The 115343-nt window shown below is 58.1% G+C and carries 101 protein-coding genes, 4 tRNA genes and 1 pseudogene (1 of these 106 only partly in view); 30 read left to right on the plus strand and 76 right to left on the minus strand.

The features are described 5' to 3' along the window. The 4 genes from ACQR35_RS05235 to ACQR35_RS05250 all read right to left on the minus strand — a co-directional run. A protein-coding gene (locus ACQR35_RS05235; protein ID WP_430269416.1) for a GTPase crosses the window boundary here: on the minus strand, positions 1 to 1573 show its 5' portion. The gene continues 47 nt to the left of window position 1, outside the view; only the first 1573 of its 1620 coding nucleotides appear in the window; its start codon is at positions 1571 to 1573; the stop codon falls past the left edge of the window. Then, the gene (locus ACQR35_RS05240) at positions 1570 to 3330 is read right to left on the minus strand and encodes a dynamin family protein (protein WP_430269495.1); all 1761 of its coding nucleotides are present in this window, start codon (positions 3328 to 3330) and stop codon (positions 1570 to 1572) included. The genes ACQR35_RS05235 and ACQR35_RS05240 overlap by 4 nt, the downstream gene beginning before the upstream one ends. Positions 3331 to 3496: 166 nt before the next feature. Then, a tRNA-Glu gene (locus ACQR35_RS05245) sits at positions 3497 to 3569 on the minus strand. Between the two features lie 108 nt (positions 3570 to 3677). Then, positions 3678 to 3749 (minus strand) — tRNA-Gln (locus ACQR35_RS05250). 334 nt (positions 3750 to 4083) lie between these two features. On the opposite strand from ACQR35_RS05250, the gene ACQR35_RS05255 reads away from it, so the two are divergent. After that, positions 4084 to 5763, plus strand: coding sequence for a hypothetical protein (locus tag ACQR35_RS05255; protein ID WP_430269417.1), 1680 nt, complete (start codon positions 4084 to 4086; stop codon positions 5761 to 5763). Positions 5764 to 5778: 15 nt separating this feature from the next. On the opposite strand, the gene ACQR35_RS05260 is transcribed toward ACQR35_RS05255, so the two are convergent. From ACQR35_RS05260 to ACQR35_RS05275, 4 genes are read right to left on the minus strand one after another with little or no spacing between them, the layout of a single operon-like run. After that, the gene (locus ACQR35_RS05260) at positions 5779 to 6540 is read right to left on the minus strand and encodes an HAD family hydrolase (protein WP_430269418.1); all 762 of its coding nucleotides are present in this window, start codon (positions 6538 to 6540) and stop codon (positions 5779 to 5781) included. A 17-nt stretch (positions 6541 to 6557) separates the two neighbouring features. Further along, entirely contained in the window at positions 6558 to 8069 is a 1512-nt protein-coding gene (gene gltX / locus ACQR35_RS05265) for a glutamate--tRNA ligase (RefSeq protein WP_430269419.1), read from the minus strand. Between the two features lie 21 nt (positions 8070 to 8090). Next, positions 8091 to 8867, minus strand: a complete 777-nt coding sequence (locus tag ACQR35_RS05270) for a fumarylacetoacetate hydrolase family protein (protein ID WP_430268364.1) — start codon at positions 8865 to 8867, stop codon at positions 8091 to 8093. Positions 8868 to 8902: 35 nt separating this feature from the next. Continuing rightward, complete coding sequence (locus tag ACQR35_RS05275; RefSeq protein ID WP_430269420.1) at positions 8903 to 9679, minus strand: MBL fold metallo-hydrolase; 777 nt, start codon at positions 9677 to 9679, stop codon at positions 8903 to 8905. 128 nt (positions 9680 to 9807) lie between these two features. Here ACQR35_RS05275 and ACQR35_RS05280 point away from each other — a divergent pair, with 128 nt between their 5' ends. Beyond that, positions 9808 to 10416 (plus strand): hypothetical protein, encoded by a 609-nt coding sequence (locus ACQR35_RS05280; protein WP_430268366.1) that lies wholly within the window; start codon positions 9808 to 9810, stop codon positions 10414 to 10416. Positions 10417 to 10513: 97 nt separating this feature from the next. On the opposite strand, the gene ACQR35_RS05285 is transcribed toward ACQR35_RS05280, so the two are convergent. Both ACQR35_RS05285 and ACQR35_RS05290 read right to left on the minus strand, forming a co-directional pair. Next, positions 10514 to 11626 carry a branched-chain amino acid aminotransferase gene (locus ACQR35_RS05285; RefSeq protein WP_430268367.1) on the minus strand — a complete coding sequence of 371 codons (1113 nt, stop codon included), beginning with the start codon at positions 11624 to 11626 and terminating at the stop codon, positions 10514 to 10516. A gap of 139 nt (positions 11627 to 11765) precedes the next feature. After that, positions 11766 to 12818, minus strand: a complete 1053-nt coding sequence (locus tag ACQR35_RS05290; protein WP_430268368.1) for a 3-isopropylmalate dehydrogenase — start codon at positions 12816 to 12818, stop codon at positions 11766 to 11768. A 169-nt stretch (positions 12819 to 12987) separates the two neighbouring features. Between ACQR35_RS05290 and ACQR35_RS05295 the strand changes: the two genes are divergently transcribed. The 4 genes from ACQR35_RS05295 (at position 12988) to ACQR35_RS05310 (ending at position 18321) form a co-directional block, all read left to right on the plus strand. Continuing rightward, positions 12988 to 14184 (plus strand): sensor histidine kinase, encoded by a 1197-nt coding sequence (locus ACQR35_RS05295; RefSeq protein WP_430269421.1) that lies wholly within the window; start codon positions 12988 to 12990, stop codon positions 14182 to 14184. A gap of 1 nt (position 14185) precedes the next feature. Next, entirely contained in the window at positions 14186 to 14887 is a 702-nt protein-coding gene (locus tag ACQR35_RS05300; RefSeq protein WP_430269422.1) for a response regulator, read from the plus strand. 90 nt (positions 14888 to 14977) lie between these two features. Next, positions 14978 to 15790, plus strand: a complete 813-nt coding sequence (locus tag ACQR35_RS05305; protein ID WP_430268371.1) for an ABC transporter ATP-binding protein — start codon at positions 14978 to 14980, stop codon at positions 15788 to 15790. Continuing rightward, positions 15790 to 18321 carry an FtsX-like permease family protein gene (locus ACQR35_RS05310; protein ID WP_430269423.1) on the plus strand — a complete coding sequence of 844 codons (2532 nt, stop codon included), beginning with the start codon at positions 15790 to 15792 and terminating at the stop codon, positions 18319 to 18321. The genes ACQR35_RS05305 and ACQR35_RS05310 overlap by 1 nt, the downstream gene beginning before the upstream one ends. 138 nt (positions 18322 to 18459) lie before the next feature. Here the strand turns inward: ACQR35_RS05310 and ACQR35_RS05315 are convergent, their stop codons facing one another. The 10 genes from ACQR35_RS05315 to ilvD form a co-directional block, all read right to left on the minus strand. Continuing rightward, the gene (locus ACQR35_RS05315) at positions 18460 to 19704 is read right to left on the minus strand and encodes a type II toxin-antitoxin system HipA family toxin (RefSeq protein ID WP_430268373.1); all 1245 of its coding nucleotides are present in this window, start codon (positions 19702 to 19704) and stop codon (positions 18460 to 18462) included. Beyond that, entirely contained in the window at positions 19688 to 20032 is a 345-nt protein-coding gene (locus ACQR35_RS05320; RefSeq protein ID WP_430268374.1) for a helix-turn-helix transcriptional regulator, read from the minus strand. Before ACQR35_RS05320 ends, ACQR35_RS05315 begins: the two co-directional genes overlap by 17 nt. 124 nt (positions 20033 to 20156) lie before the next feature. Then, positions 20157 to 21713 (minus strand): methionine--tRNA ligase, encoded by a 1557-nt coding sequence (metG, locus tag ACQR35_RS05325; RefSeq protein ID WP_430268375.1) that lies wholly within the window; start codon positions 21711 to 21713, stop codon positions 20157 to 20159. 44 nt (positions 21714 to 21757) lie between these two features. Further along, complete coding sequence (locus tag ACQR35_RS05330; protein WP_430268411.1) at positions 21758 to 22510, minus strand: ABC transporter ATP-binding protein; 753 nt, start codon at positions 22508 to 22510, stop codon at positions 21758 to 21760. A gap of 77 nt (positions 22511 to 22587) precedes the next feature. Beyond that, positions 22588 to 25476 (minus strand): FtsX-like permease family protein, encoded by a 2889-nt coding sequence (locus ACQR35_RS05335; protein WP_430268376.1) that lies wholly within the window; start codon positions 25474 to 25476, stop codon positions 22588 to 22590. Positions 25477 to 25664: 188 nt separating this feature from the next. Further along, positions 25665 to 27260, minus strand: coding sequence for a phosphoglycerate dehydrogenase (gene serA / locus ACQR35_RS05340; protein WP_430268377.1), 1596 nt, complete (start codon positions 27258 to 27260; stop codon positions 25665 to 25667). 203 nt (positions 27261 to 27463) lie between these two features. Continuing rightward, entirely contained in the window at positions 27464 to 28489 is a 1026-nt protein-coding gene (gene ilvC, locus ACQR35_RS05345) for a ketol-acid reductoisomerase (protein WP_430269424.1), read from the minus strand. A 76-nt stretch (positions 28490 to 28565) separates the two neighbouring features. Next, complete coding sequence (gene ilvN / locus ACQR35_RS05350) at positions 28566 to 29078, minus strand: acetolactate synthase small subunit (protein WP_430268379.1); 513 nt, start codon at positions 29076 to 29078, stop codon at positions 28566 to 28568. Between the two features lie 2 nt (positions 29079 to 29080). Beyond that, positions 29081 to 30979 (minus strand): acetolactate synthase large subunit, encoded by a 1899-nt coding sequence (locus tag ACQR35_RS05355; RefSeq protein ID WP_430269425.1) that lies wholly within the window; start codon positions 30977 to 30979, stop codon positions 29081 to 29083. Positions 30980 to 31350: 371 nt separating this feature from the next. Continuing rightward, entirely contained in the window at positions 31351 to 33072 is a 1722-nt protein-coding gene (ilvD, locus tag ACQR35_RS05360; protein WP_430269426.1) for a dihydroxy-acid dehydratase, read from the minus strand. A gap of 242 nt (positions 33073 to 33314) precedes the next feature. Between ilvD and ACQR35_RS05365 the strand changes: the two genes are divergently transcribed. The 7 genes from ACQR35_RS05365 (at position 33315) to ACQR35_RS05395 (ending at position 42015) form a co-directional block, all read left to right on the plus strand. Next, the gene (locus ACQR35_RS05365; RefSeq protein WP_430269427.1) at positions 33315 to 34448 is read left to right on the plus strand and encodes a hypothetical protein; all 1134 of its coding nucleotides are present in this window, start codon (positions 33315 to 33317) and stop codon (positions 34446 to 34448) included. 188 nt (positions 34449 to 34636) lie between these two features. Beyond that, a tRNA-Lys gene (locus tag ACQR35_RS05370) sits at positions 34637 to 34709 on the plus strand. A gap of 158 nt (positions 34710 to 34867) precedes the next feature. Beyond that, positions 34868 to 35344, plus strand: coding sequence for a thioredoxin-dependent thiol peroxidase (gene bcp, locus ACQR35_RS05375; protein WP_430268383.1), 477 nt, complete (start codon positions 34868 to 34870; stop codon positions 35342 to 35344). A 113-nt stretch (positions 35345 to 35457) separates the two neighbouring features. Next, positions 35458 to 35542, plus strand: a tRNA-Leu gene (locus ACQR35_RS05380). Between the two features lie 121 nt (positions 35543 to 35663). Next, positions 35664 to 37280, plus strand: a complete 1617-nt coding sequence (locus ACQR35_RS05385; protein WP_430268384.1) for an ABC transporter substrate-binding protein — start codon at positions 35664 to 35666, stop codon at positions 37278 to 37280. A 78-nt stretch (positions 37281 to 37358) separates the two neighbouring features. Continuing rightward, positions 37359 to 38855 carry a malate:quinone oxidoreductase gene (locus tag ACQR35_RS05390; protein ID WP_430269496.1) on the plus strand — a complete coding sequence of 499 codons (1497 nt, stop codon included), beginning with the start codon at positions 37359 to 37361 and terminating at the stop codon, positions 38853 to 38855. Between the two features lie 76 nt (positions 38856 to 38931). Beyond that, positions 38932 to 42015, plus strand: a complete 3084-nt coding sequence (locus tag ACQR35_RS05395; protein ID WP_430269428.1) for an efflux RND transporter permease subunit — start codon at positions 38932 to 38934, stop codon at positions 42013 to 42015. Between the two features lie 39 nt (positions 42016 to 42054). Here the strand turns inward: ACQR35_RS05395 and ACQR35_RS05400 are convergent, their stop codons facing one another. Continuing rightward, positions 42055 to 43536, minus strand: coding sequence for an MFS transporter (locus ACQR35_RS05400; protein WP_430269429.1), 1482 nt, complete (start codon positions 43534 to 43536; stop codon positions 42055 to 42057). Between the two features lie 184 nt (positions 43537 to 43720). Here ACQR35_RS05400 and ACQR35_RS05405 point away from each other — a divergent pair, with 184 nt between their 5' ends. Both ACQR35_RS05405 and ACQR35_RS05410 read left to right on the plus strand, forming a co-directional pair. Next, on the plus strand, positions 43721 to 44845 hold the full coding sequence (locus tag ACQR35_RS05405) for an LLM class flavin-dependent oxidoreductase (RefSeq protein ID WP_430268388.1): 1125 nt from the start codon (positions 43721 to 43723) through the stop codon (positions 44843 to 44845). A gap of 18 nt (positions 44846 to 44863) precedes the next feature. After that, positions 44864 to 45328, plus strand: a complete 465-nt coding sequence (locus ACQR35_RS05410; protein WP_430269430.1) for a MarR family winged helix-turn-helix transcriptional regulator — start codon at positions 44864 to 44866, stop codon at positions 45326 to 45328. Here the strand turns inward: ACQR35_RS05410 and ACQR35_RS05415 are convergent. The 3 genes from ACQR35_RS05415 to ACQR35_RS05425 are packed head-to-tail and all read right to left on the minus strand — an operon-like array spanning position 45325 to position 48396. Then, positions 45325 to 46131 carry a transglutaminase-like domain-containing protein gene (locus ACQR35_RS05415; RefSeq protein ID WP_430269431.1) on the minus strand — a complete coding sequence of 269 codons (807 nt, stop codon included), beginning with the start codon at positions 46129 to 46131 and terminating at the stop codon, positions 45325 to 45327. The two genes, ACQR35_RS05410 and ACQR35_RS05415, sit on opposite strands and share 4 nt — an antisense overlap. Before the next feature lie 26 nt (positions 46132 to 46157). Then, complete coding sequence (locus ACQR35_RS05420; RefSeq protein ID WP_430268391.1) at positions 46158 to 47000, minus strand: hypothetical protein; 843 nt, start codon at positions 46998 to 47000, stop codon at positions 46158 to 46160. Between the two features lie 10 nt (positions 47001 to 47010). Further along, entirely contained in the window at positions 47011 to 48396 is a 1386-nt protein-coding gene (locus ACQR35_RS05425; RefSeq protein ID WP_430269432.1) for a M20/M25/M40 family metallo-hydrolase, read from the minus strand. Between the two features lie 50 nt (positions 48397 to 48446). Here ACQR35_RS05425 and ACQR35_RS05430 point away from each other — a divergent pair, with 50 nt between their 5' ends. From ACQR35_RS05430 to ACQR35_RS05440, 3 genes are all read left to right on the plus strand, one after another. After that, positions 48447 to 49133 (plus strand): DUF1684 domain-containing protein, encoded by a 687-nt coding sequence (locus ACQR35_RS05430; RefSeq protein ID WP_430268393.1) that lies wholly within the window; start codon positions 48447 to 48449, stop codon positions 49131 to 49133. 57 nt (positions 49134 to 49190) lie between these two features. Continuing rightward, positions 49191 to 50033, plus strand: coding sequence for a fumarylacetoacetate hydrolase family protein (locus ACQR35_RS05435; protein WP_430269433.1), 843 nt, complete (start codon positions 49191 to 49193; stop codon positions 50031 to 50033). 63 nt (positions 50034 to 50096) lie between these two features. After that, positions 50097 to 50591, plus strand: coding sequence for a GtrA family protein (locus tag ACQR35_RS05440; protein ID WP_430268395.1), 495 nt, complete (start codon positions 50097 to 50099; stop codon positions 50589 to 50591). A gap of 4 nt (positions 50592 to 50595) precedes the next feature. Here ACQR35_RS05440 and ACQR35_RS05445 read toward each other — a convergent pair whose 3' ends face one another. The 5 genes from ACQR35_RS05445 to ACQR35_RS05465 are packed head-to-tail and all read right to left on the minus strand — an operon-like array spanning position 50596 to position 56406. Then, positions 50596 to 51777, minus strand: coding sequence for a cysteine desulfurase family protein (locus tag ACQR35_RS05445; protein ID WP_430269434.1), 1182 nt, complete (start codon positions 51775 to 51777; stop codon positions 50596 to 50598). Continuing rightward, complete coding sequence (gene nadC / locus ACQR35_RS05450; protein WP_430269435.1) at positions 51774 to 52682, minus strand: carboxylating nicotinate-nucleotide diphosphorylase; 909 nt, start codon at positions 52680 to 52682, stop codon at positions 51774 to 51776. Before nadC ends, ACQR35_RS05445 begins: the two co-directional genes overlap by 4 nt. Further along, positions 52675 to 54372: an L-aspartate oxidase gene (gene nadB, locus ACQR35_RS05455; RefSeq protein WP_430269436.1), complete on the minus strand. Its 1698-nt coding sequence runs from the start codon at positions 54370 to 54372 to the stop codon at positions 52675 to 52677. Before nadB ends, nadC begins: the two co-directional genes overlap by 8 nt. A gap of 17 nt (positions 54373 to 54389) precedes the next feature. Next, positions 54390 to 55688: a quinolinate synthase NadA gene (nadA, locus tag ACQR35_RS05460; protein WP_430269437.1), complete on the minus strand. Its 1299-nt coding sequence runs from the start codon at positions 55686 to 55688 to the stop codon at positions 54390 to 54392. Beyond that, complete coding sequence (locus ACQR35_RS05465) at positions 55681 to 56406, minus strand: NUDIX hydrolase (protein WP_430269438.1); 726 nt, start codon at positions 56404 to 56406, stop codon at positions 55681 to 55683. The genes nadA and ACQR35_RS05465 overlap by 8 nt, the downstream gene beginning before the upstream one ends. Before the next feature lie 235 nt (positions 56407 to 56641). Here ACQR35_RS05465 and ACQR35_RS05470 point away from each other — a divergent pair, with 235 nt between their 5' ends. Together ACQR35_RS05470 and ACQR35_RS05475 are read left to right on the plus strand one after the other, a co-directional pair. Beyond that, complete coding sequence (locus ACQR35_RS05470; protein ID WP_430269439.1) at positions 56642 to 58015, plus strand: amino acid permease; 1374 nt, start codon at positions 56642 to 56644, stop codon at positions 58013 to 58015. Positions 58016 to 58060: 45 nt separating this feature from the next. Next, entirely contained in the window at positions 58061 to 58885 is an 825-nt protein-coding gene (locus ACQR35_RS05475) for an alpha/beta fold hydrolase (RefSeq protein ID WP_430269440.1), read from the plus strand. A 19-nt stretch (positions 58886 to 58904) separates the two neighbouring features. Here the strand turns inward: ACQR35_RS05475 and ACQR35_RS05480 are convergent, their stop codons facing one another. Next, the gene (locus tag ACQR35_RS05480) at positions 58905 to 59342 is read right to left on the minus strand and encodes a helix-turn-helix domain-containing protein (protein ID WP_430268403.1); all 438 of its coding nucleotides are present in this window, start codon (positions 59340 to 59342) and stop codon (positions 58905 to 58907) included. 188 nt (positions 59343 to 59530) lie between these two features. On the opposite strand from ACQR35_RS05480, the gene ACQR35_RS05485 reads away from it, so the two are divergent. Further along, complete coding sequence (locus ACQR35_RS05485) at positions 59531 to 60184, plus strand: phosphoribosyltransferase (protein ID WP_430269441.1); 654 nt, start codon at positions 59531 to 59533, stop codon at positions 60182 to 60184. Position 60185: 1 nt separating this feature from the next. On the opposite strand, the pseudogene ACQR35_RS05490 reads toward ACQR35_RS05485, so the two are convergent. Continuing rightward, a pseudogene (locus tag ACQR35_RS05490) lies at positions 60186 to 60426 on the minus strand (MFS transporter); the annotation flags it as partial. 182 nt (positions 60427 to 60608) lie between these two features. On the opposite strand from ACQR35_RS05490, the gene ACQR35_RS05495 reads away from it, so the two are divergent. Next, positions 60609 to 61400 (plus strand): IclR family transcriptional regulator, encoded by a 792-nt coding sequence (locus tag ACQR35_RS05495; RefSeq protein ID WP_430269442.1) that lies wholly within the window; start codon positions 60609 to 60611, stop codon positions 61398 to 61400. Here the strand turns inward: ACQR35_RS05495 and ACQR35_RS05500 are convergent. The 6 genes from ACQR35_RS05500 to ACQR35_RS05525 all read right to left on the minus strand — a co-directional run bounded on the left by ACQR35_RS05500 (position 61397) and on the right by ACQR35_RS05525 (position 69007). Beyond that, the gene (locus ACQR35_RS05500) at positions 61397 to 62752 is read right to left on the minus strand and encodes an MFS transporter (RefSeq protein WP_430269443.1); all 1356 of its coding nucleotides are present in this window, start codon (positions 62750 to 62752) and stop codon (positions 61397 to 61399) included. The two genes, ACQR35_RS05495 and ACQR35_RS05500, sit on opposite strands and share 4 nt — an antisense overlap. 92 nt (positions 62753 to 62844) lie before the next feature. Next, the gene (locus ACQR35_RS05505) at positions 62845 to 65913 is read right to left on the minus strand and encodes an AAA family ATPase (protein WP_430269444.1); all 3069 of its coding nucleotides are present in this window, start codon (positions 65911 to 65913) and stop codon (positions 62845 to 62847) included. Next, a complete protein-coding gene (locus ACQR35_RS05510) occupies positions 65910 to 67070 on the minus strand; it encodes an exonuclease SbcCD subunit D (RefSeq protein WP_430269445.1) in 1161 nt (386 codons plus the stop codon). The genes ACQR35_RS05505 and ACQR35_RS05510 overlap by 4 nt, the downstream gene beginning before the upstream one ends. 114 nt (positions 67071 to 67184) lie before the next feature. Further along, positions 67185 to 68150, minus strand: a complete 966-nt coding sequence (locus ACQR35_RS05515; protein ID WP_430269446.1) for an aquaporin — start codon at positions 68148 to 68150, stop codon at positions 67185 to 67187. Between the two features lie 126 nt (positions 68151 to 68276). Then, on the minus strand, positions 68277 to 68639 hold the full coding sequence (locus ACQR35_RS05520; RefSeq protein ID WP_430266715.1) for a DUF202 domain-containing protein: 363 nt from the start codon (positions 68637 to 68639) through the stop codon (positions 68277 to 68279). A gap of 11 nt (positions 68640 to 68650) precedes the next feature. Continuing rightward, positions 68651 to 69007, minus strand: coding sequence for a YidH family protein (locus ACQR35_RS05525; RefSeq protein WP_430266714.1), 357 nt, complete (start codon positions 69005 to 69007; stop codon positions 68651 to 68653). 31 nt (positions 69008 to 69038) lie between these two features. Between ACQR35_RS05525 and ACQR35_RS05530 the strand changes: the two genes are divergently transcribed. Further along, positions 69039 to 70097, plus strand: a complete 1059-nt coding sequence (locus ACQR35_RS05530; RefSeq protein WP_430266713.1) for an ADP-ribosylglycohydrolase family protein — start codon at positions 69039 to 69041, stop codon at positions 70095 to 70097. Here ACQR35_RS05530 and ACQR35_RS05535 read toward each other — a convergent pair. Together ACQR35_RS05535 and ACQR35_RS05540 are read right to left on the minus strand one after the other, a co-directional pair. Further along, positions 70078 to 70602 (minus strand): DUF4395 domain-containing protein, encoded by a 525-nt coding sequence (locus ACQR35_RS05535; RefSeq protein ID WP_430266712.1) that lies wholly within the window; start codon positions 70600 to 70602, stop codon positions 70078 to 70080. The genes ACQR35_RS05530 and ACQR35_RS05535 overlap by 20 nt on opposite strands. Before the next feature lie 114 nt (positions 70603 to 70716). Beyond that, positions 70717 to 71748: an exonuclease domain-containing protein gene (locus ACQR35_RS05540; protein WP_430266711.1), complete on the minus strand. Its 1032-nt coding sequence runs from the start codon at positions 71746 to 71748 to the stop codon at positions 70717 to 70719. Between the two features lie 96 nt (positions 71749 to 71844). Between ACQR35_RS05540 and ACQR35_RS05545 the strand changes: the two genes are divergently transcribed. Continuing rightward, complete coding sequence (locus tag ACQR35_RS05545) at positions 71845 to 72576, plus strand: VTT domain-containing protein (protein WP_430266710.1); 732 nt, start codon at positions 71845 to 71847, stop codon at positions 72574 to 72576. A 158-nt stretch (positions 72577 to 72734) separates the two neighbouring features. On the opposite strand, the gene rdgB is transcribed toward ACQR35_RS05545, so the two are convergent. Genes rdgB through clpS form a run of 6 tightly spaced genes read right to left on the minus strand, consistent with a single transcriptional unit; the run spans position 72735 to position 76867 of the window. After that, positions 72735 to 73376: an RdgB/HAM1 family non-canonical purine NTP pyrophosphatase gene (rdgB, locus tag ACQR35_RS05550; protein WP_430269447.1), complete on the minus strand. Its 642-nt coding sequence runs from the start codon at positions 73374 to 73376 to the stop codon at positions 72735 to 72737. After that, positions 73376 to 74128: a ribonuclease PH gene (gene rph / locus ACQR35_RS05555; RefSeq protein WP_430266708.1), complete on the minus strand. Its 753-nt coding sequence runs from the start codon at positions 74126 to 74128 to the stop codon at positions 73376 to 73378. Before rph ends, rdgB begins: the two co-directional genes overlap by 1 nt. Positions 74129 to 74171: 43 nt before the next feature. Beyond that, entirely contained in the window at positions 74172 to 74966 is a 795-nt protein-coding gene (locus ACQR35_RS05560; RefSeq protein WP_430266707.1) for an MBL fold metallo-hydrolase, read from the minus strand. Next, positions 74963 to 75925 carry a glutamate racemase gene (gene murI / locus ACQR35_RS05565; protein ID WP_430266706.1) on the minus strand — a complete coding sequence of 321 codons (963 nt, stop codon included), beginning with the start codon at positions 75923 to 75925 and terminating at the stop codon, positions 74963 to 74965. The genes ACQR35_RS05560 and murI overlap by 4 nt, the downstream gene beginning before the upstream one ends. Beyond that, the gene (locus ACQR35_RS05570) at positions 75922 to 76509 is read right to left on the minus strand and encodes a DUF2017 domain-containing protein (RefSeq protein ID WP_430266705.1); all 588 of its coding nucleotides are present in this window, start codon (positions 76507 to 76509) and stop codon (positions 75922 to 75924) included. Before ACQR35_RS05570 ends, murI begins: the two co-directional genes overlap by 4 nt. Then, positions 76502 to 76867, minus strand: a complete 366-nt coding sequence (clpS, locus tag ACQR35_RS05575; protein ID WP_430266704.1) for an ATP-dependent Clp protease adapter ClpS — start codon at positions 76865 to 76867, stop codon at positions 76502 to 76504. The genes ACQR35_RS05570 and clpS overlap by 8 nt, the downstream gene beginning before the upstream one ends. A 38-nt stretch (positions 76868 to 76905) precedes the next feature. Here clpS and ACQR35_RS05580 point away from each other — a divergent pair, with 38 nt between their 5' ends. Then, positions 76906 to 78234 (plus strand): nicotinate phosphoribosyltransferase, encoded by a 1329-nt coding sequence (locus ACQR35_RS05580; RefSeq protein ID WP_430266703.1) that lies wholly within the window; start codon positions 76906 to 76908, stop codon positions 78232 to 78234. Positions 78235 to 78240: 6 nt separating this feature from the next. Here the strand turns inward: ACQR35_RS05580 and ACQR35_RS05585 are convergent, their stop codons facing one another. The 7 genes from ACQR35_RS05585 to ACQR35_RS05615 form a co-directional block, all read right to left on the minus strand. Beyond that, entirely contained in the window at positions 78241 to 80010 is a 1770-nt protein-coding gene (locus ACQR35_RS05585; RefSeq protein WP_430266702.1) for a DEAD/DEAH box helicase, read from the minus strand. A gap of 76 nt (positions 80011 to 80086) precedes the next feature. After that, positions 80087 to 80404 (minus strand): DUF3039 domain-containing protein, encoded by a 318-nt coding sequence (locus ACQR35_RS05590; protein ID WP_430266701.1) that lies wholly within the window; start codon positions 80402 to 80404, stop codon positions 80087 to 80089. A 33-nt stretch (positions 80405 to 80437) separates the two neighbouring features. Continuing rightward, on the minus strand, positions 80438 to 81220 hold the full coding sequence (gene nagB / locus ACQR35_RS05595) for a glucosamine-6-phosphate deaminase (protein ID WP_430269448.1): 783 nt from the start codon (positions 81218 to 81220) through the stop codon (positions 80438 to 80440). 91 nt (positions 81221 to 81311) lie between these two features. Continuing rightward, the gene (locus ACQR35_RS05600) at positions 81312 to 82883 is read right to left on the minus strand and encodes a transporter (protein ID WP_430269449.1); all 1572 of its coding nucleotides are present in this window, start codon (positions 82881 to 82883) and stop codon (positions 81312 to 81314) included. Then, entirely contained in the window at positions 82865 to 83647 is a 783-nt protein-coding gene (locus tag ACQR35_RS05605) for an ABC transporter ATP-binding protein (protein WP_430269450.1), read from the minus strand. Before ACQR35_RS05605 ends, ACQR35_RS05600 begins: the two co-directional genes overlap by 19 nt. A gap of 113 nt (positions 83648 to 83760) precedes the next feature. Continuing rightward, entirely contained in the window at positions 83761 to 84780 is a 1020-nt protein-coding gene (locus ACQR35_RS05610) for a co-chaperone YbbN (protein WP_430266697.1), read from the minus strand. 24 nt (positions 84781 to 84804) lie between these two features. Next, positions 84805 to 86496 (minus strand): hypothetical protein, encoded by a 1692-nt coding sequence (locus ACQR35_RS05615; protein WP_430266696.1) that lies wholly within the window; start codon positions 86494 to 86496, stop codon positions 84805 to 84807. A gap of 160 nt (positions 86497 to 86656) precedes the next feature. On the opposite strand from ACQR35_RS05615, the gene ACQR35_RS05620 reads away from it, so the two are divergent. Further along, complete coding sequence (locus ACQR35_RS05620; RefSeq protein WP_430266695.1) at positions 86657 to 88009, plus strand: AI-2E family transporter; 1353 nt, start codon at positions 86657 to 86659, stop codon at positions 88007 to 88009. Positions 88010 to 88023: 14 nt separating this feature from the next. Here the strand turns inward: ACQR35_RS05620 and ACQR35_RS05625 are convergent, their stop codons facing one another. Further along, positions 88024 to 88830, minus strand: a complete 807-nt coding sequence (locus ACQR35_RS05625) for an alpha/beta hydrolase (protein ID WP_430269451.1) — start codon at positions 88828 to 88830, stop codon at positions 88024 to 88026. A gap of 36 nt (positions 88831 to 88866) precedes the next feature. Further along, a complete protein-coding gene (locus ACQR35_RS05630; RefSeq protein ID WP_430266693.1) occupies positions 88867 to 89193 on the minus strand; it encodes an ATP/GTP-binding protein in 327 nt (108 codons plus the stop codon). 42 nt (positions 89194 to 89235) lie between these two features. On the opposite strand from ACQR35_RS05630, the gene nucS reads away from it, so the two are divergent. The 3 genes from nucS to ACQR35_RS05645 all read left to right on the plus strand — a co-directional run bounded on the left by nucS (position 89236) and on the right by ACQR35_RS05645 (position 91656). Next, positions 89236 to 89931: an endonuclease NucS gene (gene nucS, locus ACQR35_RS05635; RefSeq protein ID WP_430266692.1), complete on the plus strand. Its 696-nt coding sequence runs from the start codon at positions 89236 to 89238 to the stop codon at positions 89929 to 89931. Between the two features lie 32 nt (positions 89932 to 89963). Then, on the plus strand, positions 89964 to 91208 hold the full coding sequence (locus ACQR35_RS05640; protein WP_430269452.1) for an N-acetylglucosamine-6-phosphate deacetylase: 1245 nt from the start codon (positions 89964 to 89966) through the stop codon (positions 91206 to 91208). A 244-nt stretch (positions 91209 to 91452) separates the two neighbouring features. After that, positions 91453 to 91656, plus strand: a complete 204-nt coding sequence (locus ACQR35_RS05645) for a cold-shock protein (protein ID WP_430266690.1) — start codon at positions 91453 to 91455, stop codon at positions 91654 to 91656. A 116-nt stretch (positions 91657 to 91772) separates the two neighbouring features. On the opposite strand, the gene ACQR35_RS05650 is transcribed toward ACQR35_RS05645, so the two are convergent. From ACQR35_RS05650 to ACQR35_RS05705, 12 genes are all read right to left on the minus strand, one after another. Further along, positions 91773 to 92204 (minus strand): DUF2550 domain-containing protein, encoded by a 432-nt coding sequence (locus ACQR35_RS05650; protein ID WP_430269453.1) that lies wholly within the window; start codon positions 92202 to 92204, stop codon positions 91773 to 91775. 10 nt (positions 92205 to 92214) lie between these two features. Further along, positions 92215 to 92499, minus strand: coding sequence for a F0F1 ATP synthase subunit epsilon (locus ACQR35_RS05655; protein ID WP_430266688.1), 285 nt, complete (start codon positions 92497 to 92499; stop codon positions 92215 to 92217). Between the two features lies 1 nt (position 92500). Further along, positions 92501 to 93955 carry a F0F1 ATP synthase subunit beta gene (gene atpD, locus ACQR35_RS05660; protein ID WP_430266687.1) on the minus strand — a complete coding sequence of 485 codons (1455 nt, stop codon included), beginning with the start codon at positions 93953 to 93955 and terminating at the stop codon, positions 92501 to 92503. An 80-nt stretch (positions 93956 to 94035) separates the two neighbouring features. Beyond that, on the minus strand, positions 94036 to 94926 hold the full coding sequence (locus ACQR35_RS05665; RefSeq protein ID WP_430266686.1) for a F0F1 ATP synthase subunit gamma: 891 nt from the start codon (positions 94924 to 94926) through the stop codon (positions 94036 to 94038). Positions 94927 to 94998: 72 nt separating this feature from the next. Beyond that, a complete protein-coding gene (atpA, locus tag ACQR35_RS05670) occupies positions 94999 to 96636 on the minus strand; it encodes a F0F1 ATP synthase subunit alpha (protein ID WP_430266733.1) in 1638 nt (545 codons plus the stop codon). 82 nt (positions 96637 to 96718) lie between these two features. Beyond that, the gene (locus ACQR35_RS05675; protein ID WP_430266685.1) at positions 96719 to 97546 is read right to left on the minus strand and encodes a F0F1 ATP synthase subunit delta; all 828 of its coding nucleotides are present in this window, start codon (positions 97544 to 97546) and stop codon (positions 96719 to 96721) included. Next, entirely contained in the window at positions 97546 to 98103 is a 558-nt protein-coding gene (locus tag ACQR35_RS05680) for a F0F1 ATP synthase subunit B (protein WP_430269454.1), read from the minus strand. Before ACQR35_RS05680 ends, ACQR35_RS05675 begins: the two co-directional genes overlap by 1 nt. A 53-nt stretch (positions 98104 to 98156) precedes the next feature. Then, the gene (gene atpE / locus ACQR35_RS05685; protein ID WP_430266732.1) at positions 98157 to 98375 is read right to left on the minus strand and encodes an ATP synthase F0 subunit C; all 219 of its coding nucleotides are present in this window, start codon (positions 98373 to 98375) and stop codon (positions 98157 to 98159) included. Positions 98376 to 98456: 81 nt separating this feature from the next. Continuing rightward, a complete protein-coding gene (gene atpB, locus ACQR35_RS05690; RefSeq protein ID WP_430266683.1) occupies positions 98457 to 99257 on the minus strand; it encodes a F0F1 ATP synthase subunit A in 801 nt (266 codons plus the stop codon). Positions 99258 to 99338: 81 nt separating this feature from the next. Next, positions 99339 to 99653, minus strand: a complete 315-nt coding sequence (locus ACQR35_RS05695) for a hypothetical protein (protein WP_430266682.1) — start codon at positions 99651 to 99653, stop codon at positions 99339 to 99341. Further along, positions 99643 to 100137 (minus strand): hypothetical protein, encoded by a 495-nt coding sequence (locus ACQR35_RS05700; protein ID WP_430266681.1) that lies wholly within the window; start codon positions 100135 to 100137, stop codon positions 99643 to 99645. Before ACQR35_RS05700 ends, ACQR35_RS05695 begins: the two co-directional genes overlap by 11 nt. Before the next feature lie 158 nt (positions 100138 to 100295). Beyond that, positions 100296 to 101426, minus strand: a complete 1131-nt coding sequence (locus ACQR35_RS05705; RefSeq protein ID WP_430266680.1) for an MraY family glycosyltransferase — start codon at positions 101424 to 101426, stop codon at positions 100296 to 100298. Between the two features lie 298 nt (positions 101427 to 101724). On the opposite strand from ACQR35_RS05705, the gene ACQR35_RS05710 reads away from it, so the two are divergent. Then, positions 101725 to 102621: a glycosyltransferase gene (locus ACQR35_RS05710; RefSeq protein ID WP_430269455.1), complete on the plus strand. Its 897-nt coding sequence runs from the start codon at positions 101725 to 101727 to the stop codon at positions 102619 to 102621. A 74-nt stretch (positions 102622 to 102695) separates the two neighbouring features. On the opposite strand, the gene ACQR35_RS05715 is transcribed toward ACQR35_RS05710, so the two are convergent. The 10 genes from ACQR35_RS05715 to argS form a co-directional block, all read right to left on the minus strand. Next, on the minus strand, positions 102696 to 103487 hold the full coding sequence (locus tag ACQR35_RS05715; protein ID WP_430269456.1) for a WecB/TagA/CpsF family glycosyltransferase: 792 nt from the start codon (positions 103485 to 103487) through the stop codon (positions 102696 to 102698). Beyond that, a complete protein-coding gene (locus ACQR35_RS05720; RefSeq protein ID WP_430266677.1) occupies positions 103484 to 104209 on the minus strand; it encodes an L-threonylcarbamoyladenylate synthase in 726 nt (241 codons plus the stop codon). The genes ACQR35_RS05715 and ACQR35_RS05720 overlap by 4 nt, the downstream gene beginning before the upstream one ends. 70 nt (positions 104210 to 104279) lie before the next feature. Next, positions 104280 to 105137 carry a peptide chain release factor N(5)-glutamine methyltransferase gene (gene prmC / locus ACQR35_RS05725; RefSeq protein ID WP_430269457.1) on the minus strand — a complete coding sequence of 286 codons (858 nt, stop codon included), beginning with the start codon at positions 105135 to 105137 and terminating at the stop codon, positions 104280 to 104282. Positions 105138 to 105139: 2 nt separating this feature from the next. Next, entirely contained in the window at positions 105140 to 106213 is a 1074-nt protein-coding gene (prfA, locus tag ACQR35_RS05730; protein WP_430266675.1) for a peptide chain release factor 1, read from the minus strand. A gap of 85 nt (positions 106214 to 106298) precedes the next feature. Next, complete coding sequence (gene rho, locus ACQR35_RS05735) at positions 106299 to 108452, minus strand: transcription termination factor Rho (protein WP_430269458.1); 2154 nt, start codon at positions 108450 to 108452, stop codon at positions 106299 to 106301. 311 nt (positions 108453 to 108763) lie between these two features. Next, positions 108764 to 109738 carry a homoserine kinase gene (gene thrB, locus ACQR35_RS05740; protein ID WP_430266673.1) on the minus strand — a complete coding sequence of 325 codons (975 nt, stop codon included), beginning with the start codon at positions 109736 to 109738 and terminating at the stop codon, positions 108764 to 108766. Continuing rightward, the gene (gene thrC, locus ACQR35_RS05745) at positions 109739 to 110842 is read right to left on the minus strand and encodes a threonine synthase (RefSeq protein ID WP_430269459.1); all 1104 of its coding nucleotides are present in this window, start codon (positions 110840 to 110842) and stop codon (positions 109739 to 109741) included. Further along, positions 110843 to 112156 (minus strand): homoserine dehydrogenase, encoded by a 1314-nt coding sequence (locus tag ACQR35_RS05750; protein WP_430266671.1) that lies wholly within the window; start codon positions 112154 to 112156, stop codon positions 110843 to 110845. Continuing rightward, positions 112149 to 113639, minus strand: coding sequence for a diaminopimelate decarboxylase (gene lysA, locus ACQR35_RS05755; RefSeq protein WP_430269460.1), 1491 nt, complete (start codon positions 113637 to 113639; stop codon positions 112149 to 112151). The genes ACQR35_RS05750 and lysA overlap by 8 nt, the downstream gene beginning before the upstream one ends. A gap of 2 nt (positions 113640 to 113641) precedes the next feature. Next, complete coding sequence (argS, locus tag ACQR35_RS05760; protein ID WP_430269461.1) at positions 113642 to 115291, minus strand: arginine--tRNA ligase; 1650 nt, start codon at positions 115289 to 115291, stop codon at positions 113642 to 113644. Between the last annotated feature and the right edge of the window lie 52 nt (positions 115292 to 115343).

A 115343-nucleotide genomic window follows, 5' to 3' on the forward strand; every position in this document is an offset into this window, starting at 1 on the left:
GATTCACTTCCAAATCCACTGGCTCCACAATCTCGCGTTGAGCCACGGCTCGGATGGATGCCGCCAGCTTTTTACGCGCTGATGCTGCACGCGCCCGGGCTGCACCAGCGGCAAACACCTTGCCCAACATCGCTAGCAAGATTCCCAGCGCCACTCCCCCGGCAATCATCAATGTGGGGTAAGGCCAGCCTTCAACTCGCGGGACTTCAGGAACAGGCATTTGTAAGTAGCCCAGGACTGCCAGTACACCCAACCAGCCAAGGCCACCTACTGCGGTGAGCAGAGCGAGCCATTGGAGCACGTTGAAGATCCCCCACCACCAGGACTTGCGTTCAGCCTTTAAATCCGTTGAGGCAATGGCATGATCCAAGGCGCCGGGCAGCTTCTCGCGGCCTTCACGGGCCGCCCCGCGGATGGCATTCCGCCACGGCCCTGGGGCGCCTTCGGAGGCAGCATCGGCAAAATCGCGGACGGCAGAGTCTGTTCTGGCGCGTTCCGCGGCGCTCGCCTTTGGAAGCGAGGTGCGGTTGGTGTCTGCTGCAGCACCCACGCGGCGAAGATTCAGCCTGCGTAGCGGATCGGCCCTCAATCCGATCATCCACCGTGTGACCGGCCAACCGGTACGCGCGGTGGACTCGCGTTTGTAAGAACGTGCGACGGCGTCCACCACCACGTGCACGTTTGCCGCCGTGGCGAGTTGTTCAGTTAGCCGGTCTACGGTTCCAGCCTTAATTCCGGCAGCGTCACCTTCACCGGCTGCGCCGGCCAGTTCGTCGGCGGCTCGTGCCACATCGGCAGAGAGCCGTTGGGAGATTGCTTCCCGCGCCTGAACCACTTGGCGGATTGATGCGCGCACTTTGTCGACACCAGCGCCGGTGAGTGCCGAGGCGCCAAGTACCTTGACCGTCCCCAGACCGTCACGTTTGAGGATGCCTTGAAGGGATTCCAACACATGGGGAACCTCAGCGGCTGGCAATTTGTCGATCTGGTTGAGTACAACGAGCGTTACTGCCCCGTGTGAGGCCATGGGTGTCAGGAACTCGTTGTGGACTGCGGCGTCGGCGTATTTCTGTGGGTCTAATACCCAGACGAGGACATCAACCAAACCCACCATTCGTTCCACCACCGCACGGTTCGCGGCACTGGTGGAATCGAAGTCCGGCAAGTCTAGGAGGATCAGCCCGGTGCTTTCATCGGCGAAGCCATCAACTGCTTGGGCGTGGTGCCTTTTGTTAACCTGCAACCAGTCCAACAGCGGTTCGCTGCCCTCGACTCCCCATACGCTGGCAAGTGGTTCCGACGTCGTGGGCCTCCGCGCCGCCGCGGTGGCAATTTCTGCCCCGTTCACTGCGTTGAAGAGCGATGATTTCCCACTTCCAGTGGCGCCGAAGAACCCCACCACGGTGTGGTCCGCTGACATTGACCGGCGGGAGCTTGCCCGCTCGAGCAAGGCCAAGGTGGAATCCAAGGTTGCATCCGGCAAAACTCCACCGGCAAGTTCACGGGCTGCGTTGAGTCCCTCTAGCCTGCGCTGGAGCGCCGAGGATTCTTTGGCCACTGAGTGCCGGCTCATGCTTGTGCCGCCAACCGTTGCAAGGCCTCAGCGTGTTTGCCGAGCTCCGCCGCTGGAGTCCCAACACGTAGGCGTTCCAAGAAGCGCTGTTGTTCGGCCACCAGGAGTGCCTCGCACCGCGTTTGAAGGTCCTCCCGGGCTTTCTGAGCTAGGCGGCGTACTGCATCTTCACCGAATACTGCTTCGAGAACGCGCTGCCCAACCACTGCGGTGCCACCGGCTACACCAATCTCAAGTCCGGTCAGGCCCGCTGTCATGGAGAACACCACAATCATCAGGGCGGCGCCGAGTCCATTGACCCCAAAAGAGAGCCAACGGGCTTGGTTACGTTTCCCTTGGCCTTCGGCACTGATGAGTTCCATCAGGGAACCCTGCCACGCACGGATCTCTGCCGCTGCACGCTCCGGGAAGTTCGCGGATACGCCGGAGAGGTCATCTGTGCCTAGCAGGCGGCGCCCTGCAGGGTCTTGACGCCAGCGTTGGTCTGCATCTTCTGCAGCGTTGGACGCTTCATCAACAATGACAGCCTGCAGCCCTGTTTCGATGGCGGTCTCAACTTTGACGGCAGGAGCCGGTTGGCCTCTAAAAAATGCGCCGAGTCTGTCTCGCAAGCGGCCAACATTTTGCTCCAAGGTACGGAAGAACTCGCCGGTGCCTACAAAGTCTTGCCAACGGGCCAGTACTTCTCCACGAAGTAGAGCGCCGTCTTTGGTTGCCGCGAGGATACGTTCCACGGCGTCAGAATAGGAACTCCGTACATCTTCAGCAAGCTGCTGCCCAGCTTTGTCCTCAGCTTCGGCAGCTTGAGCTACTAGCTCTACGGTTCCGCTCAGTGCCTTGACGGTTCCGTTGAGGGTGCGCCTGGCAATATCTGCCCGGCCAGCAGCGTCCTTGGCTAAGGTCTTGAGCCAATCAAGTAAGGGGGCCACGGTCTCCGCGGGCAGCATTCCCAAGTTATCTAGCGGGACCTCGGGCACCACAAAAAGCTTCGCGTCCGCGAGGCCTTGCTTGGCCAACATGGAACGCAAATCTTCGCTGACCTCGGCCTCCGCAGCTGGCGGGACCCGGTCCAAGATCACGGCGACCATAATGTCCCTAGAAGCGGCGTCCAAAAGGAGCTTCCACGGGACAGCATCGGCATAACGATTGGCGGTTGTCACAAAAACCCACAGATCCGCAGCAGCAAGCAATTGTCCTGCGAGTTGCCGGTTGTCATCTGAGATCGAGTCAACGTCCGGTGCGTCCAAGAGCGCTACGCCCTGTGGGACCGCCGAGTCTTCAACGAGTACCAGAGACGAAATGGCTGCAGCGTCAGGGGTTGCACCAGCTTGGTTAGCGGGAATGGGTCCGTCAACCTTCACTCCACGGATGCGGCTAAGGTTCGGCAGCACACGTTGATCAGCGAACCACAACCCGTCCGCCGGGTGGTGCAGCAAAATTGGTTGACGTGTTGTGGGGCGAATAGCCCCGGCCCGAGTCACTGGGTGCCCCACCAGAGCATTAACCAGCGTTGACTTCCCGGCGCCAGTTGAGCCTCCCACCACAGCCAATAGCGGGGCGTCCAAGCTTCGGTAGCGAGGAAGAATGTAGTCATCCAATTGAGCCAGTGCCGATTTGGTGGCAGCCCGCGCTTTGTCTGTACCTGGCAGTTCAAGTCCCAACTTCACCGCAGCAAGTTCTGAACGAACAGTCTCCAAGAGAGCCACGGCCGCGGCAGAGGAGTCGGCTGCCTTGCTTGATGTGTCATTGCCTGGCACGGCAGCAGGTAGGTGCGGTGGTCTTGACGGCGGTGGGCCGGCACTATTGCTTGTGGTCACAGCATCATCATGCCAGCCAAGGAAGCATTTTTGGTGAAGGTGAGCTTGGTCAACAAAATAAAAAGAACCTCTGATCTACGTTTCCGTAGATCAGAGGTTCCGTTTGTGACCCCAGCGGGATTCGAACCCGCGTTACCGCCGTGAGAGGGCAGCGTACTAGGCCGCTATACGATGGGGCCTTGCACTTTTCAGCTCAAGAAGTTTCTCACATCCTGAGCTGCGGTTCAAATCGACAATTCGATGTAAACCACTCAAAAATCCTACAGAAATCTGCGAATTTTCAAGAGCTGGGATACCAGGACTCGAACCTAGAATGACGGTACCAGAAACCGTAGTGTTGCCAATTACACCATATCCCAATGGCACTTTCCGGGCTTCCGCGTTGCAGCTTCATGCTGCTCTGCGCCCGTCAGCACGAGTAATTACTTTACCTGCCATCGACCGTTGGCACAAATCGAGAACTGGGTGGGGCGGCCAATCCGGACGCCCAAAAAACGCACCAGCTCTCCAGGTGATTCCACCTAGGCCCTTGCGCATGCCCAACGGCCTGGTTTACTCTCGGTAAGTTACCAACTAGTAACCACAATCCCCCACACTCCTCAGTGGGAACGTTTGAGCAAAACGGGCTGTAATCCAGATCACAGTCTTTGGCCGTCGGGCAACGTCGCCCGGCAGAACAGTTAGGGAGCGTCAGTGTCGACTAGCCGAGCAGCAGCTTCTGCATCAGCCAATAACCGGACCAGGCCACAGCAGATCGCCATCATTGTGTTGTCCCTTCTGCTAATCCTCTTTTTGGCCTTTTATACCTATCTCACAGGCCAGGTGGCCGATGGAGCCGCCCGGCTCAAAGAGGGGGCCGGACAGGCAGCTTCCGGTTCCGTGCAGCTGAAAGAAGGAGCAAGCAAACTTGCTACTGGCGCCGGTGAGGCAAACAAAGGATCCGGACAAGTCAAGGATGGGGCCGGGCAGCTGAACTCTGGCGCCGGGGAACTCAACTCCGGGGCAGCACAACTGAATGCTGGAGCTGGCAAAGTCTTCAGCGGCGTGCGTGACCAGCTGGCCCCCGGAGCGGACAAGTTACACGCAGGAACCACCAAGCTTCAGAATGACGTCATCAACAAGCTAGTACCGGGCGTTTACAAGGTGGATGACGGCGCCCAGCAACTTAAGTCAGGCGCTGTTCAGCTCTCTGCCGCTTTGACTCCGACGGCGTCAGGCAAGGCGCCGAATAACCTCGCCGATGGTGCCGGACAGATCGCTACTGGTACTAAACAACTTGCAACAGGTACGGGCCAATTGGCCACCGGCACAAGCCAGCTCGCCACGGGCGCAAGTCAAGTTGATGCTGGTGCCGGGAAGCTTAGCGCTGGAACTGTCACCCTTAAGCAGGGCACTGCTCAGCTGGCTGCGGGAACTCAGCAACTCAAGGGTTATCAAGGTGCAGGTGGTGATCCCACCAAGGGTGATGGACTCGCTGCTTTGAGCCAAGGCTTGGACCAACTGGAACAGGCTGCCAATGGGGCTCAGGGGATTGTGCCGTTGGGATTGCTGAAGGACAAGATCGCCAAGCTAGCCGACGGTGCCCGCCGCGCGTCCGCGGGAGCTGGCCAACTTGATGCCGGAGCGGATCAGCTCAACGCTGGCGCCGCCGAACTCAGCAATGGTGCCGCGCAGCTCAAGGCAGGAACCGCTCAGCTGAACACTGGAGCCACCCAGGTCAACGACGGCGCCCAGCAGGTCAATACGGGTGTTGGCAAACTCAACACCGGTGCCGGTCAGTTGGTGGCAGGATTCGCCACGCTTGACCAAAAGCTGAACAGTACGGATCCTGCAGCACCTGGAATGGTGATGGGAACGTCTCTGTTGGCTGACGGCACCACCAAAATCCGTGTGGGTATGGACGGTGTTCCGGGAGACCCGGACAGCCCCGGCCTGATTTATGCTGCGAATAACCTACAGGATGGAACCGCCAAACTCTCGGCTGGAATCTACGGTTCCGGTAACTCCTCCAACCCCGGGCTACTGGCTGGAACAGAAGCGCTTTCTGACGGTTCCACCAAGCTCGCTGACGGAACGGTGAAACTTAAGGATGGCACCACCAAGCTGGCCGATGGAACTGTGAAGTTGGCGGATGGCAATGGCCAGCTGGATGACGGCTCTGGCAAGTTGGCCGATGGTGCAAGCAAGTTGGCGGACGGAAACAAACAAATCGCAGATGGCACCGACTTGCTGTATTCGAAGGTCTCGGCAGTGTCGCCGTCGAGTCTCTTTACTGGGCCCGGCGCAGCACTCTTGCTCGTGGCGTTGCTGGTCATTGCAGCGATCGCTGGCTTCCTGATATTGCGCAATCGCGCTAAGAAAGCAGCTGTCTAATCGGCCGCTAAAGACCTAGCCCAAAGGCAGAAGGTCAAGCAACGAAGAAACCGTGGAGCCATCACCGTGGCCCACGGTTTCTTCGTTAACCCTGGTGTTTGAATCAGGGCTGTTACCGGAGCGATTGAGCCAGACTCCGCGCAAACCCGCAGCTGTGGAACCAACACAATCGATCAGACGGTTATCCCCCACATATAAGGTTTCAGCTGGGGAACCGCCCAAAAGCCGAACACCTTCAAGGAAAATCGCAGGATCTGGTTTTGCCACACCTACAGTGTCAGTTCCCACCAAAACGGCTATCCGCTGGAGCCCGGCGCGGTCCAGCTTGGCCCGCTGATATGAGTGGACGTTATTACTCACTGCGCCGTAAGGAATTCCGGCAGCATCAAGCGCATCCAAAAATGGGTGGACATCAGCGAAGGGCCGCACGTGCGCTTCTTGAATTGACGCGTAGTGGCTCACCCAAGCAAGCTCGGCGTCCTCCCCAGGCATGTGCACCCCAAAGTGCGCCAAGGCGGTCCTGCCCCGCAGAATACGCTGCTCCTGAAAAGACAGCTCGCCGGCCAAATACCGGTCATAAAAATGTGTGGTCTCGTGTGTGAAGATCCTCGAAAACCGTTGCCAACCCGCGGCATCCAAGCCCGGCAGCAAGTGTTCGCTCGCCGAGCGCAGCCCGGTGGTCATGGCGAACTCAAGGTCCACCAAAGTGTCATCAATGTCCAGCAGGACGCCGGTCACCCGACCGGCGTCCTGCTGGAACACTTCAAACTCGCTCATGACTTTGGCGCAGCAAACTATCCGCGGAAGGCCTTGAGGCGGTTCAACGAGGACTCTTTACCCAAGATCACCATGGACTCAAACAGTGGCGGAGAAATACGGCGGCCGGAAATACCGGTGCGCACCGGGCCAAAAGCCAAACGCGGCTTGAGCCCCAAATCTTCAACCAGCGCGGTCTTCAGCGCAGTCTGAATGCTCTCCGCACTCCAGTCCTCCACCGGCTCCAAAGCTGCCAAAGCAGCGTCAAGGACCTCGGACAAATTCTCCGGCAATCCCTTGTTGGCGTCCTCCGCGACGTCAATATCGGCGTCGTTCTTAAACAAGAAGCTCAACATTTCCGGAGCCTCGCCCAGCAAGGTGATGCGCTCCTGAATCAGCGGCGCCGCCTCGGTGAGGATCTGGTGCTCGCGCTCGGTGAGCTGTTCCCCCACCACACCGGCAGCCTGCAAGTACGGAACCAAACGGTCGCGGAAATCAGTAGCTTCCAGAAGCCGGACGTGTGTGCCGTTGATGGCGTCCGCTTTCTTCTGGTCAAAGCGTGCCGGGTTGGCCAGAACGTCATGAATATCAAAGTTCTCCACCAACTGCTGCACCGTAAAAATGTCCTCGTCGGCGCTCAAAGACCAGCCCAAAAGGGACAAGTAGTTCAGCAAACCCTCAGGGATAAAGCCCTTGTCCCGCTGCAAAAACAGGTTGGACTCGGGGTCACGCTTGGACAGCTTTTTGTTGCCCTGGCCCATCACGTACGGCAAGTGACCGAACAACGGCATGTACTGAGCCACACCAATGTCCACCAACGCACGGTACAAGGCGATCTGGCGCGGTGTGGAGCTCAGCAAGTCCTCGCCACGCAGCACGTGAGTGATACCCATCAGAGCGTCATCCACCGGGTTCACCAGCGTGTACAGCGGAGCGCCATTGGCACGAACCACTGCAAAGTCCGGAACGGAACCGGCCTTGAACGTGATCTCGCCACGGACGAGGTCGTTGAACGTCAGGTCTTCATCGGGCATCCGAACGCGCAGCACAGCCTGGCGTCCCTCGGCCTTAAACGCTGCGATCTGCTCATCGGACAGATCGCGGTCAAAACCGTCATAACCGAGCTTAGGATCGCGGCCGGCAGCCTTATGGCGGGCCTCAATCTCATCCGGGCTGGAGTAAGACTCGTACACGTGACCAGCTGCAACCAGCTTGGCAATCACGTCCTGGTAAATGTCCGAACGCTGCGACTGACGGTACGGCTCATGCGGGCCGCCCACTTCAACACCCTCATCCCAGTCAATGCCCAACCACTTGAGAGCATCCAACAACTGGTGGTAGCTCTCTTCAGAATCGCGCGCCTGGTCAGTGTCCTCGATGCGGAAAATCATCTTTCCGCCGGTGTGCCGGGCGTAGGCCCAGTTGAACAAAGCGGTGCGAATCAGACCCACGTGAGGGGTACCAGTGGGCGAGGGGCAGAAGCGCACCCGAACTGGCGTATCTTCGGTGACGGTGGGGATGGCCGAATTGGCCGCAAGAGAGGTAGTCATAGTGACTCCAACTTTACGCCCCTAGCGGCGCACCACGGGATTCGACAACCGGCCGATGCCTTCGATCTCCACCTCGTAGCGGTCTCCAGCCTTAACCAAGTCCACACCAGCAGGGGTCCCAGTCATAATCACGTCGCCGGGCAACAGGGTAAAGGCCTGGGAAACGATCGAGACCAGTTCAGCTACACCGCGCACCATCTGGTTGGTATTGCCGTCCTGACGCAATTCGCCGTTGAGGTAACCCTTAATGTCCAAGTCATCCGGGTCAAGTTCTGTCTCGATCCAGGGACCAAGCGGCGCTGAGGTATCAAAACCCTTAGCCCGGGCCCACTGCAAGTCAGTCTTCTGGACGTCCCGCGCCGTCAAGTCATTGCCACAGGTGTAGCCGAAGATCACGTCCTTCACGCGATCTTCCGGAACGTCCTTGCAGATCCGGCCAATCACCACACACAGCTCAGCCTCGAAGGAGACTTCCTCAGAGAAGTCTGGCAACACAATTGGATCGCCTGGGCCAATGACCGAGGTGTTCGGCTTGAGGAACAACAGCGGAGCAGCAGGGACTTCATTGCCGAGCTCGTGAGCATGCTCAACAAAGTTCCGCCCCACACCAATGACCTTGCTGCGAGGAATGATCGGCGCGAGCAAACGCACGTCTTCCAGCTTATGAGTGGTGTGAGTGCGGACCACGCCGTTAAAGAACGGGTCGCCGGAGATAACGGTGACTACTTCGCTACCGGGCTCACCCTCCACAACGCCGTAGAGAGGATCAGAATCAACAACAAATCGAGCAATACGCATGTCTCCAAGCCTATAGCTTTACGCCCCGTACTTTCCTACCCACGCAGATACGCCAACTGGGCCTCGACGCTGAGCAGCGCCGCGCGCCACACTGAAGGGTCGACGTCGTGATAAACCTTCCGAGCCACGGCTTCACTGGGTGCCTGCTCACCCAAGACCGCAAGCGCGTCCCTGACTTGATCAAGGCGCTGGTGCCGGTGGTTCCGGTACTCGCGCGCCACGACGTCGACCGCGAAAAGTACCGGCCCGTGGGCTGGCAAAACGGTGGCCGCACCGAGTGCTTCAAGGACGTCCAAGGACCGCAAATAGTCGCTCAGAGTACCGTCGGGGAAGTCTAGGACCGTGGTTCCCTTGCCTAATATGGTGTCCCCTGTCAGCACCGAGCCGTTAGCGCCGTCCTCAGGCAGATAAAAACACAGGGAATCGGCAGTGTGCCCGGGGGTGGCGAGCACACGAATTTCTACACCAGCAGCGCGGATTTCTTCTCCACCTTGAAGCGGCTCGGCAGCATAGCAGTGCGTTCTGTCCCCTGCCCGTACTGGTGCACCGGTGAGCTCATGCAACCTCAACGCCCCTGCCGTGTGGTCAGCGTGCCGGTGAGTGATCAGAATCAGCTCCACCTCCCCCGCGCTAGCCAAGCCCTTCAGGTGATCTTCATCCGCTGGCCCCGGGTCCACCACCACACACTGTGCCGAACGCGGCGCCGAAATCACGTAGGAATTAGTTCCGTCCAAACTCATTGGCCCGGGATTAGGCGCCAAGGAAAAAGCCGTCAATTGACTGCTTTGCTGGAACTCGCGGCGAGTGCTCATCACCGCACCATCCTATTCATGCTTGGCCCGCACCGGTTTCTGAATGACCCCGTTGCGGAATAAGCTCACCCGGTACGCAGGTTATGGATGGGGACAGCACCGTCCACAGAGAGCATGCAGACACACCCATGAGCACTTCAACTTCCGCTTCCCTATCCGAGCTCTTGGCCGCAGCCGCGTCAGCTGGCAACGACCACACCGCCACCGAGAAGACCAGCGGCCTCCAGCACATCCACAATCACGCTAACGGCACCGTGGTCTGGTTCCCCACCTGGCAGAAGTTCCGTGAAACGTCCGATTGGGAGCCCACGGTAGTTGAGCAGGAAAAAATCCTGACCGCCGCCACCGAGGACGGCACCTCACTCAATGAAGCCGCAGCCGCCCTCTTGGCAGCGAACCTGACAGATCTCCTCCAGCGCGCAGCTGCCTCCACGGACGCCAACGTTTTTGTTGCCGAGAACCTCTCCCTGCACTTGGCACAAACCTGGGCTATTGACGACGCCGTGGCGCGCAAGGCCGGAACAGAGCTCTCAAAAGGCAAACCTTCGCCGGCCTTCGCCGCTTACCCGTATGACATCTACGCTCAGGATGGCGGAAGTTTTGCCGCAGCACTGTGGAACGACGTCATCGATGCTGGCCGCAAGCGCGCCATCGCCGAGGAAGCCGAGCGCAAAGCCCTCAAGCCCGTCTCCCGCAAAGCGCTCAAAAACGCTGCGCGCAAGGCCGCCCGCCGCTAAACCTCACCCGCACACACCAACGCGGGGTCACTTACGGCCCATGTTTAGCTGAAACATGGGCCGTAAGTGACCCCGCGTTGGTTTTAAGAGGCAGGTACTAGGCCAGGCGAGTCAACCAGCCGTGTGTGTCCTCCACGGTACCGGTCTGAATACCCAATAGACGCTCACGAATAGCCATGGTGACCTCGCCAGCCTTGGCATCCTCGGAACCGATAACCTCATTCTCATCCTTGAGGACACCAATCGGAGTAATCACAGCAGCGGTGCCACAAGCGAACACTTCAGCGATCTCACCGGAGGCAATTCCTTCACGCCACTCATCCAGAGTGATCTTGCGCTCGGCAACCTCCCGGCCCATGTCCTGAGCAACCTGAATCACCGAAGAACGGGTTACACCCTCCAAAATGGTTCCAGAGAGCGCCGGAGTAGCCAATGAACCATCTTTCAAGACAAAGAAAACATTCATTCCGCCGAGCTCTTCAACAGCATTGTCATTGAACTGGTCCAAGAACAGCACCTGCTTGCAACCGTTAGCCTCGGCCTCGATCTGCGCGATCAAGGAAGCCGCGTAGTTGCCGCCGCACTTAGCTGAACCGGTACCACCACGGCCTGCACGGGCGTAGTTGCGGGAAATCCAAATGGAAACCGGCTTCAGCTCGCCGCCGAAGTAGTTTCCGGCCGGGGAAGCGATCACGCGGAAGGACACCTCGTGCGCCGGGCGGACACCCAAAAATGCCTCGGTGGCAATCATAAACGGGCGAATATACAGGGCCTCGCCGTCGCCGGAAGGAACCCAATCCTTGTCCTGAGCCACAAGCGTCCGGACAGCTTCCAAGAAGTACTCTTCCGGAATCAGCGGGAGAGCCAACCGCTCAGCGGACTTGTTCATCCGGGCAGCGTTTGCCTCGGGCCGGAACGTCCACACCGAACCGTCGGCGTGACGGTAGGCCTTCATACCCTCAAAAATTTCCTGACCATAGTGCAGCACCGCAGCTGCCGGGTCCAGGCTAATGGGGCCATACGGCTCAATCCGGGCGTTGCTCCAAGAACCGTTGCCGTCGGCGTCGACCTTGAAGTCAACAATCGTGGTGTGATCGGTGAAGTGGTTACCGAAACCCGGGTTGGCCAGAATCGCGTCGCGTTCCTGCGCGGACTTGGGGTTTTCAGAGATGTGCCGGGCAAATTCAACGCCATTGGCCGTCTGGGTCATGGTTCCTCCATGGTCAGCCGACGGGTGCTTTTTGCGGCTAAGTCAGCAAGGAATTAGCCGCACCCGGCAGCAGGTGAGTAAGACTGTTTCAAGCTTACGCCGGAGCAGGGCCCGGTAGCGTCGCCTGGTGAAGCGATACTTACAGGGCAGCCGCGATAGCAGCACCGATCTCGCTGGTGCTGCGGACGTTTGAATCCCGCGATTCAATGTCCGCTTCTACCGCTCGCTCAATCCGGCGGGCAGCACTCTGGTGACCCAAGTGGTCCAAAAGTAGCGCAGCGGACAAGATTGCCGCCGTCGGATCTGCCTTCTGCTGACCGGCAATATCCGGAGCCGAACCGTGAACTGGCTCAAACATTGACGGTGCTGTGCGGTCCATGTTGATGTTTCCGGAAGCAGCCAGGCCGATGCCACCGGTTACGGCTGCGGCGAGGTCGGTAAGGATGTCGCCAAAGAGGTTGTCCGTGACAATCACATCGAATTGCGAGGGGTTAGTCACCATAAAGATCGTGGCTGCATCAACGTGCAAATAATCGTGCGTGACCTCAGGAAATTCCGGAGCAACTTGCTCAACAATCCGCTTCCACAAGTGACCGGCAAACACCAAAACATTGTGTTTGTGGACCAGCGTGAGCTTCTTGCGTGGACGTTCATTTGCTCGGCGGAAGGCATCCCGAACCACGCGCTCCACGCCGTGAGCCGTGTTGAGCGAAACTTCGGTAGCAATCTCATGTTCAGTGCCGGAGCGGAGGGATCCGCCGTTACCAACGTACGGGCCCTCGGTTCCTTCGCGGACCACCACAAAGTCAATCTCACCCGGATTTGCCAGCGGGCTACCCACGGTTCCGTACAGCTTGGAAGGACGCAGGTTCACGTAGTGGTCCAGACTAAAACGCAGTTTGAGCAATAGTTCGCGCTCAATCAATCCAGACGGAATCTTGGTGTCACCCGGAGCCGCACCCACTGCACCAAAGAGGATGGCGTCCCGAGTCCGAAGATCCGCCAATACCTCATCCGGGAGCGTCTCCCCCGTGGCCAACCAGTGCGCAGCACCCAGGCTGTACTCGGTGGCCTCTACTGTGACGCCTTCAGCTTCGGCTGCCTTGGTGAGAACTTTAAGGGCTTCCGCCGTGACCTCCGGACCAATGCCGTCGCCGGGGATAACTGCCAGATTGATGGTACTTGAGCTCATAAAACCAGCTTTCCAGAGCATCCACATTCTGAGCAAGGCATCTCACTATGCGGAACTCAGTGTGCCCTACATTCAAGTTATAGGGCCATTGCACCGAAGGTTATTGCCTGCGAAAACTCAGACCGCAGCATGACGCCAAGCCCCCACCCTCGGCGCTAGAGTCGAAGCAATGGATAGGCGACACACGATTTACCAGTGGTTCCGAGATAACCCCTTCAAGGTAGACCTCGGGGCCGCTATCTTGTTGTGCCTGCCGTTTGGTGCGCTGTACGCCGTAGCGGGTGCGCTGCCTGAGTCGTTGATCTCCACAACCATGATTCTGACCATCGCGTGGCGCCGCACCCGGCCCGAGCTCGCAGCCGGAGCCTTGGTGATCCTGTGTCTGATTCACATGGTGATTCCCACCGCGGTAGTGGCCGGCATCCTTGCCGTTCCCGTGATCATTTACTCGACTGCCGCCTACGGCGCAGTGTGGGCTAGCCGCAGCGTCCTAGTTGCCGGGCTGATCGGCGCAGTGATGATCGTGGTCCGATTAAACAACAGCGAAACGTCCAGCACACTTCTATTGGGGCTCACTGTGGGTGCCCTCTACGTCATCCTCGTGTCTCTCCTGGTCCTGTTTAGCTGGACTTTAGGAGACCTCACCCGGACCAGACGCCTCCAAGTCCAAGCCCTCGAAGACCGTGCGCGGCGGCTAGAAATCGAGCAGCATCAAGAACGCGCTCTGGCAGCGATGGATGAACGCTCCCACATCGCCCGCGAAATGCACGACATCATTGCCCATTCCCTCTCCGTGATCATTACCCAAGCAGATGGCGCACGCTACGCAGCAGTGGCGGACCCCGCCGTCGCGCCTGCCACCCTGGAAACAATTGCCGCCACCGGTCGCGGCTCACTCGCCGAAATGCGCCGCCTCCTAGGCATCTTAAGGAACGACGGCGACACCCCCACCCGTCCGCTGCCCGGTCTCGCTGACCTCGATGAGTTGTTGCTGGGTGTCCGCGCAGCCGGGCTCCCGCTGAGCTTTGAGCAGTCCGGAACCCCACGCGCCGAGCTGCCGGCTGGTGCGGAACTCACCGCCTACCGGATTGTGCAAGAAGCACTGACTAACGTCCTCAAACACGCTGGTCCTTCGGCGAAAGCAACTGCGCGATTGGATTGGACCGCCAAGGGCTTGGACCTGAGGGTGCAGGACAATGGTTTCGGCTCAGCAGCAAGCTCCCCTGCCCCCACCGGAAGCAATGGCGGCAACGGGCTGCGCGGTATGCAAGAACGCGTAAAACTCTACGACGGTCAGCTCACCGCCGGTCCACACAACGGCGGCGGCTTTTTAGTCACCGCACACATCCCCTACTCGGAAGCATGAAATGAACACCGCAGAACCCATCCGCGTAGCACTCGTGGACGATCAACAACTGGTCCGCTCGGGCTTCAAAATGCTGATCAACTCCCAGCCCGACCTGACAATGGTCGCTGAAGCCGGTAACGGGCGCGATGCCATTCAAGCCCTAGGATCTACCCGTGCAGACGTGGTCCTGATGGACGTTCGGATGCCCGGAATGGACGGTATTGAGGCTACCCGCGTGCTCTTGGAGAACCGTGTCACACGAACCGGAGACGACGATCTCAAAATCGTGGTCCTGACCACTTTTGACCTAGACGAGTATGCCCTCGCCGCCATCCAAGCCGGTGCCAGCGGCTTCCTCCTCAAAGACGCTCCTCCTGAGGAACTCCTCGAAGCGATCCGCACCGTCCACCGCGGCGACGCAGTGATTGCCCCCTCCACCACACGCCGGCTCCTGGACCATGTGGCACCGCTACTGAGAACACCGGGTCCAGCTCATGACAAAAACGCTGCAGCCGTGGCGAGCCTGACTGCCCGCGAGCGGGAGATCTTTGAGCTCATCGCTCGCGGCGAGTCTAACCCTCAAATTGCTGCCGGCCTGTACCTATCCGAGGCCACCGTCAAAACCCATGTGGGCCACATCCTAGCCAAACTCCAAGCCCGCGACCGGGTCCACGTAGTGATGATCGCCTATGAAACCGGGGTAGTGATCCCAGGGAGGTAAATGCCTATCCCACCGCAGTATGAGTCTCCGGCTGAAGGATCCAGATCACAGCCCGATCCGCTCAAGGGGCCCACAATTTAGCGTTGAAGTATGAACCGCGACCTTGAGTACTCAACTCCACTACCAACGCAGTCCGCATCCCCAGCGGCCGCGCCTAACCCGTCTGAGCTAGGCCCCAACGCACCGGCAGTTGCTGCCATCAACCTCAACAAAAGTTATGGCAGCGGCGATACCCGCGTCCTCGCCCTCAAAAACGTCAACGTCAGCTTCGAAGCCCGTAAATTCACTGCCATCATGGGGCCGTCAGGCTCGGGCAAATCCACGCTGATGCATTTGCTGGCTGGTTTGGACACGGCTGACTCCGGCTCCGTGGTGCTAGGCGGGACGGACCTCACTACGCTCAATGACGCTCGACTGACCAAGTTGCGCAGGGAAAACATCGGCTTCGTTTTCCAAGCCTTTAATCTTGTCCCCAGCCTCACCGCGGAACAAAACATCACCCTGCCGCTGTCACTAGCCGGTGCCCCTACGGACACAGAGTGGTTCGACTTTGTGGTCACGACTCTGGGTCTGGGCGACCGCCTCAAGCACCGCCCTCACGAGCTCTCCGGCGGTCAGCAGCAGCGTGTTGCAGTGGCCCGCGCGCTACTCACCCGCCCGCAAGTCATCTTCGGCGACGAGCCCACTGGAAACCTCGATTCCCGCTCGGGCGGCGAAGTCCTCGCGCTGATGCGCCGCAGCACCCAAGAGCTGGGCCAGACCATCATTATGGTCACCCACGATCCAGTGGCAGCCAGCTACGCCGACCGTGTGGTGTTAATGTCCGACGGCGAATTGGTAGGTCAAATTCAAGACCCCACCAGCGATTCAGTCTTGTCCGCCCTAGCCCGGTTGGGTGCCTGATGCTCCAGATAGCGCTCTCCCAATTGCGTTCCAACGCACGCCGATTCATCGCCGTCGGCTTGGCGATTATGTTGGCTGTGGCATTCTTGGCCACCACGCTGATGGTAAATGCGAGCACCAAAGCCTCCCTCACGGCGAGCATTGGCGAGTCCTACCGGAAAGCGTCATTGGTGGTAACGCCCTCAAGCAGCACACCGCTGCCAGATCCCACCGTAGCTGCCGCACTGGCGGTTCCTGGTATTGAAGCTGCGTATGGCCAGCAGCAGCTCGCCACCGAGATGGTGCTGGACGGCGCAGCAACAAGTACTTCCGGAACCGTACTGGCGATGGTGCGTAACGCCGCCCCACCCGGGCTCGAATCTGCACGGCTCGCGTCCGGCTCCATGCCACGCGGTGGTGCCGAGATTGCCGTTGATGCCAAAACTGCGTCCCGCTACGGGATAGCTCTGGGCAGCACCGTGCACTTGCGTCAGAAAGGAATCGACTCAACACTTGCGGTAAAGGTCACCGGAACGCTGAAACCCCAAGCTGATCCCTTCTCCGCTGGGGCCTCGTCAGTAGTGGCCGCCCAAACTGTGCTGAATACCATTGCCAATGGCATTGCCGTCCCGATCTCCACCCTTCAAGTGCAGGCCGCGGCTGAAACGGTCTCAGACAGCGTGCGCGGACCACTCACCGCAGCCCTAGCAAAAGCCGGCGCTGCGGGAGCCGCTATCACCACACCTGAGCAACTAGCCATTAACCAAGTGAAAGCCATGAGCGGCGGAGAAGATCAACTGACCATTATCTTGTTGGCATTCGCCGTGGTGGCCATGGTGGTTGCGGCCCTAGTAGTGAGCAATACGTTCTCAGTCCTCATCGCCCAACGCACGCGTGAACTGGCACTCTTGAGATGCCTGGGGGCGCAGAAGAACCAAATCCGAGCTTCCGTTTTGGTGGAGGCCACGGTAGTTGGGCTGATCTCCTCGATCCTGGGAGTTCTTGCCGGGACCGGACTCATGGCCGCATTGATTGCCTGGGCCAAAACTGATCCTGAGCGAAGCTTCGCTACCTTGGCCGTACCGCCGTCGGCAGTTATCGCCGGGTTGGCTACCGGGACGTTGATGGCCGTTATGGCGGCGCTGATTCCGGCCCGCGCAGCCACAGCTGTTGCACCGCTTGCAGCCCTGCGCCCGGCTGACGCACCCAGCATTGGGAACCGGGCAGGTAGGTTCCGGCTTGGACTTGGAATCCTGTTGCTCGTGATCGGTGTGCCACTGCTGGTCTTCGGGGCTGTGATGAACACACTGCTCATTGCACTACCCGGCGGGATCTTCAGCTTCTTAGGAATCCTGCTGTGCAGCACACTCATTGTGCCGCGACTCGTCTCCGCCGTTGGTGTGTTGGTCCGGCCCACGGGTGTTCCCGGCCGGCTCGCCGCGCTGAACTCCATCCGCAACCCGGGCAGGACAACGTCCACCGCAACGGCTTTGCTGATTGGCGTCACGCTGGTAACCATGATGATGTCCGGGGCTGCGTCCTCACGTGAAGCTTTCAGTTCGGTGTTGTCCCAGAACTACCCGGTAGACATGGCGGTTCAGCCAAGTGGCAAGGCCTACACAACTGCTCAGGCAGATGCGGTGGCGAAGCTGGACGGTGTGGCAAGTGTCGGCGTCGTTCATGGTGCAGGTGTTGGCACCCAGGCCGGCGCGCAGTTCCGCGTGTGGAGTATGTCTGACGCCGATGCCGCCGCGGTCTTGCGGGACAAAACGCTTGTGGTGGCTGCCGGAACCATCCTGCTGCCCGAAGGATCCGCGCCTGATCCTGTTGTGGTGGAGGGACCTGGCGGTTCTGTCACGCTGAAGGCCGTGGTGCTCAAAAGCCGGCAGATTGATCCGATGATTCAAGCCTCGGATGCCGCGAAAATTGCCAGCACGGGCACGGGCGCTGGGGTTCCACCGGTCAAGGCTGAACCCTCCGCTATTGCCGAGACCGCGAACAAATCGATGCTGTGGCTCGAGCTGAGCGATTCGCTGTCCACGGACCAAATGCGTGAGGTCCAATCCTCGGTGGCTTCAACCCTGAAGGTCTCCGATTCGCTGGTCTCCGGCGCTGCCCTGGAGCGGGCAACGTTCAACCAGATCATCGACGTCCTACTGCTGGTGGTCACTGCTTTGCTGGCCGTGGCGGTGGTGATTGCACTGATCGGTGTTGCCAACACACTCTCACTTTCGGTCCTTGAGCGAACGCGAGAGAACTCGCTACTGCGGGCCCTTGGCCTTACTCGCGGGCAGTTGCGAGCCATGTTGGCCCTGGAAGGGGTGCTGATTGCCGGGGTTGCCGCCCTGCTCGGAACCGTGCTGGGAGTGACGTTCGGCTGGCTTGGTGCCAAATCGGCGCTGGGCGCCCTCGGTGCCGTGCCGCTGATGATTCCGGTGTGGCAACTGCTCGCGGTGATTGGTGTGGCCCTCGGTGCCGCACTGCTCGCGAGTGTGATTCCCGCGCGTCGTGCTTCACGGCTGTCCCCGGTGGCCGGGCTGGCCACGCTCTAACCGCCTCTGTTGGTAGCCGGTCTTGGGTTTCCCACCCGAGGCCGGCTACTTGGCGTTTTTCCGGAGTCTGTCTGGGAGAAATTGAAGAATTATCGCCAGTGAGAACAGGCTCTCCGGCCTAGCCCACGCTGAGCAGGATCACCGATCCCGGAAACCGTACAGGGTTCCGGGATTGAGAAATTGTCGCTCCCACAGGAGGCGTTTGTCGGCGCCGGTCAGCAGGCCGAAGTCTGCAGCTTGATCCCAGTACTGCCGGATTGTGTCTTCAATTCGGGCAACGATGCTGTTGGCCTGCTCTCTGGTCAGGTCATAGAGACTGCGGACAGCGATGAGGTCAGCTACGTTATTCCGCCTTGTTCCATTCCTGTCATAGGCGATGGCCTGCGAAGCTGTCTCTCCGCTTCGCCGCATTGGTGACAAATCATAGGCGGGGCTGAGCGTTGCTACAGATCCGTCCCAGAGCGCCGCATGGTTCCGAAGGTGGTCATCAGAGTTGGAGATCAGCATGTTGAAAGCGATGCGTGCGAACAGCTCGTAGGCAGTACCCGCTGGCGCACCGTGGCTGCGTAGTACGTCCAGGAACTCGACATAGCTGCCGCTACGCGCCTGCAGTTCGTCCAAGCCGGTGAGGGTCAGTGCGCTTGCCGCAAGGATGCGCCCTCCCCCTTCCGTTCGGTCAAACCGCTCGACCAGTAGGACAGTCCGGCCCAGAACGCGCTCGACCCGGGTTCGAGCAACGGTGAGCCCGGCTTTCTCGGCCAGGAACATGCCCGCCGCTTCTGCCCCGACCACTGGGAAGTGATCATTGGACGCCGTGAACTTCGCGATGTACTCGCGACCAGAGTCCTCGATTACCGACTTCGGGCGCGCCCCACCCATCGCTGTACCGCTCAGAAGCGCACGCTCGAGTTCGAATGGCAGATCGTCTCCGGCTTCAATCAAGTCTGCCGCATTGAGAAGAGTTTCCAGAGGCGCGGAAGCCGAAGCCCGCGGGATGTAGTCGGTGACTGATCCTTGAAAATCGATGGCACCAAAGCGGTTAGAGCCAGAATTCAAGAGGTATGTTCGTTCATCAAGGTCACCGGTGTCGGCGGTCTCACCTCGGTCACCGGTGACTTTGTACTGAACGACTCGACGGCCCCACGCATCTGGTGATGCGTCGCGCAGAGCACCAGGCAGCCCCATTGAACCAGTTGGCCCGAACGTTTGCTCGGATAGCGGGAGGGTTGGAGCCAGAGAGATAGCGTTGTGGCGCTCGAGGTACCGCCGGCCATAGTCGAAGGAAAACTGACCTGGCCCACGTTCTCGAAGTCGGCCAGCGGGCACCGGCGCCGTCTCCTCGGGCAACCAGACCCACACATAGATGTCAGAAGTCGAGGCCATCGCCGTCGTCCTTTCGCTTCTGGTCCACACGTGCGGGCAACAATGCGAGGCGTTCCTCGCCTCGCCGACGGAGCGCGATAAGTTCGCTGGGGTCCTCGACCCCGAACAATGGGACACCAACGATCGACGCAACGTTTAAGACGTTGCCGATGCTGCTGGCCGCGCTTCCATTCTCGATGGCTGCCAGTGTTTTCCGCGTAATCCCAGCTGCGCCCGCGAGGTGTTCAGCTGTCATACCTCGCGCAGCACGCGCCATCCGAATTTGCTGTCCGAGCACCGTGACCGCATCCTCCGCAGTGCGGGTTAGACCAAGCTCTCGACGTCCCATGGGTAATACTTTACCCCCAAAGATCACTTATGCGTAAACTATTACCCATCTTAAATGAGGACGGGTGCACACTCCCTTTGTATTCCGGAGTATGCACCCTGCCCAGCAAAGTGTAGCGAGAGAGCTATGCCGCCGGCTCTTCGTAACGCGGGAAGATCGGCGCCGGAGCGGGCAACTCAGTGCCTGCAACCAAGGCAGTGTCCAAGGCCGTAAACAACCGAGATTCCTCGGATGCTTGGCCCAAGGTCTCGAGCAGTTTGACCGACGCTGAAGGCATCACCGGCTGGGTCAAAATAGCCACCCGGCGAACCACCTCAAGAGTCACGTACAGCACGGTGTTCATACGCTCGAGGTCAGTCTTGCGCAGAACCCACGGAGCCTGATCAGCGAAGTACGCGTTGGTCTCGCCCAGAACCAGCCAGATGGCCTCAAGGGCACGGCTGAATTCTTGCTTCTCAAAGGCAGCGCGAACTGTTTCCAACAATCCCTGCGCCTGGGCCAAGATCGTATTGTCTGCCTCGGTGAAAGCGCCAGGGACCGGCACTTTACCTTCACAGTTTTTCGCCACCATGGAGAGTGAACGCTGTGCTAGGTTGCCGAAGTTATTGGCCAAGTCGGCGTTCATGCGGCCAACGATTGCCTCGTGATTGTAGTTACCGTCGGCGCCAAAGGGCACCTCACGCAAAAAGAAGTAGCGCACCTGGTCCAGACCATACTGTTCCACAAAGTCCGCCGGGGCCACCACGTTACCCAAAGACTTGGACATCTTTACACCGTTGTTGTGCAAAAAGCCGTGGATCATCACGCGCTTGGGCAGTTCAATCCCGGCACTCATCAAAAAGGCTGGCCAGAAGATCGCGTGGAAGCGCGAAATGTCCTTACCGATCACGTGAACATCGGCTGGCCAGAACTTCTTGAACTTCTCCGAATCAATATCCGGGTAACCCACACCGGTGAGGTAGTTGGTCAGAGCATCAACCCACACGTACATCACGTGCTTGTCATTGCCCGGAACCGGGACGCCCCAGTCAAAAGTGGTACGGCTGATGGAGAGATCTTCAAGCCCGCTCTTGACAAAAGAGATGACCTCGTTGAACCGGCTACGCGGGGCACCAAACTCCGGCTGCTCCTCGTAGAGCGCCAGCAACTTGTCCTGGTAAGCCGAGAGGCGGAAGAAGTAGCTCTCCTCGGCAGTCCACGTCAGTTCGGTGTCGGTTTCCTTGGAATACCTTTTGCCGTCTTCACGCAGCTCGGTCTCGTCTTCACCGTAGTACGCCTCGTCACGGACCGAGTACCATCCCTCGTATTTGTCCAGGTAGATGTCGCCGTTGGCTTCCATCTTCTGCCAAATTGCCTGAGACGCAGCTTTGTGATCGGCATCCGTGGTGCGAATAAACCGGTCGTAGCTGATACCCAGTGCAGCGTGGGTAGCCTTATAAATATCGGCATTACGGTCCACCAGCTCTTGAGGCGTAATGCCTTCTTTTTCAGCAGCCTGGGCAATTTTCATACCGTGCTCGTCGGTCCCGGTCAGGAACATCACCTCATGACCGTCCAAACGCTTGAACCGGGCCATCGCATCGGTGGCGATGTACTCGTAAGCGTGACCGATGTGCGGCACACCATTGGGATAGGTGATGGCCGTGGTGATATAAAACGGGGGCTTTTCTGCGTGCGTCACGTTATGAAGTTACCTTGTTTGCTGGTTCTGCTGATGCGGGAATGCTAAATGAGCTCGGTCATAGTGTCTGCGAGCCGGATCAATTCATGGTCATGCGAGGCCACTAGAACAGAAATTCCGTCCTTAGTGGTGTCCTTCAAAATACCAATAATTTTGTTCGCCGAGGCGCGGTCCAGGCTGGCGGTGGGCTCGTCCACCACCAGAACACGGGTACCCAAAATCAGGGCTCGTGCAATAGCTACACGTTGGCGCTCACCACCGGAAAGTTGCGCGGGGCGGTGACGCATACGCCGGCCCAGGCCCACGAGGTCAAGGAGGTCCTTCGCCATTTCGCGGCGCTGTTCCACTTCCCCATCCGGCACTGCAGGAAGCAGCACGTTCTCCAAGGCGCTCATCCCGTCAATCAAGGCACCGCCCTGATCCACGTAACCAATCAGTTCGCGGCGACGGTCGGCGATCTCGTCGTCGTTCATTGACTCTAGAGGGTCACCCTCCCAGAACACACCACCGCTGTTCGGCACGGTCAGCCCGGCGCTAACGGTGAGAATACTGGTTTTACCGGAACCGCTTCGGCCGGCAACACAGTGCATCTCACCGGCGTGCAGGGTCAGGTTAAAATGTTCGACGACGGTCACCGGCTCAGCGCCGCCACGCTCACCGCCGTAACGGATGGTGATGTCCTGCAACTGCAAGGGTGTGCCGTGATCCTCGGTGCGAATGATGGTGTTTGCCCGCGTCTGCAACGCAGGCTCTACACGAACTTCGGCGGTGGTTTCCGGGGTGGACTGCTCCTGCACGGGGATCTCCTGGGCTGAGTGAGGCGTGGTGGCTACCGGGGTTTGCGGTTGCTGGGGATTCAACGGATCAGTGGTGCTCAACGGACTACCTTTGTGGCGATGGGAACCCAAAGGACCACGGCCAGAAGGCCAGCAACACCGGCCCAGATCGCGGCGTAGGGAGCCAGAAGAAGGCCAACGGCGGCAGCACCCAATGCGCCGATAGGAACGGCGTAGGCACCCACCAGAGCGTTTTCAAAGAAGTGAACCTGCCGGAGCATGTCCGGGTTCCAACCCATCGCTTTGAGAGTACCCAGATAGCCGCGTTTAGCGCTGAGTTCAAAGCGGCCAGTAACGATGGTCAGCAAAAGGCCAACTGCTACACCGGCCACGGCAAGGATGATGCTGGGAACAATCACGCTCGCCAGCGCCACACCGCCCAGGGCACTGGACCCGGCGGCCCGGGGCAAGTCAATCAGGACAGCCACAAGAGCTCCTGCAGCCGCACCAAACACACCCACGGCAAGGGCCAAAGAAACGGTGTTAAAGCGATTGGTTTTAAGCTGCCGGTTGGCGAAGGTCAGGGGCGAATCAACCGTGATCAAGCCGTCCTCACCAGCTACCTCTTGATCAATGTGAGGGCGGTGACGCAACTGCTGAGCGGCAAGGAATGCAGCAACAACGTAAATCACCAAAACGGTGGCGGAGACCAGCACCGTGGCCAGATTCCAGCTCAACAGGCTGAGGATCAGACCAGCGACTGCCAGTGCGGCAGCCCCCACCCCAAACTCTTGCAGAACCCAAGACCGGATCCGTTTTTGGTTCCAACCCATGGCCCGCAAAATGCCAGCTTCACGCCGGCGCAGACGAACATAACTGACGGTGGCAGCTGCGGTCAGCAGGGTGGCACCAATCAGGGTCAAGAACAACAGCGTGAGGTTGGTTGCCGAGAGCGAGGCGGTAACGGCGTCGGCCGCTGACTGACGCACCCATGACTGTTCAACGGTGCCCAAGGGACTTTCCTCGCCGGCGTCGTTCTTGGAGTACCCGGGGACAAAAATACTGACTTCTTCACGGGCGGAACCGGCCACCACAGTGGCTTGAAGGCCCATGCCGCGGATTTGCTGGGCAAGCTTTTCAATCGCCGGACCGGCTTCTTTCCAGCCGCCCTGCGCGGAGGAACGAACACGCACAGCGTCAATCACATCAGCGTTTTCGGTGTATCCACGAGCCGCTGCAAGACCGTAGTAATCGGTGATGGCACCAGCGGACTGGCTCGCCAAACCGGCGGCGCTGAGCGAAGGCTTCAGCTGGGCTTGTTCAACGGTTTTACCTTCAGCATCCTTGGTCAGCGTGTACGGCACGGGATCGTAACCACCCAACGGCAACCGGTTAACGTCACCGGCAGCGGCCTTGACCTGCTCGGGGTCAAAGGTTCCATAAACCATCGGCAATGGGGTGGCTTTGGTGCCACCGGTTGCAAGATCCTTGCGGTAAGAACGCTCCTGGACTGGTGTGCGCTGCGACTGGTCCACAGTGGAGCCGTCCAAACCGGTTTGCGGCAGCCCGTTAACGGTCAACCATTCGCCCGGAACTGCAGACTTTTGCGCACCATCATCGGTGGCAGTGGCAGCCTTGTATAAGGGGGCGCCAGCAAAGTTAGTGCTCCACGTTGCCGGATCATAAAGACCCGCACCAAAGCTTGAAGTGCTGCCAAGCAATTCCGAGTGGTCTGTTCCGCCCGGCCAGTCCAAAACAAAGGGCTCACGCGAAACGAACGGCAAATAGTCCTTATCAAGAGACTTTGTGACGGTACCAATGTCCTTAACCACGTTGCCCGAGTCATCAAGTTGCTCAATCTTAACGTTGTAGTTCAGATCCAGAGACGTACCGGAACGGACAATGAGCGGGATGGCCTGTGAGTCATCGCTGAGCTGCTTGGCCCGAACTGCTGCCTCGTACTGGAACATCATCGGCGCCCAGTACTTCATCCGCTGGCCCAAAAAGTCTGGCCCCTGGTCTAGGTCTTCTTGGCTCATGCCGCTGGACAAGCGCTGTTGAAAGTACCGGCCAATCGAGCCAGCGTTACGGCCATCTGCCGGGGGCGCCTTTTCAAGCGGTGCCAAAAAATCACCAGCGCTGCCCAGCAGAGCGCGCTCGGCAGCAGGATCGACGGCGACCACTGACTCGGTGATTTCCGGCGCCATAGGCAAGGAAATAGAGAGATTAAAGAGGTTGTGTGAGGAGCCGCCTGCGGGGGAAGGGAACTTGATCCCGGACTCCCCTACTGCTGCTTCAATACGAACGCTTTTGCCGCCAGCCGTGTTCTCTTCAACAATCTTTGCTTTGGACAAGGAACCCTCGGCGCTGGTCTTAAAAAGTTCCTTGATTGAAACCCCATCGCCGCTTGTTGCCGAGGCGGTAATCCGGTACTTGGTGGGTGATTCAGGAAGAACAGACTCAGCAGCTGGCCACTTTGAACCATCTACAGCGCCGGGGTTCCCGCTAGTGCGTGAACCTGCCAGGCCCTGGTTAAACCCCAAGTAGTCCATGGCGTCCAAGCGAGGTGTTTCAAGGTTTTGAGTGACTCGAGAGACTAAGGAGATCGGTGCTGCCACGGCGGAGCCGTTAAGCTTGCGGATCTTATCCAGCTGATCAAAGCTGATGCCGCCTTGGCCATTGGCGATGTCCGGCTCCATCAAGGTGCTGGTGTCCTTGCCAGCTTCTGTGCCTGAGGATTCCGTGCCAGTTGCTGGTGTAGCGTCCTGGCCGGATGCCGCCGTATCACTTGCGGTGGGGGCACTCTTAGAATCAACTGGCGCCTGCACCAAAATGTCATAAATGCCGCGCGAATTCTGGTCCACGGTTTTACCCAGAGCCGCCTGCGACTGGCCCTGAACCAGCACAGACAACGCCATAGCTACGATCAAAATGGCCGCGGTCAACAGCAGCACTCGGCTCCTGATGAACCTCTCAACGGCGTTCATGGGACTCCCTGGGACCTGGATTGCGGGCGCACGTGCCAGCGGTCCCCGCGCTTCTTGCCAAGAACGGGGTACTGATATTGCGGTGGTGGTGCAGAACTTATGGCCGGCCTGCCAGCCGTGCCTGAAGAACAGACGCAGCTATTGTAGGCAGACCGGCCACAAGAGTGTTTGTCACAAAACGGTGAAGCTTAGCTTTCGAGGTCCACTTCGCGAACCATCTCGGCCCCAATACCAACCTTGATGGCATCCAGAACCTGCTGAGGAACTGAAGTATCCACCGTGAGCAGAGCCATAACCTGGCCGCCCTCGTTGTGGCGTGCTACCTGCATGCCACCAATGTTGATGTTGTTCATCCCAAAAATGTGGCCGATGGTACCGATCACGCCGGGACGGTCGGTGTAAGCAACAACTACCAAGTGGTCAGTGATGGGAATCTCAACGTCATAACCGTTAACGCTGACCAGCTTTTCAATCTGCTTGGGACCGGTCAAGGTGCCTGCTACAGAAATCTGTGAGCCGTCGCTGAGTGCGCCACGCAAGGTCAAAACGTTGCGGTAATCGTCCACATCGCTACTGGTGATCAGACGTGTGTTGATGCCGCGCTGCTCCGCAATGACCGGCGCGTTGACGTAAGAGACTTGCTCGGAAACAACGTCAGCGAACACACCCTTAAGGGCGGCCAATTCCAAAACCTTGACGTCCAAGGCAGCAATCTCGCCGGCAACTTCAACGTCAATCTGGGTGAGCGAAGCGTGCGTGAGAGCTGTAAAAATACGGCCGAGCTTTTCAATCAACGGGATACCCGGGCGAATATCCTCGGCGATTACACCACCGGCGACGTTAACGGCGTCGGGCACTAGCTCACCGGCCAAAGCGAGACGGACTGACTTGGCAACCGAGATGCCAGCCTTTTCCTGAGCTTCATCGGTAGAAGCACCCAAGTGCGGGGTAACTACAACGTTGTCCAAAGTGAAGAACGGCAAGTCGGTGCTGGGTTCCTTCACAAAAACATCCACCCCAGCGCCAGCAATGCTGCCATCCTGCAAAGCTTCAAAGAGTGCTGCCTCATCCACCAAACCACCACGGGCAACGTTGACCACATAGGCTGTGGACTTCATCTTGGAGAAGGCATCTGCCCCGAGCATACCCACGGTCTCGGGAGTCTTGGGCATGTGGATGGTAACGAAGTCAGACTGCGCCAAGAGCTCATCCAAGGTCACCAGCTTGACGCCGAGCTGCTGAGCCCGGGCCGAGGTGATGTAGGGGTCGTACGCAAGAATCTCCGTGCCAAACCCCTGCAGTCGAGCGGCTACAAGAGCACCAATGCGGCCCAAACCGATGATGCCGATCTTCTTCTCGTAGAGTTCAATACCGGTGTACTTGGAGCGCTTCCACTCACCGTTTTTTAGCGCTGAGCTGGCCTGCGGGATGTGACGTGCCAAGCTCAAAATGTGGCCAACCGTCAGTTCCGCTGCGGAGATGATGTTGGAAGTGGGAGCGTTGACCACCATCACACCAGCCTGGGTTGCGGCCTTGATGTCAACATTGTCCAGGCCAACACCGGCGCGGGCAATTACTTTCAGATTGGGGGCTGCGGCGATGGCCTCAGCGTCCACCTGCGTTGCGGAGCGAACCAGAATGGCGTCAGCGTCCGCAATGGCGGAGAGGAGTTGGGAGCGGTCCGCGCCGTCCGTCTGGCGGATCTCAAAGTCAGGACCCAGGGCCTCAACGGTAGCGGGGGAAAGCTCCTCGGCGAGGAGTACTACGGGTTTGGTGTTAGTCACCGGTGACCTCTTTAGCTCTCTTATTCATGTGGGGTTTTGGTGCAACATTGCCCAAGACAAAGATGCCGGGCCCGGCGAAGCAGGGCCCGGCATCTTTACCGAGTTCGGCGTCGGGAAAAAGCCTAGTTGGCTCTCCCCGGGCAACCTAAATGGCGCCCGAATATTAACCGATCAGTTAACTGCGTTGATGCGTCAGCGTGCGTTTAGCGAGCAGCCGAACCGTCTACGTAGTCCTCGTCGGTCTGCTTCCAAGCGAACAAGGAGCGCAGCTCGCGGCCAACAGCCTCGATCGGGTGCTGCTCAGCCTTGGCGCGGAGTTCCTTGAACTCCACGGCGCCGTTGTCCTGATCGTCAATAAAACGCTTAGCGAAGGCGCCGGACTGGATGTCCGCCAAAACTGCCTTCATGTTTTCCTTGACATCCGGAGTGATGACACGCGGGCCGGAAACGTAGTCGCCGTATTCAGCGGTGTCAGAGACGGACCAGCGCTGCTTGGCGATGCCACCTTCCCACATAAGGTCAACGATGAGCTTGAGCTCGTGAAGAACCTCGAAGTAGGCGATCTGCGGCTGGTAGCCAGCTTCAGTCAGGGTTTCGAAACCGTACTGGACCAGCTGGGATACACCACCACAAAGAACTGACTGCTCACCGAACAAGTCGGTTTCAGTCTCTTCGGTGAAGGTGGTCTTGATAACGCCGGCGCGGGTTCCACCGATGGCCTTGGCGTAAGACTTTGCCAAATCCCATGCTGAACCGGAAGCGTCCTGCTCAACAGCGATGATGTCCGGGATACCGCGGCCAGCCTCGAATTCGCGGCGAACCGTGTGGCCCGGAGCCTTCGGAGCGATGAGGATAACGTCAACACCCTCGGGTGCTTCGATGTAACCAAAGCGGATGTTGAAACCGTGTGCGAAGGCCAGTGCCTTGCCCGGGGTCAGCTTGTCCTTGATGGAGTCGTTGTAGATGGCGCGCTGGTGCTGATCCGGAGCCAAGATCATAATGACGTCAGCCCACTCGGCTGCATCGGCAACAGATTTGACCGGGAAGCCAGCCTCTTCAGCCTTGGCGATCGACTTCGAACCCTCCTTGAGGGCAATGGCAACCTGAACGCCTGAATCGCGGAGGTTCAATGCGTGGGCGTGGCCCTGAGAACCATAACCAACAATCGCAACCTTGCGCCCCTGGATGATCGAGAGGTCGGCGTCGTCGTCGTAAAACATTTCAGTCACTGGGATGTCTCCTTGGAGTGTTGTATTTCTACTGGTCTGCGTAAATCTTGGTGTTGCTAGGCGCAGCGTATGGCCGCTAGGCCGAACGTAATGCGCGGTCACTCATGGAGCGTGAACCTCGGCCCACGGCCAAGGTGCCGGACTGCACAATTTCGCGGATCCCAAAGGGCTCAAGCACCGAAAGCAGTGCCGTGAGCTTCTCCGGGTGGCCGGTGGCCTCAATAACCAACGAGTCTGTAGACACGTCGACCACTGAAGCGCGGAACAAATCTGCAGCCTGGGTAACTTGCAGACGAGTTGAGGCGTCCGCACGTACCTTGACCAGGATGTGGTCACGTTGCACGGAAGATTCTGAGGTGAGCTCAACGATCTTGATGACGTTGACCAACTTGTTGAGCTGTTTGGTGACCTGTTCGATCAAGTCTCCCTCGGCGTCGACCACTACTGTCATCCGGGAAATCCCGGGAACTTCAGTGGGGCCCACAGCTAGAGAGTTGATGTTAAAGGCGCGCCGAGCGAAGAGGGAAGAAACGCGGGTAAGAACACCTGGTTTGTCTTCTACCAGAACGGAAAGTGTGTGACGGTGCATGGTTAGTCCTCTTCTTCCCATTCCGGGGTCATGTTGCGAGCAACCTGGATCATGTCATTGCTGACGCCAGAGGGGACCATCGGCCACACCATAGCGTTGGGGCTGACCACAAAGTCGATGACCACCGGGCGGTCATTGATCTCGAGGGCCTTTTGGATAGTCGCGTCAATGTCCTCAGGACGCTCGCAACGCAAAGCGGCGCAACCGTAAGCATCAGCCAACTTCACGAAGTCCGGAATGCGCACCGTGTTGTGACCGGTGTTCAAATCCGTGTTGGAATAGCGGCCGTCGTAGAAGAGAGTCTGCCACTGGCGAACCATACCCAGTGAAGAGTTGTTGATGATCGCAACCTTGATGGGGATGTTGTTGATGGCACAAGTGGCCAGTTCCTGATTGGTCATCTGGAAACAACCGTCGCCGTCAATAGCCCACACCACACGGTCCGGGTTACCTACCTTGGCACCCATTGCAGCCGGCACCGAGTAGCCCATGGTGCCAGCCCCACCGGAGTTCAGCCAGGAATGCGGACGCTCATACTTGATGAACTGCGCAGCCCACATTTGGTGCTGCCCAACTCCTGCAACGTAAACCCCATCAGGACCGGTGAGTTCACCAATCCGGGAAATCACGTGCTGCGGAGCCAAGAGGCCATCTTCGGGCTCGGTCCAGCCCAGCGGGTAAGTGTCCTTGAGGTTGTTCAGGAACGCCCACCAATTCTCCAAATCCGGAGCGCCGTCGGCTTCATTCTGAGCCCGAACAGCCTCAGTGAGTTCAGGGATGATCTCCTTCACGGAGCCCACAATCGGAACATCAGCAAGACGGTTTTTGGAGATTTCAGCAGGATCAATGTCTGCGTGGATCACCTTTGCATAGGGAGCAAAGGTGGACAGCACACCTGTAACGCGGTCATCAAAGCGAGCACCCAGGGTGATCAACAGGTCTGACTGCTGCAGAGCAGTGACGGCGGAAACCGAACCGTGCATTCCAGGCATACCTACATGCTGAGGGTGCGAATCCGGGAAGGCTCCGCGGGCCATCAGTGTAGTGACCACCGGAGCGCCGGTAACCTCGGCCAGCTCCATAAGTTCCTCGCAAGCGTGGCCCTTCAGCACACCGCCACCTACGTAGAGAACTGGCTTCTTAGCCGCGGCAATCAGCTTCGCTGCTTCACGAACTTGCTTGCTGTGCCCGCGCAATACGGGGCGGTAGCCGGGCAAGTCGATCTTCGGCGGCCATGAGAATGTCATCTGACCCTGCTGGGCATCTTTAGCGATGTCCACTAGGACCGGTCCCGGGCGTCCGGTGGATGCCAAGTGGAAGGCTTCGGCCATCACGTGGGGAATGTCGTTGGGGTCAGTAACCAAGAATGAGTGCTTGGTGATGGGCATGGTGATTCCCACAATGTCGGCTTCTTGGAACGCGTCGGTTCCAATCACGGCACTGGAAACCTGGCCAGTGATTGCCACCAATGGAACTGAGTCCATGTGGGCATCCATGATTGCGGTAACGAGGTTGGTGGCGCCTGGGCCGGAGGTGGCGATACAAACGCCCACCCGTCCAGAAACCATGGCGTAACCTTCGGCGGCGTGGCCGGCTCCTTGTTCGTGACGGACCAACACGTGGTTCATGTTGGAAGCCATCAAAGGATCGTAGGTGGGCAGGATCGCGCCACCAGGCAAACCAAAAATGTCGTCCACGCCGAGTTCTTCGAGCGAGCGGACGATTGCCTGAGAACCGGTCATTTGCGTTGGGGGTACAACGTTGTTCGGTCCCAGTACAAGAGAGACGTGGGCAGCGTCGACGACGGGGGTAGCCGTTCGTTCGGACTTTTCCGGAGCCTTTGCAGCTCCAGCGGACTTCGTAGCCATCAGCGTGGGGCTGATGGGCGATCCTTTGCTCATCGGACTCTTCCTTTGTGCATCCACCATGGATGCTGGGTTATTTCTTCGGTGCTGCGGGAACAAAAAAACCCCTCAGCCTTATGGCTCTTCGAGGGGTTGCGCGTGACAGATCGTTTCCAATCGGGCTAAAACGCCACGCGCTTAATAAGGACGACGACGCCGGAAGCGACGGAAACAATCTTGATCATGCGTTTAGTTTTCCCTCTCAGTGAGATGGCTGTCAAAGAGCCAATCAGCCGTCTCACTATATGGACATCATAGTCCACAGATTGGGCACTCCCCTAACCCAACCGGCTCACAATTGTGGCTGCACCCAGCTCAGGGAACAGCCACAACTGCTAGCCAGTCAGGCTAGAGACGCTCAAGGAGAACTAGCCGCAGTAAGCGCCAGTTGATGCGCTGTGCACCAGCTTGGCGTACTTAGCCAAAACACCCTTTGTGAACTTTGCCGGAAGTGGTGCCCAACCAACCTTGCGAGATTCTAGCTCGGCCTCATCAACCAGCAGGTCGAAGCTGCGATTGGCAATGTCCACCCGAATCCGGTCGCCATCCTTGACGAAGGCGATCGGGCCGCCGTCGACAGCTTCTGGTGCAACGTGACCAATGCACAAACCAGTGGTTCCGCCAGAGAAACGACCATCGGTGAGGAGCAAAACATCCTTACCCAGTCCGGCACCCTTGATGGCGCCGGTGATGGCCAGCATCTCACGCATGCCCGGTCCACCCTTGGGGCCCTCGTAGCGGATAACTACAACGTCTCCTGCGTGAATTTCGCCGCGGTCCAAAGCGTCAAGGGCGCCCTGTTCACGCTCGAAGACGCGTGCCGAACCTTCGAAGACATCAGCGTCAAAGCCTGCGCTCTTGACAACGGCACCTTCGGGAGCCAACGAACCGTGCAAGATGGTGATGCCACCGGTCTTGTGGATCGGGTTATCAAGGGCGCGCAAGATCTTGCCATCAACGTCCGGTGGGTTGATCGCCGCGAGGTTCTCGGCAACGGTTTTGCCCGTGACGGTGAGGCAATCACCGTGCAGCAGTCCGGCGTCGAGCAGTGCCTTCATAATCACCGGCACACCACCGATCTTGTCTACGTCAGTCATAACGTAGCGGCCGAAGGGCTTCAGGTCGCCCAGGTGCGGGATCTTGTCGCCGATGCGGTTGAAGTCCTCAAGGTTCAGATCAACCTCAGCTTCACGGGCAATAGCCAAAAGGTGCAGAACGGCATTCGTGGAACCGCCAAAGGCCATAGTCACAGCAATTGCGTTTTCAAAAGCTTTTTTGGTCATAATGTCGCGAGCCGTAATGCCCAGGCGCAGCAGGTTCACCACTGCTTCACCGGACTTACGGGCAAATTCATCACGACGGCGGTCAGCCGACGGCGGGGCAGCGGAACCCGGCAGGGACATACCAAGGGCTTCACCAATGCAGGCCATGGTGTTGGCGGTGTACATACCACCACAAGCGCCTTCACCCGGGCAGATGGCCCGTTCAATGCGATCGAGGTCCCCTCGGCTCATTTTGCCCGCAGCGCAAGCACCCACGGCCTCGAAAGCGTCGATCAGGGTGACTTCTTTTTCCGAGCCATCTTCGAGCTTGACCCAGCCCGGCATGATGGAACCGGCGTAGAGGAACACACTCGCGAGATCTAGGCGCGCGGCGGCCATCAACATACCCGGAAGCGACTTGTCGCAACCGGCCAAAAGGACCGAACCATCAATGCGTTCTGCCTGCATTACGGTTTCCACCGAGTCGGCAATAACTTCACGAGAAACAAGAGAGAAGTGCATTCCCTCGTGGCCCATGGAAATACCGTCGGAGACGGAGATGGTCCCGAACTGCATCGGGAATCCGCCGCCGGCGTGAACGCCTTCCTTGGCACCCTGGGCCAATCGGTTCAAGGACAAGTTGCACGGCGTAATTTCGTTCCACGAACTGGCAACGCCAATCTGTGGTTTGGCGAAGTCGTCGTCACCCATACCAACGGCACGGAACATTCCCCGCGCCGGGGCGGCGTGAATTCCATCGGTGACAACACGGCTACGCGGCTTGATGTCTGGCTTATTGTCTACTGCTGTAGTGCTCTCCTCGCTCATGTCTGAAGTCTATGACTCGAAATACCCGCTAAGTGACCAGCCACCAGCATTGCGGCCCGAATGACGCGAAATTCCCTCAATGTTTCGTCCACATTGTGGACTTGCAACATTCACGGAGCCGCTTTTCAACTTCTGGCGCTTGCCCCGATCCCTGCTGGCGCCCGCTTCCCTAGACACACATCAGTGGCAGAAGTAACGTCGAGGAAACGGCAACCCTGCCAAATGAACAGAAGGGCTCTGTTATGGAGTGGATTATCTGGGTCATCGTCATCATTGTGATCGTCGCCGTCGTCTGGTGGCTGCTGAACAGGAACAAGGGTCAAAGTTCACTGCCGGGCCAAAGCGCTACAAACCAGTCCACCAGCAATCCTCATGAAACGAGGGCTGACTCTGCGGTGCGCGCCGCATCAGGTCAAACACCAACATCCGACGCCGGTGCCACCGCAGCAGCGGCCGCTGCCGGTGCCGCTCCAATCATCGCGGCCGGGGCAGCTGGCGCTTCCTCGGAGCCTTCCACAGCACCTCCCGCAACACAGAGCGCTCCAGCCGAAGAATCCTTCGCCGTCAACGAGTCCACGGATTCAGCGGATCCAGCGGAGCCCACCACTTCTGCAGAGGCCGAGGCACCCCGTTCTGAAGAGCCGGGTGTTTCAGCAGAGCCTGTATTTACTGAACCTGCACTGGATGAGCCAGCCTTGGCTGAGCCCCGCGTCTCCGCTCCTGATACCTTCGACACTCCCGTGACTGACGACCCAAGGGATACCGTCGCGGGTGCCGGCGGTGAAGCGTACATCGACGCAAGTGCCGCAAAAGTATCCGATCCTGAAGTTGGCATTCCGGACCGCACCGAAGCTCAACAACAAGAGATCGATCAGCAGTCCCAGAACGAGGCCGCTGATCGTGAAAAGTGGGAGTCCTCATGGAGCGATTCCACAAGCGCCCCCGCGCCGACGCAACAGGATGACTCGGAGGCTACTGCGCCTCAAGGATCTGAAAACCTCAGTTCCGGGAACTCTAGTAGCTATGGCGAAGGCATCACCGAGGAAACTGCCCGCAATTCTGAACCAGTTCACACTCAGTGGGGCCAAGCCGAGCCAGTACAGCCCCAGGCCGCTCAGGCTGACCCCGCACCAGCTGAGCCCGCTCAGCCGGTGGGCCACTTGGCGGTTGATAAGCCGTACGGAGAAGGGTCGGCATCGCCTAACCCGGACGGCAGTGCTCCGGAGGGCTTCACTGTCAAAGGTGACGCTGGCTCCATGATCTATCACGACGAGTCCAGCCCCTTATACAACGAGGCCGCAGCCGATGTGTGGTTTATCTCAGAGGCTCACGCCGAGGCAGCTGGGTTCCGCGTGCCTCGCCAGGGCCGCCACTAGGGACACTCTCTAAAGTAATTCTGGCAGGAAGTCCTTGAGAATCAGCGGGCGGTTTTGGCCGCCGAAGTTGCACTGAAAGTGCCCGCTGGTTCTCGATTTCACTTTTGAAAAAAACTCCCGTATAGTTTCATGTCGTTGCGAGATCAACGGAGAGAACAAAAAGCCTCTTCAGCCACTTGCAAAGTAATGCACCTCTAGCTCAATTGGCAGAGCAATTGACTCTTAATCAATGGGTTCCGGGTTCAAGTCCCGGGGGGTGCACAGGGATGAGGCTCCCGAACAGTTCAACTGTTCGGGAGCCTTTCTTGTTTTCACGATCGAGTTCTCACGATCAACTCCGCCGAATGGGCAGATAATGTCGTTTTGACGCGGAACTAAGGGACATTATCTACCCACTCGGCAAACATATGGAGGACCACATGAGCGAACGGCTCACCCCCGGCCAGCAAGCCCCGGACTTCAGCCTGCAGGACTCACATGGCAACACCATCAGCCTCAGCGACTTCCGCGGCAAAAGCACCATCCTGTACTTCTACCCTGCAGCCTCCACCCCAGCCTGCACACAACAAGCATGTGATTTTCAAGACAGCCTCAACACCTTTAGCCACGCCGGCTACAACGTTGTGGGGATTTCCCCCGATGAGGTCAGCGCGCTCATTTCCTTCGCAGCAACGGAAACTCTGAAGTTCCCCTTGCTGGCTGACCCGGATCACGCAGCAGCTCTGGCCTACGGAACGTGGGGTGAAAAGAAAAACTACGGGCGAAGCTACGAAGGGCTCATTCGCAGCACCTTTGTTCTCGACGAAAACGGCGTTATCACCCAGGCGCAGTACAACGTACGGGCCAAAGGACACGTAGCCAAGCTGCAACGGGACCTAAAAATCGCCGAGGTATAGCCCGCCCCAAGGAGGCAAATCTGGCAACTCAAGCACCGCCGTCGAGCCGGTGACAAAGAATCGCTTCAAAGCAGATACACTTGATGCTGGAAACCGCAAGGTAACCAGCACCAGCGCGAGTGGTGAAATTGGCAGACACGCAGGATTTAGGTTCCTGTGCTTTCGGGCGTGTGGGTTCAAGTCCCACCTCGCGCACCAAGAGGCCTCGGCCCAGGACGACTATCCCGTATGAGCGGGGTATGCAAATTCTTGACGGGGTGATGAGCAATTGTCTAAAGCCAGACACCAGCGACTTCTTGCGCGCTTAGGTGTCTGCCTGATGGCAACGACTCTCGCCGCTTGCACGGCGACCCCTACACCGGTACCCACTGAGTCTGGCAGCCAGGCCACATCTGCTAATCCCACAGCAACTTTCAACTTCGGTACAGCAGCTCAACCACTTGGACTGGATCCCGCGCTCACCTCCGACGCGGAAACATACCGTGTGACACGCCAAATCCTTGAAGGACTCCTGGGTGTGGACCAGAACACCGGGAAACCCAGCGCGCTCCTGGCCACCGAATGGTCTGAAGCGGACAACGGATTGAGCTATTCCTTTACTCTGCGTCAAAACGTCAAGTTCCAGGACGGGACGGATTTCAACGCAGCAGCGGTGTGCAGCAACTTTGAACGCTGGTACCACTTCCCGCAATCGCTACGTAAAAGCCATACGGGAATCAGCTTCGGCACCGTATTCAAGGCTTTCTCCGATAAACCCGCAGCATCCACATACAAGGGCTGCACGGTAAAAGACAGCAATCACCTGTCCATCACCTTGAACCAGCGGTTTACTGGATTTTTGCAAGCACTGACCACGCCGGCATTTGCCATCTCCTCCCCCACCGCCTTGGCCGCTGGAAAAGCTGACCAGCCGGTCAAAGCCACAGACGGTACCAGCTACTCCGTCTACGCGCGCCAGCCAGTGGGAACCGGGCCATATACCCTCAAAAAGTGGACTTCCACCGAGGTGAACCTTTCGATCAACGAGGACTATTGGGGCGACAAGGGCCAAATCGGCACTTTGAACTTCATCACCTACGATCGCTCTGAAGCCCGCCTGGCTGCCCTAGAAAGTGGCACAATCGACGGCTACGATCTGGTCACCGTTGACAACTTTCAGCAGCTGGTTAAAGAGGGCAAACAAATCGTTCAGCGCGACCCGTTCTCCGTGATGTACCTCGGAATCAACGAGGCGGTGGAACCCCTAGGCAACTACAAGGTCCGCGAAGCCATTGAGTATGCCATTGATAAAGACACGCTCATCCGCAAATTCTTCATCGATGGGACGGCCAAAGCTTCCCAATTTGTCCCTGCCAAACTTTCCGGTTTTAACTCAAGCGCCACGAGCCTTGGGTACGATCCAGAAAAGGCCAAAACGGCACTCAAAGTCAGTGGCTACAAGAACCAAGAGATCAAGTTCTACTACCCGCTGAACGTTACGCGCGCCTATCTTCCAACGCCGGAAAAAATTTACGCCGAGATCGCTCGCCAGCTGACCGCCGTCGGATTTAACATCAAGCCTGTCCCCGTGGAATGGAGTGACGGCTACGTCCAAAAGGTAACGTCCCCGGGAGACCACGGGCTGCACTTGCTGGGCTGGAACGGCGCATACTCAGACCCGGACAATTTTGTGGCACCACTGTTCGGCGAAACCAACGGCGAATTTGGCTACCCAGGGCCTCAAGTGTTTAGCAAAATTGCCCGCGCCCGCGGCATCAGCGACGGTACCGAACGTCAAGATGCGTACACCTCAATCAACCAGCAGTTGGCCGATGACATCCCCGCGGTGCCCATCGCCTACCCAATTTCAGCCCTAGCGATGTCCAACCGAGTCCTTAGCTACCCGGCGTCGCCAGTGCTGTACGAAGTCTTCACCCAAGTAAAACTCACACAATAAGCCCTGCCGGCAATTTTAGTAAAGAGGTGGCAGGCGATATTCTGCTAAAGCCTTATGCCGCAGCAATCGGAGAACACCGTGACCTTCATTTCCAAGACCGCCAGCGCCGACGTCGTCCTCATTGGAGGCGGCATTATGAGCGCTACTCTTGGCGCGTTCCTCAAACAGCTCGAGCCCTCATGGACTATTGCCATGTACGAACGGCTCGACGAAGCAGGGCTTGAAAGCTCCGGACCCTGGAATAACGCAGGCACCGGGCACTCGGCACTGTGTGAGCTTAACTACAGTCCGCAAGCCAAAGACGGCTCCGTGGATCCTGCTAAAGCTCTCAAGATCAACGAGCAGTTCCAGCTGTCACGTCAGTTCTGGTCTCATTTGGTCAGCAACGGCATGATCGGGGATCCAAAGCGATTCATCCACACGGTGCCTCACATGAGCTTTGTGATCGGTGAGGATCACAGCAACTTCCTCAAGACCCGCTACGAGGCGCTCTCCCCCAACACTTTGTTCCGCAGCATGGAATACAGCGAGGACCCCGCGCAGATCCGTAAGTGGGCTCCGCTGGTCATCAACGGCCGCGATTCCAAGCAGCGCATCGCCGCGACCCGCTCCGCCGAGGGCACCGACGTAGACTTCGGCGCCCTGACCCGCGAGCTGACCACCTACCTCCAGCGTGAAGGCGTTGAGGTCAACTATGGCCACGACGTCACCGGCATTGAGCGCACGGCCGACGGCGGTTGGCAGCTTGGCCTCAAGCACATGCACTCTGGTGAACGCGGCTCAGTCAAGGCTAAGTTTGTGTTTGTTGGTGCCGGTGGTGGCGCTTTGCACCTCCTGCAAGCCTCCGGCATCCCAGAGAGCAAGGGTTTTGGCGGCTTCCCGGTCTCCGGCCAGTTCTTCCGCAGCACCGACGACAGCTTGGCAGAAAAGCACAACGCTAAGGTCTACGGCCAGGCATCCGTTGGCGCACCGCCTATGTCTGTGCCCCACCTGGACACTCGGTACGTCAACGGGAAGCGGTCACTCTTGTTCGGCCCCTACGCCGGCTTCTCCACCAACTTCCTCAAGAACGGTTCACTCTGGGACCTGCCCCTGTCCATCCGTCCGAGCAACCTGATTCCTATGCTCGCCGTGGCCAAGGACAACATGGACTTGACCGCCTACCTGATCAAGGAAGTCGCCAAGAACCGTGGTTCCAAGGTTGAGGCGCTCCGCGAATACTTTCCGGAAGCCGAAGCAGACAATTGGGAGCTCATCACCGCAGGTCAGCGTGTGCAGATCATCAAAAAGGATCCCTCCAAGGGCGGCGTCTTGCAGTTCGGTACAGAGGTCATCACCGGTCGCGACGGTTCAATCGGCGCACTCTTGGGTGCCTCGCCGGGAGCATCCACTGCCGTGCCGATCATGATCGAATTGATGCAGCGTTGCTTCCCCAAGCAGTTCAAGGGTTGGGGCGCCAAGCTTCAAGAGATGATGCCCGGTTACGGGGTAACGCTCAACAACAATCCTGAGCTTGCCGAGGAACTGTCCAAGAGCACTGCTCAGACACTGAAACTGGACGATCCCAGCAAATAGCTTGAAACGAACCCCCGCCGGACACCGGCGGGGGTTCGTAGTAGGACACCGATTTTGAACTGACGGAGAGACCACCATGTTCCGCTTGGCACAACTATCTCTGGCCAATCGGGCCCTAATTGCGTTGATCACCATCTTCGCTGCCGTCTTTGGTGTGATCACCATGGGATCGCTCAAACAGGAACTTATCCCCTCCATTGAGTTCCCCCAGATCACTGTTCTCAGTGCGATGCCTGGTGCGTCCCCGGAAGTAGTGGACAAACAAGTCAGCCAGCCGCTGGAAACCACTTTGAACGCTGTAGAGGGCTTGGAATCCACTACCTCCACCTCACGTAGCGGTGTCTCCACCATCAACATGCAATTCGCTTACGGAACCAACCTAGACCGGGCGCGCAACCAGATTGACCGGGCCATCTCCACGGCCAAGCGCAATCTGCCCGATTCTGTGGAACCAACTGCAGTGGCGGGAAGCATCAGCGACTTCCCCATTGTTTTTTTGGCGGTCTCCTCCAATAAACCGTTGAACGACCTCAACGCCGATTTGCTTCGGCTCACCGTTCCGCGTTTGCAGAAGATCGACGGCGTCCGTGGCGCCGATGTTTCCGGCGGCGCGAGCCAGCACATTTCAATCTTGCCCAACGCCGAGGTGATGGCAGCACGCGGCGTGACCTCGACTGACATTTCAGATGCTCTCAAAAACAATGGCTCTTTGGTACCGGCTGGGACTGTTAAAGAACAAGGCAAAAACCTCTCGCTTCAAATTGGCAGCCCCGTGGAATCCCTTGACGCGATCAAGGCACTCCCCCTCATCGGTGCCAAGCAGCCCACCACGATTGGTGAGGTAGCCGCCGTCGGAATTGCTGACGATGCCAAAACCTCAGTGACACGAACTAACGGCGTAGAAACCTTGGCCCTTTCAGTGACAAAAAAGCCTGAGGGAGACACCGTAGGGATCTCACATCAGATCCGTGATCTGCTGCCGCAGCTTGAAGCGGAACTCGGCAACGGTGCCAAGATTACGAGTGTGTTTGATCAGGCTCCGTTTATTGAGAAATCCATTAAGGACCTGACCACCGAGGGGCTCTTGGGCCTTAGTTTTGCAGTGATTGTGATCTTGGTGTTTTTGCTCTCCGTACGTTCAACCCTTGTCACAGCGATTTCGATCCCGCTCTCTTTGCTCATCACCTTTATAGGCTTGTACGCCACCAAATATTCGCTTAACATCCTGACGCTTGGTGCACTCACCATTGCAATCGGTCGTGTGGTTGATGACTCGATTGTGGTGATCGAAAACATCAAGCGGCACTTGAGCTACGGCGAAGAAAAACGGACAGCAATTCTCAATGCCATCCGCGAAGTGGCCGGAGCCATCACCGCATCCACCCTGACCACCGTGGCAGTCTTTTTGCCGATCGCGTTTGTGGGAAACATAGCTGGGGAACTATTCCGGCCATTCGCCCTGACCGTGACCATCGCGCTGATCGCTTCCCTCGCCGTGGCGCTGACCATTGTTCCGGTACTGGCGTACTGGTTCCTCAAGAGCGGGAACAGTGCGGGCCTTCCCGCGGCCCAAGTTGAAGCCGATGCACATGCTAAGGAGCAAAAGGGTTGGCTGCAGCGCGGCTACTTGCCTGTACTTTCCGGCACTCAAAAGCACCCTGTGATTACCTTGGTTGCGTCCGGGCTAATTCTGCTGGCCACCCTGGCGATGGTCCCCTTGGTGCCTACCAACTTGCTCGGTAACTCAGGGCAAAACAGTATGACCGTCAAGCAATCCCTGCCAGCTGGTACAAGCCTTGAAGCTGCGGATGCTCAGGCCAGCAAGGTTGAAAAAGTTCTCCGCGGCATCGACGGGATCAAAGACGTTCAAACCACCGTGGGCAATGCGTCCAACGGATTCGCCGCTTTGGCTTCAACGGGTGCTGCCGATGCCAACTTCACCGTAATCACTGACGAAAAGAAGGATCAGACGGCTCTGCAGGATTCGGTCCGCAACACCCTGAACAACTCCGGTGCCACCGGCAAGGTCAGCGTGGGCTCCCAGCAAGGCGGTTTTGGAACCAGTTCCACCGTGGATGTCACAGTGAAAGCGGCAACCTCTGCGGACCTCAAAACGGCCAGCGACACCCTAGTGAAGGCCCTCACCGGCACTCCTGGCTCCAGTGAAGTTGTCACCAACCTTGCCGCGAGCCAGCCGGTTGTCCAAGTCAAAATCGACCGCGCTAAGGCAGCCGCCGCAGGTATTTCTGAGCAGCAAGTAGCTGGTGTTCTGGCCTCCGCGGTGAACCCACAGCTGGGCACCAAGATCCGCATTGATGCAAACGACTACCCGGTTCAGATTGGCACTGGAACCCAATTCACCTCGCTACAGCAGCTCAAGGACACTCCGCTACCCGGCCCGAGTGGACCGGTATTGCTTGGCTCCGTGGCCACTGTTGCCCAGGTTGATGTCCCGGTAACGATTACCAGCAGCAATGGCCAACGCACTGCCAAGATCTCTCTGACTCCCGAGGGATCCAACTTGGGAGGTTTGGGCACCGAGGTTCAAAAACGACTAGATTCCCTGTCCTTGCCGGCCGGTGTTACGGCGACACTGGGCGGGGCTGCAACGCAGCAGGCAGAGTCATTCCGTCAGCTGGGGCTGGCTCTTCTGGCCGCAATCGCCATTGTCTACGTGATCATGGTGGCGACGTTTAAGTCGCTCATCCAGCCATTGATTCTGCTGGTGTCAGTCCCCTTCGCAGCTACTGGCGCCATCCTTTTGCTCCTACTCACCCGCGTTCCCTTGGGCTTGCCGTCCTTGATCGGAATGTTGATGTTGGTAGGCATTGTGGTCACTAACGCCATTGTGCTGATCGACTTGATCAACCAATATCGCAAACCGGCTCCTGGACGGGAGGCTATGAACGTGGCCGAAGCAATTGTTCATGGAGCCCGGCAACGTCTTCGCCCAATCCTGATGACCGCGGCCGCAACGGTGTTCGCACTCACTCCGATGGCGCTTGGGCTGACCGGCGGCGGCGGCTTCATCTCACAACCGTTGGCCGTTGTGGTGATTGGTGGTTTGGTTTCCTCTACCGTGCTCACTTTGGTTCTAGTCCCGGTACTTTACCGCTTGGTTGAAGGCCGGCGCGAAGCCCGCGCTGATCGCCACAGCTAGCTCATCTTTGCGGCGGTTCTCAGGGGGCAGCGCTTGGAGTTAAACCACGACGGCGGAAGGAACCTCTTGTGGGTCGGCGAAAGCGTTGCGCGGCACCAGCACCAGTGACACAGCTGCGACTAGCGCCGTCACTCCGCACACCGCCCACACCGTCAGGTACCCGGCTAGCGGAGCAGCCGTGGCGCTTTGAACGGCTCCCGCAGCAGCCTCGGAACCTGCCGTAAACAGGGCAATGCCAAACACTGCTGAAGCCACAGCTCCACCAATAGTTTTTGTCGTGTTGGTCAGCCCCGTTGCCATACCCGTGCGATGCGCCGGCGCTGCCGCTGCAGCTGCAGAGGGCAATGCTGCCACCAAGGCGCCGGAGCCAAGCCCGGCAACCGCCATGTTGACCATCGCTTGAACCAGTGAGGCGTGGAAAGGCAAAAACAGTAGGTACCCCACCCCCACCAAAACGGCAGCACACACCAAAGTCCAGCGAGGTGTAACTACCTTGGTAACCACTGGAAACAACAAGGCGCCGATCAGCAATGAGAGCACGTACACACCGATGATGATGGAGACCTGCCCCGCCGCCAAGCCCATCCCGTAGCCAAAAATCTTTGGATCCGTGCGCGCAAAGGTGGACAAAGGCGCTTGAGCGCCAAGGACCGAAACACCAAACAAACCAGCCGTGAGAAACACCGGCCACATGTTCTTCTGCGCCACCATACGGATATCAACCAAAGGATCCTCAGTGCGCAGCTCATGCCGGGCGAAGGGCACCAGCAAAAGAACTCCGCTCACAATAAGGGCCCACGGCCACCATGCAGCTGTCCCGTTGAGACGAACAAAAGTCAGCCCGGACGTAAGTACCAAGAGTGCTCCGGTGAGCAGTCCGAAGCCCACGGTGTCCAGACGCCGCGGTTCTTGGGCTTTTCCAGATCCTTCCGTGGCTCGTCCGGCGGGGGCTCGGGAAGCATCGCTCGGCACACCAAAGGCGATAGCCGCGCAGACCAAGGTTGCCGCAATCGCCGGGATGGTGAGGGTCAGCCATAAAGAACCGGCGAAGACTTCAGAAAGCGATCCCGACGCCAGCGCACCAGCTATCACACCGAATTCGAGGGCACCAACCAAAATGCCGGCAGCCTTACGGGTGCGTGCCGCGGAGTCAGGTGCATCCCTGACGCGGCTGTGAATGAGCGCAATTTCCATAGGCAACCAGACCACGTAAAAGCCTTGCAACGCCCAGGCGATCAGGAAGCTCGTAAAGTCTTGGGCAATCACCACACCCCATGAAGCCAAAGCTGTCAGGACGCTCGAGACCAGAAGAATGCGCTTGTGTCCCCACACGTCACCCAACTTGGCCAAGAGGGGAACGGCCAAGGCGCTGAGCATCAATTGCCCTGCTTCAAACCAGTTGACGTCGGCATCGTGGATGCCCAAATGCCGTGCAATGTCAGTCAGGATCGGCGTGTAGTAGCCCTGCAAAATGCCGCTAGTGAGTTCCACCAGGACCAAGAAAAAGATAATGCGCCGCACACTTGCCTCCGCCTAATCGAACGCTCTCACCGCTGGGACGCTGTTCTTGCCGCGCGCGGTTGATTGAATCCTAAGCCCCACGATGAGCCGGGAATACTTCTGTGCACGCGTGGCTTATACATGTCGATAGATGCAAATGCATGTATCTAGGATAGAGTGAATGCAACACAGAGGAAGGTTCACCATGCAGATCGGCGTCTTCAGCGTCAGCGATATCACCACTGACCCCACCACCGGTAAAACCCCCACCGAGCACGAGCGTATTCAAGCTTCCGTGGCCATTGCCAAAAAGGTCGAAGAGATCGGCATGGACGTCTACGCGATCGGCGAACACCACAACCGCCCATTCTTCTCCTCCTCCCCCACCACTACGCTCGCCTACATCGCAGCGCAGACTGAACGCATCACACTCTCCACCACCACCACCCTGATCACCACGAATGACCCGGTCAAAATCGCCGAAGACTTCGCGATGCTCCAGCACCTCTCCGGCGGACGTGTGGACTTGGTGATGGGCCGCGGTAACACTGCACCCGTATACCCGTGGTTCGGCAAAAACATCCAAGACGGCATTGAACTGGCGATTGAAAATTACGCCCTACTGCGCCGCCTCTGGGACGAAGACACCGTCAACTGGTCCGGCAAATTCCGCACCCCGCTGCAGAACTTCACGTCCACGCCGCGCCCGCTCGACGGCGTTGCCCCCTTTGTATGGCACGGTTCCATCCGTACCCCGCAGATAGCCGAAGTGGCCGCGTACTACGGTGACGGCTTCTTCGCCAACAACATCTTCTGGCCCAAGGAGCACTACCAGCAGCTCATTGGCCTCTACCGCGAGCGCTACGAACACTATGGCCACGGCAAGGCGGATCAGGCCATTGTGGGTCTGGGTGGACAGTTCTTTATGCGCAAGAACTCCCAAGACGCTGTCAAGGAATTCCGCCCATACTTTGACAACGCCCCGGTCTATGGCCACGGCCCGTCGCTTGAGGACTTCACCTCCCAGACCCCACTGACCGTGGGTAGCCCGCAAGAGGTCATTGAAAAGACTCTGACCTTCCGCGAAGCATTCGGTGATTACCAGCGCCAGTTGTTCCTGATTGACCACGCGGGACTTCCACTCAAAACGGTCTTGGAACAACTGGATCTCTTTGGCGAAGAGGTTTTGCCGGTGCTTCGCGCCGAGTACGCAGCCAAAAAGCCAGCACACGTGCCGGATGCGCCAACGCACGCTTCCCGTGTTGCTGCTCGCGACGCCGCTCTGGGAGCAACAGCTGAAGCCACCGCTGGCGCCAGCGAAAATAACTAGCCACACTCCGAGGACAAAATGTCAGAAAAACCAAGCACTAACGATATTCGCGTGGCCGCAAGTTCCTGGGAATCGTTGTTCCGGGCACAGGTGGCTGTGATGCGCCGAATTCAGCGTGGTAAAGAGTTCCACGAGCTGGCCTTGCGCGAATACGATGTGCTCTTTACCCTAAGCAGTTGCCCTTCGGGGTGGCTGAGACTTAATGAGCTCAACGATCATGTGCTGTTGAGTCAATCAAGCCTGAGCCGGCTCGTTGAGCGGCTTGAAACCCGGGGCTTGGTGGAACGCACCACAGCCCCGGAGGACGGCCGCGGTGTGCTGCTACGGCTCACGCCGGAGGGCTCTGAATTACAGAAACGGATCGGCCGCGGGCATGTTCAAACCATTGCCGAGGTGATGCTGCCTGCTTTGACCCGAGAAGAGATGAAGCAATTGGAAGTTCTGACCGATAAGTTGCGGGCCGGCGTTGTGGCTAATTCTTAGCCGATAATCACCGCAGCGCCCGGATTGTCTACCGGCAAATTGCCGTTGACCACAGCAGTCACTGACATCCGGTTCAGGACTAGGCTGCCACCAACTGTGGACAAAAATGCGGTGTCCGAGGAGTCCCTGCCAGCACAAATACGCAACAGAGTTTCGCGTGGGGCCAAGCCCGTGGGATCAATAACGTGCCATTGGCCGTTCACATGAGCTTCGGCCACCGCATGGAAGTCCATCGGGTCCAGCCCCGGAGCGTAGACCGCTGCGAGGCGGGCAGGGACATCCTTGGCCCGAAGCAGAGCAATTGCCAAGTGAGCAAAGTCGCGGCATACACCGCGGCGGTGCAACAAAGTCTCCACGGCACCGTCGGTCCCTCGTGAAGAGCCACTGACGTAGCGCAGCTCCTGGTTCACCCACGTACGGACCGCATCGAGAAGTTCCATGCCGTGCAAGCCGCCGAACTCGGCGTAGGAAGTAGGCAGAAGCCGGTCCGATTCGGCGTAACGGCTGGGCCGAACCAGCGTCACTAGCTCAAGAGTGCTGGGATCCTCAGGGATAGCTCTTCCCTCAACGGAGGCCGTGTATTCCACTGATACATCTGCGGGTTCGGCGAATTCCATGTAGTGAGTGAGGGAACCATTGGCTCCCTCAAGCACCTTCAACGGTACGTCTTGATCCCCTGACCGGACTGAGAGGTGTTCCTCGAGTCTGGTGTATCCACTATTGCGCGCAACAGCAATGGACATGGCCACCTTGGTGTTGGCGACGGTCTTGAATTGAATACGTGCAGAAACGTTGCGTTCCATGGGACTCCGTGGGTTGCGGGGAAGGCTCAATTGGTGATTTTCAGGGACAAAAGCATCCGCTGAACATTAGCGAACTCGGAGCTTTCATTGACGAAACGCGCCGCTTGGTTCAAAGTGTCAAAAGACTTCAGCGGGGCAACTTTCTCATCTGGCGACAAGGCGCGCAACTCGCCCGTGTCGGCGAAGCTCACTCCCCCAACGCTTTCCGAGCCGGTCACGATGTTTTGCAAGCTGCATGCCTTTGAACCGGCACCACCCACCAGGTTGGTAATACCGTAGGAGCCAAAGAACTTGTACCCCTGAATCACACGAAAAACGACGCGTGGAGAGATCGTGTTGGCGGCATCCGAGTGCGGAATATCCACTGGCACACTGCTGATCACTGTGTAATTCTTGGCGTTCGCGGCCTTGCATGCGGCAGGTTTCGGGGTGGGCAAACCAGTCTGCAACACCGCTACCGGGTTCCCGTCTTGATCCTTAACTTCCACCTTCACAGCGCCTTGTTTGGTGCCAGCGGCAGGGGAACCGCTTTGGGCAATCCACTCTTGAGGCAGGTCAAAACTGACCTTTTTGTCCGGATCGGTGAAAGTTTTCCAGGCACTGGCGGTGGCACCGGTGTCTGGCGTGGGGCTGGCACTGCCCGTCCCGTTGGACGCGCCCGACGACGGCTGCGTACCATCGCTGGCAACCGAGGCGCCTGGTGTGGGGCTACTAGAGCTTGCGCCCGCCTCGTTATTACCGGAACCTGCCGTCCATTGCGGCGCCGGGGTGCTGCCAGCGCATCCGGAGAGCAGCAGCGAGGCAGCGAGAAGCGCCCCGATTTTTTGTGCCACCGGTTTGAGCCTATGCATCATTGGTGCCTCAGTCATGTGATCCAGCCTAGAGCCTGCGCAACAAGGTCTCGCAAAAACGCACACCGTCGCTCAATGATTTGAGTCCTATTTTTTCATCCACCCCGTGTATAGATTCCCGCGCTGCAGTGTCCATAACAAAAGGCGCAAAGCGGTAGACGTTGGCGCAAATTTCTGTGAACCGCCGTGAATCTGTTGCCGCAAGCATCACGTACGGGACGGCCGGAACGTGCGGGAAAACGGTGCTGATGCAGCCACTGAGGAACTCCCATGCTTCCCCTTCATCCGGCGATACGGGCGAGGGGTCGCTGCCTTCAAGGACCATCATCTCTACGGCGGGATCTGCTATCACAGTAGTGATTCTTTTGAGGGCGGATTCTACGGTTTGCCCTAGGGCCAAACGAATATTCACGTTGGCGGTTGCCGTTGCGGCCAGAACGTTGGCGCCCGCGCTACCGCTAAGCGTGGTTACGGCCATGGTGGTACGGACTAGCGCGCTACTTTCCGGGCCCATCAGGGGCAAAATACGTGCCAGAGCCAAGCGGAGTTTCCTTGCCCGGGAGAATACCAATGACATTGGTTTCGGTGCCAACGGCGCAAGCCGTTCAAACATGGACACAGTGGCCAGTGGTAATTCGACGGGAAACTGTTGCATCTCCAAGCGCATGATCGCCCGTGCCAAGCGAGCCGTAGCGCCCATCCGTGGTGGTTGGGACGCGTGGCCGCCGGGGCTACGCGTTGTTAGTTGCAGGTCCATAATGCCTTTCTCCGCAACCCCCACCATCGCAGCCGGGCTTTTGATGCCGGAGAGAACTCCAGTGGCAATGGCTCCACCTTCATCTAGTACCAGCCACGGTGAAATGCCGCGTGCTTTCAACAGCTCTACGGCAGCTTTGGCTGAATCCCCTGCGGTTTCCTCATTGTTGCCGAAGGAAAAATAGACGTCGTTTTGTGGGGTGAAGCCCTGCTCTATAAGAGCCTCGGCAGCTTCAAGCCACGCTACGAGTGCGCCTTTGTCGTCCAAGGTCCCGCGTCCCCACACGTGTTCGCCGTCGTTGTGTCCTGAAAAGGGCGGGTGAGTCCAGGTTTCTGGCTCGGCAGCAGGCACTACGTCGTAATGGGCCATCAGAATAGTTGCCCGGATCGCGCCGTCGTAGGTTCCACTGGGGTTGCTACCGGCCCAGCGGATCAAGAGGCCATGCTGGTTCACGCGCTCTAGCTCGAGCTGGGTGTGCACCAGGGGGTATAGCTCGCAGAGGGTTTGCAGGAATGATTCAAACACTTCCGGATTGTGATCGTCGGGATTGCGTGAAGACACTGTGGGGTGCTGAATTAACCGGCTCAGTGAGGCAGCTGCGCGTTGGCCGGGGAGGTATAAAGCACCTGAGAGAAACGAATCTGGAGCCGGTTTCATGCGCCGAAGTCTATCCGGGCAGACATGCACCACAGGGCTAGGCTTGCCGTATGTCCAGTTCAGATGCACCAGCAGCCCATCAAGACCCCCATAGCAGCGAGTCAATGTCGGCTTTGGAGATAGCCGATTGGCGCCTGCAGACCTTTGGGATCTATTCCACCGTCCGGGAGATAGCCCGAACCAGCCCGCGCGATGCACACGAACACTGGTGTACCGAACGGGACCGAATGTTCCGCGAGCACCCCGCATCGGCGCTCGACGCAGCTTCAAAGGCACACTTCACGGGGCTGCACGTGGCCGCCTATGACCCTGACTTTCGATTTGAACTACCCTTGCTGAGCCGTGGCGCTGGCGAGGTACGCAACGTAACAACAGGGACCGACGGCGTTGTACCTTTTGAGCGCTTGGGAACCTTCGCGGTACCAGAGATTGGTGAACTCGCTGTGTGGCGGCTAAAGACCTACGGTGGCGGCATTTTTGTGCCGCTGCGCGATACAACAGCAGGCAAAGCTGGTGGCTCTTACGGCGCAGGAAGATACTTGTTGGACACGATCAAAGGCTCCTTTACCGGAGTAAATGAAAGTGGTGAGTTCATTCTGGATTTCAATTTCGCCTACAACCCTTCGTGCGCCTATAACGAAGCGTGGGCGTGCCCTTTGCCCGGTCCGGACAACAGGTTAAGTACAGCCATTGAGGCTGGTGAGATGTACGCCCCAGATCTTGCCAGTACAGAGTGATGCTCGCTGTGTTGCAAAAATCTACGTAACACTCTGGCTAGGACGTAGGATGTCTGAATGATCTCTACTCTGCCCCGCCGAATCGCCCGCGTACGTCCTTTGGCCGGAGATTCTTCGGCCAAGCAAGGCCAGTACTTCGTGGCCAATGATGCCGCTAATTTTGACTCGGCAGCAGGCCAAGAATGGACTGTCATTGACTCCCCCTTCTCCGATGCCTTGGCTAATGCAGGCTCTCCGGCGGTGGCTGGTTGGGAAATCGGAAGTACCGTAGCTCAAAGCGACTTCACGTTTTTAGCCCCGTCCGCACCGGCGAACGTTTTTGGTATGGCCCACAACACTGGCGCCCCCGGACGTGCCTTGCCGCCGCAAGCATTCCACAAAGCATCCACCTCGGTGATTGGCCCGGGCGAGGCGATTGAGCTGAGCGAAAGTGTGGGCTACGTTGACCCGGAAGCGGAACTGACCATCGTCGTCGGACGTGCATGCCGAGGCTTGACCTTGGAGACCGCACGGGAAGCAATTCTGGGTTTCACCATCGGTAATGACGTCTCGGCCCGCGACTTACAGAAGTCTGACGAGTTATGGATCAGCGCCAAAAGCCAAGACACCTTTACGCCCGCCGGGCCATGGATCGTCACAGATCTGAACTACAGCAACGCGCCGATCAGCATTGTGCACAACGGCAACGAACTCAAGGCTGCAAGTACTGCTGATTTGGGCTGGAACGTCGAGGAAATCATGGTTTACTTGACCTCCTTTATGACCCTTCACCCAGGCGACCTGATCTTGACAGGCTTCCCCGCCGAATGCGCACGAATCAACCCCGGAGACACAGTAGTGTGCCGCGTTGGTGGAATTGGCGAACTCCAAAACCCCGTGGTCGCTTCAACCTGGGCGTAGGCCGCAGACAAATTTCCAGCTACCAAATAGCAGGTTCACAGTTTGATGTGAAAACCTTGCAGCATGGAGCACAGCCTGCGGGAACCCGCGCGTGAGGTGGACCGCCAGGTGAGCATTGCTCCGGGGCGGTCCCTCCGCCGTCGCGGTTTATTGCGTTTCCCCCTGATCCGCCAGCTGATTCGCTTCACCGGTGTGGGGATTATTTGCACACTTTGCTCGATCGGCTTGTATGCCGTGCTGCGTCCGTGGACGGGCCCACAGACCGCAAACGCGCTGGCACTGATCTTAACTTCGCTGCTCAACACGGCTCTGAACCGGCGGTTGACGTTCAAAATCAACGGGCAATCACGGCTGCTACACGATCACCTCAACGGGCTGATTGTTATTGTGGTGGCCCTGGTGATTACCGGTGGCAGCCTTGCCGTGCTGCATTGGATCAATCCCCACGCCACGGTGTCCCAGGAACTTTGGACCACCACCATCTCCGGATTTTTTGCCACAGCTGTGCGCTTTACGCTGCTCCGTCACTGGATCTTCCGCCGCGCCAGAAACCGCTAACGGCTCAGGGCTCACCGCCCACCGCACCGCCCACCGCACCGAGTGAGGTAACTCGTTCGACGGCGGTAGTCACCAACGCGGCGGCCCTGCGCACTTGCTCGGCGTCAACCCCTTGCGCAAAGCTAAAGCGCACCGCAGTCTGCGCGATCTCACGAGCCAACCCAATGGCGAGCAGCACCTCAGAGGGCTCGTCAGATCCGGCCGCACACGCGGATCCACTTGAACACACCACGCCAAGCCGTTCGAGCTCAAGGAGCACGGATTCTCCGCTGGTTCCTGGGAAACAGAATGACGCCACAGACGGCAGACGCTGGCTCCTGTGCCCAGTCAGTATGGCGTTGGGGACGCTCGCAAGCACATGGGAAATGAACTCTTCACGCAACACACCGACCCGTTCGGCCTCGGGTGCGGCGCTGGCTGCGCCCAATTCCAAAGCCATGGCCATGGCAACAGCGCCTGCAACATTCTCGGTTCCTGCCCTGCGTCCACGTTCTTGACCACCACCGTGGATGAGTGGCTCGGCGGGGGTCCTGCTCTTCAGATAGGCCACCCCGCACCCCTTGGGTGCGCCAAGTTTGTGCCCAGAAATGCTGAGTGCATCCACTGAAAGATCGTTCACCTTCAACGGTAGCCACCCTGCGGCCTGGACCGCGTCACTATGGAATGGAATGTTGTGCTGATGCGCCAGCTCCGCCAATTCCCGAATATTTTGAACTGTTCCGATCTCATTATTGGCGTACATGATACTGACCAGCGCTGTTTTCTCACCTAGAAATGGCCTCAGGGCAGTAGCTGTCACCACACCAGACTGATCAACCGGAACCACGTCCAGTGCAAAGCCGTGGAAGCGTTCCAGATAGCGCGCGGATTCCAGTACTGCCGGATGTTCCACGGCGGAAATCACCACTCGGTTCAGCGCTGGGTTGCCCGCTTGGCGTGCGAGCGCGATTCCCTTAATGGCGAGGTTGTCTGCCTCAGTTCCTCCCGAGGTGAAAGTGATTTCACTCGCACGGCAGCCCAGCACCTTGGCAACTCTGGATCTGGCGTTGGCCAAGATATCCGCAGCAGTGTGGCCTAGTTCATGGTGGCTTGAGGGGTTACCGAACTCCGCCGTGAGGACCGGCCACATGGCTTCGAGAACTTCACGCCGTACCGGGGTGGTTGCCGCGGCGTCGAGGAAAATCATGGCGTTGTGTTGCCTTTAGTACTGAATTCCACGGCGTTGAGCTCAACATCAAGTCCCAGATCCAGCGCTATCACCGAGTGTGTGAGCGCACCAATGGAGATAACGTCCACTCCGGTTGCCGCGATGTCCGCCACAGTGCTCGCGTTGACGTTGCCGCTGGCTTCCACAATGGCTCTGCCAGCCACTTGTTCCACACCAGCAGCTAGGTCCGCGAGTGCAAAGTTGTCCAACATGATGGTGTCCACGCCGGCGGCGAGCACCGGTTCAATCTGCTCTGCCCGGTCCACTTCCACTTCAAAGTGAACTGTGTGCCCCAACTGCGCTTTGGCCGAACGGAGCGCTTCCGTGAGCAGCGTTGAATCGCCCCCGGTCAGCACCGCTAGGTGATTGTCTTTGGCCATCACTGCGTCGGAAAGACTAAAACGGTGGTTCGCTCCCCCGCCACAACGCACGGCGTAGCGTTCCAAGATCCGCAGTCCCGGCGTCGTTTTTCTGGTGTCCGTAATACGGGCTTTGGTTCCAGCCACCAGCGAGACAAACGTGGCAGTTTGGGTGGCGATCGCGCTCATTCGTTGCACCAAGTTCAAGGCAACACGTTCCGCCAGCAGCACCGCTCGGGCGTTTCCGCCGACGGTGGCCAGCACGGTCCCGGCCTCAAAGCGTTCACCTTCAGGAACCAAAAGTTCGACGACGGCATGTGGGTCCGTGCGCAGCATCGCCGCGGCGAATACGGGACCGCCGGAGAAAACGCCTGAGACTCGTGCTCGGAGCGCGGCTTGAGCGGTGGCAGTTTCCGGGATCAGCACTTGGGAGGTGATGTCCCCATAGGGTGCGTCCTCGTTCAGTGCCCGGGTGAGAATCTCGTCAATCGCGGCCTGTGGCAGGCTCACCGTAGTTTTAGTCATTGATCAGGCTCGCTTTCTTGCAATACGTGTAGCGCCGTTCTGGGCTTGACGCGAAGTTCTGGGGCAAGCTGTCGTGCCGGTAGTGGGCACCAAGAGAGGTTTGGCGTTCTTGCGCGGCGCGGACCATCAGTTGAGCAGCTAGCAGCAGATTCGAGTCTTCGGGGTCCTGCGGCTCCTCACCAGCTGCCCAAGCGGCCAGGAGGTCTGCAGCTTCCCGTAAATGAACACCGTCCCGCAACACCCCTACATGCGTAGTCATCAACTGACGCAGCGAGCTCCGGGAAAACTTGCGTTCATCGGCGCCTGGAGCGACGGCCCACTCGTGGTCCGGTAGCGTTCCACCAGCGTGCGCAAACCCGAGGCCGCAATCGGCCGAGTTTACGTACAAAGGGGCAGGATCGAACGACGCCCGACTAGCGCTAGAGCTACAGCGAGAAGCAAGAAAAGTGCCAACAGCACGTCGGCCAAAAACCAGACCTTCGAGTAAGGAGTTACTGGCCAAACGGTTAGCCCCATGCACTCCCGTGCAAGCAACTTCTCCGGCCGCGAGCAGCCCTGGAACATTGGTTCGGCCGTGCAGATCGGTCACTACACCGCCCATCCAGTAGTGAGCAGCCGGCGCCACCGGAATCAGTTCTTGAGTCCAGTCCAGTCCTGCGGCCAAGGTGAGCTTAGTGAGCGTGGGAAAACGTCTAGCCAAAAACCCTGAACCGCGCTGAGCTTCAATCCCTCGAGCATCCAAAAAGACGTGGCCCGCTGGGTCCCCTAGAGAATCCAGGTGGAGGGCAATGCTCCTGGAAACTACATCGCGCGGGGCCAGCTCCGCATCGGCGTGGTAGCTAGGCATAAATCTGGTGCCGCGAGAATCCAGCAGCACGGCTCCTTCACCGCGCACCGCCTCGGAAATCAGCAGCGGAGCAGAACCCTCACCGGCAGGAACCATCGCAGTGGGGTGGAATTGGAAGAATTCAAGATCGCTCACCTCAGCGCCTGCACGCCATGCCAAGGCCAAACCATCCGCGGTGGCAACAAGCGGGTTGGTGGTCTGGGCGAACAACTGACCCGCCCCGCCGCTGGCCAAAAGGACTGCATCACACAGGATCTCTTTGGCCACGCCGGCGTGCAAAAACTCCACTCCGGTGACGGCCCCGGCATCCAGCACCAAGCGTGTGACCTGCGCGTGGGCCAGCACAGTCAAACGCCCTGCCTGTGCCGCTGCGAGGACCGCCTCCACCAGTGCCGAAGCAACACCAGCTCCGGTTGCGTCACCACCAGCATGCAAAATTCGTGGCGCAGAGTGTGCCGCTTCCAAGCCTAAGGCGAGGCGTCCGTCGTCGTCAGTGTCAAAGTGGACACCAAAGCGAGCCAGCCCAGCAATGTCCTCCCGGGCCTCCGTACACAACACCCGGACGGCTTCTTCAGAGCAATGCCCAGCACCGGCACGGAGAGTGTCTGCGATGTGTGCCGCTACCGTGTCCCCAGGCGAGGGCTCGGCCAGCACTGCGGAGATCCCACCTTGAGCAAAGTAGGTATTGCTCTGTCTCAGCTCTCCCTTACTCAACAGCACCACTTCGGCACCGCCTTCGGCAGCTAATAGCGCGGAGTAGAGCCCTGCAATTCCACTTCCGACGACGACGAGCCGCCGCCGCTGAACGCCTGCCCCAGCCGATTCTCGGCTCCCAATATCCATGGTTGGTGTCCTCAGGCCTAGGCTGGCTTTGCGGCGAGCATCCGCTCGAGCGCAATTTTGGCTCCGCTTTGCACAGCGGGGTCCACCGAGATTTGGTTGACCACTTCGCCACGGACCAGCGCTTCAAGTACCCATGCAAGGTAGCCCGGGTGAATCCGGTACATCGTGGAGCACGGGCAAATCACCGGGTCCAGGCAGAATATGGTGTGTTGCGGGTACTCCTCAGCCAAACGGTTGACCATGTTGATCTCGGTGCCGATGGCGAACGTGGCGGGTTCGGGGGCAGCCGCAATGGCCTTTTTGATGAAGTCCGTGGAACCGGCAGAATCGGCCGCGTCCACCACTTCCATGGGGCATTCGGGGTGCACAATGACTTGCACTCCCGGGTGCTCAGCACGAGCCTTCGCGATCTGGGAGACATTAAAGCGTTTGTGGACTGAGCAGAAACCGTGCCACAAGATCACTTGCGCATCTTCAAGGGCCTCGGAGGTGTTTCCGCCGAGGTCTTGGCGCGGGTTCCACATGGGCATACGCTCCAGCGGGACGCCCATGGCCTTTGCGGTGTTCCTGCCCAGGTGCTGGTCCGGGAAGAACAGCACTCGCTGGCCACGTTCAAAAGCCCATTTGAGGACAGTCGCTGCGTTGGAGGAGGTGCAGACAATTCCGCCATTCTCACCACAGAAGGCTTTGAGCGCTGCCGACGAATTCATGTAGGTGACTGGGATGACCGGAACGCGGCCATCGGCGTCGGGCGCTGTACCGTAAATCTCGGTCAATTGTTCCCAGCACTCTTGCACGGAGTCGATGTCGGCCATGTCTGCCATCGAGCAGCCAGCCGCAAGGTTTGGCAGGATCACCGCTTGGTCCGCTGTGGAGAGGATGTCTGCTGTCTCGGCCATAAAGTGCACACCACAAAAAACGATTGCCTCGGCCTTGGGCCGAGTCAGCGCCGCATTGGCCAGTTGGAACGAGTCACCCACAAAATCTGCGTGGGCTATCACTTCGTCGCGTTGGTAGAAGTGCCCCAGAACCACGGCACGCTCGCCCAATACTGCTTTGGCTGCAACGATGCGGGCGTGCAGTTCGGCGTCGGAAGCGTCTTTGTACTCTTGCGGCAACTGGCCCTGCCGTGGTGTGGCGGCCGGTGCCCGGTCAGCGCTCGAAGCTCCGGGACCGTAGCCCGGTGTGCCGACAAGGGCCTCGGCGATGTCGTATTCCCACGGTCCTTTGGCTAGCTCCGGGCTGCACGTGGAAGCCGGTGCATTTTCGGCCTGTTCGCGGGTGATCACCTGAATTGCTGTGTTGACGCTAGTCATGGTTGCTCCTGTTTTCAATGTCTAGCCCGGGTGTTCCGGTGAATCTGTAGAGACGAGGGGGACGGTGTTTGCCGCCTTGTAAGTACTGGTCGGTTTCTTCAATGTGAGCTGAAGCTTTGAGCTGGCGGCGAAAGTTTGCCGGGTCCAATTGCCTGTCCAGTACTGCTTCGTAGACTTCACGCAATTGCGACAGCGTGAAATATTCGCCCAAAAAGTGGTAGGCCAACTGCCCATATTCGAGCTTGTTTCGTAGCCGCCACAGCGCATATTCCACAATCTCGTTGTGGTCAAAGGCGAGCTCCGGGACGCGGTCCGCACGGAACCACTTCACATTTTCTGAGTCGTCGGCCAGCGCAGCTTCGGTGGGCTGCACGAGCGCCCAGTAGACAATGCTGACCACACGTTGGGCCGGTGAACGGTGCAGACCCCCAAAAGCGTAAAGCTGTTCAAGGTAGTTCGGGGCCAGACTTGTGGTCTCTAGGAGATTGCGTGCAGCGGCGTCCTGAAGGGATTCTGCGTGGCTTAGTGGCCCACCGGGCAGCGCCCACTGGTCCAAATAGGGTTCACGAATGCGTCGCACCAAGGGGATCCAGAGGGTAGGGCGCCCGCTTTTTGCACTGGGCCGCAGGGCAAAAATCACTGTGGAAATGGCCAAGAGCGGCGGTGCGCTGCGGCGTTCCGATACATTGGCCGCCCCCGGGTAAGTCATTACTGGCATGGATGCCTCCTCTCCAGTGGTCCCATTCATTACTTCGAACCTGTGGCCAGATCCGGTGATCAGATCCAGCCTTCCCATTCGGGGTTCAACCCGATCGACTAGTTAAAGTCACATCGACTAAAACTAATGATATGCGCGTTGTGGACAATCACCAACTACCTCGTCATTTGGCCCCCAGAGATACTCGCGGTGTAAAACTAAGTGACCCCTCCAGCGAACGCAAGGTGCAATTGTTATGAGCCACTCCCCCGTCCAAGAACGGCCCCACGCCGAACTGGGACATTCCATGAAGCCACGCCAGCTGACCATGATGGGGCTCGGCAGCGCCATCGGTGCTGGACTGTTTCTCGGCTCAGGAAAAGGTGTCCAGGAAGCTGGCCCAGCCGTTCTGATCTCCTACTTAGTGGCCGGGGCCCTGATCATCATTGTGATGTGGGCCTTGGGTGAGATGGCGGCTGCGAATCCAAACTCCGGGGCTTTCTCTGTTTACGCACAAAAGGCCTTAGGTCCCACCGCTGGCGCCACCTTGGGTTGGTTGTGGTGGTTTCAGCTTGTGGTTGTGATTGCCGCGGAGGCTTTGGGCGCGGCCGGGCTGTTATTCAGCGTCTGGCCGGTTATCCCGGTCTGGCTATTGTCGCTGGCTTTTATGGTCATATTCACTGGGATCAATCTGGCTGGCGTCAAGAACTTTGGCGAGTTTGAATTCTGGTTTTCTATCCTCAAAGTCGCTGCCATTGTGGCGTTTTTGTTGATAGGAATTGCCCTGATCGCCGGCTGGTTGCCGTCCTCCGTAGCGCCCGGGTTCGGCCTGCTGGGCGCTGACTTCGCGCCGCATGGACTCGGTGGTATTGCCACGGCTTTGTTTGTGGTCATTTTTGCGTTTGGTGGCACCGAGATTGTCTCGGTAGCAGCAGCCGAAACTGAGAACCCTTCACGCTCGGTAGCCCTCGCTGTGCGAACAGTGGTGTGGCGCATTCTGGTGTTCTACATCGGATCCGTACTGGTCATCGCCACCTTGCTGCCCGCCACATCGCCAGCCCTCGAGTCGCCCTTCGCTGGTGTTCTGAACCTAGCTGGCATCCCGGGTGCCGGTGCGGCAATCACTCTGGTAGCCGTCGTCGCACTTTTATCCGCCCTCAACGCCAACCTCTATGGCGCATCCCGGATGGTCTTTTCCTTGGCCGATCGTGGTGAGGCGCCAGCCATTCTTGGACGGCTCAACGCTCACCAGGTCCCCGCCGCCGCGGTCAGCGTCTCCGTGGCGTTTGGCTTTGTGGCAACCGTTCTTGAGCTGTTGTTCCCCGGCAAAATCCTGGACATGCTGCTCAATCTGGTGGGCTCAACCTGCCTGATTGTTTGGGGCACGGCACTCGTCTCCCAAATAGTGCTCCGGCGCCGGGCGGAACGGGAAGGCACCGAGCTGCCCCTGCGTATGCGCGGATTCCCCTATCTCAGCATTGCTGGCTTGGTGTTGTTAGTGGCGATCCTTGCGGTTGGTTTCAGCGCCGAGGATAGCCGCAACCAGCTCTTCAGCAGCCTTGCGCTGATCGCTGGCATTGCCGTGGCCTGCTACATCACTACTCGACGCTCCGCTGCCATCCGGCGGTAAGGTTGCAGTAGAACGCACGGACACCAGATTCCAGGAGGCTCAACGATGAGCGGCAGGCATAGCGGAGCGGAAATGCGGCACACGGTAGAGGGCACTGACCCTGGACTGTTTGTTGAAGTTCATCGGCCCGAACAAGTTTCGGCGTTGCCGCCGGTTCTGCTGATCCACGGTTTTGCTTCTTCAGCCAGGCTCAACTGGCAGGACACCGGGTGGCTCAACGCACTGCTGAAGGCGGGGCGAACGGTTATTACCGTTGATTTGCCGGGGCACGGCCAAAGCACAGCGCCGGAGGACATGGATTCCTATGCCCCCAGCCGGATCCGTGCGGATTTACTACAAATTGCGTACGACGCCGGGGCACGCCCCGTGCGCGAGGGGGATGCTTCCAGCGGGCTAGACATCATTGGTTATTCCTTCGGCGCCCGCCTCGCTTGGGAGCTGGGCGCAACCCAGCGCGGGCTAGTGCGCCGCATGGTTCTCGGTGGTCCTGCCCGTCACGATCCCCTAGCGGCATTCGACCTGCGCGCCGCCCAACAGTACTTGGCCGACGGCACTCCGATTACCGACGCGTCCACCGCAAGCTTGCTCAAAATGGCTCAGTTGCTGCCATCCAACAACATTTTTGCCCTGCTTACGCTAGTTGAAGCCGTCAAAGTTGAGCCCTTCGACCCCGCAGAAGCGGCCCCCAGTATGCCTGTTTTGTTGATTGCCGGGGATCAAGACGAGCGCGCTGACACCATTCCCGAGCTGATATCCCTGCTGCCTGGCGGCACAGCACAACAAGTAATCATTCCCGGCAGGACGCACTTCAACGCCATCACGAGCCGGATGTTCAAGGACGCAGCCATCGAGTTTCTCGCCAAGGATTGAGGGCTGGAGGGCTTCGGGACTATTCCCCTTCTTCTTCCTCGATAAATTCTTCAATCGCCCGGGAAAGCCTGCGCATACAGTCGATGGTTTGAGCTCGCTCTTCGGCACTAATGGCTGCGGCAGTCGCGTCACGGAGACGGTCAACGTGCGCTGTCACCTTCGCATCAACCTCACGGCCTTTATCCGTCAGACGCAAGAGCCCATCGCTTGAGCTAATCATTCCGGCTTCAATGAGCTGGCCAGTAGCAATCTCCCAGTTTTCCTCATTGTCCCGCCAAAACGGTTCCAAGGCAGTCTCGAGCTCGTCATTGCTCAAAGCGGTATCCCGGAGAACATAAAGGACAAACGTTTGGTTGTCCTTAACACCCAAATCCGCGTAGCCCATTTCAGCTGCCTTGATCAATTTCAGGTTCAACCTGTCAACCCAGTAGCCAATAGTGTTGGGCTCGGTAGCCATAAATCCTCCCGGTCATCTCTCGTGCCGATTCTAGCCCCCCAGAGACCAGCATTGACTGGACCGTGGCAAAAATGACGAACTCATCCCTGTGATGGGTTTAGGCTAGGTGCGCACCACGGCAAATTCACAGTCCCTCTCCATGAATGGACTGAAATTTTGTTGAGGAAACTGCCTGACCTGGAGGATTCGTGAGTTATCGCTTTGCCGACCGTGCCGAGGCCGGCCGTCGCTTGGCCATGGCATTGCCACAATTGCGCGAACAACAGGACACCGTGGTGTTAGGACTGGCCCGAGGTGGCGTTGCCGTTGCCGCCGCTACAGCCCGCGAGCTCTACCTGCCCTTCGGTGCACTCCTAGTGCGTAAACTCGGCATTCCTTCCCATCCAGAAACCGCGTATGGTGCTTTGGCCCATTCCCAAGGACGCATTGTTCGCATCTTGGACCGGCGCATCACCCGTGGCATGTTGAGCCGAGAGGTCACCACTACACAGCTCGCCGAAATCGAACAAACTGAGCGTGCGGCTCTTGAACGGCAAGTACAGCTCTACCCTGTTACGCCCCCCGTTAAAGGAAAAACGGTTCTGATCATCGATGACGGTCTAGCCACTGGTGCCACCATGCGGGCCGGCATCGAGGCAGTAAAAGATCTGGGCGCTTCGAGAGTTTTGCTTGCTGTGCCAGTAGCCTCGGTGGAAGCCTCCCGGGCACTCCAACGCGTGAGTGAAGGGCTTGTGGCCCTGCAAACCCCAGGCAAGTTTCACGCCGTCGGATCTTATTACCGCGACTTCCCACAACTTTCTGACGCGGACTGCATTCAGCTCCTCACCCCGCGGCCCAACTAGTGGTGGCTGCCCATTTAGTGGGGTTCAGCAACCATTCGGCAATCGAAGCGGCGAAGGCCCCACCCAAGATTGCGCCCAATGCGTAGCCGATCGAGATCCCGGAGTATCGAATATTGGCGAGGAACATCTCCGCGTACATCGAGGACTGTGGGCCGTAAGAAAGACCCAGGCGTACCCAAGAGAAACGTTTTACCTCGACCGATCTTGTCAGAGAGCCAACCACCAACCAAGGTGAAGATCAGCCGGGTTGGAACTCATGTCCCGCCTCCTCTACCTGAATCCCAGGAAATCGTTTCAGCAAGCCTGCCCTGATTGGCACCGTTCGATAATCGGTCGACTCGTTCTCCCAAAGAACTCCAAGTCAGTGCGACACAGATCACAATGATGCGTTCCGCGCCTCTCAACTTCCCCATAAGATGGCTCAATGACCGCCGATACTGATGCCAGCAATGCAGCTTTGAACGCTCCGCCAGAGAACGCTCCAACCTCAGCCCCGGCGTCACAAACCCTGTCCCGTGGCATTCGGGCCTTGGAAATTTTGGCGCAGTCAGCCGAGCCGCTGAGCATCGTCCAGTTAGCAGAAGCAATGGAGGTGCACCGTTCGGTGGCCTATCGAATTTTGCGGACTTTGGAGGATCACTCGCTTCTAGTCCGGGACGACGCAGGCCGGGTGACGGTTGGCCCCGGACTGGCAGTACTAGCCCGCGGGGTCTCTCGAGATCTGCAATCGGCTGCTTTACCGGAATTAAACAACCTCGCTAATTCACTGCACATCAGCGCGTTTGTGGCGGTGTGGGACCGCGAGGACTGCGTTACGCTGCTCACCGTGGAGCCGAAGCATACCGGAGCCACGATCGCGCAGCGGCCAGGTACACGCCACCGAATTAATGCGGGGGCGCCGGGGCTAGCCATCCAATCAACCATGACTCAAAAGCAGTGGCAGAACGCCGCGCCAGGGATCCCCTACCGCCCAGAAGCTGTGGCAGCCCGCGAACTCGGTTATGCGATGAGCCACGATGAAGTCATTGCCGGAGTTTCATCGATTGCTGCACCCATCCGGGTACCCGGTGGGCGCCCCGCTGCGCTTGCCACGGTGTACATCCGCACCGATCAACAGCCAGCCCACATTGGCGGACTACTCCACGCAGCAGCTCAACGTATCGAAACGTCACTCGGCTCATCATCCGGCCCGGTGGACCAACAGCACCGCCGTTAGTTCGGCGTCGTAGTCTGCTTCCGGCGTTTAACTACGACGGCGGCTGCCGCACCGAGCAGCAAAAGGGCTACCGCCGCTGCTACCGGGACAAGGAATGCGGGGGTGTAGCCGTGGCTTTGGGCGATGCTGCCGGCCACCGATGAGCCAATTGCTGTACCCGTCACAATGCCACTGGCCAGCATTGTCATAACAGTGCCCAGATTCTGCACCGGAGATACAAGTCCACCAATCGCAAACACCGTCACCATCACCGGCCCCACCGTTAGGCCTAGCAATAGCAGGACGGGAATCATGGGGCCCAAAGAATGCGGCAACAATAGCAACGGGGCAACAACCACCATGGCAGCTGCACAAACAATCCAACGGGCAGTGTGGCCAAAGCGCTCCGGCCATGCAGCCACTGTTAAGGCGGAGGCCGCGGAGCTCAGACCCATCACCGAGTAAAGCAGTCCGGCAAGATCAGATGTGGCGAAGGAGCCTGCAAAGGCGCCCAAGGCGGTTTGTGTGGAGCCAAAAAGCGTACCCATACACACCATCGCTGCCACTGGAATAGCCACAGCAACCCATTGGCCAGCTGCGCTTGATGTCCGCTCTTGGCGCGGACGCGAAGTCCCTGATGCCACTGCCCGGTGGGTTGGGTGGACGGCAAATGCTGGGACCAGTACCAGCGTCAGAAGCGCAGCGAGAGCAAGCGGCAACCACGGTGTAACCAGGCTTGCCAGAATACCCACCAAGGCCGGTCCCAGAACGAAGGTGAGCTCATCAGCGGTGCTCTCATAGGACATGGCTGTATCCAAGTCCCCTGCCGCTCCGGAGGTCCCATTTTTGGTGATAGCCATCCATCTCACGCGGGCCAAGGGACCCACCTGTGGGCACGTAAAGCCGGATAGCAAGGCACTCACGAGGCAAACGATCAGCCCGGTGCCTTCGAAGGAAGTGGCTGAATACGCGGCCAGAATAAGACCGATAACAGCAAGAGTGTTCAGGATTGCTGCAATCTGCAGCACTGGGCGCTGGCCAAAACGGTCGGCCAAGGTGCCCACAATCGGCGCGCCAATCGCTGAGCCTGTTCCCACCGCGCCAGCGGCAAGGCCACCAACTGCATAGGAGCTGCTAACTGCGGTGAGGAGCGTGAGAGCTCCGACGGTCAGCATGGCCAGAGGCAAACGAGCAAAAAGCCCTAAGGGGATAAAGCCCTTGCCGGCGAGGCGCGGAAGTGCGCCGTAGCGGCGGAACATTCCGGCAAGTTTTTCGGTAGGTGCCACGTCCGAGGAAGCAGTTGCGCTAGGTGCTTGCTGGGACGGGCTTGCGTTCGAGCTTGGCAGTTTGGAGGTTGCCTGTGGATCGCTCATAAGTCACTCCGGGTACATCAACAGTGTATGCATCGTCCCTCCACCCGACGCACGCAACCCGGTAACTCATCCATTATACGTACTTGCCGTGGCTAAGCGAGGCTGCTCAAATCCACAAACTTCAGTGTGGATCCTTGCCTGCCCTTCATCAATTGCAGCTGAGCCGGGATCCGCATTTTCATCTCGGCGACGTGACTGACTAGCCCCACCATTCGGCCACCCTCGCGCAATGACTCTAGAGCGTCCATGACTTGTTCGAGTGCTTGCTCGTCCAAGCTGCCAAAGCCTTCGTCAACAAACAAGGTGTCAATCTCCACACCACCAGACTCCTGCTGAACTACGTCAGCTAGGCCAAGCGCCAGTGCCAGGGAGGCCATAAATGACTCTCCACCGGAGAGCGTGGACGTTTCGCGCGACTGTCCTGTCCACAAGTCCACCACTTCCAATCCAAGCCCCGATTTCTGGTTACGCACTGCCCGGGCGTCGGTGTGAGCCAAGCTGTAACGGCCATCGCTCATAGTCAGCAAGCGCGTTGAGGCTTCCTCGGCAACGCGTTCCAAACGGGCCGCAAGCACATAGCTATTGAGCGACATTCGCCGCGAGTTCTCCCCGTTACCAGCTGATGTCTGCGCCAAAGAACTGAGCATCGCAGCTCGCTCCCACACAGGACCATTCGCCGCGCTTTGATCGGCAAACACTTTGGCAGCTTTGGTGATTTGTTCCACGGCGCTGTGGCTCAAATCGGCTTGCCGCTGGAGAGAGCGCAACTGCTCAGTGGAGGTCTCCAACACCTCGTTGAGATGCGTGACTTCTGCGCGCAACGTATCCGATGTAAAGCTGTCCGGGGCCTCTGCTGCTGCAAGTTCGGTCTGAGCCTGGATCAGCGCATCGCTTGAGAACAACTGTTCAAGCTGAGCCTGTTCAGTTTCATACTTTCGCAGGCTCTGCTCCAGCGCGGTCAGATCAGCGCTGCTCAACAGCCCCACCCGGACCTGCTCGGAGGACTCAAAGTGCTGCTTGGCGAGGGCCTGCTGAAGTTTGCTTTCGCTTTCTTGGAGGGCTGCCGTGGCCACAACTACTCGTGCCCTTGCATCAGCATTGGCTTGCAGGACGTCTCGTTTGCGCTCAAGGACGGTGATTCGTTCGGCCAAGGTGCTGGCCCCGGCCCGGAGCTCTTGAAGTTCGGCGTTGAGTTGATTCAGCTCTGCGCTTGCAACGGCGAGCTGTTGTTCTGCCGCGATGCGCTGCTGCTCTGCAGCTTCTATTTTTTGGTCAACGGCTGCCAGCTGGGCTTCCACAGCCGTTTTGTTCTCCTGCGCATCGGAGAGTTTTTTGCTGGCCGATTTAATCCGTGCAACACGCTCTTGGGCAGCGGCAAGCTGAGCTTGAGCCACGCTGAGTTCAGTAGAACCGCCCTTACCGTCAAGGTGAGCCACTGCGATCTTGCGCTCCGCCAAAACGGCATCCGCTTGTGACTCAGCGCTCGTGGCGGCTTCATACCCTGCGAAGGCTTCTTTTTCGAGCTCGCCGAGGTTGCCAGAGCCCTCGCTAGGTGAAGCCGGATGCGGGTGATCAGACGAACCACAGACCGGGCATTCGTGTCCGGCTTCTAGCGTTGCCGCAAGTTCTGCTGCAGCATTCTGCAGGCGTTGTTCACGCAAGGAAAACCACTGCGAACGCAAGGATTGAGTGTTTCCTTTGGCAACGTTATGCGCCTGAGCAGCGCTTTCACGTTCAACCACGGCCACCGAATATTCACCGATGAGGGAAATGAATTCTCGGGCTGCTTCCACTGCCTGAGCCGCCGCGTCGAGGGACTCTTGAGAACGCTCCAGCTCCGCAATTTCCTCGTTTAGCGTGGTCAGCGTGTTTTTCCCGAGCGCTGCTTCCTGGCGCTGCTCTTCGATTCGCGTCACCGCTTGTTGAGCCTCGGATTCGAAGCTGCGAATGGTCGCCTCGAGAGAATCAACGCGTTTTTCTTGAGTCACACCGTGACGAAGTACAGCTAGGTCGTCAACGGTTTGGGTCAAAACCTCGCGTTGTTCTACATCCCCGAGCTGTTCCAAACCCAGCTCCTGAAGTTGCTCAACAGCAGCAGTTTCGCTCTCTAGTGAAGCACTGAGCTCTTGGCTTGCCGCCAGGTGGGCATCAAGCACCGGCACCACGGTTTGAGCGGCTCGATGAACACGCAGGGATTTGGCCTGCTCGATGTAGAGCGCTTCTTCGGCATCGTGGGCCATTTTCCGCACTTGTGCAAGTTCTAGTTGCAGGTGTCGCTCTTGGGTTTTGACGGCCTCTTGAACAGCATTTTGGTGTGCAACAAAAGTCTCGGCGGCAACACTCGTTGCTTGGGCCTGTTCAGAAGCTACGGCACCGCCTTGAGCGAGCAACCATTCAAGCCTGCTCGCCGCTTTGTCCACGTCCAAGGCATCTTCGGCCTGGATGGCAGGCACCTCGGACTCGGGGAAGGAGGGCAACTGCTCCAGGAGCGGCGCGGCAGCGTTTTCAGCCCCCAACAATACGTTGCGCAATCCGTGCTCAAGGGCGTTGATTTGTTCTTTGGCCTCTGTTGCCATTTGGGAGAGCTGCTTCTCCACAGCTTCAAAAACGCCTGTGCCAAAGAGCTTCTGAAGAAGTACCCGGCGGTCCTCCTCTTTGGACCTGAGGAACGCCGCAAAGTCGCCTTGGGGAAGCATCACTACCCGGGTGAATTGTTCCCGGTCCATGCCCAATACTGCAGAAATTTCAGCGCCAACTTCATCATTGCGCGTGGACTTTTCTTCCCATCGACCATCAACAAATTCCCGTAACCGGCTCGTGGCATTTTGCGTCACAAAGCCTCTTGAAGAACGGGTACTGGGTTTGGCCCACTGCGGGCTGCGAAGCACCTCAAAGCGCCGCCCCTGAGCGGTGAACTCACACAGCACACTTGGCTCAGCTTCAGGTGCAGCGTGATCGCTCCGAAGGCGTTTGCCGTCTTGCCGAACCCCAGGTACTGAACCGTACAGGGCATAACAAATGGCGTCCAAAACACTGGTTTTACCCGAGCCTGTGGGTCCGTTGAGCAAAAACAAACCGTGCTCCCCCAGTGCATCAAAGTCGACGCTTTCTTCGCCAGCAAAGGGGCCGAAGGCGTTGATCACCAAACGGTGGATTCTCACTTGCTACCCTCCAGGGCGCGAACACTTTCAAGAGCCTCAACCAAGCTTTGGCGCTCCGGTTCGGATGCCGGCCGGTCACGAACGTGATCAAGAAATCCGCAACAGACATCAAGCTCATCCACGGCTTCACGCACCCTTTGGCTGTACGTCTTCTTCTGGCTTAGCTGGGCGCCTTCGGGGTCAAAACTTAGGACCAGGGTGTGCGGAAATCTGCTCCTGATCGAATCCATGGCCTGGGCCGGTTTTTGTGTGTCGGTCAGAGTCACTTGGCAATAGGCTTCTTGCGCCCACTCAAGCTGCGGATCTTCAAGCAGCCCGGCCAAAGTCCCACGCAATACCGCTAGCTGGCGCAGTGACGTAAAAGGCACTTCCCGCACCGACGTTACTCCGGCTGCGTCTATCTCCACTAACCATGCACCCTTTTGGTGCCGAGCCTCAGAGAAGGAATACGGGAGCGGTGAGCCTGAATACCGCACGGTTTCTGAAAGAGTCTGCCGGCCATGTAAATGTCCCAAGGCGGTGTAATCAAAGCCTTGGAAAAGATCCAGTGGAACAGCACCTAGCCCACCAATGTTCAGGTCCCGCTCGCTCTCTGAGGTGATACCGCCGCTGGCAAAGGTATGCGCCATCACCACCGAGACAACCGTTCCAGCATGGCGCCGCGCCTGTAAGTCTGCGTGGATACGTTCAACGGCCGCTTGCGTGACTGAAAAGTGCCCCGGCTGTTCCACGTCCAGGGCCGCAGCCACCATCCTCGGTTCCAAAAACGGAATTCCGTAAACGGCTAGCTCAAACCCATCACCTTCAACAACGCAAGGCTGAGCGAGTTCCGAAACCCGGGTGCGCAAAAAAACTCCACCGCGCTCTAGAAGCCGTGAAGCGAAACCCAACCGAATCGCAGAATCGTGATTACCACTGGTGATCACCACCTTGCATCCTGTTGCAGTGACCCGAACCAGAGCATCATCAAAAAGATTCACCACGTCTACGGGCGGCAAGGCACGGTCATAAACGTCCCCGGAGATCAGCAGCACGTCCACTTCTTCAGTGACGACTGTTTCCACCAATTGGTCCACAAATGACCGTTGAGCCTCCAACATCCCGGCCCCGTGGAAAGAACGGCCAAGGTGCCAATCTGAGGTGTGCAAAATCCGCATATAACCAAACTAGCGGCACCCGCCGACACTTTAGTGCCGGCGGGTGCCGCTAGCGTGCGAGGACACAGCATTCGAAGTGCTGCTCAAGAGCCTCAAGGTGTAAAAAAGTAGTCCTTAACGGGGAGCCGGAGGTGCATCAAAGAAGTTCCGAGCATCCTCATCCACAACCTTGTCCTGTACTGATGCCCCAGCCGGGACCTCAGCGGTGCCAGCAACGCTTGTCTCGTTGGATTCATCAGCTACATCGGAGAGTTCTTCTGAGTCATCAAAATCGCTGTCTGCGTCCTCATCACCCGAGGCGATAATCGCCGTCGTACCGGCAGCACTTGCCGGTGCCGCTGCGGCAAAGCCACGCACAATCAATCCGGCGATTGCGGCACCCAGGAGCGGAGCTACCCAGAAGAGCCACAACTGACCTATTGCCCAGCTTTCGGAGAAGAGCGCAACAGCAGTGGCACGAACAGGGTTGAAAGTGCTGTTGGAGATCGCTTGAGCGGTCTGGGCCAAAACTGCAGTGCCCAGGCCAACCGCCACAGAGGTTGCCAACCAGCTGTTCGCACGCGAATTACGGGCAGCCAAAAAGAGCCCCACCAGAATTGCGGCGCCAATTACCTCAAGCAAGAGCACACCAGCTAGCGGCACCTTGTAGAGAGAGTGGTCATCGAACCCGGACGCCAAAGTAGAAAGAACGGTGGGAATGTTCGCACCGGAAATGGTCTGAACCACACCGAGCAAGCTCAGCAGTCCCAAAAGACCACCAAGCAGCTGAGCTACCGCGTAAAGTCCTGCGTCTTTCCATGCGGTATGTCCAGCGATTGCGCTACCGAGAGAGATCGCCGGGTTGAAGTGCCCACCGGACAGGTGCCCAACGGCGAGCATCGCGACAGTCACTGCCAGACCTGTAGCTACCGGTCCCTGCATTGGTTGATAGTTGGGGTGAACGAACAACACGGCGCCGAGTCCGGCGAGAACAATAAGGAAAGTGCCAAAGGCTTCGGCGGACAAACGTCCCACCAGGCCTGTTGTGGCGATCGTGGTCTCTGGGCCGTCAACCGGCACAGTGGTACTAGAGGTCGTCAATGGTACTGTCCTTTGCTGTTGTTACAGGGGCGTGCGCCACGAGGAACTTCCGCGCATAAGGAGAAGCCACGAGGCGCAATCATCAAGAAGTCTCTCAAAGAAAGCTGTGTTCCGCCTGTGTCCGGCTCAGTTACCCCACACAATAGCGGCCGCAGCGGCCAGCGCGGTTAGTGCCACAGCCCCAACAATAGCTGCGAGCAAGAGCGCAGGCGGAGCCTGAAGAGGTTTGCCAAGGGCTATAGAGCGGTGCCAAGTGATCGCCGCTACCAATACCGTTGCTAGTGCCGCTACCGCTGCAGCCAGAGCCCGTAAATCTACGACGCCGGCACTTGCCACGCCTGCCAGCTCTGGGCCGCGATGAACAAACCAACTGCGCCACAGCAACACGTCAATCACCAGCATGGCCAAAAGAGTTCGGCGCCACGAAAGCGCCGTACGTTCAGGTTGCAGGCCAGAATCCCGCAAGGTTGTGTCAGCATCCGTGGACAAAAGTGACTCGCTTACTTTCGCAGAATGATCAGAATGGCGAACGTTAGTGCCGCGAGCGCCACAATCACCGTCATCACCAAAAGAATCCAGGAGAACGGCAGTGCCTCTCCCCTTCTCAAAGCCGATTCGGTCTGGGCCCAGCGCCGGTAAGAGATCACCGCAAGGGTGGCGCCAATTCCTGCCAAAACCACACACAACAGAAGCCGGACAAGCGGCGGTGCAATGTTTGGCGCTAGTTGGTCAATGGCCACGGAGCCAGCCAACAATGCCAAAGAAGTGCGCAACCACGCCAAAAAGGTTCGCTCGTTGGCTAAAGAAAATCGGTAGTCAGGGGTTGTTCCAGTTCGGCGCCAGGCGGGTTCACGCATGCCACCACTTTAGCCGGGTAAATTTACTTCTATGAGTATTGCGTCGCGGATCCACGGCTGCCTTCTGGGCGGCGCCCTCGGAGACTCCTTGGGCTATGTCATTGAATTTGATGGAATTGAAACTATTCGCCAGCGGTTTGGGCCGGACGGTTTGCAGGACTTCTCCCAGCTCGATTCCCGCACCCACTTCTCTGATGACACCCAAATGACCCTCTACACGGTGGACGGTTTGGTGGAGGCACTTGAATGGGCCAATGAAGGCGTTGCCGCCAATGAAAACGCTTGCTTATGGCTCGCCTACTTGCGCTGGCTCGCAACTCAGGATGTCGCGTTGCCAGCATCCGCGCCGCGTCCTCAGCCGCGTTGGATTGATGCTCAAGAAGTTCTCCAACACCGCCGTGCACCGGGCAACGCCTGCTTGAGCGGCTTGGCTACCGGCGAGATGGGAACTCAGGCCCGGCCGGTAAATCCTGGTTCCAAAGGCTGCGGTACCGTGATGCGCTCGGCACCGTTTGGTCTGGTCCCCCACATCAGCGCCGAGGCGGCGTTTAAGCTCGCTTACGATGCCTCCTACCTCACCCATGGACACTCGGCTGCGGCCCACTCTGCGGGCATATTCAGCGTCCTGATTCACGGTGTGTGCAGCGGCGAACAGATTCGTCCCGCCCTCGAGTCCGCTCTGCTTCACCTCAACGGACGGAATCCCGCACCGGAAGTGCTCAGCCGGATTAATGCCGCCTTAGCGGCGTCTGAACGTGCCAGCACCGGAACGTTACTAAGCCCCGAGGAACTGGTGGATACGCTCGGTGAAGGCTGGGTGGCCGAGGAGGCCCTCGCCGTCGCACTTTATGCGGTGCTGGCCACAGAAGCGTCAACTACGACGCCGGAAGAACACTTCCGGGCAGCCATCGCCTTGGCGATTAATCACCGCGGAGATAGCGACTCAACCGGCTCTATTGCAGGCAACATTCTTGGCGCCCAATATGGCATGGACGCAATCCCGGCTCAGTGGCTTGAAGTGTTGGAATCCCCTGAGACCATCACCCACATGGCCGATTCTTTGGTGGCTGTTACGAGCGGCGAAGTGTGATGTTGTTGCACGCCTCGCACACGTCCTCCGGGATCAAACCGCGCCGCTGAAGGAAACCGAAAATGGTGCAGCCGAGGCAAAAGCCCGCGAAGGATTCTAGAGACGCTGCAATAATCAGCAGGCCAACGAGGATCCACGCTGCTGTGGTGGCGCCTGAGAACCAGAGCACGGCGGCAGCGGTGGACAAGACCGCGCCAATGCCTTGAGCAAAGCGCTTGGGCGGCCCGGCAACTAGACGAGTTTTACCCAACCACGGTGTGATGACTTTGGTGGAGAGCAGACCGGCTGGTGAAATTCGGGGACCAAATGCTAAACGAAGCCAAAACCCGACGGCGATAATGGCCAGTCCAGGCCCCCAACCGGTGACCAGAGTTAGAACCGCCAGAACCACCACAATGCCGGCCGTGACGCGCGCTGCGTATTCGTTGACCGGGTTGGGGAAACGGAAAAAGTGCTTCAAACCCGTGGTTGCCGGTGCGGCGGTGATGGTGCTGAACTCAGTCATAGGACAACGCTACGGCCGCGGAGGCCAATACTACGAGGATTGTTGCTTCACATGAACGCGGCAGGGTAAGTCCTACGACTTCAACCTGCAACAGCGTGCTAGCCGCATTGGCGCTTAGGCGCCGTTAGCTGGCCACTCACCGCCAAGCATCTGAAGGAATTCGCCTTCGGAGACTACTTCAATGTGCTGCCCTTGATCATGAAGTTCCAAGACTCTGCGTGCTTTGCCCGTGACTCTGCCAGAGCGCAAGTCTGCCGCAACAAAACCATCCCCCACCACCAACACGTTAGTGCTTTTGGTCACCCTGCTATCTGGGGCAGCGCCTAGTTGTGCAGCGCGACGTTTGGCTTCCGGGCGCGGCAAGCCAAGGTTGCCGGTGAACACGATTCTTTGGCCAAACAGTGGATGCGCGGGGTCTGCATTGAGATTCGGTGCTGGGTTGGGGCCTTCTACTGGCCAATAGCCTTGCCTTACGCCTGCCCCGTATCCAGAGACAGTCTCGGGGGTCAAACTTCTGGAGAGTCTTTCCTCGAGTGCAGACCGGCTGGGCTTGGACAACTCATCAACGGCCGGATCGAAGGCTTCTTGACGAGGCTGTTGCATTCCCAAGGTGGAAAAGAGAGCTGGGACGCTGCTGGCTTGGTGGCGTCCGGCAATGTCGATCAGAATTCCGGCGCAAGCCCGGGCATCTTCCAAGGCGTCGTGGTGATTGAGCAAGGGAACACCAGCTTCGCGAGCCGCAAACGGGAGCGAGTTTGACACTAGCGAATAGCAACGGCGGGACAGGATCACCGTGCACACATAGTCAAAGGCCGGCCCAGGAAGCCCAGAGACTTCTAGCCCAGACCGGATAACCCCCAGGTCAAAGGCCGCGTTATGAGCGGCAAGAATGTCTCCGCCAATAAAGTCGCTGACTTCGTTAAACACTTCGCCAAATCTCGGCGCTTGGGCAACGTCTTCAGGGTAGATGCCATGGATTTCAATGTTTCGCGGCTCAAAGTGATCGTGCCCTTCAGGTGGTCTAATCAACCAGTAGGCTTCGTCAACAACTTTCCCGTCGCGAACTTTACTCAGGCCCACCGAACATGGCGATCCTCGGAATCCGTTCGCTGTTTCGAAGTCAATCGCCGTAAAGTCCAAAGCCACCGTAAAACTCTACCGCCCCAGCCCGGGCAGGGGCGCCTGTCGACGCAGTGATTTGCCAGACTCGTCCCGTATTCTGAGACGGTGAAACTTCCAGTAATGACTGACCTTGCTGTTGCTATGTTCGGCGGCGGCCCCATTCAGCCCAAGATGGCTTCGTTCCTGCCTCCGTGGCTTGACCCTCAACACTTCCTGGCCGATCCTGCGTTGGCACCATGGGTAGTGCTGTTGGTTTGCGGCATCATTTTTGCCGAGACTGGCCTCTTAGTGGGATTCTTCCTGCCGGGTGACTCGATGCTTTTCACAGCCGGGCTGCTGGTGGCCACGGGAACCATCAAGTTCAACATTTTTGCTTTGGCGGCTCTGGTGATTGTGGCTGCCATCATCGGCAATCAGTGTGGATACTTCATTGGGCGCAAAGCAGGACCGGCCATCTTTAACCGGCCTAACTCCAAGCTATTCAAGCGCGAAAACGTTGACAGCGCACACGCCTTTTTTGAAAAGCACGGCGGCAAGGCCCTAATTCTGGCTCGCTTTGTTCCGATCATTCGCACTTTTGTTCCGGTCATTGTTGGTGTGGCCCGAATGGATGCTCGCAAGTTCTTTGTGTTCAACGTCATCGGCGCCGTCTTGTGGGGCGGCGGCGTTACTCTTCTCGGCTACCTGCTGGGCGATCGTGTCCCGTGGGTCAAGGACAACTTGGATCTGATTTTTATCGTTATTGTGCTGGTCTCGGTGTTGCCGATTTTGATCGAAGTTATCCGTGGTTTCCTGGCCAAGCGCAAGGCCACCCGAACGGACTCCCCCGCCACAGAAGTTGAGCCTAAGTAGATTGCACGTGTGACTGCCCTGAGGGCTGAAAACAACCACATATGCTCGTCAGTTGGGTACAAAAAATGGCGCTCGCCCTTGAAGTAAATTCAGGGCGAGCGCCATTTTTTGCCTCATGCTGATCAACAGCGGGGCGATCGCTAGCTCAGAGCCCCAAGCTAACTCAGGACCTCAATGATGCGCGGCAAGAGCGCGCGGAAGGCCTGACCGCGGTGACTGATGGCATTTTTCTCCTCGCTAGTAAGCTCTGCGCAGCTTCGGCCCTGTCCCTTCGGCTGAAGAATAGGGTCATAACCAAATCCGCCTTCGCCGCGAGGCTCGCGCAGCAACGTTCCTTCAAGCTGGCCGTATTCAACTTCTTGACGCCCCGCGAAAACTTCTACCGAATAGCTCTCCGGAACTGCGAGCGCCGCTGCACAAACAAAAGCTGCGCCGCGGTGCTCGTCTGGCACATCGTTGAGCTGTGCCAAAAGCAGGTTGAGGTTCGCTGTATCGTCACCGTGTTTGCCGGACCAGCGTGCTGAGAAGATTCCAGGCGCACCTCCTAAGACGTCGACGGCGAGCCCAGAATCATCAGCGATGGCCACCAGGCCAGTTGCTTGCGCCACGGCTGTTGCCTTCAGCAGCGAGTTCTCCGCGAACGTCACACCAGTTTCAACAACGTCGGCAGCACCAGCGGAGCGAGCGTCCACTACTTGCGTGTCTACGTCCAGACCGGGCATCTGTCCGCGCAGGAGCTCACGCAGCTCTTTGAGTTTTCCCTCATTGTGGGTGGCTAGCACCAGTTTGGGACCCGTCATCAGACGCCCAGAGTCTCTCGCTGAATGCTGCTGAGCTCGGTGGTGCCAATCAGCGCGAGGTCTAGCAAGCTATTGAGTTCATCGCGGTCAAAAGGCGCGCCCTCGGCGGTGCCCTGAACTTCCACAAATTTTCCGGAACCGGTGACTACAACGTTCATGTCTGTCTCGGCTCGGACGTCTTCAACATAGGGCAAGTCCAACATTGGAACACCGTCAATGATGCCCACAGAGATCGCAGAAACTGTGTCAATCAGTGGTTGGGCGTTTTTGCTAATGAGCTTGTTTTCCTTCGCGTAAGCGATCGCGTCGGCGAGCGCCACGTAGGCGCCGGTGATCGCGGCTGTGCGCGTTCCGCCGTCGGCCTGAAGAACATCACAGTCCAAAACAATGGTGTTTTCGCCTAAAGCTTTGGTGTCGATGATGGAGCGCAAGGAGCGGCCAATCAGTCGTGAGATTTCGTGGGTGCGGCCACCGATTTTTCCCTTGACTGATTCGCGGGAGTTACGGGTATTCGTGGCACGCGGAAGCATGGCGTATTCGGCAGTGACCCACCCCGTACCTTCGCCCTTGAGCCAGCGCGGCACACCGGGAGTGAGGGAAGCGGTGCACAAAACACGGGTATTACCGAATTCGATGAGCGCTGAACCTTCGGCCTGCTTGGACCAGCCGCGGGTGATGGTGATGGGACGCAGTTGATCAGGTGCGCGGCCATCGGCGCGGACAATTGCAGCAGATGTTTCTTGGGAAGTCATGATCCCCAGCTTATCCGGCCCACCGCCGAGAAGGAGTACCGGCTTAGAGCTCGTAGTGGACGCCAGCCACCGCTACGGCCACCTCCGCGCCCAATGCTTCGCGAGCCTCCGCAGCCACGGTGGTGGTGGAAGTCCACACCGGTATATGGGTCAGGAGCAGCCTTTTTGCTCCGGCACGGCGTGCTGCCTCACCGGCGCGTTTTCCGGTGAGATGCACGTCCTTGATGCTGTCATCCCGGCCTTCTTCAAAAGCTGCTTCGCACAAAAACATGTCTGAATTCACTGCCGCATCTTCTAGGCCTTGGCATGAATCAGTGTCCCCGGAATAGCAGAGCACTTTAGTCACGGGCCCGTCAGTACCTAGCTCGGTGCATTCCACACGGAGAGCATAGGCCTCTTCAACGGGATGATTGACCGCGTAGGGGGTTACGGTAAACGGACCTACTGTTACTGATTCCCGCTCGGCCCAGTTGGAGAAGTCGAACTCTTCATGCATACCCGGGTCTAAATCCAAACCGTAGGCCGTGGCCATCCGGTCAGCCGTAGCTGCTGGCCCCCATACGGGGATCCGGCCGCGGTCCCATCCTCCGGGCTTCCAGCGGACGGCAACGTGGAGACCACACAAGTCCATGCAGTGGTCTGGGTGTAAGTGGGTCAAGAAAATCGCGTCGATATCTTCAAGATCGGTGTAACGCTGGATGGCGCCCAGTGCACCGGACCCTAAGTCCATCACAATCTTCCAGCGTCGCTCGCCGTCTTCGGCGGTTAACAAATAGCACGACGCCGGCGAACCAGGGCCGGGGAAACTCCCCGTGCAGCCCACAATGGTGAGTTTCATTTGGAGTCCCGCTTCACAAAGTGTGAGATGCGTGGTGCGGAAACGGCTTCCCGCGCTGCGACGATCATTTCCGGGGTGATCCGAGCAAGGCTACCAGTGGGGTAATACGCGGCCACATGATCTACGTGTTGAACGCTGAGAACTTCCGGCCCTAGGAAGCGCCGAGCCAACCGTTCAAAGGATGCAGCATCTCCTGTGGCAATAAAGCTGTGTTGCGGGGGCTCCGGTGAAGTCCGTTGCAAGTCGTGGCTCACCAAGGCACGGTAAACGTCTTTAGCGGTTTCCTCCGCGCTTGAGACCAGAGTGACGTCTTCCCCCATAACGTAAGAAATTACACCAGTTAGTAGCGGGTAGTGCGTGCACCCTAGAACCACTGTGTCCACCTGGGCAGCTTTGAGTGGCGCTAAGTATTCCTGGGCCACCGCCAAAAGTTCTGGACCGGTGGTGATTCCAGCTTCAACAAATGAAACGAATTCCGGGCAGGCGGCTGAAGTAATGCTCAGCTCTGGGGCTGCAGCAAACGTGTCTTCATAGGCGCGCGAGCCCACCGTGGCAGAGGTACCAATCACACCTACTCTGCCGTTGCGGGTTGCTGCCACGGCGCGCCGCACTGCTGGCTGAATGACCTCAATGACGGGGATGCCATACCGGGCCGTGTACCGCTCACGGGCATCCCGGAGCACAGCCGCTGAAGCCGAATTGCAGGCAATCGTCAGAAGCTTCACCCCGGAATCAACTAGCTCGTCCATCACCCCCAGTGCGTTGGCGCGCACTTCAGCAATCGGTAGCGGGCCGTACGGTCCGTTAGCCGTGTCCCCCACGTAAAGAATTGCTTCGCTGGGGAGCTGGTCAATCACCGAGCGGGCAACAGTTAGTCCTCCCACTCCGGAGTCGAAGATCCCGATGGGCCGCTCAGCTGCGTCAGTTGCGCCGCTAACCGGGTTGTTGAGCTGGCTCATGCGTTCCTACCCGTGGTGCGTCTTCGCGCCCCAAGACCCTCAAGCAGTGCCTGAAGCAGAGATTCTTGGAGCCACGTGACGAAGTTATAAACCAGGGCTAAATAGGCCTCAACATCTTCTGCCTTGGGCCAGTCTTGAACCAAGTGAATTGCCTCAGCGTCGGCTGCATCCTTGATGTTCAGTCGTTCGGCCAGCACTAAACGCACGTCGTTGAGGGCCGAGGAGAAGTACCGTGCATCGTCATCGCTGAGAACTAGTTCTTGACGATCCAGCACTAGTGCGGCGGCGCGTAGCGCCCCGGTTTTTGTGGACCGGATGGACCGTTCAGTCAACTGGCGAAACTCAAGTGCGGAGTCGGCGTCGTCCTTAATGGCGTCCGGAAGCAAGCGCTTTAGCGCGCTGTCCGTGGGAACTGAAACGTCCATGTCCAAACCCAACATGGCTGTCAGTGGGTCTTCAGACTCAGCTGTGGCGGGTTCTAGCAGCGAAATGACGTCAGCAAAAAGGTTCCGGAGGAGATCCCGTTCGTTGGTTTCGAGCTGACCCGTGATTCCTTTAAGGCCAGAAATAAAAGCTTTAGCCACGCTGTCCCCCATTTCCCTGTGAACCGCCAGCCTGTTCAACAGTGGCCCACAAACCAAAACCATGCATGGCTACCACGTGACGCTCAACTTGTTCTTTGGCACCGTGCGCCACAATCGCGCGTCCTTTGCGGTGGACTTCAAGCATCAATTTATTGGCCTTGGACTCGGAAAATCCAAAATAGCTTTGAAAAACGTAACTCACGTAGCTCATCAGGTTGACCGGATCATCCCAAATAACCAGATTCCACGGGGTGTCGGTGGCTGCAAGCTCCTCGGTCTGGCGGTGTTCTTCGGTCCTTGGTTTGACCGTCACTGCCGCACGAGGCAACAAAACGGCGGCGCGGTGGCGAGTGCTCATCTGTCCATTCTACGGTTGTGGACATTAGAGTAAATTTCGTGAGCACATCAGCCGGCTGGGACCACCCACGCGCCTCCTTGTACACCGACCACTACGAATTGACGATGCTTCAGGCTTCGCTGCACTCTGGCGCGGCGCACCGGAAGTCCGTTTTTGAAGCATTTGCGCGTCGATTGCCTGACGGGCGTCGGTACGGGATTGTGGCCGGAACCGGGCGTCTACTCGAGGGAATTGCCAACTTCCGTTTTACCGACGTTGAGCTAAACTTCTTGCGAGACACCAAGGTAGTCAACGCGGAGACGCTGGAATATTTAGCGTCCTACAAGTTCAGCGGCGATATATGGGGCTACCCAGAGGGTGAAGCGTACTTCCCGAATTCCCCCATTTTGATGGTGGAATCCACCTTCGCCGAGGCCTGCATCCTGGAAACCTATGTACTCTCGATCCTCAACCACGACTCCGCGATTGCCTCTGCCGCCTCGCGTATGACCACTGCGGCGGGTGGGCGTCCTTGCATTGAGATGGGCTCACGCCGAACCCACGAGGAAGCAGCCGTGGCCTCAGCACGCGCCGCGATCATTGCCGGATTCGATTCCACCTCAAACCTCGAGGCCGGCCTTCGCTACGGGGTCAAAACCGTAGGCACCGCGGCCCACTCATTTACGCTCTTGCACAACACCGAGCGTGAAGCGTTTGCCGCCCAGCTTGATTCCATGGGCAAGGAAACCTCGCTGCTCGTTGACACGTACGACGTCGAGGCCGCCGTCCGCACGGCCGTTGACTTGGCCGGACCTGAGTTAGGTGCTGTGCGCTTGGACTCTGGCGACTTGGTGACTCAAGCCCAATGGGTGCGTCGTTTGCTGGATGACTTGGGCAACGTCAATACACAAATTGTGGTGACCTCTGATCTAGACGAGTACGCCATTGCGGCTTTGCAGTCAGCCCCGGTCGATACCTACGGTGTGGGAACTTCGCTGGTAACCGGTTCCGGCGCACCGACGGCCAGCATGGTCTACAAACTCGTCAGCCGTACGGATGAGACGGGAGAGTTCGTCTCAGTTGCCAAAGCTGCCAAAAATAAAACCAGTGTGGGTGGTCGCAAATACGCGCTGCGTCAACTGAACGAACGTGGCGTGGCCACGGCAGAGGTGGTGGGCATTGGCCACCACCCGGCCGACGATGGCAACGACCGTGAGCTATTGGTGCAATTTATGAAAGATGGTGAGCTATTGCCTGGCTGGACGGGCAACGAAGGTGTCACCCGCGCCCAGCAACGCTACGAAGCGACAATGGCTGAACTGCCCGTGGTGGTCAACCGCCTTCAACGTGGCGAGCCCGCTATTCCTACTGTCTTCGAAACCGAGTAATACAGGCTATTTGCGGCCGATGAACCAGCCTTGCAAGCGAGCTATTCGAGCTTGCAATTGCTGTTCATTGGCTTGCGCCACCGCCGGGCCGCCGCACACTTCCCGCAGCTTGTTATGAATAACACCGTGTGGCGTCCCGGTGCGCGCTGACCAAGCAGAAACGTTTTTGGCTAAGTCATTGCGCAGGTCCATCAACATTCGGTGATCCGGAATACCGGGTGCGGCGGCTGGGGCTGCTGCCTTTTTACGGCTCTGTTGCTGTTGCTGACGTTGACGTAGCAATAGGCCCACTTGCTCCGCGTCCAATAAGCCCGGAATGCCTAAGAAGTCTTGTTCATCCTCAGAGCCGATGTCGCCACCAGTACCGAATTCGCCACCGTCATACAAAACACGGTCAAAGGACGCTTGGGAATCGAGTGCCTCGAATTTGCCCTTAGTGAGCGAGTCAGAAGCCTTTTCTTCCTTGTTGGCTTCCTCCATCAGATTCTCTTCAGGGTTAAAGAGCCCGTCAGAATCTTCCTTCTCTGGCCGGTCCAAGGCGTGGTCTCGCTCGAGTTCCATGGAGTTAGCCAGGGCCATCAATTGAGGCACCGAGGGCAGGAAGACGGAGGCAGTTTCTCCGCGCTTACGGGCACGCACAAAACGGCCCACAGCCTGGGCAAAGAACAAAGGCGTTGACGTAGAAGTAGCGTAAACACCAACGGCGAGGCGGGGAACGTCCACACCTTCGGAGACCATGCGTACAGCAACCATCCAGCGCTGTTCACCTTCGGCAAACGCTTCGATCTTGTTTGAGGCCTTTGCGTCATCAGAAAGAATAACGGTGGGCGATTCGCCGGTGATCCGTTTGAGCTGACCAGCATAGGCGCGAGCATCCTCGTGGTCAGTGGCAATGACCAATCCGCCGGCGTCGGGCACCGTTCGGCGGACCTCGCTGAGCCGCTTGTCAGCTGCGGCAAGCACTGCGGGAATCCATTCACCGGTAGGGTTCAGTGCCGTTCGCCACGCTTGGGATGTAATGTCCTTGGTCACCGCTGCTTCACCGAGGGACGCAGCCATTTCTTCGCCAGCACTTGTGCGCCAGCGCATTTGACCCGAGTAGGCCATAAACATCACCGGACGGACCACATGGTCTTTGAGCGCCTTGCCGTAGCCGTAGTTGTAGTCGGCCTTGGATCGACGAATACCGTCCCGGTCCTGCTCATACTCCACAAAAGGGATGGGCGAGGTGTCTGAACGGAACGGTGTACCGGTCAGGGACAAACGACGAACGGCGGGGTCAAAGGCCTCGCGCAGACCGTCACCCCAAGAGAGTGCCTCACCGCCATGGTGGATTTCATCCAAAATCACCAGAGTGCGGGCGGCTTCCGTTTTGGCGCGATGCAAAAGCGGTTTGCTAGCAACTTGCGCATAGGTCACTGCAACACCAATAAACCCCCGGCCATGCTGACCGTCTGAGTTTTTGAAGTTGGGGTCAATCGCTAAGCCAACTTTGGCCGCTGCGTCCGCCCACTGGCGCTTGAGGTGATCCGTAGGAGCAACAATCGTGATCCGGTTAACAACGCCTGCGTCGACCAGGGTGCTGGCAACCCGAAGGGCGAACGTTGTTTTACCTGCGCCGGGAGTAGCCACTGCCAAAAAGTCACGCGGAGCCAACGCCGCGTATTTATCAAGAGCCTCTTGCTGCCATGCACGCAGCTTGGGCGCTGTGCCCCACGCTGCTCGTTCAGGGTATGCGGGGGGCAGTACGGGGCCACCGAAGAGCGTCTCGGTCATTAAAAAAGCACCTATCGTTTCGGTTGAACGGACATACGCCGTGGCAAAGGCATCACGGCTTCAGCGGGTCTAACCGCTACTTGTCCTTGCCCGAATCTCCGCCATCTTTACCCGGGCGCAGCCCCTCATAAATTTCCTTGCACTGTGGGCATACCGGGAACTTCTGAGGGTCCCGCCCTGGCGTCCACACCTTGCCGCACAAAGCGATCACAGGCTCACCGCTCAGGGCAGACTCCATGATCTTCTCTTTGCGTACATAGTGCGAAAAGCGCTCCCGGTCCCCCGGCTCTACCTCTTGGCGCAACTCTTCGCGCTCGATAGTGGCCGTTGAACCACCAGTACCGGAGAGTTCGCGCATCGGATCGTTTTCGAAGGGATCAGGAGGCAAAGTCATGTGTTCCATCTTAGCGCGCGAAGCGGTGGAGGATTAGATGCCCTGCCAGCTCGGCTTGTTGTCGAAGGTGTGCCGGTAGTAGTCAGCCAACTTGAGTGAGGACGCAGCTGCCTCATCTACCAAGATGGTCACGTGCGGGTGCATTTGGAGGATTGAGGCAGCACACATGGCAGATACCGGGCCCTCTACGAACTCCCTAACTGCCTGGGCTTTCTGCGCGCCGGTAGCCACTAGAACCACGTGCTTGGCATCCATAATGGTACCCAGCCCCTGTGTCACAACGTGGTGTGGGACATCATCAATGCTGTTAAAGAACCGAGCGTTGTCTCGGCGTGTTTGCTCGATGAGTGTTTTGATCCGAGTGCGGGACGCTAAAGAAGAACCCGGCTCGTTGAAGCCAATGTGCCCATCAGTGCCTACACCAAGGATCTGGAGGTCCACCCCGCCCAAGGCCATCATTGAGTCCTCGTAGGCTTGGCAAGCTTCCGTAATGTCCTGGGCGGAGCCGTCTGGCCCGTGCACATTCTCCGGTGCGATGTTGACCCGATTGGTAAATTCCCGGCGGATGACTTCCTTGTAGGACTCATAGTGGCCAGCTTCAAGGCCCACGTATTCGTCCAGAGCAAAGCCATGCGCTTGAGAGAAGTCGAGACCCTCTTCTGTGTGGCGGCGGGCCAATTCGTTGTAGATCGGCAGCGGTGAGGAGCCCGTGGCAAGACCCAAGACAGCATTGGGTTTTCTGCGCAGCAACGCAGCTATGGCGTCCGCGGCCATGATTCCTATTTGTTTGGAACTAGGCAGAATAACAACTTCCATGGACAACAACCTTCTCTACACACAGCTCATCGAATCCCCTCACTCTCGAGGTTATCCCATGTCCGATGACTTGGAAATACTTTGACGTGTCCTACTTGTTTATTCTGAGCTGGGCCAACAACTCAGGTGCCCGCGCGTCGAACCAGCGACCGCCCACTCGGACGCCAAGAATCATCAGGATCCCACCTAGCAACGGCCCCACCAAAAGGTTGATCAGCCCTAAGGTTGAATCGTCAGTTCTAAGCTGCGTAATAAACAGCACGAGTTCGGGCGCCACTAGAACAGTCAGAATACCCATCCCACCAAATTGAACCGCCATGGTCTGAGCAGTATTGCCTGCCGGTCTTTTGAAAGGACTCTCGCCCGGGAGCGGTACAGGAGTGGTGTACCGGGCCGAAACCACCGAGGCTAAGCCGAACCCGCTTCCAAGGACCCCGATCGAGGCCCCCAAAAGTCCCCAGACTAGATCCCACCGAGACGTTATGGCACACGCACCAAGTACAAAGACCAGGGTTACCGGCACTGCAAACACCGCGCACGCAATAACCCTCCCCCAGCGATCAGCCCGTCCAGCAGTCCCCGTGGCAACGTGCAAAGCAAAGGCCGTGTTGTCATAGGAGACGTCTGAGGAAATGGACCAGGCCAGCAGAAACGCTGTGAGTGGGCCCAAGAACAACAACTGACCAAAGTTGCCATTCTGGGTGCCGACGAAGTAAAAAAGCACCGCCATCAATGGCAACACCACCAGGGAACCGCCGTATCGCGGGTCTCTGAACCAATAGCTCAGGCAACGAGCCGCAACTGCACCAGTCGGCGTCGAACTAAAAAGGTTGAAGTATCCCAGCTTGCCGCCAGAGCGTTTGACAGCACTATTGTGCGGAGGGTTGACCAAAGCGCTGTCCATACTGATCTTCCACAGCCATGCAAAGACCAACAGTGATACCAGCGCGATCAAAAATTTGAGCCCAGCAAAGCCCAGATGACCAGCGGCAAGCTCAGCTGGAATGGACCACGCGGCACCCAGCGGCGTCCAAGCAAAAGCCTGAGCCAGGGAAATAAAAACATCAGTGGATTTTTCGGCGGCTGTTGCAGTCGTTGCAACGATCGGCCCCAAAAGCATCAGGGGGATAAAGGCAATAATCCGGCTAACGTCACGGAATCTACGCGAAGCAGACAAATTGGTGGTGACGGTGGCCACTAGCCGCGAGAGCACCACACAGCTCAGAACAGCCATCAAAGAACCAACTAGAGCCCCCACAAGAACAAGTGGCCCACGTGCCCACGTAAACAAGGTGGCTAGGGACACTAAAAGGGTGGCAACCCCGGGAATTCCAATCAGGCCAGCGAGCGTCATCCCCATCAGCAATCTGGGCACGGGGATGGGAAAACTTGTAAATCGTGCCGGGTCCAGAGTCATGTCCACTCCCCCGGCGACCACGGGAACAATAGCCCAGGCCAGCATGGCAATAGAACCGCCAAGAACAACTGCGGTGCCAGCAACGGTGACGCTAGTTTGATGCAACCCAATGAGCCCGGCTACCAGCAGGGCCATCACAAAGAGGCCGTACACGCCGCCGAGGATGATTCCTACTAGCTGCCATGGACTTCGACGGAAGCCGTTGCGCAATAGGAGAAGCTTGAGCCTTAAGAGGTTCGCAACCATTCCAGTCCCCCTCCGTGTGTGCGTCCGCCAACCAATTCCACAAAGCGCTCTTCTAGGCTCTGCTCACCGCGCACTTCATCCACAGTTCCTGCAGCAAGAACTCGGCCACCAGAAATGACAGCGACGTGGTCACACATACGTTGCACCAAATCCATCACGTGGCTCGAAACAATGACGGTTCCACCTGAGGCTACGTAGTCCTCGAGGATGGATCGAATGTTCGCTGAAGAGACTGGATCAACTGATTCGAAGGGTTCATCCAGCACCAGAACCCGCGGAGCATGAACCAGCGCCGAGGCGAGGGCGATCTTTTTAGTCATACCGGCCGAGTAGTCCACAACTAAGGTTCCGGCGTCCCCCGTGAGATCCAGCGCACTCAGCAGATCGGCCGTTCGTTGTGCCACAACGTCCCGCTCCATACCCCTCAAAAGGCCCGAATAGGTGACGAGCTGCTCGCCGGTCAGGCGATCAAAAAGACGGACGCCATCCGGCAAAACTCCCAAAAGACGCTTCGCCTCTAATGGCTTTTGCCAAACGTCCGTTCCCAAAACAAAGGCTTGGCCAATGTCTGGCCGTAAGAGGCCAGTCGCCATCGACAGTGTGGTGGTTTTACCGGCACCATTAGGGCCAACGAGTCCGTAGAACGAGCCTGCCGGAACTTCAAGGCTGATAGCGTCAACGGCAATTTTTTCTCCGAAGCGTTTCCCCAAGCCGCGCAAAGTCAAAGCAGGCACACGAGTGTGATGTTCTTGCGTGTCAGTCATGCCCTCCACGCTAACAAGCTCTGGAACGACTACGTGTCAATCGAAAGGACTACATTGGTGCTTACTTTTGGACGGACCAAAGGGAAAGTTCAAAAAAGCGTTTCAGAAGCTCTCTAGAACAACACCCTTGCCAACGCTTGGCGCGCCTTTGCCACACGCTCGTCCTGAGGGCCAACAACATCAAAGAGTTCCAGCAAGCGCACTCGAGCCGGTTCGCGGGACTCACCGAAATTACGTCCAATAAAGCTCACAATGCGTGCGAATCCGTCTTCAACGTGGCCACCTGAAATATCGAGGTCGGCAACAAGCAACTGAGCGTCCAAGTCATCTGGTGCATCAGCAGCCTTTGCACGCAGTTCCTCTGCCTGAGGTGCTGTGACGTCCTGCAAACGAATCATCAGCTGAACTTGGGCTAAACCGGCTTTGGCATCACGGTCAGCCGGCTGCTCGGCAAGTGCCTTGCGATATGCCTGCTCTGCAGTGGCAAAGTCGCCCGCTTCAATGGCGTCGTAAGCCTCTTGGTGCAGGGGCGGCAACGGAACCTCAGCCGCGGCAGCCGGATCATCACCGAGCGCACCGTTCAGGCTGCCCGTTACACCGTTAGCACGAGCCACATTCAAGAGTTCATCCAAGAACGTCCGGATGCGATCGGCGTCAGCCGAGCCTTGGAACAATGGGACGGGCTGGCCCTTGACCAGCGCCACCACGGAAGGAACTGCGGTTACGGCAAATGCCTGAGCTAGCTGGGGAAACGCTTCAATGTCTGCAGCACCAAGGACTAGGGCACCGTTATAGCTGTCCACCTGGGCCTGAGTGGTGGCCAGCACCTGAGCGGACTCCGGAGAGTACTGAGCCCACATCGCCACAACCACCGGAACCTGTGCAGATATTTGCACAAGCTCTTGGAAGTTTTGCTCCGTGATATCAACGCGGTAGCTTCGCTGTCCTTCGGCTACCGCAGCGCCTTGGCCAGCGGGTTGGCCAGCACCCGGCGCGGAGCCGGCACTCGACGTAGCGCCAGTGCCCGCAGCACCAGGACGCGGGTTTTTCAACGGGGACAAGTCCACCGCCCCACGAAGACTAATGGGCTCAGAAGCCCCCGGGACGGACGGGCGGGATGGAGGCAAACTCATGGATCTACTCTATCTGCCGTGTGCTTACTCGAAGGTTGCGCCAACCAGGCCGCGGGTAGCGGCGATCAACTTCATAGTGTCTTTTGAATCCGAGCTCGGAACATAAACCGCCACTGACTCGTCGTAGGTAATGCGCAAGCTCTTGGTAGTTTCCTTACCGCCAGCGAGAACCGAAGCGCCGCCGTCGAGCAAGAGCTTATCGCCTGCCGACTTGGGCTTCTGCAGCACGGTGTACTTCAAGTGACCAATCACCAACGCACCGCCATCTTCAGTACGGAAGACCTTGGTATCAGCTGGCACCGCTACATGCGCAAATTGAGTAACGGCATCGGGGCTCTTGGACAGAAGATCCTTTTGGTAGGCCGCGGTGTCAGAGAAGTAGGCGTTCTCCGGGAACTTGGCCTTTGAGGCACCAACGTTATTGCTCAATTTATCGCCCAAGGTATTAAGGGCAGAGTTGGCATCCTGCTGGAGTTTGTCCTTGCTGTCTGCCTTGAGTACCGCCGCGCCCTTAGGGTCCGCATTGGGGAAGGTATTGCCAGGCAGTAGGTAGGAGGCCGAAACGAGCTTGTAGTTCTCGCGCGGTCCAGCTTGAGTCAGGGTCAGCAACTGGGGTACCGGGTTGCCGCTGCCCTGCGTGACGGCCATAATCTGGCGCGGCCATGCACGGGAAGTACCAATGACGGTGGTCAGTAGCTTACTCGACGTCACCGGAGCCACAGCTGTGTAGTTTCCAGACTGGGCACGAATTTTGTAGTTCTGAGTGCGAACCGTCAAAGCTGTTCCAGCAACTCGCCCAGTGAGCTTCTTAGCGTCCTTGGCCGCGTCAGCAGTTCCTACTGCGTTGACCGTCTGATCAAGGATGCGCTTGAGCTGCGTGTCGAGAACTACCGGCGAATCAGGAGCGCTGTCCTGCGCAACCGCCGTAGAGGAAGCCGAAGGCGCTGGCGTTGCGGTGTCTGCGGAAGCAGCAGAGGCTCCACCCAAAGCTGCTGCGCCTGATAGACCAAAAATAGCGATCAAAGCCAGAGTGCCAGTTCCGTTGGCCGAGCCAGCTCCCTTAGCGGGAGCCGCGTCTGTAACCGGCTTACTGCCGCCAGCAGTTGTTCCACGCTTGCCGTTGGAATTCTTGTTGAGCACAACCAAGGCGATACCTGCCAGGACCAAAATCCCACCGAGAACTATCAGTGGAATGGCCCAAGGTGTAGACGTGTCGTTGGCAACCGTGAAGGAGATGTCCTTAGGTGCGGGCTTGGTGCCGTCACTAGCAATCAGAAGGTCCCAGTCCCCATCGCCCGGGACCGTCCAGTTGTAGGTCAGCTCGCCACTGGCCGATTCGCTGCTTGCCCACAGGTCTGCACCTGCCGGATTCGGAGACTTCGCGTCGCCGTCGCTGTGGGTAATATTGAGCGACTTTTTGTCTTCTGAGATCGATTCGACAGTGTTGTGGGCAGTTTTGCCCACCCAAGCGTCAACGTCGTCGGGCCGGGCCGTAGCGAGCAAGAAATTGCCATCGCCTTTGACCTTGATCTCCACGGTTGAACCCGCCGAGGTCCGTAGAGCTTGTTTTACAACGGTCAGCGGAGCATCCTGAACGTCAGCGGAAGCGGACGCAGTAATGGTGCTCGACGGTGCCCAGAATGTCTTCTGGCCAATTCCCAGCAACAGCGTCAACAGCCCGAGCAATACGAGGGCCAGCGCAGATTTCAAACGCACAAATATACCTATCATCGGCGGAAAGTTCCCTCTAATAGTAACCGTTTTGTTACCGAAGAGTCAGGTCGAGCCCCACCATCGCACCGAGATCAGGGGCTATTCGCTGGCCAAGTACCCCTGTACTTCCCAGTGTTGGCAAGGGTGGCTGGTAGTCTTTGCGATGATCATCACTCGTGCCCTCGGACACGCGAACCACAAGAACCCAGACAAGCAAAGGCACCCAAAAGCCGTGACTCCTCCCCCGGATAACACCTCCAATGAGCCTGCGCACAGCGACACAGTGCCGGTATCAAATGCGCGCACAGCAGGACCACGTTCGTTAGTGAATCGAGTCCTTACTGCACTGCGCCGCCCAATCCCTGGAGCACAGCCTCGAATCCGTTTCGAGATGCCGCCTGAGTCCGAAGAATCCGAGGACCTAGAGCTTCAGACCGAGTCATCCGGCGCCGGAAACTTTGGTTCACCCGGCCCACGAATTTCATCCCAGCACCCGCTCTATTTTGGTTTTATGGGCACCGTAGGCGTGGGCATAGCACTGTTCCTCTACGGCATCGCGAGCCAGAATACGCAGCTGATCCTGTGGATTGTTGCAGCACTCTTTATTGCTCTGGGGTTGGATCCGGTGGTTCGCTGGTTTGAATCCCACAAGATCCCCCGCCCGGCTGGCATTGCCATTGTGCTGTTTATTCTCGTTGCCGGGGTGGGCGCATTCTTTGCCAGCCTGATCCCAACGATCGTTGACCAAGTCACCCAGATTGTCCAACAAGGCCCCATCTGGGTGCAGGATTTCTTGAACTCGGACTTCTACCGGAACCTTAATGAGCAATTTGGCATCAAAGACCGTATCACCGAGGAGCTCGGCAAATTCACAAAGGATTCAAACACCATCGGTGGCATCTTCGGTGGGGTTTTGGGTTTTGGATCCACCGTAGCCAATGGCTTGTTCGGGGCCTTGATTGTTTTGGTTTTGAGCCTGTATTTCCTCGCCGCCATGCCGGCCATGAAGCGTTGGGCCTACCGCTTGGCTCCGCGTTCGCGCCGCCCCCGCGTGGAGGCACTTTCCGAAGAGATCACCCGTTCCGTAGGCAACTACGTGATTGGTCAGGCGTGCGTGGCATTACTCAATGGAACTTTCGCTTTTATTGTGATGACCATTTTGCACGTTCCCTTTAGCGTGTTGCTCGCCTTTGTGGTGGTTCTCCTGGCCTTTATCCCTCTAGTGGGCGGAATGATTGCAGCGGTGGTTGTGATCTTGATATCGCTCACCGTTGGCTGGCAAACCGCTGTGATCTACGCGATCTGCTACTTCGCCTACCTACAGTTCGAGGCATACTTCATATCACCTCGAATTATGCAGCGAGCAGTTGCTGTACCCGGCGCCGTGGCCGTAATTTCCGTGATTGCTGGCGGAACTCTACTCGGCATTTTGGGCGCTTTGATCGCCATTCCCACGGCGGCTGCCGTGATGCTGCTGATGAAAGAAGTTTTTATCAAGCGCCAAGATCAGCACTAGGTGCTAATCCGCCGCTAACCGACGATTGCAAGAGGGCCTGTCCACGTTGTGGGCAGGCCCTCTTGGCCTGCACCAGCTGCTGTAACGTCGTCCACGATCTCGTTCAACACCCGCGCCGCGTACTTCTCTCCCACCCACAAGTGTTTGGCACCAGCCACTGGAACCAGGCGCGCTTGAGGCACCAGCGAAAAGCGTTGTGCGGCCTCCTCGGGTTGGAGGTAATCGTCGTGCTCAGGCACCAGAACGGTGAGGGGCTTACCGCTCTGCGCCCACCGGGCTAGGTCTTCATCTCCTGCACGGTGCAGCGGCGGAGATAGCAAAATGGCTCCTTCGATCTCGCTAGCCACCGGCTCGATCGCACCATATTTGAGCGCTAGCTCAGTTCCGAAGGACCAACCCACCAACCATCGGTTGGGCAGTGAACGTTCGACGGCGAATCGCACCGCCGCTTCAACGTCGAGACGCTCTGTTGTACCGCCGTCGAACTCACCTTCGCTGGTTCCACGAGGCGAGGATGTTCCGCGGGTGTTAAAGCGCAGTACCGCGACGCCAGCGAGAGCCGGGAGCCGGTAGGAAGCTTTGCGGTAGACATGGGAGTCCATGAACCCGCCGTGAGTTGGCAGTGGGTGCAGTGTGATGAGCGTTGCGGTGATTGGCCCCGAGGCAGGCAAAGCAAGTTCGCCGACTAAAAGTTTGCCGTCTTCGGTGCGGAACTCGACGTTCTCCCGGGTTGCTGGGAGAACGGTGGAGGCACGAATTTGTTGTTCCGTGGCGTAGTTTGCAAACTCAAGTGTGTCGGGATTAGCCGGATCAAAACTCATGCGCCTAGCCTAGAGGATTCTGCCTATATCGTGGCTCTAGCGCCGCCAATAGCTACGTCCCGTCCAACACTTTGGATGCCAGTGGCGGCGTTCGGCTATTCCGGTTTCCTCGCCAAAAAGATGATCATCCTGCCACACCACAAGGTGCGCAATGCCCGGCATAATGGCCCGCGAACAGCCTGGACAAACGTACTGTTTGGCTGCGTTACGTGCGGTGATGCTACGTACCATCCACACACCATCGGGGGCCTGCTCGCGCCGGGCAATCCCATTGCGAGCACGTTCAAGGTCCAGCTCCGCTACCACAGGTGTTTTGGCACGTGGATCGGTGAATTTCCGGCGCGGACGGTTGGAACGAGGCATGTTTCTATTCTGCCCTCTCCGCCAGCAGGTAAAGTTCTCTAGGTGCGTCTAGTTATTGCTCGTTGCTCTGTTGATTACGTTGGCCGGCTCAAGGCCCACCTCCCCTTGGCTACCAGGCTCTTGATGATCAAGGCCGATGGCTCAGTTTTGGTGCACTCCGACGGAGGTTCTTACAAACCCTTGAACTGGATGAGCCCGCCCGCCATGATGCGGGTGGCCACCGCCAGCGAGATTGAGCTCGAAGAAGGTGTTGGCGAGCAATGGAGCGTTCAATCCGCTAAAACCGACGACCGGCTCATCATCAATATCTATGAAGTGATGCATGATTCCGCTCACGATCTTGGGACCGACCCCGGGCTGATCAAGGACGGGGTTGAGGCAGACTTGCAGCGATTGCTTGCCGAACAGATTGAGACACTAGGCAGTGGCTATAGTCTCATTCGCCGGGAGTATTACACAGCCATTGGCCCAGTGGACATTTTGGCCCGGGACTCCTCCGGTGCCACGGTGGCCATTGAACTCAAACGTCGGGGGGACATCGACGGCGTTGAACAGCTCACGCGATACCTGGAACTCCTTAACCGAGATCCCTTATTGGCCCCTGTGCGCGGAATCTTCGCGGCTCAACAGATCAAACCACAAGCCAAGGTTCTTGCGAACGACCGTGGAATTGACTGTGTGACGCTGGACTATGACGCCATGCGCGGCGTCGATGACAGCGAATTGCGCCTGTTCTAAGGCTCTTGGAGTCCACGCCATAGAATCTGTTTATGGCTTTCCCTGAATCCTCCACAGACGTTCCGAGTTCCGCTTCGATTCGAAAGATCGTCACGGGCAGATTGGTCACAGACGGCGAGGTGATCGATGAGGGCTTGGTAGCTCTGGAAGCGGACCGAATAGTTTATGCCGGAACGGCAGCAGAATTTTCCCTACCTGGCTGGGATGCCAACGACGCTTCCTTGCAACGTCAGGCTCTCCCCCTTGAGCGAACCATCGTGCCAGGTCTTGTGGACATCCACTGCCACGGTGGCGATGGTGGCGACTTCCCCGGCGGGGACGAAGATTCCGCCCGCAAAGCCATCGACTTCCTGCACAAAGCCGGGACAACCACCCTGCTTGCCAGTATGGTCACTGCTGCTGAGGCTGACCTCATCAAAGGCATTGAGCTCTACGTTCGGCTCAGCAACGAAGGCCTGATCCACGGGATCCACCTTGAAGGCCCGTTTCTCTCACACGCCCGATGCGGTGCACAGAACCCTGCCTTTCTTCTGAGCCCTGATCTTTCACTTGCGGCGCGTTTAGTTGCGGCCGGACAGGGCAAGCTCAAGACCATGACCTACGCCCCGGAACTGGAAGACGCTGGCGCCCTGGTGGACTTCTTGGCTGCCCACGGCGTCACTCCATCCTTGGGACATACCGATTGCGACGATCAGTGCGCCGAAGAGTCGCTCGCCGGTGCAAAAGTAGCCTTGAGCGCCACCTCCGCCGGTGGCCGTCCCACGGTGACACACTTGTTCAACGGAATGCCCCCCATGCACCACCGGGCACCAGGACCCGTGGCAGCATCCCTGCGGGCGGCTGCCTCCGGCCTAGCCGCGGTTGAGCTTATTGGCGACAACACCCATCTGGATCCGCGGACCGTACGATCCGTCTTCGAATGGGTTGGCGGCGAGAACGTTGTGCTGGTCACCGATTCAATGGCAGCCGCCGGACTTTCCGATGGCGCATATATGTTGGGCCCCTCTCCCGTGACTGTGACCGACGGCGTAGCCACTTTGGATGCCACAGGTTCCATTGCCGGTGGAACAGCAACGCTACTGCAAGTTATTCAGCGCACTGTTGCGGCTGGAGTGCCCCTTCCAATTGCAGTACGGTCAGCAACGGCCGTACCCGCCGCCGTCCTAGGTTTAAGCCACGAAGTGGGCAGCCTCAAAGCCGACTACAGGGCTGATCTTGTGGTGGTCGATGCCCAACTGCAACTAGCTGGTGTAGTCCGCGGTGGAAGATGGCTGTGAGTTAACCTAGGCGTCACTAAACATTTAGACAATTGATTGTTGGAACCATTGACCACGGCTAGTCGCCGTGGAATTGTAGTTTTTGTCTTTGTGTACGTGTAATTCATGCTCGCAAGACGCGTTGCGAGCGTGAAGCGCCAACCGGAATGCATTCTACGAATGTGTCCAGGGTTTCTTCTCGCAAAGTAACTAGTGTTCAGGGCAAAGTGCACTGAACGAACGTTCCACAATGAGGAGAAACAAAATGGCACAGGGAACTGTGAAGTGGTTCAACGCTGAGAAGGGCTTCGGCTTTATTACTCCGGACAACTCTGACGGCGATGTCTTCGTTCACTACTCTGAAATTCAGACCGGCGGCTTCAAGACTCTTGAAGAGAACCAGCGGGTTGAATTCGAAATCGGCCAAGGCGCCAAGGGCCCGCAGGCTACCGGCGTATCAGCTCTCTAAGGGAGCCTTCCCTCAGGGACAGCGTTGAGGGACAGTGAGGTCCCCGAGACGAAAAAATAGTTGTGGCCCCCAAGGAAACTTGGGGGCCACAACTATTTTGACTTATGCAAACGTTTCTAGCGCCATGTTCCAACACCCACAACGGGGCCGGCTTCTAACCATGAAGACAGACCGGTGTAAGCATCAAAATCCATCGCCAGGAACAGTCCAGCGCCCTGGTAGTTCAGCTCAACCACCACTACGTCCGGTTGAATACTGCCTTGTTCGGCCTCAGTTGGTTCACGCCGCCCCAAAAGCTCCAGCGAACTACGCTGAAAAGACATTTTGGGCCGCGGACTGAGCGAAAACAATCGGAACCATTCAAGCTCAGTGTCCTGATAACGGCAGACCCCCATCCGCCAACGGCCACCGGCCGGGCGAATGGAGGCATCCACCGTGCCCAGAGCGCGCCGCAAGGAGAAGCGACGCGCTCCGAAAAGACACAGAAGAACAATCAGCATTCCGAAGATGACTGCCAGAGCGATGAACGCAGTACTCGAATCGTTCATCAAGGTTGTGCTATCGAATCCCAGCTGTAGCCGCTTCGCCCAGATCGGCGTTGTCAGCAACAATCACAACTCGGTCATTGTCAACGGAGAAGAATCCGCCGTCCACCGTGACAGCAAGGCGTTCACCGCTTACCGGCACAATGGCCAGCTCGCCTTCCGCCAGGATTGCGAGCAGCGGTGAGTGGCCGGGAAGGATACCGATTTCACCATCGCTGGTGCGGGCCTTGACCATCTTGGCCGCGCCAGACCACACAAAATGGTCAGCCGCGACAATCTCTACCTCGAGCTCAGCCATATTACTTAGTCGATTCCTGGATCTTGGCCCACTGACGCTCAACGTCTTCCATGCCACCGACGTTGAAGAACGCCTGCTCTGCAATGTGGTCAACGTCGCCGTCGCAGATAGCGGTGAAGCCCTCAATGGTGTCCTTGATGGAAACCGTGGAGCCTTCAACACCAGTGAACTGCTTAGCCGTGTAGGTGTTCTGCGAGAGGAACTGCTGGATACGACGTGCGCGAGACACAACGATCTTGTCCTCTTCGGAGAGCTCGTCCACACCAAGGATCGCGATGATGTCCTGGAGTTCCTTGTTCTTCTGCAGGATCTGCTTAACACGGACAGCCGTGTTGTAGTGATCCTTACCGATGTACTGAGGGTCCAAGATACGCGAGGTTGAGGTCAGCGGATCAACGGCCGGGTACAGACCACGGGAAGCAATTTCACGGGACAGTTCCGTGGTTGCGTCCAAGTGGGCGAACGTGGTGGCCGGCGCCGGGTCAGTGTAGTCATCGGCAGGTACGTAGATGGCCTGCATCGAGGTGATTGAGTGACCCTTAGTGGACGTGATGCGCTCCTGGAGGAGACCCATCTCATCAGCCAAGTTGGGCTGGTAACCCACGGCGGAAGGCATACGTCCCAGAAGGGTCGACACCTCAGAACCTGCCTGCGTGAAGCGGAAGATGTTGTCGATGAAGAGCAACACGTCCTGGTTCTGCACATCGCGGAAGTACTCCGCCATGGTCAGAGCCGAAAGAGCTACACGCAAACGCGTTCCCGGCGGCTCATCCATCTGGCCGAATACAAGGGCGGTGTCCTTGAGAACGCCTGCCTCTTCCATTTCGACCCAGAGGTCGTTACCTTCACGGGTACGCTCGCCAACACCGGCGAATACCGAAGTACCGCCGAAGTTACGGGCAACACGGGTGATCATTTCCTGGATCAGAACCGTTTTACCAACACCAGCACCACCGAAGAGACCGATCTTTCCACCCTTGATGTACGGGGTGAGGAGGTCGATCACCTTGATGCCGGTTTCCAGCATCTCGGTGGAGCCTTCCAGGCTCGCGAAGGCCGGGGCCTTGCGGTGGATGGGCCAGTAGTCAGAAGCGTTGATCTCAGACTCTTCGACGTCGAGCGGCTTGCCCAAAACGTTGAAGATGTGACCCTTCACGCCGTCGCCAACAGGCACGGAGATGGGGGCACCGGAGTCCACAACGGTGGTGCCGCGCACCAAACCGTCAGTGGCCTGCAGGGAGATTGCACGAATGAGGTTGTCACCCAGGTGCTGGGAGGTCTCAAAGGTGATGGTCTTGGTCTCACCGTTGAGTGTGATCTCAGTGGTCAGTGCGTTGTAAATCGCGGGGATTGCGTCAGCCGGGAATTCGACGTCGACAACCGGGCCAATAACACGGGCGATACGACCGGTGGCGCCGGACGTGGCGGCTACGTGTTCGGTAGCTGTGGCAGTCATCTCTCTCACTTCACTCAGTAGATGGCGTGGGGTTCGGTTTAGCTAATTGGTGCAGGCCTAGGGCCAGCGAAAACGTGAGGTCAGGACGCCAAAGCGTCGGCACCGGCCACGATCTCGGAAAGCTCCTGCGTAATTTCGGCCTGACGGGCCGTGTTGCGCAGACGCGTGTACTTCTTGATCAGATCGCTCGCATTGTCGCCAGCCGACTTCATGGCCCGCTGACGTGCAGCAAGCTCAGAGGCAGCAGCCTGCAGCATCGCAGCGAAGATACGAGATTCGATGTAGCGCGGCAGCAAAGCATCAAGTACCTGCTCCGTCTCCGGTTCGAATTCGTACAACGGCAACAGTTCCGTTTCCGGCACTGCTTCCTGCTCAACTACCTCTAGCGGCAAAAGACGAATGACTGTCGGTTCCTGCGTCACCATGGACTTAAAGCGCGTGTAAACCACGTGAATCTCATCCACGCCACCGTCTTCAAAGTCGGTAGCGAAGGCTTCCAATAGGACCTTGCCGATCTCCTGAGCCGTAGCGAACTCCGGAGCATCCGTGTTACCAATCCATACCTGCTTGTACGGGCGGTTACGGAAGTCGAAGTATGCCTGGGACTTGCGACCAACGAGGTACGTGGTGACTTCTTTGCCTTCGCTAGCGAGTAACTCATTGAGGCCATCGGCCTGCTTGAGAACACCGGCGGAGTACGAACCTGCAAGGCCACGATCGGAGGTGAGCACCACAACGGCGGCCCGGCGGATTTGCTCCGGCTCGGTCGTCAGCGGGTGGTCAACTTCGGTCTGAGAAGCGACAGCAGAAACAGCGCGGGTAATAGCGTTTGCATACGGCAGGGATGCTGCCACACGGGCACGCGCCTTACCAATACGCGAGGTAGCGATCAGTTCCATCGCCTTGAAGATCTTGCGCATCGACGTTGTCGAGGCAATCTTCTGGCGGTAGACCCGAATCTGGGCTCCCATACTTTTCCTTTCCTAAGATTTCACTGCCCGCTCCGGCCAGGGATTGCTCCCTGGCCGGAGCGTTGGGTGAATCTAGCGCTTCTGCTTGACGATCTGTTCCTGGTCAACGTCGCCATCCGAAAGCGCGTCGTGCGCCTCGTGGCCAGCACCAACCAGGTGGTTGTCGCCTTCGCCGAAGAAGCCCTTCTTGAAGTCCACAACTGCGGTCTTCAAGGCTTCTACGGTGTCATCTTCGAGCTTGTTGGTCTGAGCCAAAGTGGTCAGAATCGACGAGCTGTGCTTCAGGTGCTCCAAGAACTCAGCCTCGAAACGTCCAATGTCCTCAACCGGAACATCATCCAAGTAGCCGTTGGTGCCGGCCCAAATGGAGACAACCTGGTCTTCGACCGGGAACGGTGAGTACTGGCCCTGCTTGAGCAGCTCCATCAAACGTGCACCACGGGTCAGCTGCTGGCGAGATGCCGCATCCAAGTCCGAGGCGAACATTGCGAAGGCCTGCATGTCGCGGTACTGAGCCAAGTCAAGCTTCAACGTACCGGAGACCTTCTTCATGGACTTCACCTGAGCAGAACCACCCACGCGAGACACCGAGACACCAACGTCAACAGCGGGGCGCTGGTTGGCGTTGAAGAGGTCCGACTGCAAGAAGATCTGGCCATCAGTGATGGAAATAACGTTGGTCGGAATGTAAGCCGAGACGTCATTTGCCTTGGTTTCGATGATCGGCAACCCGGTCATCGAACCTGCACCGAGTGCGTCCGAAAGCTTTGCACAACGCTCAAGCAAGCGAGAGTGCAAGTAGAAGACGTCACCGGGGTAGGCTTCGCGTCCCGGCGGACGGCGCAGCAACAACGACACTGCACGGTAAGCCTCGGCCTGCTTGGAGAGGTCATCGAAGATGATCAGAACGTGCTTGCCACCGTACATCCAGTGCTGGCCAATAGCCGAGCCTGCATAAGGAGCCAAGTACTTGAAGCCAGCCGGGTCAGATGCCGGGGAGGCAACGATGGTGGTGTATTCAAGTGCACCGTTATCCTCGAGCGTCTGACGAACAGCCGCAATCGTGGATGCCTTCTGGCCAATTGCCACGTAGATGCAACGCACCTGCTTGGTGGTGTCACCCGACGCCCAGTTAGCCTTCTGGTTGATGATGGTGTCCACCGCGATAGCGGTCTTACCGGTCTGGCGGTCACCAATGATCAGCTGACGCTGGCCACGGCCGATCGGAATCATGGCGTCAATTGCCTTGAGACCGGTCTGCATCGGTTCGTGAACCGATTTACGCTCGGTAACACCCGGAGCCTGAAGCTCAAGTGCACGAGTGGTTTCAGCCTTGATCTCGCCAAGGTCATCGATGGGCTGACCCAAGGGGTCAACTACGCGGCCCAAGAATGCGTCGCCTACAGGGACAGAGAGAATCTGTCCCGTGCGGTGCACTTCCTGGCCCTCTTCAATGCCGGTGAAGTCACCGAGTACAATGACACCAATTTCGCGTACGTCGAGGTTCTGGGCCAAGCCCAAAGTTCCATCTTCGAAGCGAAGCAGCTCGTTCGCCATGACCGAGGGAAGACCCTCAACACGGGCGATGCCGTCACTGGCGGCGGTTACGCGGCCAACCTCTACGCGTTCCGCGTTACCGGGTTCGTAGGACGCCGCGAACTCGTTCAACGCATTACGGACGTCGTCGGCGTTGATGGTCAATTCGGCCATCTGCAGTCCCTGCTCTCCTGTTTCGTGATCATCGCTGTTCACGATGACCGGTTTTCTATGAGTTAAGTTGTGCTTCCCTGGACTAGCCAGCGAGTTGACGGCGGAGGTTGCCAAGCTTGGTGAGAACCGAAGCGTCTACGACTTCGTCCCCAACCTTGACTCGAATTCCGCCAATCAGTGTGGGGTCAACGGTGGTGTTGACCTTGAGCTCTCGCCCATACATGGCATTCAGCCCGTCTTGAAGCCGCCGCGACTGCTCATCCGTCAGAGGACGGGTGACACTAACGGAGGCAATCCAGCGCTCCTGGCGATTGGCAGCAAGCTCAGCAAAACGCTGCACCAAACGCGTGGGCTTGACACCCCGGGGGGCGGTCACTGCCTGGTTGATCAAGAGCTGTGCTTCCTCGCTGGCACCCGGAACAAGCTTGAGGGCCAGTGCAGACTTAGCTTGCGCCAATGCCTGCGGTTCCACGAGGGCGCGCTGCAACTCATGGCTTGAGTCGACTGCTTGGTTGAAGGAGAAAAGATCATTCTCTAACCCTTCCAGTCCGTTCAAACCACCAGTGGATGCTGCTGACTTGTTCTCCGCGATGGCAATAGCCACCGTGGCGGCAAGCGTTTCGAGTGCATCGCCGATATCACGGGTGTTTGCCCAACGTGAGCTGGCCAAACCTGACGTGATGTCCGCTGCGTCGTCGGAAACTTTTCCAACGAACAGCTGCCTGACAAGAGCAGACTTTTCCGCTCCCGTACGGGAAGGATCAGTCAGGGCGCGACGTAGGCTAGCGGAGCTGTCCACGGTCCCCAGGATGCCGAAGAGGTCCTTTGCCAACTGCAGCGAGGCGGTAGGAAGCTTAGCTTCCAAAGCTGCCTGAGCTGCTGCCAGCGATTCGCTCGATACACCTGCCATTACTTAGCTGCACCTGCGCTCTGGTTCTCCAAGTCGGAGAGGAAACGGTCCACAACGCGAGCTGAACGCTCGTCATCGTTGAGCGATTCGCCAACGATTCGGCCTGCCAGCGTGGTGGCCAGTGTGCCTACCTCGGAACGGAGTGAGACAACAGCTGCCTGGCGCTCTGCTTCGATCTGGGTGTGAGCCTGCTCGGTCATACGAGCGGACTCGGCTGCTGCCTTTTCCTTGAGATCCGCGAGGATCTGGGCACCTTCTGCACGCGCTTCCTCACGGATGCGGTTAGCTTCGGTGCGGGCGTCGGTGAGCTGCTGCTTGTACTCTTCGAGTGCTGCAGAGGCTTCTGCCTGGGCTTTTTCAGCCTTGGCGATGCCGCCTTCGATTGCCTCGGCACGCTCAGCAAACGTCTTCTCGAACATCGGGACAACGTACTTGACCACGATGAACATCAGGACTGCAAAGCCCACCAGCACAACAAAGATTTCCCAAATATTGGGAACTAGAGGATTGGCCGCGGCCTCACCTTTAGCGGCGGCTGAGATGATCAGCTGATTCATATTTCACCCGTCCTTTTCTCTCGGTTTTGGATATTCGCTGTTGTTCTCTGGGTTTACTTGAGAACGAAAGCGAACACGAGGCCGAGGATGGCCAATGCTTCGGTCAATGCAAGACCGAGGAATGCGATCGGCTGAAGAACGCGCTGTGCTTCAGGCTGACGTGCAACACCGTTGATGTAGGCAGCGAACACGAGACCCACACCGATACCACCGCCGATAGCCGACAGGCCGTAGCCGATGAGGTTGAGGGAGCCGTTGATGGAGCCGTCCATTGTTTTTCCTTTCAAGATGCCGCTCTTTGCGGCAGGTTGTTTGGGTTGCTTTATCCCCGCGAGGGGAATTCTTTTTTAGCCTTAGTGGCTGTCGGCGTGAAGTGCGCCTTCGATGTAGATCGCGGTCAGCAGGGTGAATACGTAGGCCTGCAGAGCCATGATCAGTGCTTCGAGCATGTACATAGCTACGGCACCAACCAGAACCAGTACCGAGGTGCCCTTGAGCCAGATGTTTTCCTGCATCACCAAGAACTCAATACCTGAGCCGGCGATCATAACGATCAAGTGGCCGGCAAGCATGGTTGCGAACAAACGCAAGGAGTGAGTGATGGGGCGAACAACAAAGTTGGAGATGATTTCAATCGGGACCACGAGCGGCAAGATGTACATCGGCACGCCGGAAGGAACCGTGGCGAGTTTGAAGTACTTCAAGCCGTTCTTCTTGATACCAATGCCAATCCAGGTCACGTACACGATGGCCGCAAGGACATACGCGCCGCCAACGTGGGAGAAGCTCGGCAACTGGATTACGGGGATTGCACCGTAAATGTTGTTGACCAAGATAAAGAAGAAGAGGCTAAAGAGCAGCGGGACGTACTTGATGAAGTCCTTGCCACCGATGATGTCCTTGGCAATGCCGTTGCGTACGAAGCCGTAAGCAGCCTCGCCTGCAAACTGGAGCTTGCCGGGGACAAGCTGGCCCTTCCGTGCTGCGAGCAGGAAGAACGTGGCGATAATTACGACCGAGAGAATTACCAGCAGCATCTGCTTGGAGAATCCGTCTGCGGCGCCCCACGGCAAGATTGCCGGAAGGTGCATTTCTTCAATTCCGGGAGGTGTGAAGTCCCCTGAATCCTGGGCCGGGAGCGCAAGCGCGATCAACGCGTTTCCTCTCTGCAGTGTCCATCATTGGGCGTTGGTAGGGAGTACTCGACGAGATGCGCCGTGTCCCCCCGTGTGAAATTATTTGGCATTTCCGTGTCCATCCTCAGCGCCGTCATGTGACGGTGTTTTGGCTGGTTTGATTCCTGCGACCGCCCCACCGGCACGAGTCAAGCCGTGCATGTGAGAAAGGTAGAAACCTCCGAGTGCTCCAAGCAGAGCGCCTGCGAGCACCATCCAGCGAGTTCCAGACAGATGATCCAGACCCCAGCCTACCAAACTCCAGACGAGGATTCCGCCGGTGATGTAACTAAACACCGCAATTCCAGCGTTGTATCCACCGTCGCCTGAACCATTGATCTCGGCCGACTCTGAGTCTGCATTATTAGTGGCCATTCTGCGTCTCCTCCACCGGGTCAGCATAGATCTGCAGTCGCGCTCGGCTAAAGCCAAAGATTTCAGCAACTTGCCAAACAACAACTGCTACCACGGCGCCAGCAATGAACCAGGCGGACTCAATCCAGACGGGTGAGCCCACGAGCCACAGCGCCACGGCGAAGAACACAACTTTGATGAAGTACACGGCAACAAACGTTCCCATGGCACCAGAGGGATTATTGCGGCCCACAAAGTGACCAATCAGCAAGGAAATTCCGAAGAACACCATTACTAGTAGCCCCGAGAACCCCACGGAGAGGACTCGGTTACCAGCAGTGGAGCTTGGGCCGATGAAAAGGGCGAGGGCCGCCGTCGTCAAGATTGCCGCAGCCGTGACAAGCGAGCTAAGCCGAAGCAACTTTAGCCAGAGTGAGGAAGTGGGACCAGACGCGACAAGAGACGGTTGCCCGGAGGCCCGTCCTGGTGCGGCGTTGGAGGTCATGTAGTCCCAATCCTCAGGTCCGCCCGCTCTGAAATTATCCCACCTAAAGACTGTCAGACGACGGTCTGGGCGGTGACAAGGAGGGGCTGGGTGCGGTGAGTGGCGCTCTTCACGCCACTAGTGAATTCTACACGAGATAGAACTATGCCGCTGACCGGCTAGGAGCCGCTGAGAGTTTCGTCCTCGCTCTCCCCCGCATGACGGGAGAGATACGGCCAGGCAGTAACAAGGCCCAACACCAGCACTAGGAGAATGTTGGCGACAAGAACAATCTGCCACGGGAACACCGCAAAAGCTGCGCCGCCGAATGCCAAGATTGCTGTCCAGCCATACATCATCACAACGGCAGTACGGTGCGAGTGCCCTAGGTCCAAAAGCTTGTGATGTAAATGGCCGCGATCGGCTGACCAAGGCGACTGGCCGCGCGCTGTCCGCCGGACCACTGCCGAGAGCAGGTCCAAGAACGGAACAAAAAGAACAGTAAATGGCAACAAGATCGGGATGATGGTGGGGATACCGTTGGCCCGGTCATACAGGCCTGAGCCGATTTGGCCCGTCGCCACAATACCTGCCGACGCCATCAGCAAACCGATCAGCATGGCACCGGAGTCGCCCATAAAGATCTTGGCCGGGTACCAATTGTGCGGAAGGAATCCCAAACAACTGCCAATGATCACGGCAGTCAGCAAGGTGGCCAGATCGGAACGGTCTAGAAGAACAGCACTGCGGTGTACCCAGTAAGCAGTGAGAAAGAATGCGACACCGCCAATGATGGCAACTCCTGCCGCAAGCCCGTCCAGACCATCGATGAAGTTAAACGCATTCATGGTGGTCACGATCAGAAGGACAGTCAGCACAATTTTCAGTACTTCAGACTGAATCTGCACTGGCCCACCAAAAAACGGAATGATGGACATCTTGACGCCCCAAACCGCAACAACCCAAGCACCAGCGGCCTGGCCGATGAGTTTGATCCACCAGCGGAGATCTAATAAATCATCCGCCATACCCACGAGGACAATAACGCCGGCACCGGCCAGCACTCCCCAGGGAGCGTCATTGTGGCGGAAGATGTCTTTCACAAAAAAGGATTGGCTCGCCACCACTAGTGCCACCCAGCAGCCAAGGAATATTCCTAAGCCGCCAAGCCGAGACACTGGTTTGGAATGCTGATCACGGACACGAATCGGAGCGAAAAGTCGAAAACGATTCCCGGCCAAGCGCGCCACCCACGTCGCCAAGTAAGACACCACGGCAGCGGTCAGGACCATCAACGAATACATGATCATAGGTGGCCGCCAAGTTCAGAGCCTGCGCAATGCGAGCGACGGCGAGGGGTTTCCATGGTGCGCTTGAACGCACTATTGGTGTCCCGGCCCAGCAAGTTTGCGTATCTCAATGGTTGTGAATCTGACTCTCGAAGGATGAATGCCTCGATGACATTCGTAGTCGCCGGGCAGCGTGCAAGGCGGCTGTAATACAGTTGTCCCTAGTCAAGATACTAAAGTCAGCGGGTCTTTGGCTCGCCGCCACACGGCGCCCGGGCCGCATTTTCGCCTCAGGGCGGCCCTTCGGAAGGAAATATTTATGTCAGCATCGGTCGCAGTCGCCGCCGTGACCTTCGACCGTCCACATGAGCTTTCCATTCTTCTGGACGCCATCAACAAACAAAGCGCACCGGTGGCGACCATCTGTTTGGTGGACTCTGGAACTACCGCTTCACGTGCTGTGGCCGAGGCACACAGCAACGTCAGCTACCAACGTTCCGAGGCTAATCTTGGCGGGGCAGGCGGCTTTGCTTTTGCGATTCTGAAGGCACTCGCCACGGGCGCTGAATGGATTTGGCTGATGGATGACGACGCCGAACCTGCCGATCCAGATTGCCTCGCCACATTGCTTCGTGAGGCTACAGCCCGGGACCTTCAGGCGGTGGTGCCCTTAGTGATTTCTCCCGAGGACGAGACGAAGCTGTCCTTCTTTTTTCGCCTAGACGGGAAGGTCACCCATGAGCGGGCAGAAGTTGAAAAACGCGGATTCCTTGAGAACGAAGGGCACTTTTTTAACGGCGCATTAATCCGCGCGGATGTGTTTTCGATCGTGGGGCTCCCGGATATTCGCCTCTTTATCCGAGGCGATGAAGTTGATTTCACTTTACGTCTGCGTCAAGCCGGAATCCGTTTTGGAACTGTGACGTCGGCATCCATCAAACATCCCCATGCGCAGAATGAAACACAGCATGTATTCGGCGCCCGGTGGCACGTGATCGTCCCGGACTCAGCGTTCAAGCGCTATTTCTACTACCGCAATCGCGGCTACTTGATCCGCCGGTATTTCCGGGTTAAATCACTCGTGGCAGATCTTGGTGGTTATGGTGGCTATTTCCTCAAGCGCGGCGACTACAAGGGACTAGCTCAGTGGTTCCGCGCCTTCAGCCTGGGCCTGCGCGGCCGCGGTTTTGGCAGGCTAGAGGATCAAGAGTTCTAGCTCCAGCGGCACGGTTTCCATCTGGGTTGCCGAATGCTGCGTGTAGTGGACCCCATTTAGTAGTTGCGAAATGGCTACGACCGTGACTTCTTGAGTGCTCGCTTCTTTCTGAACCGCTGAATTTTTTTCCGGGCCAGAATGCATCCCAAGATCCAAGGCTCCACAAATACCCGGCTGGCAACGCGGCTGGGATGCAGCATCAGACGCCACGCCCATTCAAAGCCCATCCTGCCAAGCCATCGTGGCGCCAAGCGCTGCACTCCCCCAAGCTGATCAATGGCACCACCTACGGTGCAATAGGTGGCCGGCGGCAGGGCCTCCTTGTTGCGGAGCAATACATGCTCTTGCAGTGGCATCCCCAAGCCCAATAGGACCAACTGAGGCTTAAAGTCATGCGCCAAATTAAGAAACTGGCGCTCAAGGCCTTGATCCCAGTCGGAACCATGAAGGCCTTGAACTGTGGCATCTGGCAGGATTTCTTGAAGTCGAGCAACTCCCAAAAGATTTGCCTCTGGGGTAGAGCCAACAACCAATACACGCTGGATCTGGGGCAACCGAAAAAGCTCCGGGATCCAGTCTGTTGAGCCTAGACGGTACTCGACTCGCCGTCCTTGATGCTCATTGCGCGAACCCCAGAGGTACACCACCGGTGCCCCGTCCATCAGAACAACATCGCTGTTCTGATAGAAGTCAAAGAACGCTTCGTCACTGTGGCACAACGTCACGCTATGAAGATTATGCCCCGCAATGGTGTGAACTTGGCCGTCATTGAGAAAGTCGCCAATCACAGGGATCAGCTGTTCCACCCGCAAGGGCGTCACCGTGACTCCCAGGAACGGCACTCGTTCGCGAGCTAGGGCACTCACGCCTCGGGAGCCGCAGCTTCGGTAGCGGGTTCTTCACGCGCCGGTGACCACATGGCAGCTTCTTCGCCGAGACCCAATACGGATGGCACCACTTCGCGAAGCTGCTCGAGCGTCACTCCGCCTTGACGCACGACTTTGGCGCGCAGACCGGTGCAATCGACAATCGTTGAGGCCAAGCCTTCAGTCCCAGCAACCGGACGGTAACCGCCCTCGAGGTAGACCTCGACTGACTCGGCAAGTTGTTCCCGCGCCTCGGACGCCGTCTGGGCTGCTGGCTGCCCCGTGCGGTTCGCAGAGGACACCGCCAGAGGACCCGTAACCGTCAATAGATCCTGCGCCAAAGCATCGTCAGGCAAACGCAAAGCCACGGTGCCTTTGGTGTCCCCCAGATCCCAGTCCAGCGACGGCTGTGCGTGAAGAATCAGCGTCAGCGCTCCGGGCCAAAATTTCTCGGCCAGCTTGCGGGCATCCTCACTGATGTCCGTGGCCAAGCCATCCATGGTCTGAAGCCGAGGAATCAATACGGGGGGTGGCATGGTGCGGCCACGGCCTTTAACCGCCAGCATCAAGGTAACCGCCTGGGCAGAAAAGGCATCAACGGCGATTCCGTAAACAGTGTCAGTAGGAAAAACAATGCACTGCCGGGCAGCTATGGCACGCTGAGCATGAGCTAACCCTTCGGTGCGCTGTTCTTCTGTGGTGCAGTTATATGAAGTGGTCACGGCTCTATTCTTCCATTCACCAGTCGCTGGGACGTCACGAAATTTTGCATTACACGCAGATAGCGAACACTTAGGCCGGGCGACGCAAAATCGCCGAGGTGGCGCGTTCTCTTGAGTTGAGATCTTGATGGCTTTGCACATCGGTCCAGCAGCCCTGCGACCTCAAGTGCTCGGCGATCCACTCGGACTGAACTTCTGCATGTTCCATCACGAAGTAGCCCCCGTTTTGGAGTAGTCGAGCAGCTGTCGCGGCAGCCGCCATCGGAAGTTCCATACCGTCCGCTCCGCCGCCGTAAAGTGCGATCTGCGGATCGTGGAGGGCCACCTCCGGTTCATGAGGGATAGCTTCAGCGGGAATGTACGGCGGGTTAGACACCACAATGTCCACCACTCCATCCAGCTCCTCAAAAGCTGTACGCAAGTCACCCTGAACTAGGTTGACACCAAGAGGCTTGAGATTTCGCTCAGCCCACGCGAATGCCAAAGGGCTAAGTTCCACGGCATAAACTTCGGATCCAGGAATCTCTGTAGCCACCGAAGCCGCAATGGCACCGGACCCAGTACCCAGATCTACAATGACAGGACGCCGGAGGCCCTGAGCGTGGTCAATCACCAGCTGGACTACCGACTCAGTCTCCGGGCGTGGGACAAATACCCCCGGCCCCACAGAAAGCTCCAAATGACGGAAGTAGGCAACCCCCGTGATGTGCTGCAAGGGTGTGCGGTGCGCCCGCTCAGTAACGAGGTCGGCATACCCCTGGGGAGCAGGTGTATCGGTGAGCATGAGGGCCCGTAAGCGCCCCAAGCCAACGCCCATCAAATGATCAGCCAGCAGTTCAGCATCATTGCGGGGGCTGGGTACGCCAGCAGCGGCCAGGGTAGCTTCCGCTTCCTTAACCGCCGCAGCGAGAGTTTGATCCAGGTCCATCACTAGTCGCCGATTGCGTCCAGCCGAGCCTGCTCATCCATTTCAATTGCTGACTGAATCACCGGTTCCAAATCACCGTTCATCACTGCGTCAAGGTTGTACGCCTTGTAACCAGTGCGGTGATCGGCAATCCGGTTTTCCGGGTAGTTATAAGTGCGGATGCGCTCGGAACGGTCCATGGTGCGGATCTGAGACTTACGCTGTGCTGAGTTCTCAGCATCGATGATGGCCTGTTGGTGAGCCAAAATACGGGCACGCAGAACACGCATACCAGCTTCGCGGTTCTGCAGCTGCGACTTCTCGTTCTGCATGGCCACCACAATGCCGGTAGGCAAGTGAGTAATACGTACGGCAGAGTCAGTGGTGTTCACCGACTGTCCACCAGGACCTGAAGAACGGTAAACGTCGATTTTGAGATCGTTCGGATTGATATCCAGCTCTTCAGGCTCGTCAACTTCCGGAAGGATCAACACACCTGCCGCTGAAGTGTGAATGCGTCCCTGCGACTCAGTCACGGGAACACGCTGAACACGGTGAACGCCACCTTCAAACTTCAACCGCGCGTAAACGCCTTCGGCAGGGTCATTCGAGTTGCCCTTGATAGCCATCTGGACGTCTTTGTAGCCACCAAGATCTGATTCGGTGGCGGAAATCATCTCGGTCTTCCAACCACGTGACTCGGCATAACGCGTGTACATACGCAGCAAGTCACCGGCGAACAGTGCAGCTTCGTCTCCACCTTCACCGCCCTTAACTTCGATGATGACGTCGCGTGCGTCGTCAGGGTCACGGGGAATCAGCAATCGACGCAAACGGGCTTGCGTCGCTTCAAGTTCAGCGGCCAGCACTGGAACTTCGGCTGCGAACTCTGGGTCTTCCTCAGCCATCTCTTGAGCGGCCTCGAGGTCGTTTTTGAGCCCTTCCCACCGGTGGTAGGCCTCAACGATGCCGTTGAGCTCAGCGGAACGGCGGCCCAGCTTACGAGCCACCGCGGGCTGCGCGTAAACGGCAGGGTCGCTCAATTGGGCTTGCAGTTCGGAGTGCTCGTCCAGCAGTCCCTGTACGGACTCAAACATTTTCTAACCTCTTTCGACCATTCAAGTGTAGTGAACACAAAGGGACGGGTTCGCCATGTTGATGGCAAACCCGTCCCTGAGGTAGCTACTTTTTGTCGTCGCCCTTGGCGCCGAGAGTTGTCTGCTGAACCTGCATCAAGAACTCAACGTTGCTCTGAGTCTCACGGATCTTGGAGGTCAAGAGCTCCAAGCTCTGTTGAGTTTCCAAGCCGGAGAGGACGCGGCGCAGCTTCCACATGATCTTGACCTCTTCAGGAGAGAGCAAGTTTTCTTCGCGGCGGGTACCCGAAGCGTTGACGTCAACAGCCGGGAAGATTCGCTTGTCAGCCAACTGGCGGGACAAACGCAGTTCCATGTTGCCGGTGCCCTTGAACTCCTCAAAGATCACCTCGTCCATCTTGGAACCGGTCTCAACCAGAGCCGTCGCCAAGATGGTGAGCGAGCCACCGTTTTCGATGTTGCGGGCAGCACCGAAGAAACGCTTGGGCGGGTACAGAGCTGCGGAGTCCACACCACCGGAGAGGATACGGCCCGAGGCAGGAGCTGCCAGGTTGTAGGCACGGCCCAAACGGGTCATGGAGTCCAACAAGACCACAACGTCCATACCCATTTCCACCAGACGCTTGGCACGTTCGATAGAGAGCTCAGCAACGGTGGTGTGGTCATCTGCGGGACGGTCGAAGGTGGAGGCAATAACCTCACCCTTGACCGTGCGCTGCATGTCCGTGACTTCTTCAGGACGTTCGTCCACTAGCACCATCATGAGGTGAACCTCAGGATTGTTGGTGGTGATGGCGTTGGCGATGGACTGCAGGATGAGAGTTTTACCAGCCTTAGGCGGAGAAACGATCAAACCACGCTGGCCCTTACCAATGGGTGCCACGAGGTCGATAACGCGAGGACCGATCTTTTTGGGATCAGTCTCAAGGCGCAAACGCTCGGACGGGTACAACGGCACCAACTTGGCGAACTCAACACGATCCTTGAGCTCTTCAGGCGTTTTGCCGTTGACCGAGGTGACCCGGACCAAAGCATTGAACTTCTGGCGAGCTGACTGATTGCTGTTGTTGTTCTGGCTCTCGCCTTCACGCGGTGCACGAATGGCACCTACAACGGCGTCACCCTTGCGCAAGTTGTACTTCTTGACCTGGGCCAGGGAGACGTAGACGTCGTTGGCACCGGGCAAGTAACCCGAAGTACGGATAAATGCGTAGTTCTCAAGAACGTCCAAGATACCGGCAACGGGCAACAGGACGTCGTCGTCAGTGACCTCAACGTCATCAACGTCAGGGCCCTGGTTGCGTCCACGACGGCGTTCGTTGCGATCGCGGAAACGATCGTTGCGATCATTACGGTCGTTACGCGAGTTGTTCTCGTTACGATCGCGGCGATTGCGACGGTTACGGCGGTTGCCACCGTCGTCGTCGACCTCTACGCGGTTATCCTGCTGACGGTTGTCCTGCTGACGTTCGCCACGGGAGTTTTCCCGGCGGTTGTCCTGCTGGCGGTCGCCCCGGGAGTTTTCCCGCTGGTTTTCCCGGCGAGAATCCTGCTGGCGGTCGTTACGCTGACGGTTTTGGCCGCCGTCGTTCTGGCCGTTGTTTTCTTCCGACGCTGCAGGTGCGGCTGGCGCTGATTCTTCAGCGGTTGCACCCTCATTGCTGGCCGGGTTTTCCGAACGGCGACGGTTCCGTGTGCGAGGCTGACGACGATCGTTTGCCGGCTCAGCTGCGGCCTCAGAGGGGCGGCTCGCGCTCTCTTCAGTAGGCGCGCTTTCAGTCGCCGGTGCAGCGTTGCTAACCTCCGCAGTACGTTCGCCAGCAGATGTTACGACGCCGTCACTCACCGCGCGCCGTGAACGTCCCCGACCGCGTCCACGCGTGGTTTCTGCCGGGGCTTGCTCGCTCGACTCACCAGCGTTATTGCCGGTGGTTGCTGCTGCCGACTCGCTCGCCACAGGGGCGGACTTCTCGGTGACCTGCGGCGCATTTTTCTGCTCAGTTGCTGCTGCCTTCGGCGCACGATCAGCTACTGAAGATCCACGTTGGTGTGCGGAAATTGCGCTAACAAGGTCTCCCTTGCGCATCCGCGAACCGCCGGAGATTCCTAGCTGGCTAGCCAGAACTTGAAGTTGGGCGAGCTTAAGCCCGGCCAATCCACTGCTCTTGGCTGGTGCTGCCTCGGCGGCAGCAGAAGTTGAATGGTCCACACCTGTTGCCAGGTCAGTGGTTTCGGTCACGAAGGATCCTTCCCCCTCGACGGCGTTCGGAACTTGAGCCGAACGCGATGATAATTGGGGCCTCAGTTCAGATCTGAAGCCTTGATTCCCAACCCAAGTGGGAGGCAATGAGCCTGCCGGGCTGGTATTACTCACCTTCCATATCCATCTGGATAAATGCCGCGTCGCTGCACAAAAAGTTTCGGCAGAAATCTGGGGCATACCAAGGAAGATGGCACCGTTGAAAGAGCGCAGTAGAGGCTTAGAGACCAGAAGGATCCTTCAGCAAGCTAGCTTGTTAGAACGAATCGCGGCCAGCATCCAGTGCGGTTTTACCGCCGGTGCACTTCCACTTTAGCACCTTCAGGGTCAACAGAAAGCGCGTGAACACGCCATGTGCCCTTGCTTCTTTGATTCTCCGTGAGCTCGTGAATCAAGGCCGTCACCTCAAGCGCTTCAGCATCACTGTGCGTCAGCGTTAACACCGTAGGCCCAGCACCGGAGACAACTGCAGCATGACCACGTGCGCGCAGGGCCTGAATCAGCTCAGCGCTCGGGAGCATTGCTTCGGCGCGGTAGTCCTGGTGGAGGTAGTCCTGTGTTGCCGGGAGCAAAAGTTCAGGGCGGTGGGTCAGAGCATGAATGAGCAATGCAGCACGTCCTGAGTTCATCGCTGCAACATGGTGCGCCACGGAGGTGGGAAGTAGTGCTCGTGCCGCCTCGGTTGCGAGTTCAAAATCGGGAATGGCAACTACCGGAACAATGTTCGGGTTCACTTCGGCTCGCGTGCTGCTATAACTCTCGCCGTCCTGCCATGAAAGCGCTAAGGCACCAAAAATGGCTGGCGCCACGTTGTCAGGGTGACCTTCCAACGCACTGCAGAATTGCAGAACCCAGCTACTGGGCTTTTGGGCTTCCTCCGGCACCAGAGCGTTTGCTGCAACTACTGCGCCCACAATTGCCGAGGCGGAGCTGCCTAGCCCCCGGCCCTGAGGATTAACGTTGTTGGCTGTAATCTTCAGACCATTGTGCTGGTAACCGAGTTCCCCAAGGGCGGCGTTGATGGTCCGCGCCACTAGGTGGCTGGCGTTTCGCGGCAGGGTCTTTGCCCCTTCGCCCTCAAGATCAAATTCGAGTGCACCGGTGTCCAAGGTTTCCACCGTCAAGGTGTCCCGGAGTCCAAGTGCTAGGCCCAAACTGTCATAACCCGGGCCCAAGTTAGCGCTAGTTGCTGGAACCGTGACCGTCACCAGCTGGCCGCTGGTGACGGTCTGAGGCAAGGAATTCGCGCCTGCGGTCGCGTCCATCTACTGGCTTTCCAATCCGAGGGCACTCGCAACTGAAACGACGTCGTTGCCAACCTTCACGGGCTCAACATCAGAACCATCAGCCATTCGAAGGGCCCACTGAGGATCCTTGAGACCATGACCGGTCACCGTGATCACAATGGTTTTGCCCGTGGGGACTTCTCCCGCAGCATGCTTTTTGATCAGGCCTGCAACACCAGCGGCAGAACCGGGTTCAACAAACACACCTTCCTTGGCAGAGAGCCAACGGTGCGCGGCGAGAATTTCCTCATCCGTAACTGCCTCAATCAGCCCGCCGGAATCGTCGCGAGCAGCTACGGCGGTATCCCACGATGCGGGGTTACCAATCCGGATGGCGGTGGCGATAGTGTCAGGCTCGGAAATGGGGTGTCCGGCAACAAACGGTGCAGCACCAGCAGCTTGGAATCCCCACATGGCGGGAGTTTTGGTAGCCACTGCATCCAAGAGGGCCTCCCCCGCTTGGTAAGGTGCCGCGTACTCTTGGTAGCCCTTCCAGTAAGCACTGATGTTTCCAGCGTTACCTACCGGCAAGACGTGAATGTCCGGGGCGTCCCCGAGTGCGTCCACTACTTCAAAGGCACCGGTTTTCTGGCCCTGAATACGGGCAGGGTTCACCGAGTTGACCAAAAAGACCGGGTAGGACTCGGCGAGCTTGCGCGCGATTTCCAAGCAGTCGTCAAAGTTTCCGTCTACCTGCAACAGTGTGGCGCCGTGGGCGATGGCCTGGCTGAGCTTGCCCATGGAGATCTTGCCCTCGGGGACCAGTACTGCACAGGTCAGACCTGCTGCTGTTGCATACGCTGCAGCAGAGGCCGAGGTGTTGCCAGTAGAGGCACAAACAACAGCTTTGGCCCCGGCCTCAACAGCGGCGGTCATGGCCATGGTCATGCCACGGTCCTTGAAAGAACCGGTGGGGTTCATCCCCTCAACTTTGAGGTAAACAGTGGAGCCGGTGAGCTCTGAAAGCTTCACCGCGGGTACCAGCGGCGTGCCGCCTTCGCCGAGCGTAATGATCTTGGTTTCCGCAGTTACCGGAAGACGTTCGGCGTATTCGCGGATTACACCGCGCCATTGCTGAGCCACTTAGACCCCTTCTACACGAAGTACAGATGACACCGAATTGATGACATCAAGTTTGCGAACCGCTTCTACCGTTGCGGCCAATGAGGCTTCGGAAGCGCGGTGGGTGACAATTCGAAGTTCTGCAGAGTTTGCTACCTTGGCATCGCCGCGGTGGATGGTCTGACGCAACTGCTCGATGGAGACGCCGTTTTCAGCGAAAATCTGCGCAATACGCGCCAAAACACCAGGCTGATCGGCAACATCCAAGCCAATGTAGTAGCTCGTGTTCACTGCGTTGATGCTCAACGCAGGCACGTGACCAGTGGTGGTCTCGGTACGGCCGGGACCGCCCAAAACAATTCGACGCGCGGCCGATACTAGGTCTCCGAGCACTGCCGAGGCAGTGGGGGTACCACCAGCACCTTGTCCGTAGAACATCAACTCGCCTGCGTTTTCTGCCTCAACAAAAACGGCGTTGAACGCGCCACGTACAGCGGCGAGCGGGTGCTCGCGCGGCAAAAGCGTGGGGTGAACGCGGACGCTCACTCCTTCGCCGGCGTCGCCGGAAATCTTTTCTGCGATGGCCAGCAGCTTGATCACAAAGCCAGCATCTTTTGCCGCTGAAATGTCCGCGGCACTGACTTCAGTGATGCCTTGGCAGTGAACGTCTTCAAGAGCAAAACGTGTATGGAAAGAAAGTGAGGCGAGGATGGCCGCCTTTGCCGCAGCATCGTGTCCTTCAACGTCGGCCGTGGGGTCCGCCTCGGCGTAACCAAGCTTTTGTGCCTCGGCGAGGGCGTCTGCGAACTGCGCGCCAGTGGAGTCCATCTGGTCCAGAATGAAGTTTGTGGTGCCGTTGACAATGCCCAGAACACGCGTGATGTGATCCCCGGAGAGACTGTCGCGAATGGGGCGCAGGATCGGGATGGCGCCTGCCACTGCGGCCTCATAGGAGAGCTGAACGCCAGCTTTGTCTGCTTCTTCATAAAGGCTGGGGCCATCTTGAGCCAGCAACGCCTTGTTACCGGTGATGACACTGGCACCGTTGCGAATGGCCGTCAGAATCAATGTGCGGGCAGGCTCGATGCCGCCCAGCAGTTCCACCACAATGTCGGCGCCCTTTGCGAGGGTTTCGGCGTCTGTGGTGAACAGCTCTCGCGGCAGTTCAACGTCGCGTGGAGCGTCGATGTGGCGGACTGCGATGCCGGTCAGTTCAAGACGCGCACCAGTGCGCGCGGCCAGGGCATCGGCGTCGTCAATCAAAATTCGCGCCACTTGTGAACCCACATTGCCGCAGCCCAAAAGAGCCACCTTGAGCGTTTGCAAATCAGTCACGTACTGCTCCCATGTCACGGTTCAATAGGTCTTCCTCGGTCTCCCCTCGGACAATCAAACGGGCGGCACCATCGCGCACGGCAACAACGCCCGGGCGGGCTACATAGTTGTAGTTGCTTGCGAGCGCCCAACAATAGGCGCCGGTACCAGGAACTGCGAGCAGATCCCCCGCTGCTACGTCCTCGGGCAGATATACATCTCTAACAACAATGTCTCCGCTCTCGCAATGTTTGCCCACTACCCGGGACAGCGAAGGCGCAGCCGAGGAAGCTCGGGAGGCTAATACTGCCGAATAATCCGCGTCGTAGAGCACTGGCCGGGCGTTGTCGCTCATACCGCCGTCTACCGACACATAGCGGCGCGCCAACGTAACGTTCTGTTGGGCGTCGACTCCATCTTCGGTAGGTGAAACGTTGGATGAAGCAGGTGCCTCAACCCGAACCGTCTTTCGTGTGCCGACCTCGTACAGCGTGAAAGTGGTGGATCCAACAATCGCCCGTCCAGGTTCAATCGAGATTCGCGGCGAGGTGATACCCAGAGCAGAGCAAGTAGAACGCACGACGGCGGCCATCGCCTGAGCGATCTCCGTCGCCGGCCGTGGGGTGTCCACAGGGGTGTAGGCAATGCCGTACCCGCCACCCAGATCCAGCTCCGGCAGTACGACCGAATATTTGCGCTGCATGGCGTCCAAAAAGCGCAACAACTTCTCGGCGGCAATCTCAAACCCAGTCGCTTCAAAAATCTGCGAACCAATGTGGCAGTGCAAGCCCAAAAGTTCAATGCTCGGGGCGTTGATCGCAGCAGCCACTGCTTCTTCGGCAGCCGATATACCAGCGGTGGTTGAAGTGTCCTCAGCCATGGACAGCCCGAACTTCTGATCCTCATGAGCAGTGGCAATAAATTCGTGGGTGTGCGCGTGGACACCGGGAGTGAGCCGAAGCATCACCTTGGCGGTGCGGTTCAGTTCCTGAGCGATCTCGGCAACGCGTTCAAGCTCATCGAGGCTATCAACAACAATGCGGCCCACGTTCATCTCGAGTGCACGTGTGATCTCGGCGCGGGACTTGTTGTTCCCGTGGAGGCCAAGCTGGCTACCTTCGAGTCCTGCACGTTGTGCTACCGCGAGCTCTCCCCCGGAGCACGTGTCCAAACGCAGACCTTCTTCTGCTACCCACTGAGCAACAGTGGTGCACAGGAAAGACTTGCCAGCGTAGTAAACGTCAACACCGCCACAGATGTCTTCAAACGCGGTATCAAAGGCAGTTTTGAAGTCTCGTGCGCGGGCCCGGAAGTCAGGTTCGCTCATCACAAACAGCGGCGTCCCAAACTGTTGCTGAAGCTCGGCGACGCTGAGGCCACCAACTGCGAGTTCGCCGTCGTTATTGCGTTCAACGTCTTGTGCCCACATGGGTGCGTGGAGGGCGTTTAGATCCTCGGGAACGTCGAGCCACTCGGGTGCCAGCGCGTTTTTCGAAGCGACCATAACTACATCTTCTCCGGAGCCGAAACACCCAATAGACCTAGGCCGTTCGCCAGAACCTGGCTAGTGGCATCATTGAGCCACAAACGCGTGCGGTTCAGCGCCGTAATGGGCTCATCGCCCATAGGCGCCACACGGCAAGCGTCATACCAGCGGTGATAAGCACCAGCAATTACTTCGAGGTGACGGGCCACGCGGTGCGGCTCGCGGAACTCAGCGGCCTTAGCCACAATCGACGGGTAGCTCCCAAGGTAAGAGAGCAGCTCATTCTCCGTAGCGTGATCCAACAGGGCAGCATCAAACTCTGAGCGGTCCACTCCAGCCGCCACAGCGTTCCGGGCAGTGCCACATGAGCGTGCGTGGGCGTACTGCACGTAGAAAACAGGGTTCTCGTTGGTGTTCTTTGTCAATAGCTCGGGATCCAGCGTCAGTGGCGAATCTGCAGGGAAGCGCGCGAGTGAGTACCGAACAGCGTCCTTCCCGAGCCACGAAATAAGATCCTTGAGCTCAATGATGTTGCCGGCACGCTTGGAGAGCTTGGCGCCATTAATCGAAACCAGCTGACCAATGAGGACCTCGATGTTTACCTCCGGGTCATCGCCAGCGGCAGCAGCAATGGCCTTAAGACGATTGATGTAACCGTGGTGGTCGGCCCCTAGGAGATAGATCTTTTCGGTAAAGCCACGGTCCTTTTTGGACAAGTAGTACGCAGCGTCAGCGGCAAAGTACGTGGGCTCGCCGTTGGCACGGATCATCACACGATCCTTGTCATCCGTGAAGTCGGTGGTACGCAACCACACGGCGCCGCCATCGTCGAAAACATGTCCCTGTTCACGAAGACGCGCCACAGCTGATTCGATCGCACCAGCTTCATGGAGTTCCTTCTCGGAGAAGAACACATCAAACTCCACGCCAAATTCAGCCAGAGTCTTTTTGATGTCAGCCATTTGAGCTTCGTATGCAGCTTCACGAATTACCGGCAGTGCTGCTTCATCGGTCAGTTCGCGGATGGCCGGGTGCGCTTTGAGGACCTCATCACCGAGTTCCTTGATGTACTCACCCGGGTAACCGCCTTCCGGCACATCACGGCCGTGCAAGCGGGACAGAACTGAATTAGCAAAAACGTTCATCTGAGAGCCAGCATCGTTGATGTAGTACTCAGCGGTGACGTCGGCACCAGAGGCACGCAGAACTCGGGCGATAGCGTCGCCGAGCGCGGCCCAGCGGGTATGACCGATGTGTAGCGGACCCGTGGGGTTAGCGGAAACAAATTCCATGTTGATCACGTGGCCCGCGAGCGCATCGTTTGTTCCGTAGCTGGCACCCGCTTCCACAATGGCCTTGGCCAGGGAGCCGGCAGCGGCAGTGTCCAAAGTGATGTTCAAAAAGCCGGGACCGGCGATGTCCACCCTGGCCACACCCTCAGCCTTCGCTAACCGCTCGCTGAGAATCTGGGCAAATTCGCGCGGGTTGATGCCAGCTTTTTTGGACAGCTGCATCGCGATATTGCTGGCCCAGTCCCCGTGTTCCCGATTTTTGGGTCGGTCCACTCGGACGTGTTCCGGGATATCGGAAACGTTCATGGCAATGGCGCCGTCATGGACGGCGTCGTTGAGGCAAGCGGAAATGGCGGCGGAAAGCTGTTCTGGAGTCACCCTGCAATCCTACTTTGCACAGGCGCCGGGGCTAGAACTGTGTTCAGCGAAG

The organism is Pseudarthrobacter sp. J1738, assembly GCF_050490315.1.
GTDB lineage: Bacteria > Actinomycetota > Actinomycetes > Actinomycetales > Micrococcaceae > JBNPEO01.

What these genes read in the sequence shown, in the direction of transcription:
- ACQR35_RS05585 (WP_430266702.1), bottom strand. Translation starts at nt 80,010, where the DNA reads ATGACCGAGACGCTCTTCGGTGGCCCCGTACTGCCCCCCGCATACCCT.
- atpE (WP_430266732.1), bottom strand. Translation starts at nt 98,375, where the DNA reads ATGGACGGCTCCATCAACGGCTCCCTCAACCTCATCGGCTACGGCCTG.
- ACQR35_RS05600 (WP_430269449.1), bottom strand. Translation starts at nt 82,883, where the DNA reads ATGGTTGCGAACCTCTTAAGGCTCAAGCTTCTCCTATTGCGCAACGGC.
- ACQR35_RS05285 (WP_430268367.1), bottom strand. Translation starts at nt 11,626, where the DNA reads ATGACCCAGACGGCCAATGGCGTTGAATTTGCCCGGCACATCTCTGAA.
- ACQR35_RS05610 (WP_430266697.1), bottom strand. Translation starts at nt 84,780, where the DNA reads ATGAGTTTGCCTCCATCCCGCCCGTCCGTCCCGGGGGCTTCTGAGCCC.
- ACQR35_RS05675 (WP_430266685.1), bottom strand. Translation starts at nt 97,546, where the DNA reads ATGGCAGGTGTATCGAGCGAATCGCTGGCAGCAGCTCAGGCAGCTTTG.
- ACQR35_RS05525 (WP_430266714.1), bottom strand. Translation starts at nt 69,007, where the DNA reads ATGCGTGAACCCGCCTGGCGCCGAACTGGAACAACCCCTGACTACCGA.
- thrB (WP_430266673.1), bottom strand. Translation starts at nt 109,738, where the DNA reads ATGGACGCGACCGCAGGCGCGAATTCCTTGCCTCAGACCGTCACCAGC.
- ACQR35_RS05650 (WP_430269453.1), bottom strand. Translation starts at nt 92,204, where the DNA reads ATGAACGATTCGAGTACTGCGTTCATCGCTCTGGCAGTCATCTTCGGA.
- ACQR35_RS05480 (WP_430268403.1), bottom strand. Translation starts at nt 59,342, where the DNA reads ATGGCTACCGAGCCCAACACTATTGGCTACTGGGTTGACAGGTTGAAC.
- ACQR35_RS05655 (WP_430266688.1), bottom strand. Translation starts at nt 92,499, where the DNA reads ATGGCTGAGCTCGAGGTAGAGATTGTCGCGGCTGACCATTTTGTGTGG.
- ACQR35_RS05530 (WP_430266713.1), top strand. Translation starts at nt 69,039, where the DNA reads ATGAGTATTGCGTCGCGGATCCACGGCTGCCTTCTGGGCGGCGCCCTC.
- ACQR35_RS05465 (WP_430269438.1), bottom strand. Translation starts at nt 56,406, where the DNA reads ATGCCAGTAATGACTTACCCGGGGGCGGCCAATGTATCGGAACGCCGC.
- prmC (WP_430269457.1), bottom strand. Translation starts at nt 105,137, where the DNA reads ATGGACCTGGATCAAACTCTCGCTGCGGCGGTTAAGGAAGCGGAAGCT.
- gltX (WP_430269419.1), bottom strand. Translation starts at nt 8,069, where the DNA reads ATGACTACCTCTCTTGCGGCCAATTCGGCCATCCCCACCGTCACCGAA.
- ACQR35_RS05435 (WP_430269433.1), top strand. Translation starts at nt 49,191, where the DNA reads ATGATCTCTACTCTGCCCCGCCGAATCGCCCGCGTACGTCCTTTGGCC.
- ACQR35_RS05495 (WP_430269442.1), top strand. Translation starts at nt 60,609, where the DNA reads ATGACCGCCGATACTGATGCCAGCAATGCAGCTTTGAACGCTCCGCCA.
- ACQR35_RS05710 (WP_430269455.1), top strand. Translation starts at nt 101,725, where the DNA reads ATGTCAGCATCGGTCGCAGTCGCCGCCGTGACCTTCGACCGTCCACAT.
- ACQR35_RS05445 (WP_430269434.1), bottom strand. Translation starts at nt 51,777, where the DNA reads ATGATTTTCCTCGACGCCGCGGCAACCACCCCGGTACGGCGTGAAGTT.
- ACQR35_RS05545 (WP_430266710.1), top strand. Translation starts at nt 71,845, where the DNA reads ATGACTGACCTTGCTGTTGCTATGTTCGGCGGCGGCCCCATTCAGCCC.
- ACQR35_RS05270 (WP_430268364.1), bottom strand. Translation starts at nt 8,867, where the DNA reads ATGCGTATTGCTCGATTTGTTGTTGATTCTGATCCTCTCTACGGCGTT.
- ACQR35_RS05280 (WP_430268366.1), top strand. Translation starts at nt 9,808, where the DNA reads ATGAGCACTTCAACTTCCGCTTCCCTATCCGAGCTCTTGGCCGCAGCC.
- ilvD (WP_430269426.1), bottom strand. Translation starts at nt 33,072, where the DNA reads ATGAGCGAGGAGAGCACTACAGCAGTAGACAATAAGCCAGACATCAAG.
- ACQR35_RS05630 (WP_430266693.1), bottom strand. Translation starts at nt 89,193, where the DNA reads ATGCCTCGTTCCAACCGTCCGCGCCGGAAATTCACCGATCCACGTGCC.
- ACQR35_RS05300 (WP_430269422.1), top strand. Translation starts at nt 14,186, where the DNA reads ATGAACACCGCAGAACCCATCCGCGTAGCACTCGTGGACGATCAACAA.
- nagB (WP_430269448.1), bottom strand. Translation starts at nt 81,220, where the DNA reads ATGGAAGTTGTTATTCTGCCTAGTTCCAAACAAATAGGAATCATGGCC.
- nadB (WP_430269436.1), bottom strand. Translation starts at nt 54,372, where the DNA reads ATGGATATTGGGAGCCGAGAATCGGCTGGGGCAGGCGTTCAGCGGCGG.
- ACQR35_RS05510 (WP_430269445.1), bottom strand. Translation starts at nt 67,070, where the DNA reads ATGCGGATTTTGCACACCTCAGATTGGCACCTTGGCCGTTCTTTCCAC.
- ACQR35_RS05475 (WP_430269440.1), top strand. Translation starts at nt 58,061, where the DNA reads ATGAGCGGCAGGCATAGCGGAGCGGAAATGCGGCACACGGTAGAGGGC.
- ACQR35_RS05395 (WP_430269428.1), top strand. Translation starts at nt 38,932, where the DNA reads ATGTTCCGCTTGGCACAACTATCTCTGGCCAATCGGGCCCTAATTGCG.
- ACQR35_RS05410 (WP_430269430.1), top strand. Translation starts at nt 44,864, where the DNA reads ATGTCAGAAAAACCAAGCACTAACGATATTCGCGTGGCCGCAAGTTCC.
- ACQR35_RS05405 (WP_430268388.1), top strand. Translation starts at nt 43,721, where the DNA reads ATGCAGATCGGCGTCTTCAGCGTCAGCGATATCACCACTGACCCCACC.
- ACQR35_RS05645 (WP_430266690.1), top strand. Translation starts at nt 91,453, where the DNA reads ATGGCACAGGGAACTGTGAAGTGGTTCAACGCTGAGAAGGGCTTCGGC.
- rph (WP_430266708.1), bottom strand. Translation starts at nt 74,128, where the DNA reads ATGACTTCCCAAGAAACATCTGCTGCAATTGTCCGCGCCGATGGCCGC.
- ACQR35_RS05590 (WP_430266701.1), bottom strand. Translation starts at nt 80,404, where the DNA reads ATGACTTTGCCTCCTGATCCCTTCGAAAACGATCCGATGCGCGAACTC.
- clpS (WP_430266704.1), bottom strand. Translation starts at nt 76,867, where the DNA reads ATGAGCACTCGCCACCGCGCCGCCGTTTTGTTGCCTCGTGCGGCAGTG.
- ACQR35_RS05315 (WP_430268373.1), bottom strand. Translation starts at nt 19,704, where the DNA reads ATGGCCTCGACTTCTGACATCTATGTGTGGGTCTGGTTGCCCGAGGAG.
- ACQR35_RS05695 (WP_430266682.1), bottom strand. Translation starts at nt 99,653, where the DNA reads ATGGCCACTAATAATGCAGACTCAGAGTCGGCCGAGATCAATGGTTCA.
- ACQR35_RS05430 (WP_430268393.1), top strand. Translation starts at nt 48,447, where the DNA reads ATGTCCAGTTCAGATGCACCAGCAGCCCATCAAGACCCCCATAGCAGC.
- ACQR35_RS05620 (WP_430266695.1), top strand. Translation starts at nt 86,657, where the DNA reads ATGATCATCACTCGTGCCCTCGGACACGCGAACCACAAGAACCCAGAC.
- rdgB (WP_430269447.1), bottom strand. Translation starts at nt 73,376, where the DNA reads ATGACGGGTCCCAAACTGGTGCTAGCCACCCACAATGAGGGAAAACTC.
- ACQR35_RS05365 (WP_430269427.1), top strand. Translation starts at nt 33,315, where the DNA reads ATGGAGTGGATTATCTGGGTCATCGTCATCATTGTGATCGTCGCCGTC.
- ACQR35_RS05700 (WP_430266681.1), bottom strand. Translation starts at nt 100,137, where the DNA reads ATGACCTCCAACGCCGCACCAGGACGGGCCTCCGGGCAACCGTCTCTT.
- ACQR35_RS05260 (WP_430269418.1), bottom strand. Translation starts at nt 6,540, where the DNA reads ATGAGCGAGTTTGAAGTGTTCCAGCAGGACGCCGGTCGGGTGACCGGC.
- bcp (WP_430268383.1), top strand. Translation starts at nt 34,868, where the DNA reads ATGAGCGAACGGCTCACCCCCGGCCAGCAAGCCCCGGACTTCAGCCTG.
- prfA (WP_430266675.1), bottom strand. Translation starts at nt 106,213, where the DNA reads ATGTTTGAGTCCGTACAGGGACTGCTGGACGAGCACTCCGAACTGCAA.
- ACQR35_RS05290 (WP_430268368.1), bottom strand. Translation starts at nt 12,818, where the DNA reads ATGAGCTCAAGTACCATCAATCTGGCAGTTATCCCCGGCGACGGCATT.
- ACQR35_RS05420 (WP_430268391.1), bottom strand. Translation starts at nt 47,000, where the DNA reads ATGACTGAGGCACCAATGATGCATAGGCTCAAACCGGTGGCACAAAAA.
- lysA (WP_430269460.1), bottom strand. Translation starts at nt 113,639, where the DNA reads ATGGTCGCTTCGAAAAACGCGCTGGCACCCGAGTGGCTCGACGTTCCC.
- ACQR35_RS05680 (WP_430269454.1), bottom strand. Translation starts at nt 98,103, where the DNA reads ATGAATCAGCTGATCATCTCAGCCGCCGCTAAAGGTGAGGCCGCGGCC.
- ACQR35_RS05605 (WP_430269450.1), bottom strand. Translation starts at nt 83,647, where the DNA reads ATGACTGACACGCAAGAACATCACACTCGTGTGCCTGCTTTGACTTTG.
- ACQR35_RS05310 (WP_430269423.1), top strand. Translation starts at nt 15,790, where the DNA reads ATGCTCCAGATAGCGCTCTCCCAATTGCGTTCCAACGCACGCCGATTC.
- ACQR35_RS05500 (WP_430269443.1), bottom strand. Translation starts at nt 62,752, where the DNA reads ATGAGCGATCCACAGGCAACCTCCAAACTGCCAAGCTCGAACGCAAGC.
- ACQR35_RS05425 (WP_430269432.1), bottom strand. Translation starts at nt 48,396, where the DNA reads ATGAAACCGGCTCCAGATTCGTTTCTCTCAGGTGCTTTATACCTCCCC.
- nadA (WP_430269437.1), bottom strand. Translation starts at nt 55,688, where the DNA reads ATGACTAGCGTCAACACAGCAATTCAGGTGATCACCCGCGAACAGGCC.
- ACQR35_RS05665 (WP_430266686.1), bottom strand. Translation starts at nt 94,926, where the DNA reads ATGGGAGCCCAGATTCGGGTCTACCGCCAGAAGATTGCCTCGACAACG.
- ACQR35_RS05305 (WP_430268371.1), top strand. Translation starts at nt 14,978, where the DNA reads ATGAACCGCGACCTTGAGTACTCAACTCCACTACCAACGCAGTCCGCA.
- ACQR35_RS05385 (WP_430268384.1), top strand. Translation starts at nt 35,664, where the DNA reads ATGGCAACGACTCTCGCCGCTTGCACGGCGACCCCTACACCGGTACCC.
- ACQR35_RS05535 (WP_430266712.1), bottom strand. Translation starts at nt 70,602, where the DNA reads ATGACTGAGTTCAGCACCATCACCGCCGCACCGGCAACCACGGGTTTG.
- ACQR35_RS05335 (WP_430268376.1), bottom strand. Translation starts at nt 25,476, where the DNA reads ATGAACGCCGTTGAGAGGTTCATCAGGAGCCGAGTGCTGCTGTTGACC.
- ilvN (WP_430268379.1), bottom strand. Translation starts at nt 29,078, where the DNA reads ATGCACCGTCACACACTTTCCGTTCTGGTAGAAGACAAACCAGGTGTT.
- ACQR35_RS05470 (WP_430269439.1), top strand. Translation starts at nt 56,642, where the DNA reads ATGAGCCACTCCCCCGTCCAAGAACGGCCCCACGCCGAACTGGGACAT.
- ACQR35_RS05295 (WP_430269421.1), top strand. Translation starts at nt 12,988, where the DNA reads ATGGATAGGCGACACACGATTTACCAGTGGTTCCGAGATAACCCCTTC.
- ACQR35_RS05275 (WP_430269420.1), bottom strand. Translation starts at nt 9,679, where the DNA reads ATGAGCACTCGCCGCGAGTTCCAGCAAAGCAGTCAATTGACGGCTTTT.
- ACQR35_RS05415 (WP_430269431.1), bottom strand. Translation starts at nt 46,131, where the DNA reads ATGGAACGCAACGTTTCTGCACGTATTCAATTCAAGACCGTCGCCAAC.
- ACQR35_RS05560 (WP_430266707.1), bottom strand. Translation starts at nt 74,966, where the DNA reads ATGAAACTCACCATTGTGGGCTGCACGGGGAGTTTCCCCGGCCCTGGT.
- ACQR35_RS05355 (WP_430269425.1), bottom strand. Translation starts at nt 30,979, where the DNA reads ATGAGCAAAGGATCGCCCATCAGCCCCACGCTGATGGCTACGAAGTCC.
- ACQR35_RS05440 (WP_430268395.1), top strand. Translation starts at nt 50,097, where the DNA reads ATGGAGCACAGCCTGCGGGAACCCGCGCGTGAGGTGGACCGCCAGGTG.
- ACQR35_RS05705 (WP_430266680.1), bottom strand. Translation starts at nt 101,426, where the DNA reads ATGATCATGTATTCGTTGATGGTCCTGACCGCTGCCGTGGTGTCTTAC.
- nadC (WP_430269435.1), bottom strand. Translation starts at nt 52,682, where the DNA reads ATGACTAAAACTACGGTGAGCCTGCCACAGGCCGCGATTGACGAGATT.
- murI (WP_430266706.1), bottom strand. Translation starts at nt 75,925, where the DNA reads ATGAGCCAGCTCAACAACCCGGTTAGCGGCGCAACTGACGCAGCTGAG.
- atpD (WP_430266687.1), bottom strand. Translation starts at nt 93,955, where the DNA reads ATGACTGCCACAGCTACCGAACACGTAGCCGCCACGTCCGGCGCCACC.
- ACQR35_RS05320 (WP_430268374.1), bottom strand. Translation starts at nt 20,032, where the DNA reads ATGGGACGTCGAGAGCTTGGTCTAACCCGCACTGCGGAGGATGCGGTC.
- ACQR35_RS05640 (WP_430269452.1), top strand. Translation starts at nt 89,964, where the DNA reads ATGGCTTTCCCTGAATCCTCCACAGACGTTCCGAGTTCCGCTTCGATT.
- ACQR35_RS05625 (WP_430269451.1), bottom strand. Translation starts at nt 88,830, where the DNA reads ATGAGTTTTGATCCGGCTAATCCCGACACACTTGAGTTTGCAAACTAC.
- atpA (WP_430266733.1), bottom strand. Translation starts at nt 96,636, where the DNA reads ATGGCCGAATTGACCATCAACGCCGACGACGTCCGTAATGCGTTGAAC.